Origin of the sequence: Klebsiella quasivariicola, from assembly GCF_002269255.1 — a bacterium.
GTDB lineage: Bacteria > Pseudomonadota > Gammaproteobacteria > Enterobacterales > Enterobacteriaceae > Klebsiella > Klebsiella quasivariicola.
The window spans coordinates 1,489,245-1,597,538 of sequence record NZ_CP022823.1; the positions used below are offsets into that span (position 1 = coordinate 1,489,245).

Below are 108,294 nucleotides of genomic sequence, written 5' to 3' on the forward strand. Positions count from 1 at the left end.
TCCAGTTCTTCTTTTCTGACCCGCTTCACCACGCTGTAAACCCACTGTAGTGAAACACCAAATTTGCGGGCCAGTTCGTGATGGTTGCGCCCGTCAAACTCCAGGAAAATTTCCCGGTCGCGCTGGCTGACCTTCCAGACCATGCCCATCGGAAAATAGACGTTTTGCCCACCCCAGACCTGCATCATGCGGTTCGCGACGGCCTGACCAATCTGGTCGGCAACTGCGGGTTCGATATCAATAATCTCGCGGACAGTCTCAGAGGTATGCTGTGCCAGTTCCACCAACAGTTCCGGCCCTTTACTACGAAACTGATTCAGGTCGCTCATTGCTTCACTCCCGCAGCTCTGCGCTGCCACTTCTTCAGTTTCTCAATCACGCTACTTGCCTGCTCATTGCTGAGCCAGCGTAACGCGCTGATGCCGGTTTCCCGTTTAACCCACAGCGCCAGCGCCTGCTCTGAACTGTCACGGACGATGCCTGCGGCAGCCATTTCAAGCCATAGCGCACGGATTTTCTTTGACTGCGGATGGCTGTCGAGCGGTAAGCCGGACTTGGCTTTCCCGGCAGGCTTAATGCGAAAGCCTTTCTTTTTCATTGATTCCAGCACGCGGTTTAGTTGTGGGGTATCCATCCCTTTGGTTGAGGCTTTGCCGGTCAGCCCCTGTAGCATCTGGCGGTAGGTGTCCTCATCCATCTGGAGGTCGCTGCGGGCAATATGAATGAGTTGAATAAGACGCTGCTTAGTCATCATTGCCACTCCTTTTACCTGCGCCACCGATATAGTCGACATATAAAGGAAGCGCGACAGGCCAGCACAGGAACATAACGGCCCAACTGATCCAGTGTCCGGTACCGCTGTAACGTGAGTAAAACCCTGAACGGCGGTGCAGTTCAGCAGTACACCACCCCACGAGACCATACCAGAACAAGGCACATACAATTGATTCAGCCATCATAAGCCACTCCCCAGCTTCCGCTGTTCCTGCCCGCTGACAGGCTGATGTAGACGGACGTTTTCTCCCTCTCTGTAACCGATGTGGCGGGACATGTCCGCGTCACGGGATTTACCGGCTTTGCGGCCAGAGGTTGTTCCTGAATCAGGGTATTTTTGTTCAAGCCAGAGGTTTGCCAGCTCCCGTTCTTCGCGGGACATAGCAAATAAATGAACCTCGCTACGCACGGCCAGAACCCACCCTTCGGCAAATTTGTCACCACGGCTGGTCTTGGTCGTGTTTTTGATTCTTTTATTCTGCTGTCGAATATAGTTTTTACGGGCCATGATTAACTGTCTGGCCAGTACCTCCCATGTATATGAGGCCAGTTCAACCCGGTCTTTATTACCGTAAAAGCCAACGCCGGGTTTAAAGCCGGAGTGAATAATAGACTTAACGCCAAATGCCACCTGGATAATATCCAGCAGACCCAGCATATAACGCGGCGGATTAACGCTACCTGCAGCCCAGTAGTTACTGACGCTTTCATCAATATCACTGAGTGCGAGGTCAGCCTGGGTGATGTTATAGGCCTGCATCAGTTTCTGGGCGCGTTGCAGTGCCAGTGCCGCTTCATGGGGGTTATCGGATTTAGCCAGCGCAAGTAGCTTTTTTAACTTCTCCAGCAGCTTTTCATTATTCTGCGGCATAAGTCACCCCCAGGCGTTCGGCAAGGCGTTCCAGCTTTTTCTGCTTATGAAAATCAATCATCAGGCCCATCCCGTTTAGGCGGAACTGTTCAATCATGATTTCAACGTCAGCCAGTTCGCCTGCCAGATCAACTTCATTGCCCAGTCCGTTCATGTTGCGGGCAGCAGCAGCGGCCAGTTCGGCAGCTTCTTCCATCAGCTTCAGAGCCTGAGCTTCTGGGCCGAAGGTTTTGAGGGCCAGATTGTAGATCGTCGAACGGTTATATAATTTCATGCCTTTCATCTTATCTTCCCCAAATCAATGGCGTGATACGCCGATAACTTTCACGTGGCCGTCCTCAGTAATTTCCAGCTCGTACAGCGGCGGCATTTTTCTCAGGTGGTCACTGGTGGCGTGAAGAACGTAAATAGCCTGATCTAGGCCATTTGTTGCTACGATGGCGTGTGAAGCCATGCTGATTAATTTGATTAATACCTGCCGATATGGTTGGGATTTTCACAACCACATTCACTGATATATTCCGCGACAATTTCACGGGTCCGTTTTTCGGCTTCTTTTGCAGTAATCATTTCTTTGCCTCACAAGGGATGAATTCCATGGCCGGGACTTCGGTGTAGTAATGCTGGCTACAGTGTGGGCATACCAGCGTGATGAGGACGGCTGGTACGCGGTACTTACCGGAGGAAATGACGCTGGCGTCGCTGAACTTCAGGGTGGTGATACCTTTCTGGCAGTTGATACATTTGATGGACATGATTTATTCCTTAATGCTGTTTTCGGCGTGCAGAAGCCCACGGCACTGACGCCGAAATAAAAAGAAATTGAATTAAAATTAAATGGCAGCGATATCTAACGGAATATTAATTAGCTTCCCGTGTTTATCTTTCTCCCGGAAATTAATATAGGTTTTGGACATTGCCACCTGCAGTGATTCCGATATGGCCTCCATTGCCCGGTTCCAGCGCTCGTCCTGAATCTTGACGCGGCGCAGGGAAAGAATACGTCCGGTATTAAGCTGGCCCTCTTTGTCCACCTGAAAAGCATCGCTGATGATGGCCCGCAGGTTGGCGTTCGCGCCTTCCGACCACTCGGTGACGCACTCGTCTATCAGGTCTTTGGCAATCTGCAGCTCTGGCCCGAAGGTCAGGGTTTCCTGCACGCGGATGGTGATCTGCTGAGCACCGTCGAAGCTGCTGAAGGTCACGTTGCCTTTGGCACCGCCACGCGTTCTGCCGTACTTCTCGGCCACAAGGTCAAGCCAGGCATAGCACTCGTCAAAGGCACGACGCTTGAAGTCACTGAGTTCATCGCGTTTAACCTTCGCGGCGACAACCTGTTCTTTAACGAAAGAGTCCATCGCAAGGTCATAGTCAGACACCTGGTCAACCGGCACCAGACGCCCCTTGCGGTCTTTCATGTAGTTTTCTTTATTTACTTCGCTCATCTCTGTTCACCTTATGGTTAATGTAACGACTCTGACCAGGTAATACGGCAGCCATGCAACTCAAAGACGCCCTGACGGAAGCGCCCTGAGCCGTCATGGCCAACATGGGTATAACTCGCTTTGCCCTGCTCCAGCAGGCGGGCACAGTGCCCGTTGCGGGCGATACGGATAACCGGCTTACTGCCAGCAATCATGACGCTCTGCACGGTAGTGTTCATGGCGTTGAGCGCCATAATGGCGGACTGCACCTTGTTCATCTGCTGGTTGATATCGGCGATGGATTTCATGATTAAACTCCTTTGACGACGTCGGCGTTGACCTGCGGAACCCCGATTTCAGCAGCCAGATTCATGGCGGCTATCACCAGGTTACTGACGGCCAGCGGATACAGCAGGCTGACCATGCTTTTACGGCTACCACCCAGATTGCTCAGACGGGCGCGGATGGCTTCCACTGCGCTGGCGTCCATGATGTCGGCCAGCTGCTTACCGGCACGTTGCAGTTTGAACGTCAGAAACTCTTCGAGGCTGTTGTCCAGCGGCAGCAATTCAACCACCTCGCAGCGCTGGACGACCTCACGGACTTCCATGTTGCGTTCGGACAGTTTGTCCGCCAGTTCAGGCTGGCCAATCAGCACGATGGACAGCAGTTTTTTGAAGCCGGACTCCAGTTCGAAGAAGCGTTTAAGGTGCTTCAGCGTCGGAATGGGAAGGCTGTGGGCCTCCTCAATCACCAGAACGTGGCTGAAACCCGCCTGACTGCTGTCCTTCAGGACGCGGTGCAACTGGCGGAAGCGGGCGTCCTGGCTGCGTTTGATACTCTCCAGCGGCGCGATGGTGCTGATGATGGCCTCGGCGATAGCTGCCGCCTTCAGGGTTTTGCCCTTCACGTCGTTGTCTTCCATGGCGATGATGTATGGCTCAATTACAATCACCGGCGCGTTCTCGCGGTTGACGCGTTCAATCAGGTCGCGGCGCAGCGTGGATTTACCCGCACCGGACTCGCCGATAACCGCCAGAAAGCCACCATGGCGGGCGGTCTGGAACAGCGCCTCACGCACGTAGCGGATATCCGGCGTGGTGAACACATCGTCCGCGCCCTGCATGGCTTCATCGGCGAACGGATCACGGAAAAGGCCAAACGCTTTTTTGGTTGCTGGAAATAACACCTGCTTTTTGAGTAACATGTTCTCTTCCTCACTGAGGTTGGTTTTATCGGTAGTACCCGCTGTACGGGGCGTGACAGCGCCCTGTGCAGCATCAAAACTTTTCGCTGTATCAATCCCCTTACTTTCCAGATACAACGCCAGACGCTGGCGTACCTCTTCGGGGCTGGTGCGTGGCCACTCGTTATGGTTCACAATCTGGGCCAGCGTGGCCTCGGAAACGGCGACGGCTCTTGCCACCACCGCCTGCGGGATGCGGGCCTCTTTCAGTTGTTGCTTCAGTACCAGCATGCCTTCCTCCTCAGTTACCGTTAACGATGCTGATAACGCTGTTGCGGGCCGGAGTGGTCAGGGTAACCATCACCTCATCCAGCGCGGCTTCAGGTACGCCATCCGGGTACTGCGCCGTTAACTGGCGGTAATGTTCCGGCGTCCAGATATGGCCGTTAGCGCCAAACTTCTCGCGCAGGGCTTTCGCCGCCTCCACATGGGTCAGCGGACGCTGCTCAATACGCGGCCCGCGCACGTCTGAAGCCTGACCGCGCTTCGGCATATAGGCAGGAAGCGTGGTGTCGTCGATATGTTTGTACGGGTCAAGTCGCCCGCCGAACGGCAGCGCCTTCGCCTTGCGTGCAGCAGCTGCATCGGTGGCGTTATCGGTGCCCGTAACCAGCTCTTCGATTTCTTTTGCCGCCGTCTGCGCCGGGGTCTCCGGCAGGGCTTTGTAGTTTTCGCCAAATACCGCCGCGCTTTCGGCAAAGCCGAACTCGTTCTTTCTGACCTCCTCGACCAGGAAGAACGTCTCGTGACCGTCCTCACCGGTCAGCACCACCTGCGCCACATCGCTGCGCCACGGGTTACGGGTAATCATCAGTTTTTCGCCGACCAGTACGCCCGGTACCGTCGAAACGTCAAACTCATTGCCCCGGAACGAGACGCGCAGTTTTGGTGTGACCTTACGGAGTTCCGGTGCGGCCACCGCCAGTTCGCGGCAAACCTCAACGGATGGCGCTTTTTTCAGCTGGTCAGCAGTAATCTTCAGCCAGATATCCGTGCGGGTTTTACCGTGGCGGCTGTGGACCGCCGTGGCGTTAAAGTGGCTGCGCCATTTCACCGCCAGCGCGTTCAGTTCGTCCAGGCTATGAACCGGCTGGAATTTGAGACCCGGCTCCAGTTTACGTTCGATAATGTCACGGGCCTTTTCCACCTGCCCGGTGGCGCGGGCGTTATGCGGCTTGTGCGCTATCAGATTGATGCCCAGCGAGCGGCACATGTTTTTCGTCATGCCAGCGGTGTTCGCCGAACCGGGATCAAGGTAGAGTATTTTCGGCACGCCGTGCAGCACGTCCGCGCCGCCGCGCTCCTGCATGGCGTTGATAAGCACAGAACAGAGGTTCTCACCAGATTCCGCACCCATCACGTACTCAACGTAAATCCAGCCGCTGGTATGGTCGGTAATCTCGTAACTCCACACGCGGTCACTGGCGATGCGGGCGATGTTGGCAGGCTTGTTCTTGTAGAACTTCGAGCTGTCCATCACCTGCAACCCTTTATGGCCGTTGCTCAGGTAGTAAAGCGTACAAAGTGAGGCATCAATCTCCCAGACGTGATTGGGATGCAGGCTGGCCATCTCGGACGACGGGGCCGGTGCGTCAAGCTGTTCCGGGTGCAGACCATAGTTCCGCAGGGCGCGGCTGATGGTGTCCTCGGACAGCGGGAAAAACTCGCCTGTGGCCTCGTCCGTTCTGCCAGCAGTGATAAAGCCGTTTGACCGCAGGGTCTCCACCGCATCCGCGATGGAATACAGGCGCTTACCGTTCTTACGGGTGGCCTCGCGCAGCGTGGCAGATATCAGCGCGGCTTCGTCGCGGCTCAGGGCACTGCGCCCGGCATCGGCGCGTTTTTTACGTTTGTCAGTCACTGATACCTCCTTCAGCTTGCGCAGCAGGGTGGCGCGGGAAATGCCCAGTTCGGCGCAGGCGGCATCATATATCGCACCACGCTTACCATGCCCCGCGTCACGTGCCGCGCGGGCAACATAAACCAGTCGTTCAGTCAGGGCGGCACTCATGGGTTATGCCTCCTGCCCGTTAATCTCTGGCGTCGGGTCAGTCAGCCATGAAGGGGCGGCGTTGCCTGTCGGCTCGTCCGGCAGGTCAAATGTGGAGCGCAGGCTACGCGCGGTGCTTTCCAACTGGCAGACCAGACCGGCCATAAAGTCTCTGGGGGTATCAATCATATTTTCAGCACAGTATGCGCACAGGGTCTCAAAGGCGCTGGACAGTCGAACGGCGATGGCAGATTCCGCCTCAACCGCTAACGCTGTAACTTCCGCACGCAGCTTCTTCACCTCTTCGTCAGGCTTGGGCGGTTGGATACGGGATTTCTTCTCCAGTTTTGTGGAGAGCGAGTCGATTTTTTCGTTTTTGTCGGCAAGCACGCGCTGTTGTGCTGCGTTGGTTTCACGCGCTTCGCGTAGGGCCGCTTTCAGTTCGCGGCTTGTCATGCGATCAATATCATCGAGGCTCATACCAGCAATCGTGCCGCCATCGGCTAATTCGACGAGGTCTTCGTCATCTTCCGTCATCAACTCAAACAGCTTTGTTTTACCCAAAAGCGCAAGCGCTTGCGCTTTTGGTTCAAGCTTGGGAGACAAATATTTGAGGGATGCTTGCATCATCACCTGCGCGGTACGTTTGGATAGGGACAACTGAGACTCAACGATGTCGATGAAGTCACCATGTGGTTCATTTTCTTTGAGAATTACCAGTCGTTTACCCGCCTCCAGCATGGCTTCAGCACTCTGAGCCATATAAAAACGTGTTTCATGGACAATACGATCACGTTCATACGGCAGGCCATCACCAAACTGCTGCATGATTTCGAGGCGATGTTCGGACATAGCATTAAGACTGACACTGAGACCATCGGTCAGCGGTGCATCTTCCACTAGTTCAACTGGTTGTGATTTTGTGCGTCCCATTTCAACTCCTTAGCGACTACCAGCCATAACACGCTGGTTAATTTCATTGATACGATCCTGCGCCCGCGCCATTTCGGTACTGTGCGCCATGGCGATTTGTAAGAGCTGGACTCCTGGGGCAAAACGCCCGTTATCCAGTTTCAGGGCCAGTCCTTCTTCGATAAGGGTATTGAGCGCCCGATTGATATTCGCCGGGGACTCGCCCAGAGCTGACGCCAGCTCGCCGTTAGAAACACCGTTCAGAGCGTGACCGCGTAAAGCCTTAAGGACACGCAAAATACGGGTACCTGAGCTTGATGTATTTGGTTTACTCATGACGCCTCCTTGAGGATGCCGGGGGTAACTTCTTTGCCTATTGCGACCGAAAGGTCTCGCAAAATCCGATAAGTCAAACGACCGCGTGGAAGTTCGCTTTTGCCTGCCCAGCGGCTGACAGCCTGGGTGACTGTTCGTGGCTCATAGCCCGCGTTAAGCGCGAACTGGCGCAAGCTACTGCCTCTTTCAACCAGCCGTGCCCGAACTTGTTGTTTGTTCATATGCACCGTGTTCCTGTTGGGTTATGATGTACTCTATTGGGTCTATTGTACGCACCCAAACGGGTATGTCAAATTGAGATATGTTCAAATGAGTATAAAAGAGAGATTGCGCGAAGCGATGGATGCTAAGGGTCTGACAATTAAGGCATTGTCAGACTTGTCAAAAATTCCATATCGCTCACTTCAAAACTATCTGCGTGGAGAGAGAGAACCTAATGCAGAGGCTCTTGTTGCGCTAAGCACCCATTTGAACATATCAATAGATTGGCTACTTACTGGTAAAGGGGAAGCTGTTGGGGTAGAGAAAGCACAGCCAGCTAATCAGGAGCAGCATTTCAACCAGTCTGATCTGAAGTTATTGGAGCTGCTCAACCAACTGGAGCCAGAGGTGCGAAAAGAGTTGCTGCGAGGCGCTGAGGAAAAACAGCGAATGATTGATATGGAAAAACAGCTTAAGGAGCTGTCCGCAGCGTTCGAAAGATTAAAAAATACGGGTTAATCTGTTCCTATTAAGAACATTAGAGGTATAAGGACATGACTATGCGCAAATTATTTTTACCGTTGATATTTGTTTTATCTGGGTGTGGAGATAATACCGATCCTGCTGATACGTCCACCACAGCTAAGGAGCACGCGGTTTTTAGCGTTGAAACAGATAATCCGGTTGTAAATCGCGAATTACCGTTTATTCGCCAACAACTCCCCGGCCTGGATAAGTACGCGGACAGTTTTGAAAAAGTCGAAGTATCCGAGGATAGCGAACGCCCGGTGACAACGGTGCAGTTTCATATTAAAGACGAAAATAATATTCCAAGTGACTACATAGCCTCTGGTCATAATTGTTATTTGTTCATATCAAATAATGCCCACGAAGTGAAAATATCTAAATCAGCATGTCAGGCTGTTTTTTTCGATAAAACGGATGTTCCTGGTGGAGACCTGACCGTGAAACTTGATAAGGAAAAAGTTCCTATGACAGATGATGGTAAGACCCCGCGAGCAGGTTGTTTGAAAGCTTATTCACCAGAGCCAGATAATGATTATTGGACTTGTCCAAGGCAGGATTAAATGTTTAGGTGGTGCTGCAGATGCACCACCACCTTTAACTACCTCTTTCAAAAATTACAAATTACCAGCTCTTTCTTCGGGCTGGGTTTGCCTGTTACCTTAAGGTTGTAGCTGATATCAACCGACTGCATGTTCAGACCGTTGAATACCTGCCGCATTTCCGGGATATCGTTCACTGATATAATCATCTTCCCTTTGATCCTTCGCGCTAAATCTGCCATGTGATCATAGTTTTCCAGCCCGAACTCCACACCATAGCCTTCCGTTCCCCAGTACGGTGGGTCACAGTAGAACAGCGTATGCGGGCGATCATATCGCTCTATGCACTGGTGCCAGTCCAGATGCTCTATCAGCGTTCTCGACAGGCGCAGGTGTGCCATCGACAGTTCTTCCTCAATACGCAGCAAATTGAAGCGCGGCGCACTGGTTGTAGAGGTACCGAATGTGTGATCGGCGACCTTGCCGCCAAATGCCTGTTTCTGCAGGTAGTAGAACCGGGCCGCCCGCTGAATGTCGGTGAGCGTTTCTTCCGGCGTATCCTGCAACCATTTGTAAATCTGACGGCTGACCAGCGCCCATTTGAACTGGCGAATAAATTCTTCCAGATGATGCTTGACCACCCGATAGAGGTTCACCAGTTCCCCGTTGATATCGTTAATGACTTCGGTCTTGCTGGGAGTCTTTAGGAAATAGAGCGCAGCTGCCCCGCAGAACGGCTCCACATAGCAGGTATGGGCCGGAAACAATGGTAAAATATGCTTCGCCAGACGACGTTTACCGCCAATCCATGGGACGATGGGTAAAGATTGTTCTTTCATTATCCGTAAGCCTTTTGCAATCAATGAAAATATGGCAGGCTAGTCTGGTCTCGCGAGACTGACTGAACCCTGGTCGGCTCACAGTGCATACCTGTGGGTTGATGACCAGCCTGGTGTTACCGCACCGGGCTGGTCGTTCTTTCAAAGCCATCATGCGGTTCACGTCTGCATCCTCACTATTAACGCTGTTTAAAATCCCTTTCCCCGACCATTTGTGATGCTGTCTCCACTACACAAGGAGACGCTCATGAAAAACCTGAAAAAATTCATTCCCCCTGTTAAAAAGCCACGTCTCAGCGGCTGGCTGCTGACCGCTGTGCTGCTGCTCGGCACCATCGGTCTGGTATCGCCCCAGCAGCTGCCGGTGGTTGTCTACAAGCTATCACTCATCACGCTGGCGGCAGTATTGGGCTACTGGCTTGACCGTTCGCTTTTCCCCAAAGCCCGTCCCGGTCAGTACCTGAAGCATGATGACAGGCTGATGGCTGATGGTCGCTTCCCTGTCCAGACTGGCCTTCACCTGGTCTTTTCTGCTGCGCTAATCCGCCGTGCGCTGATTGTTGCTGCAGTCTGTCTGGCCGTAGCGATGGGGCTTTAATGATGACCCTCTATATGTACTGGCCTCAGGTTGTCTGGGCCGTGCTGGTACTGCTGGGGCTGGGCATCGAACTGGCCCGCCACGGGCAGGCCCGAACGGGTAAGCACAGTTTCTGGTGGCAGCTCTTTGGTTCAGTAACGGTAGCCTGGCTGCTCTGGTGTGGCGGCTTCTTCAGTCAGGCCCGCGCTGCCCAGCCACCGCAGACCGCGCTGCAGTATCGCGACGATGTGATCCGTAATGCCCGGCTTGAATGGGGAATGTCTGCGCCGGTGGCCGACTTCGCCGCGCAGCTGCATCAGGAAAGCGGCTGGCGACCTGATGCGGTCTCGCCGGTTGGCGCTCAGGGACTGGCGCAGTTTATGCCCACCACCGCTGACTGGATAAGTCAGCTGATGCCGGGGCTTAACAGCCGTGAACCGTTTAATCCGTCTTGGGCCATCCGGGCGCTGGTCAGCTATGACCGCTGGCTGTGGCAACGCGTCAGCGCCGTCAATGACTGCGAGCGTATGGCCATGACGCTGTCAGGCTATAACGGTGGTCTGGGCTGGGTACAGCGGGACAAACGGCTGGCCTCGCAGCAGGGGCTGGACAGCACCCGCTGGTTTGGTCATGTCGCCACGGTGAATGCCGGACGCAGCACTGCCAACTGGCGGGAGAACCGTCATTATCCGCAGCGCATCCTGCACGAACTGGCCCCGCGTTATCTCACCTGGGGAGGCGGCAGCTGTGTGGACTAACCTGCTAAAAAATCTGCCGTGGCGCAGTCTGCTGCTGGCGGTGGTCATAAATGCTTTTCTGATTGGGCTTTATTACCTGGGCTACAAAAGCGGGCATGAAAACGCCACGCGCGACGGCGATAAGGCGGTCAGTGAGTTGCAGTCAGCATTCGACACGTACAAAACGGAGCAGGCAACGCTTGAGAACGCTGCGTTGCGGGCTTGGGCGAAACGGTATCAGGAACAGGTAGCCGCCGGGCAGCAGGCTGAAGCCAGTTACCTTGAGCAGATTGCTCAACTGGAGAGCCAGAACAAACAACTACAGGGGCAAATTAACGATGTCACACAGCGCTGGATTGATGAAAAAGGTAAGAGCCATCCCATTGAGTGCGTGTTTACTCGCGGTTTCGTGCGCCAGTACAACGCCGCGCTCGGATATGACAACGCATCCGTCGACACCGGTCATTCAGACGCAACTGCCGCCGCTGGCACCGGCACTGGCGCAGCGTCCGGGCAACCTGAAGCCGCTGACGCCTGGCTACGCAACTCAGGCGTCTCCCAGCGTGATGTCCTCGCCAACATCATCGACAACGCGAAGCAGTGCCGCATCTGGCGCAGCCAGATAAACGGGCTGCTGGACGAACGGGAAGGATTACAGAAATGACGTTGCAGGTTGAATTCTGGACGGTGGTGGGCTTTCTCATCACCTTCATGAGCTTTGTCGGCGGTATGGCCAAGTGGCTGTTCAGTAAAGCGGAGGAGCGCCAGGCGGCGCGGTTCGCCTCTCTTGAGCAGTCGCTGCAACAGTCCGCTTCCAACTGGGGCGAGCTGGAAAAAGAATTTATGCGGTTTAAGGCGGATTTACCGCTGAACTACGTCCGCCGCGAGGATTACATCCGTGGGCAGACGGTCATCGAGGCCAAGCTGGACGCACTCTACAACAAACTGGAAGTGGTACAGCAGTATCGTCATACAGGAGGTCACCATGGTTGATATCGCCCGCGTGCGCCGGGAATCCCTGCGCTGGAGTCTGCTGGTTGCTCTGAACAAAACCCGCCCGTACACCGCCAGCGAGACGCTGCTGCTGGACGTGTCCCGCGCCATCTACCCGGACACCACTCCGCTGGAGCTGCGCCGTGAGCTGGATTATCTGTCCGACCGCAAGATGGTTGATCTGGAGAAAAAACCCTCCGGCGACTGGTTTGCCGACCTGACCCGCCTCGGCGTTGACCTGGTGGAATATACCGTGGAATGCGGCCCCGGTATCGCCCGCCCGGAAAAGTACTGGAGTGAATGATGGCCAGACGCAGCACGATAGAAAAGCTGCCGGAAGACGTGCGTCGCTGGCTTGAGCGGGCGCTGACTGAATCCGGCTTCAGCGGGTATAACGAGCTGGAGTCCCTGCTGCGTGAGCAGGGTTATGTCATCAGCAAATCGGCTATCCATCGCTATGGCCAGAAGATTGAGCGCCGCTATGGCGCTATCCGTGCAGCCACTGAAGCGGCCCGGATGCTGACCGAAGGTGCGGCTGACGATCAGGATGCACGTTCGGAGGCGGTGATCGCCCTGATTCAGACCGAGCTGTTCGAGAGCATCGTCCAGCTGCAGGAAGCGGAAGAAGGCGAAGTCGACCCCAAAGAGCGCGTGGCGCTGTTGTCGAAGGTGGCAAAGAACGTGGCCACGCTGTCCCGCGCTTCCGTCAACCTCAAGAAGTTCCAGTCTGAAGTCCGGGCCAGAGCGCAGCAGGCGGCCAGCAACGCCGAGAAAATTGCCCGTAAGGGTGGACTGTCAACCGATGCGGTACAGGCGCTGCGTCGTGAAATTCTGGGGATTGCCTCATGAGCCAGCTTGCTCCTGTTTTGCCTGACACCTCGGCGCTGGATATCCCCGCCGTTCTGATGCCCTACCAGCAGCGCTGGGTGGCTGACACGTCTCCGCTCAAGGTGATTGAGAAGAGCCGCCGAACCGGTATCACCTGGGCTGAGGCGTCCGATGACGTGCTGACCGCAGCCTCTTCAGCCCCTGCGGGTGGGATGAACGTGTATTACATCGCCTATAACCAGGACATGACCGTCGAATATATCCAGGCGTGTGCGATGTGGGCGCGGGCATTCAACTATGCCGCCAGTGAAATCGAAGAGGGTTTCTGGGAAGAGGACGAAGACGACAAGCATATCAAGACCTACACCATCAAATTCCCTGACTCCGGCTTCCGCGTTGTCGCGCTCTCCAGCCGTCCGTCTAACCTGCGTGGCCGTCAGGGCATCATCGTTATCGACGAAGCGGCGTTCCATGAGCAACTGGACGAACTGCTGAAGGCGGCGCTGGCGATGCTTATCTGGGGCGGTAAAGTGCGCGTTATCTCCACCCATGACGGTGACGATAACCCGTTCAATACGCTTATCGGTGATATCCGGGCCGGGCGTCAGGGGGGCAGCGTACATCGCATTACTTTTCAGGAGGCTGTGTCCCAAGGGCTGTTCCACCGCGTCTGCCTGCGTACCGGGAAAGAATGGTCGGAAGCATCCGAGCAGGCGTGGATGGCATCGGTGTACAAATTCTACGGTGCCGGTGCATCGGAGGAGCTTGACTGTGTTCCGGCCAACGGTGGCGGAGCCTGGCTGTCCCGCGCCCTGATTGAGTCCCGTATGTCGGCTGGCACGCCGGTGTTGCGTCTGACCTGCCCGGAGGGTTACGAGCTGAAGCCCGATGATGTCCGCTGGAGCGAGACGCAGGAGTGGCTTGATACACATCTGAAACCGTTGCTGGAGGCGCTCCCCGCTGACGCACGTTCTTTCCTGGGTCGCGACTTTGGCCGCAGCGGTGACCTGTCGGTGGACTATCCCCTGCTGCAGGAGAAGAACCTGGTTCGCCGCGTGCCGTTCGTGCTGGAGCTGCGCAACGTGCCGTTCAAACAGCAGGAGCAAATCGCCTGGTACCTGATGGATGGCCTGCCAAACCTGATGGGCGCGGCGCTTGATGCCCGTGGTAACGGCTCTTACCTCGCCGAATACGCCATGCAGCGCTACGGCTCCAGCCGGGTTAAGCAGGTGATGCCAACTGAAAACTGGTATCGCGAGCATATGCCGCCGGTCAAGGCTGCGCTGGAAGATGGCAACCTGGTGGATTTACCGAAGGATGAAGATACGCTGGATGACCTGCGGGCCGTTCAGGTGGTAAACGGCGTTCCCCGCGTGCCGGAACAGCGCTCAAAAGCGAAGTCTGACAGTGGCAAGCGTCACGGGGATTCAGCCATCGCACTGGCGCTGGCGTACTTCGCCAGTCGTGAAATTAACAAAGGGCCGGTGAAGGCAAGCTCACGCCGTCGTCGTCAGGCGGCCCGTATGCTGGAGGATTACTGATGGCCCGTGGACTCTGGGTTTCACCCAGTGAGTTCGTCAAATTTGCCGAACCTAATAAAACACTGACGGAGCAGATCGCCTCGCGCAGCCGTTCCATCGACTTCTTCGGGCTGGGGATGTACCTGCCTAACCCTGACCCCATTCTGAAATCTCAGGGCCGGGATATCCGCATCTATCGCGAGCTGCGTACCGACCCGCTGGTCGGTGGCTGCATCCGCAGGCGTAAGGCGGCGGTCAAATCGCTGGAGCGCGGTCTTGAACGTGGTCATGCCCCGGCGCGGGTATTCAGCTTCATCCGGGATATGCTCGACGATCTGGATCTGTCCCGCATCATCGGCGAGATGACCGACGCCGTTCTCTACGGGTATCAGCCCTGTGAGATCATGTGGGGACGCTCTGTTAAATCCTGGGCCATTGCCGATATCGTAGGTAAACCCCCTGAGTGGTTCCAGTTCGACAACGACAACCTGCTGCGCTTTCGCGCCAAGGACGCCGGGCTGGAAGGCGAGCCGGTACCGCTGAACAAGTTTGTGGTACCGCGTCAGGACGCGACCTACGATAACCCGTATGGCTTCCCTGACCTGTCGATGTGCTTCTGGCCCGTGACCTTCAAAAAAGGCGGCATGAAGTTCTGGGTGCGCTTTGCCGAGAAATATGGCTCACCGTGGGTTATCGGCAAGCATCCGCGCGGTACCGCTCAGGGTGAGATTGACCTGCTGCTGGATTCCATGGAGGCAATGGTGGAAGACGCGGTGGCCGCTATCCCCGACGATTCCTCCATTGAAATTAAGGAGGCCGCAGGCAAGGCCGACAGCAGCGATATTTATCAGAACCTGATAACGCTTGCCCGCAGTGAAATCTCCATCGCCCTGCTGGGGCAGAACCAGACCACCGAGGCCAACAGTAACCGCGCCTCCGCGCAGGCCGGACTGGAGGTTACTGATGATATCCGTGACGCTGACGCTGATATCGTGGAAAGCGCGGTGAATCAGGCCATCAGGATGGCGGTATCAATGAACTTTGGCGACGTGGCCAGCCCCGTCTGGAAGATGTGGGAACAGGGAACGGTCGACGATACCCAGGCAACCCGCGACGAGAAACTCAGCCGCGCCGGTGTGGTCTTCACCCCGCAATACTTCAAGCGTGAGTACCAGCTGCAGGACGGTGATATTGACGAGACACCACCGTCAGAACGCCAGAAGAACATGCTGCCGCTGTCATTTGCCGAAGCTATTGATGCCGATATTCAGGCACAGCAGGCCCTGGACGACGCGCTGGATATTCTGATGAACGGAGGCGCGTTAAATGGCACGCTGGAACCCGTACTGGCTCCTTTGTTTAAGCGGGTTGAAGATGGCGTCAATCCGTCTGAGCTGCTGGGCGAACTGGCCGAGCTGTACCCGCAGATGAACGCTGAAGACCTGCAGGAACGGCTGGCACGGATTATGTTTGTTGCAACTGTCTGGGGGCGTCTGCATGAGCGTGACAACGGCTGAACTGGCGTACTGCATGACGTTGCCCCCCAAACGGGCTATCAGTTACCTGAAGTCCAAAGGGTATAGCTTCACGTGGGACTGGGAGGAGATGTGGCAGGATGCCCATGCCCGCGCCTTTACCGTCGCCAAAGTGACCCGCCTTGATATCCTGGAAGATATTCGCGGGGCACTGCAGCAGGCTGTCGATGAAGGAAAAACAGGCCGCTGGTTCCGGCAGGAGCTGGAGCCGGAGCTGCAGCGCAAGGGATGGTGGGGGTCACGTGACACCACCGACCCGGTAACGGGCGAGCCGGTCACCATCCAGCAGGGCAGCCCATGGCGTCTCGACACCATCTTTCGCACAAATATGTCCGTACTCTACAGCGCCGGTCGCTGGGCTGAGCAGATGGAGAACGTCGACGACAGGCCGTACTGGATGTATACCGGCATCAACGACAGCCATACCCGCAAGAGCCATCTGGCGCTGCATGGTCTGGTGCTGCGCTATGATGACCCGTTCTGGCAGGCGTTCTATCCGCCGAACGGCTGGCGCTGCCGTTGTGGCGTGATTGCCCTGAGCGCGGCGGATGTGCGTGCCCGTGGCCTGAAGGTGTCAGGTTCTGGCGCAGCTCTGGGATGGGAGCTGAAGCTGGTCTCAGAGAAAACCGGCGAGATGCAGAACGTCGCCACCTTCAATACCGGCACCACGAAGGTGGCTACCGACGTCGGCTGGTCTTATGCGCCGGGGGCAGCATACCGTCCCGACCTTGCCCGCTATCAGGGGACGCTTCAACCGCTGGCACAGCAGGAACTGAGAGGATAACGATGGCTTCCGATAACCTGGTCAATGTCACCATTAACGATGAATCCCTGCGCCGGAGCCTCCGTGCGCTGGATCTTGCTGCCACAGACCTGGAACCCGCGATGCGCAAAATCGCCGGAACCCTGCTGGCGGAAACGCAGTTTAACTTTCTCGATGAGGGGCGTCCGGGGTGGACTCCCTCGCTGGCAGCGCAGGAGCGCGACGGGCAAACGCTGCAGGATACCGGGCGTCTGATGGGGTCGGTATCAACCGACCATGACGACCGGCAGGCAGCGGTTGGCACTAATGTCGTTTATGGGCCGATTCACCAGTTTGGGGGTAAAACGGGGCGTAATGAGTCCGTTGAACTTCCTGCCCGTCCGTTCCTGCCGCTGACGGGGGACGGTGAGCTGCAGCCTGAAGTGGTTGTCCCTATCCTCGATACGATTGTCCGCCATCTTGAAGCAGCGGCCCGTCGCTGAGTTTTGTCTCTGCAGGCGGGTGATTTATCATTGCCAGCCGCTGAGGGGCTGTATTACCTTTATAAAGGCTTTACAGCCCCCGCTTTGCACCACTATTCGCCCGCAGCGTGACATTCCCCGTACTGATACCCCCGATTTTTTCTAAAGCAGATTAAAAGCGCTGCTGACGCTTTTTCCACAGACTGTCCCCGACAACGTAACGCGGGACAGCAAAATGCCAGCCATTCACATTTTTAAAGCCGGTACTCATACCGATATGCACGGCACGAAACTGCCGTTCACGCAAAGCGATCTTGCCGCCTGCGTGAAAGCCTATGACCCGTCCGTCCATGAAGCACCACTCGTTATTGGCCACCCCAAAACGGAAGACCCGGCGTGGGGCTGGGTGAAATCCCTGTCGCTTAACGGCGGCGATCTGCTGGCTGAGCCTGACCAGCTCGACCCGCAGTTTGCCGAACTGGTGGGCAACGGGCGCTTCAAGAAGGTCTCAGCCTCGTTCTATCTCCCGGACTCACCGAACAACCCGAAGCCCGGCACGCTTTACCTGCGTCATGTCGGCTTTCTGGGGGCGCAGCCACCGTCCATTAAGGGGCTTAAGCAGGTTTCGTTTGGTGAGAAAGAAGAAGGCGTCGTGGAGTTTGCCGACTGGAGTGATATCACCAATGCCTCTTTATGGGGCCGTCTGCGCGATTTTCTGATCGCCCAGTTCGGGCTGGACGAGACCGACAAGGTGCTTCCTTCATGGCAGGTGGACTCCCTGCGTGAAGAGGCTTACCGCGACACCGGGAAGTCTGAACCGGACTTCAGTGAACACAATCCCACCCCTCAAAAAGAGAACAGCACCATGACTGAAGACGAAATCAAAGCGCTTCAGGCGGAAAACACGCGTCTGAAAGCGGAAGCCACCCAGCGGGCGGAACAGGAAGCGAAGGCTAAGCAGGACAAACTGCACGCGGACAACGTCTCCTTTGCCGAGAAGCTGGTTGGCGATGGCCGACTGGCTCCTAAAGCGAAGTCGGTTGTCGTGGCCATTCTGGACGCGGTCTCTGCAGGCGACAAGCCGGTTGAGTTTGCCGAAGGCGATATCCGCACCCCTCTGGCCACGGCGTTTAAGACGCTGCTGGACAGCACTGAGCCGGTACTGAATTTCAGTGAGCACGCGACCAAAGACCGCGTGAACACGGAGATCAAAACGACGTCAGCAGAGTTCGCTGAAGCCGACCCGGAACGTCTGGCGCTGCATCAGAAAGCGCTGGAACTGTCGAAAAAAGAAGGCATCAGCTACGACGCTGCTGTCTCCCGCTGCCTGTAATTAAGGAGAGAACATGTCTGACTATTTAAAGGGTAAGCGCGTTGTTGACCCGGTGCTGACCAGCATCGCTCGCGGTTATAAAAATGCCGCATTTATCGGCGAACGCATCTTCCCCATTGTCCAGACCGATAAGGAAGGTGTGACCGTCCCGACCTTCGGTAAATCCGCCTTTGTTGAGTACGACACCGAGCGTGCCGTGGGGGCTGACAGTAACGTCCTGGTACGTGAGAAGACCGGCAAACTGGATCTGGTTCTTAACGAGCACGATCTGGCCGCGCCGGTGGACTACCGCGAGCAGGCGGAGTCGATGTTCAACGAAGAGGCCAAGGCCATTCGTCGCGTGACCAGTGGCGTCAACCTGAAGCGCGAACTGTATGCGGCCCGTCTGGCGCAGGACAAAAACGTTTACCCGGCATCGTCCGTTAAAGCACTGGCAGCTGCTGAACGCTGGGTCGGTGGTAAAGGTGATCCAATTGGCATCATTGAAGGTGGCATTGAGGCGGTACGTAACAAAACCGGCCTGCGCCCAAACCTGATGACCATGGGGGCCAGCGTCATGTCGCTGCTGAAGTTCCACCCGGCGATTCAGGCCGCGATTGGAGCCAACGAGCGCAAGCGTATCACCATCGAAATTCTGAAAGACCTTTTCCAGTTGGAAGATGTGGTGATCGGCGAGCCGGTCTCTATGGCCTCCATGAAAGATGCGCAGAACAAGGACAAAGTCCCGGCTGATATCTGGGGCGACAACCTGATGCTGCATTACGTCGGCAAACCCCAGCCGGGCACCGACAGCGCCGACGAAAACGAGCCGTCCTTCGGCTACACCCTGCGCCGTAAAGGGATGCCGGTGGCGGATAAATACGACGGCGTCGGCGGCAAGGTGAAGTACTGCCGTTATACCGATATCTACAAAGTCGCCGTGGTCGGTGGCGATGCCGGGTATCTCGTCACCAACATCGTGAAATAAGGAGACGGTCATGGGTACAACACAGCAGGTCATTCTGACCACTACCGTGACGGCCAGTGCGGCGCTGACGCAACAGCGCTTTGTCGGTGCCGATAACGCCCCCTGTCAGGCCGGAGCCGTCGCGCTCGGCGTGGCAGAGGTGGATGCCGCAGCCGGTGATGTAACCCCGGTCAACGTACTGGGCATTGTTGCCGTCGAGGCCGGTGCCGCGATTGCCAGGGGGCTGAACGTTCAGTCGGATGCAAATGCCTGCGCCGTTCCCCAGACAGCAGCATCAGGCGACACCCCGGCAGGTATTTCAGCCGGGATTGCGCTGGATGAAGCACTGGCCGAAGGCGATGTTATCCGCATCCTGCGCGGGGTGTGACATGTACTGCACCCTGGCGGATTTACAGGAACAAGTGCCTGAGTCAACGCTGATTCAGCTCACTAACGAGGTCGTGGATTTCGACACCCCTGCCACGGTGAATGTGACGGTTGTGGACAGCTGTGTTCGCTACGCCGGGGAGTTGATTGATGCGCACCTTCGTGGCCGCTATACCCTGCCGCTGGCAGAAGTGCCTACCGTTCTGCGGGATATTGCCATCACGCTGGTGCGTTACCGCCTGTATGTCCGTCGTCCTGAAGGTGATCTGCCTGACACCGTCAAAGACGACAACAAAGAGGCCCGGCGTCAGCTTGAGGCTATCCGCGACGGGAAGCTGACGCTGGGGCTGCAGTCCACTCAAAAAGACGTACCTGAGTCCGGTGAAATCCGGGCGCGGGCACGTCGCCCCACCTTTGGCGGGCGCGACGGCTTACTGGAGAAATACTGATGAACGTTCTGCCCGTCCTCGATGCTGTGCTGGCCCGGTTGCGCGAGAAGCTGCCCCAGCTGCAGGTGGAGTACTTCCCGGAAAAGCCGTCCGAATACCGTCTGAATCATCCTGTCGGGGCGTTGCTGCTGAGCTATGCCGGTTCACGCTTCGACAAACCCGATGATATTGGTGCGGTGATCCAGCCTCAGACTATCCAGCTCTGCGTCACGGTGGTCTTCCGCCAGCTCAACGGTAAAAGAGGTGCGATTGACGTTCTGGATGCAGTCCGCCGCATACTCGGCGGCTACACCCCGCCGAACTGCCGCCGCCGTATCTGGCTGACCCGTGAGGTGTTTATCGGTGAGGCCAAGGGGCTGTGGCAGTACGCTCTCGACTTCGCAACCGAAAGCGTCTTTATCGAAGACAGCGATTTACCGTCCGGCCCGCTGTTAACCGAAGTGAACTATGAGGAAAGCGAGTGATGAAAGAATACCGCTATTCCGGCCCGGCCAGCGGCGTCACGCTGTCGGACGGAACCGAAATCCTGCTCTGGCCGGGGAAGAATGTTTCCCTGCCGGAGGAGCATGACTATGTGAAGGTACTGGTGGCGCTGAAGCATCTGACGCCGGTATCTGAAGAGACTAAACCCGCCAGCATACCGGCTGTGCAGTCACCAAAGCGCAGGAACGGCGGCGACAGCGATGTGAAAACGGAGGACTCCCATGTCAGCTAACTATCTGCATGGCGTCGAAACCATTGAGGTGGAAAACGGTGCCCGCCCGGTTAAAACGGTGAAATCCGCCGTCATTGGCCTGATTGGTACCGCCCCAATGGGAGACGTCAATACGCTGGTGCAGTGCCTGTCTGAGAAAGATGCAGCGGCGTTTGGCAGCCAGCTCACTGGCTTTACCATTCCGCAGGCACTGGATGCGATCTACGACCATGGGGCAGGCACCGTTCTGGTCATTAACGTGCTTGATCCGGCTGTGCATAAAACCGCTGTGGCCGATGAAGACGTAACATTCGAAAAGGCGACGGGCAAGGCACAGCTGGCTAATCCGGTGATCGCGCAGCTGGTACTGAAACCGGACAGCGACGGTCAGCCTTATGTGGAAGGTCAGGACTACTCGCTTGATGCGCAGACCGGGGTGATTACTAATCTTGGTAAAAGCATTGCTGCAGATGCAACGGTGAAGGCCAGCTATAACTATGCCGATCCGACCAAAGTCACCCCGGCTGATATCATCGGTACCGTTAACGCGGCAGGCAACCGTACCGGCATGAAGTTGCTTAACGACAGCTTCAACCTGTTTGGCTACTTCGCCAAAATTCTGATTGCCCCGGTATTCTGCACCCAGAACAGCGTCTCGGTTGAGCTTATCGCCATGGCTGAGAAGCTGGGCGCGGTGACCTACATCGACGCGCCGATTGGTACCACTTTTGCGCAGGCTCTGGCGGGGCGTGGCCCGGAAGGCACCATTAACTTCAATACCAGCTCCGACCGCGTCCGTCTGTGCTATCCGCACGTCAAGGTGTACGACGCGGCCACCAACAGCGAACGGCTGGAGCCGCTGAGCCAGCGTGCTGCAGGTCTGCGTGCCAAGGTCGACCTGGACAAGGGCTACTGGTGGTCGTCCTCCAACCAGGAGATTCTGGGTATCACCGGCGTGGAGCGCCAGCTGTCGGCAATGATTGATGACCCGCAGAGCGAGGTGAACCTGCTCAACGAACAGGGCATCACTACGGTCTTCAGCAGCTACGGCAGCGGCCTGCGTCTGTGGGGCAACCGGACGGCAGCATGGCCAACGGTCACCCATATGCGCAACTTTGAGAACGTTCGCCGCACCGGTGATGTTATCAACGAGTCCCTGCGTTATTTCAGCCAGCAGTACATCGACATGCCGATTACCCAGGCACTGATTGATGCGCTGACGGAGTCGGTCAACGCCTACGGTCGCAAGCTGATTGGCGACGGTGCACTGCTGGGCTTCAGTTGCTGGTTTGATCCGGCCCGTAATGAAGAGATGGAGCTGGCCGCCGGTCATCTGTTGCTGAGCTACAAATACACGCCGCCACCGCCGCTGGAGCGACTGACGTTTGAGACCGAGATCACCTCGGAATACCTGTTAACCCTGAAGGGGAATAGCTGATGGCAAAGATTGAGATCAACCGCATCACGAATGCCAACATCTACCTGGATGGCGCTAACCTGCTGGGCCGGGCCGAGGAGGTCAAACTGCCTGACGTCTCCATGACCATGCAGGAGCATAAGGCGCTGGGGATGGTGGGCAAGGTGGAACTCCCTGCTGGCTTCGACAAGCTTGAGGGCGAGATCAAGTGGAACAGCTTTTACCGCGACGCGATGCTGTCTGCCGCGAACCCGTATAAGTCGCTGGCGCTGCAGTGCCGTTCCAGCGTTCAGCGCTACAGCTCGCAGGGGCTGATTGACGAAATTCCGCTGGTCACTTTCCTGACGATCATGTTTAAGAAGAACCCGCTGGGGACGTTCAAACAGCATGAGAACGCCGAGTTCTCCAGTAGCTTCACCTGCACGTACATCAAGCAGGTACTGGATGGTGAAGAGTTGCTGGAGCTGGACTATCTGGCCAACATCTTCCGCGTCGGCGGCATTGACCAGTTGACCGACTACCGCATCAACATCGGGGGCTGACGGTGACCGTCGAGATTGAAGATAAAGGCGGGAACTGTGGTTCGATTGGCATGGGGAATGGTACGTGGTTTACCATCCTTGATATTTCAGGGGTGGAAAACCTTTTTAATACCCAGAAAACCAATGACCCGATTGACTGCACACGCTCCAAAGCACGAAAGCTCGCTGACCTGATTGAGGCATGGGAGCCACCTGACCACTGGTTCACCGGCATCGGCAAATCTGAAGGAAAGGTACTTCTTATCGCCTTCCTGCGTAACTGCAAAGGCTTTCGCACTCACTGATATCACAGGGGCTTCGGCCCCTTTCTTCTTAATCCCCTTTAATATCTGCCAGTCCCACCACCAGACATACTGCTCTGAACTTACACAGGAGCACGATCATGTCACAAACCCAATCCGATACTTTTAAGCTGTCTTACCCCTTCACCACCGCTGCTGGCACCAGAGTTGAGCAGGTTGAACTGAAACGCCTGACGGTCAAAGACCTGAAGCAGGTGCGCAAAATCAGTAAAGACCCGGCTGACTGGGACGAGCCGCTGATTGCCCGTAGCACCGGTATTCTTCCGGAAGACCTCGATAATATGGATCTTGCCGACTACATGGAGCTGCAGAAACGATTTCAGCAAGTCACTGGGCTGGGCAAGAGCGACGAAAACGCTGATGCAGGCGCAGGGGCTGCTGGCGAGGTGGTTTAGATTTCAGCCGGGGGAGATTGATGCCCTCGATACTGACGATCTGGAGATGTGGCTGGAGCAGGCTGAAGTGCAAATCAGAAGCGAGTTCGGCGATAATCATTAACTCCTCATCACTTAACAGCCGCTACTCGCGGCTGTTCTGCATGGCTCTCAGACATTTTCCTTCCGTTTTTCCGCTTTCAGAGGATAACCACCGTGGCCAGTGAATTTTCAGTCGGCGTCATTATTGGCGGCATTGTCGGGAGTAGCTTCCGCTCAGCCGTCAGCGGTACCCGACGCGCCCTTGATTCCCTGGGCGATACATCGCGCCGCCTGCAGGAACGCCAAAACGCCTTAACCCGTGCAACAGAACGCTATGGTCAGTTGGGTTCTTCCCGGATGCAGCGCCTCAACAGCGACCTGCTGCGGGTAAGCCGCACAATGGAGCAAATTGAGCGCCAGCAGCGCCGTCTGTCGGCGGTGTCGGCCACCAGTGATGCGCTGAAGTCCAACCGTATGGCGCTCTATGGTCAGGGAGCAGAGACTTACGGCATCGCCCGAACGCTGGGTGCACCGGTCATGGCCTCAGTCAAACAATATGCCTCGTTTGAATCGCAGTTGCGGGATATCAGTGTCACTGGTGATCTGGATTCAAGGCAGGAACGTGCAATTGGCCTGGCTATCAGACAGGCCTCGCTGAAGGTTAACCAACTGCAGGAGTCTCTGTTAGGGGGAGTCGGACAATTAGTTGCTGATGGTATGGCCCCCGAACGGGCAGCAACGTTTGCAGAGATGCTTGGAAAGACCGCTACAGCAACCAAAGCCGATATGACCGACCTTGCCAAAATGACTTATGCCTTCAGCGATGCACTCAGAATCACTGATGCGAAAGAACTTGAACAGGCATTTGGTATTGCGGCAACAGGAGCCAAACTTGGGTCATTTGAGCTGAAGGATATGGCAAAAGCATTACCCGGTATGGCTAAAGCCTTCGCTGCTCGTGGTATTTATGGAAAAGATGCGATTACCCAGATCGTCGCCAGTCTGGAAGTTGGTAAAGGCAGCGGCTCAGCGGAAGAGGCCGTCACCAATATGTCAAACTGGCTGGCGGCGATGGGGCGCGGAGATACCATCCAGAAATATGCTAAAGCCGGGGTGGATTACCAGGGGTCAATGCAGAATTACGTCGCTCAGGGCTTCTCACAGTATGAAGCCTCACTGATGATTGCCAACCGTTTTATCGACGGTAAAGGTAAGGCGTTTTTACAGCAATGGAAAGCAGCAGGCTCAAGAGGCGATCAGGAAGGCCAGCAGAAGCTAATGGAGTCATTTGGTCTGGCAGAAGTCTTCACTGATATTCAGACCGTTAACCATTTACTGTCAATGCGTCAGGGCTGGGATAAATACCTTTCCAGCAAGCAGGAAATGAATACCCCGTCAGCAATGTCTACGCTGGATAAGGATGCTGCAAAACAAAATAATACGCTCGAAGGTCGTTGGCGCAGAACTCAGATTGGTTTTAACGAGGCAGCCATCAGCATTGGTGAGTCACTACGCCCGGCCTTGATCCAACTGGGTGAGACTTTTATTCCTTTAATGGACAGTGTCGGCAAATGGATAGCGGCAAACCCGCAAATCGTCAGCGGCACCATAAAGGTTGTAGGAGCATTACTCGCTTTCAAGATGGCCACTATCGGTCTCAAGCTGGGGCTGAATCTCCTTATTTCCCCCTTTGTTAACGTCTGGAAAAATGCCGTTTTACTGCGGGCCAACTGGCTTCGACTGTCGCTTGCACTCGGTGAAGGCGGTAAGCTCCGCTGGCTGGTGACCGGCTTCAGCGCCGTCGCCAGAGGAGCCAGAACACTGGGTGGTGTGCTGTCAGGTGGGCTGGTTCGCGGCATTATGATCGCCGGGCGGGCCGTTCTCTGGATTGGCCGGGCGCTGCTGATGAATCCCATTGGTCTCGCCATCACCGCCGTCGCGGCAGCAGCTTACCTTATTTATCGCAACTGGGGCGCAGTCAGTAGCTGGTTTAAACAGCGCTGGGCTGACATTAAAGAGGCGTTTAATGGCGGTGTCGTGGGGATTGGTAAGCTGCTGATTAACTGGTCGCCGGTTGGTCTGCTCTATAAAGCCTTTGCGGCTGCGCTGAAATACCTCGGTGTTGATCTGCCAGCGAAGTTCACCGACTTCGGTGGCCATCTTATCGACGGGTTAATAAACGGCATCAAAAACAAATGGGAGTCGCTCAAAACTACCGTCACAGACATGGGCGACAGTGTTGGCGGCTGGTTTAAGGAAAAGCTGGGCATTCATTCGCCGAGCCGTGTGTTTATAGGCTTTGGTGACAACATTGCGCAGGGGGCCGCTATCGGCCTGCAGCGCACCACACCACTTGCTGCACTGGCCGGGCAGCGTCTGGCCACTGAAATGACACCGGATGTTCCCCGTATCCCGTCGCCGGAAATCATGGCGGCGGGATATTCAGGTCGTGGCGCAGCTGCAACTGGCAGCGGAACATCTGGCGGTATCCAGGTCAGCTTTAATCCTCAGTTTTTCCTCAATGGCAAAGAAACCGCAGCGCCTGACGGGTTGACCGGCGTACTGAATATGAGCCTGCATGAGCTGGAGAAAATGCTGGAGCGTCTGCTGGCTCAGCAACAACGCAGGAGGTACAGCTGATGTTTGCAGTATTGGGTGATATTGAGTTTGAACTGATTACCTACTGGGACGGCTTCGAGGTCACGTTCGGCGTCGATTATGCGGAGCATCCCCGTATCGAGGGTAAGCCCGGCCTGCAGTTCGTTGGCGATAAGCTGGACGAAATCCAGATAAGCCTGGTCTTCCATCAGCACTATTGTGTGCCCGACGTGGAGCTGGCGAGACTGCGAACGGCCATGAAGGCCCATCAAGCGCTGGCGCTGGTCTTCGGCAACGGTGACTATCGCGGCTGGTTCGTGATTACCGATGTTACTGCGACCAGCGAGCAGACCGACAGCACCGGCAACGTGCTGGCCGTCAATGCCACCGCGTCTCTCCGGGAGTACATCGGCGACCCGAAAAACCCGCTACAGCCACCCGCAATACGCACGCAGGTTCCCGGCGTCGGGGCGGTCTCCGGTGCCGTTCCTTCACCTTCCGGGGTAGCGCAGTACGTCCGCGACGGCGTCAACTACGCCAAACAGGCGCAGTCTGTTCTCCAGACCACCATCAGTGCCGTTCGGGTGGCGCAGAAAATGAAGGATAACCCCGCCGTTGCACTGACCCGCGTACCGGGGTTGATGAGCGGGCTGGGCAACGTGTCCGGGGCGTTGGGTCAAAGCGTTCCGGCATTTAATGCGCTTTCTGAATCCATGCCTGATGCCATCAGTCTGGCCAGAGCCACCAGTGATGCGGCCACGTATGTACAACAGGCACAGTCTTCACTGAGCGGCGTGGACGGCAGCAATATCGCAGCGGCGCTGGATGCCGTTTCCGGGCAGCTTAACTCCGCCAGCACCACCTTCACCCGTATGTCGCCGGGGTTAAGCACCATGGCAGCCAAAATTCTGGCGAGGAGTGTGTGATGTTTCTTGAACATGTCACCCGTGACGGAGAGCGCTGGGACTCTCTCGCATGGCAGTACTACGGCGACCCGCTGGGCTATCCCCGGATAATTGCCGCCAATCCACACGTGGCCATCACGCCGGTGCTGCCCTCCGGGCTGTTGTTACTGATTCCGGTTATCGAGGCTGAAGAAGCCAGTACAGAAGAGGATATTGCCCCATGGCTGAGATAAACAGCCCTGCACAAGCCGCATCAGCGTTAACCGGCGTCAGCGATGTTCTGAGTCCGGTGTTCACGCTATGGTATCTGCAGAAGAACATCACCACCGATATCGCCCCCTATGTCACCCGCGTAACCTACAGCGATAACATCAAAAGCGAGTCCGATACCATTGAGGTGGAACTGGACGACACCGATGGCCGCTGGCTGGATAAGTGGTATCCGGGCAAGGGTGACACGCTGACGCTGAAAATGGGTTATCAGGGCGAGAAGCTGCTGTCCTGCGGTACGTTCTCTATAGACGAGATCGAGGTGAGTTCGCCCGCGTCCGTTGTCGCTATCCGGGGCGTGGCCACGTCGGTCAACAACGCCCTGCGGACAAAATCCAGTCGTGGTTTCGAGAGCACCACGCTGGCGGCCATCGCCGGACGGATTGCCAAAAAGCATCAGCTGAAGCTGGTTGGCAGTATTGAGTCCATCAAAATTGACCGGGTGACCCAGTATGCTGAAACGGACGTGGGCTTCCTGCGCCGACTGGCCAGCGAGTATGGTTATGCCGTGAAAGTGGTCAGCGACCAGCTGGTTTTTTCTCATCTTGCCACGTTACGCGGTCAGGAGCCGATCAGGCAGTTAAAGCCGCAGGATGTGGACAGCTTTTCCCTGCGTGACACCATCAACCGCGTCTACAAATCCGCGAAGGTAAAACACCAGAAGAGCAGCGATAAAAAGCTGATCGTTTATGAAGCTGATGGCGGTACCAGCGAAAGCGACAAACAAACCAAAGGCGGTAAGGTCACCAGTGCCGACTCACTGAAGGTCAACAGCCGCGTCAGTGATCCGGACAGCGCCCGGATTAAAGCAGATTCGGCGCTGGCCAGGCATAACGAATACCAGCAGAACGGCTCGCTGACGCTGATGGGGACGCCTCAGTTGACTGCAGGCAACAAAATTGAACTGGTGGGTTTTGGTCAGTTATCCGGGCCATGGCTGATAACTACTGCCCGCCATGCGTTTGACCGTAACAGCGGCTACATCACCGAACTGGAAGTGGCACGAGGGCCGGTTACGCAGGGCAAAGCGAAGAAAGGTAAAAAGACCGGAAAAACCCAGACGCTGACCGTCTATAAACCGGACGGCAGCACGTCCACGGTAATAAAGGAGAAAAAATAATGACAGGCGTCACTCGTCAGGTCGGTACGGTCAGCGCCGTCGATGCCGACAAGGTTCAGGCCCGCGTTCGTCTGCCGGAATGCGATAACCTGCGCACTAACTGGCTTAACGTGCTGCAGCGCAATACCCAGGATAACAAGGATTACTGGCTCCCTGACGTGGGGGAGCAGGTTGAAGTGCTGCTCGATGCCAACGGCGAGGATGGTGTCATTCTGGGCGCGGTGTACTCAGAAGTCGATAAACCGCCGTTCAGCGACAAACATGTCCGGGGCACGAAATACGCGGATGGCGCAGAGTTCAGCTATAACCGTGCGACCCATACGCTGACAGTCAAAGGTGGTATCGAGCATGTGGTGATCGAGGTTGCAGTGGGTATCAGCCTGAAGGGGAAAACCATTGATTTGACCGCTGACACCACCACGGTGAACGGCAACCTTGAAATCAACGGCAATGCCCACTCGACAGGCAGCATGCTCTCTGACGGCCCGAACTCTAATCACCATTCCCACTGACCTTCTTAAACGCCTTTAATATCGGCGTTCCCGCACAGGGGCAATACTGCCCCCATGAAAACAACCTCAGTATTCTGGCAACCGGCTCTGCAGGCCCCTGGCGAAATCGTCCGGGGGCTGGATGATATCTGGCAGGCCATTCAAATCATCCTGCGTACTCCTCGCGGCAGCGACCCGCATCGCCCGGAGTTCGGCAGCAATCTGCACCTTTATATCGACTGGCCTATTGACCGGGCTATTCCGCATGTGGTGCGCGAATCCGTCGATGCCATTCGCCGCTGGGAGCCTCGCTGCCAGCTTATGTCGGTTAAACCCGCCGTCGACGGCGAACATCTTACGCTCCGGGTGAGCTGGAAAGGCTCTGACGGACAACCCCGGACTCAGGAGTTGCTATGGCGCTGACAGAACCCGATTTTATTGAACGTGATGCTGACAAAATCACGGCTGAAATGATTGCACAGTACGAAGCCGCAACTGGCAAGACGCTATACCCCGCTCAGGCTGAGCGCCTGTTGATTGACCTGTGGGCATACCGCGAAATGCTGGTCAGGGTGGCGGCGCAGGAAGCGGCCAAACAGAATCTGGTCGCCTTTGCCCGTGAGCCGATGATTGATTACCTCGGTGAACTGGTTGGTGTATACCGACTGGCCGCGCAGCCTGCCACCACCACGCTCCAGTTCTCCGTGGATGAGGAACTGGCCATTGATGTGCTGATTCCGGCAGGTACCCGCGTCAGCGCTTCCGACAGCATTATTTTTGCAACCGATACGGACGTAGTGCTGAAAGCCGGATTGCTGCTTGTCAATGCCACGGCCACCTGTACCGAGCCGGGAGCCGCAGGCAACGGCTGGCAGCCTGCGCAGGTCCGTCAGTTGCTCGATGAGATTGATAACGTCGACCTGCAGGTGACCAATATGGCGGCCAGTTCTGGCGGTTCTGAGCAGGAAGACAATGACAGGCTCCGCGAGCGTATCAAACTGGCCCCGGAATCATTCACCAACGCCGGAAGCCGTATGGCATACCGCTTTCATGCCATGCAGGCCCATCCCAATATTGTCGATGTTGCCGTGCTTTCCCCGGTTCCCGGCACTGTAGAACTGTATCCGCTGCTCAGCACCGGCTTGCCGGACGACAGCATCCTTACGCTTGTAGAGAGTTTATGCTCGGACGAAAAAGTCAGGCCGCTCACTGATACCGTGCGGGCTAAAACACCTGTGCAGGTGGATTACGCCATTGAAGCCAACATCACTATCTATCGTGACCAGGATGCTAACTCTATAAAGGACAACGCCAACAGCGCCATACAGAACTGGGTAGCGTCCCGTACCGCCACGCTGGGGCGCGATATTGTCCCCAGCCAGATTATCAGCGTGCTGTCCGTTGCCGGGGTCTACCAGGTCGAACTGGTGACACCGGTGCTGAAGGTGGTGGCAGAAAACGAATGGGCAAACTGCACGGCGATCACTCTTAACATGACCGGGGTGTCCGATGGCTGAGCCGCTACAACTCCCGCCGCCGCTTGAGGGTGATATCAGCCTCAGAACGCTGGGAAAACTGGCCGGGCGGCTGGATAACATCGACCTGAGCGTACTGATGGTCTATCTCGTCGATATCGTCGACAGTTCCGCGCTGCCATGGCTGGGCGAGCAGTTCTCGCTGTTTGGCGATGGCTGGGAGCTGGCGGAATCGGACGATGTACGCCGCATGCTTATCAAATCTGCTATCGAGCTGCACCGCTATAAAGGGACGCCGTGGTCAATCCGGGAAATTATCCGCCGTTTCGGCTTCGGCGAAGTGGATCTGATTGAAGGCACTGGCCAGATTGGCTACGACGGCAAACACACGTACAACGGGCTTTTCGTCCATGGCGATGCAGAAGCCTGGGCGGTCTATCGCGTCATCCTTCAGCAGCCCATTACTAACGATCAGGCAGCACTTTTACGCCAGACGCTCGCTGCCTTTGCTCCGGCCCGCTGCCATCTGGCGAGCCTTGAGTATCAGTCTGTCGCCATTCGCTACAACAACACCGTCAACTATGACGGTAGCTATAACCACGGGAGCAGTTAATTATGGCAAACCTACCTGAAACCCCGCAGTGGGAAGAAGGCATCTACCAGATTGAGGTCTCTGACCCCGTTCTGGGTGGGCCTGACGGAATTTCTAACCGTCAGGGTAAACAACTGGCCAGCCGCACGCTGTACCTGAAGCAACAGGTTGAAAAAGGCGGTTCTGATCTTGCGAAACACATCGCGGCAGCAGACCCGCATACCCAGTACGCACCGAAAGCCAGCCCGACATTCACCGGCACGCCAACAGCGCCCACGCCTGCAAATAGCGATAACAGCAAGAAGCTGGCGACGACTGAGTTTGTGGCCAAAGCACTTGCAGCGCTTGCAGGCAGCGCCCCTGAGACGCTGGATACGCTTAAAGAGCTGGCGGATGCCCTCGGTAACGATCCGAATTTTGCGACCACGGTGCTTAACAAACTGGCGGAGAAGCTGGCCAAAGACCAGAACGGCGCAGATATTCCTGACCCGGCGCTCTTTGTCAAAAACCTTGGTTTGGGAGATGCGAGCGGATACGTTGGTAGGCTGCTAAAAATACAGGTATTCACTGCCAGCGGGACAGTGACAAAAACGCCAGGCGCAAAAAAATGGCGAATTAAATGTCTCGGTGGGGGGGGCGGCAGTTCAGCTGCACCGGCAACGGGTAGTAACGAGGTTTCCGTGAGTAACGGGGGCGGCGCAGGGGCATATGCTGAGGGCATTTATGACGTATCGTCAATAACAACGGCGTCAGTCGTCATCGGTTCAGGCGGTGCAGGAGGAACGGCGGATTCAATATACGGCGCTGACGGCGGAGCTAGCTCAGTTGGTTCGTTTATTTCATCGCCCGGCGGGAAAGTTGGATTACCCGCCGGCCCGGCAAACCCACCATTTCAGCCCGTGGCCAATACTAACAGCGATGGCCCGACTGGGTGGAATATTGTCGGCTCATCTGGAGCAGGGGCAGAACCAGCCGTAGCTGTTACATATAGCTATGCCGCTGGCTCGCGTGGTTCAAATAGTATATTTGGGGTAGGCGGATCGATTCCTGCAATTAATGACCCGGCAAATCCCGGTGGGGGCTATGGTTCTGGAGCATCCGGCTGTTCGAATGGCTCATCCCAACCAGCTAAATCAGGCGCAGCGGGACGCCCGGGAATCGTAATCATTGAGGAGCTGGCATAATGAGTAATTATGCGCTAGTTAAAAATGGCGTCGTTGAAAATGTTGTTGTATGGGATGGCACTGGAGACATTTTCGATGATTATATTACTGTGAATATTGACGACATATCGGCTGGTATCGACTGGACATATGACGGAGAGGCATTTGCCCCTCCGCCAGAAATTACTCCGCAGGAGGCGTAGGCCATTCAATATCTGGCGCACCGGAAGTATCGACCAGCTCCAGTGCGTCCAGATAATCCAGCCACAAATTATATTGCACCAGTTCCTCACCTTTCAGGCGACCAATCGCCGCTTTACCAGGCCATTGCTTACTGTTTATGTATTCGTTGACCTGATTAATCAATTGCTGCTTTTTCAGTTCGGCTGCGGCAATTTGTTCCTCATGAGTTGGCGGTGGAATATCAATCCATGCAGGCATTCCGTCGATGACACCTCTGTATTTTCCTTCTGGTGCTTCCTTCATAAATTCGGCAGCAACAGTGTCGTCAATTTCGATTCCATCATCGGGCCATTCGCCGGATTCCTGATAAGCGATTTTAAGCTCCACAGGGAAAAACGCATTTTTATCGGCACTGAAAATATATTTCTGCATTTCTACCGTCCTATCGAAATATAACTGAATCTGTATTGCTGTGAGATATCACTGGTTGCCACACGCCACGCTGAATTACTGATATGTTCAAAATTTACAGACAAAACCTGCGGGGCAGGAATCGACGGGTCTGACTGAACGGCATCAGACATAACACTGACTGAAACCATCGGCTGATTAGGGAATGGTATAGGGAAGTGTCCACTGATAAAGCGGGTCGTGTTTCCTGCAAAAGTGCCAAACTGAACAATATATCCACCTGGTAGCCTGAACCATCCCGAACCAGAAGCGAATGCTCCCATATCCGGTATCTGATTATCTCCTGTGCCCACATCCCTTTTCGCCGCTTCTCCCAAACCAAGGTTTTTGGAAAAGCAGTTACACATAGTGAAATCTGTAAAAATCCTCCCACCGCGACATAGAGGAGGAGAATTGATGGCCGTCATTGGTTATATCCGCGTATCAACAATCGACCAGAACAGCGATTTACAGCGTAATGCACTCATAAGTGCAAACTGTGACCGCATTTTTGAAGACCGTATGAGTGGAAAAGTTGCCAGCCGTCCCGGTCTGAAACGCGCTTTAAAGTGCGTTAATAGCGGAGACACCCTGGTCGTGTGGAAACTGGACAGGCTGGGGCGCAGCGTTAAGAACCTGATCGCACTGATATCAGAGTTACATGAACGCGGTGCCCACTTCCGCTCTTTAACAGACAGTATTGATACCAGCACTTCCATGGGGCGCTTCTTTTTCCACGTGATGTCGGCACTGGCGGAGATGGAACGCGAGCTAATCGTCGAACGAACAGTGGCCGGGCTGGCAGCAGCCAGAGCACAAGGACGCGTAGGTGGAAGGCCCAACGCATTAAAACTGCATGAACGAGAGCAGATTGGGCGGCTATTGGCGAAGGGGCACACCCGCCAGCAGTTGGCCATTATCTATGGTGTAGGGTTATCGACGCTTTACCGATACTTTCCGGTGGATGGTCAGAGGAAGGATAACGCAGTAGGAATGTAATTCTTTTGCGAATATTGAAACGCCGCAGCGATGCCATTTATCTCACGGAAATGGGCGCATTTATCGCGCGGCGCATCATGAAATCACTCGCATTTCCTTCCTGAGGGAACGACTTATGAAACTAAAGACCACATTGTTCGGCAATGTTTATCAGTTTAAGGATGTAAAAGAGGTACTGGCGAAAGCCAACGAACTACGTTCGGGGGATGTGCTGGCGGGCGTGGCAGCGGAGAGTTCGCAGCAGCGCGTGGCGGCCAAGCAGGTGTTGTCGGAGATGACGGTGGCGGATATCCGCAATAACCCGGTGATCCCGTACGAGGAGGACTGCGTGACGCGCCTGATTCAGGACGATGTCAACGAAACCGCCTATAACCGCATCAAAAACTGGACCATCAGCGACCTGCGTGAATACGTGCTGAGCGATGAAACCTCCGTGGACGACATCGCCTTCACGCGCAAGGGGTTAACCTCAGAAGTGGTGGCGGCAGTGGCCAAGATCTGCTCCAACGCCGATCTGATCTACGGCGGCAAAAAAATGCCGGTGATCAAAAAAGCCAATACCACCATCGGTCTGCCGGGAACCTTCAGCTGCCGCCTGCAGCCGAACGACACCCGTGACGATGTGCAGAGTATTGCTGCGCAAATCTATGAAGGGCTTTCTTTTGGCGCGGGCGACGCGGTGATCGGCGTTAACCCGGTCACTGACGACGTGGAGAACCTGAGCCGGGTGCTGGATACGGTGTACGGGGTTATCGACAAGTTTGCCATTCCTACCCAGGGCTGCGTGCTGGCGCACGTCACCACCCAGATTGAAGCCATCCGCCGCGGCGCGCCGGGCGGGCTGATTTTCCAGAGCATCTGCGGCAGCGAAAAAGGGCTCAAAGAGTTCGGCGTCGAGCTGGCAATGCTTGATGAAGCGCGGGCGGTGGGGGCGGAGTTTAACCGTATCGCCGGGGAGAACTGCCTCTATTTTGAAACCGGGCAGGGCTCGGCGCTCTCCGCGGGCGCTAACTTCGGCGCCGATCAGGTGACGATGGAAGCGCGTAACTATGGCCTGGCGCGGCACTACGATCCGTTCCTGGTGAATACCGTGGTGGGCTTTATCGGGCCGGAGTACCTCTATAACGACCGGCAAATTATTCGCGCCGGGCTGGAAGACCACTTTATGGGCAAGCTGAGCGGCATCTCGATGGGCTGCGACTGCTGCTACACCAACCATGCCGATGCCGACCAGAACCTCAACGAAAACCTGATGATCCTGCTGGCGACCGCTGGCTGCAACTACATCATGGGGATGCCGCTCGGCGACGACATCATGCTCAACTACCAGACCACCGCCTTCCACGACACTGCGACCGTGCGCCAGCTGCTGGGCCTGCGGCCGTCGCCGGAGTTTGAACGCTGGCTGGAAACGATGGGCATTATGGCAAATGGTCGCCTGACCAAACGGGCGGGCGATCCGTCACTGTTCTTCTGATGACGCGGGGATGACACACCATGGATCAAAAACAAATCGAAGACATTGTACGCAGCGTAATGGCGTCAATGGGACAACCACAGCCGCAGGCCCCCGCAGCGTCAACGCCGGCCTGTGAAACGAAATCGTGCGCAGCCGATGTCCCGGCGGAGAGCTGCGCGCTGGATCTGGGCTCAGCAGAAGCGAAAGCCTGGATTGGCGTACAAAACCCGCATCGCCCTGAGGTGCTCACCGAGCTGCGGCGCAGCACCGCGGCACGCGTCTGCACCGGTCGCGCCGGGCCGCGTCCGCGCACCCTGGCGCTGCTGCGCTTCCTGGCGGATCACTCGCGTTCGAAAGACACAGTGCTCAAAGAGGTACCAGAGGCGTGGGTGAAAGCGCAGGGGCTGCTGGAAGTGCATTCGGAAATTAGCGACAAAAATCACTACCTGACGCGCCCCGATCTGGGACGCCGTCTCAGTCCGGAGGCCATCGATGCGTTGAAGGCGCAGTGCGTGATGGATCCGGATGTGCAGGTGGTGGTCTCCGATGGCCTGTCGACGGATGCCATCACCGCCAACTATGAAGAGATCCTGCCGCCGCTGCTTGCCGGCCTGAAGCAGGCGGGGCTGAAGGTCGGCACACCGTTCTTCGTCCGCTATGGCCGCGTCAAGATTGAAGATCAGATCGGCGAGATCCTCGGCGCGAAGGTGGTGATCCTGCTGGTTGGCGAGCGCCCGGGGCTCGGCCAGTCGGAGAGCCTCTCCTGCTACGCGGTCTACTCCCCGCGGGTGGCCACCACCGTTGAGGCCGACCGGACCTGTATTTCCAATATCCACCAGGGCGGCACCCCGCCGGTAGAAGCCGCCGCGGTGATCGTGGATTTAGCCAAACGCATGCTGGAGCAGAAAGCCTCCGGCATCAATATGAGCCGTTAAGGAGGCATCATGCCAGCATTAGATTTGATTCGACCCTCAGTCACCGCCATGCGCGTGATTGCCTCGGTGAACGACGGTTTTGCGCGCGAACTGAAATTACCGCCGCATATACGGAGTCTCGGGCTCATCACGGCAGATTCGGATGACGTGACGTATATTGCCGCCGACGAAGCGACCAAACAGGCGATGGTGGAAGTGGTCTATGGCCGCTCTCTGTACGCCGGCGCGGCCCACGGCCCGTCGCCTACTGCCGGCGAAGTGCTGATTATGCTGGGTGGCCCAAACCCGGCGGAAGTTCGCGCCGGGCTGGATGCGATGGTGGCGCATATTGAAAGCGGGGCGGCGTTCCAGTGGGCCAACGACGCGCAAGATACTGCCTTTCTGGCGCATGTGGTGTCGCGTACCGGCTCTTACCTTTCATCGACCGCTGGCATCGCGCTGGGGGATCCGATCGCCTATCTGGTGGCGCCGCCGCTGGAAGCGACGTTCGGCATCGATGCGGCGATGAAGTCGGCCGACGTCCAGCTGGTGACCTACGTGCCGCCGCCGTCGGAAACCAACTATTCGGCCGCCTTTTTGACGGGAAGTCAGGCCGCTTGTAAAGCCGCCTGTAATGCCTTTACCGACGCCGTACTCGATATTGCCCGTCATCCTGTACAGCGTGCGTAATGGAGGGAGCGATGATCAATGCGCTGGGATTGCTCGAAGTGGAGGGTATGGTCGCTGCTGTAGACGCCGCGGATGCCATGCTCAAGGCGGCCAATGTGCGCCTGCTTAGTCACGAAGTGCTTGACCCCGGCAGGTTAACGCTGGTGGTGGAGGGCGACCTGGCGGCCTGTCGCGCCGCGCTGGATGCCGGGGCCGCCGCTGCCCGGCGTACCGGCTGCGTGATCAGCCGGCGGGAAATTGGCCGGCCGGAAGAAGATACTCAGCGGCTGATAGGCGGCTTTCAGCCACCGCCGCCCGCGCCCCAGCCGCCTGCTGACACGGCATCATCGGAAGCGTTACTGACGCTGCTGGCTTCAGTTCGTCAGGGCATGACGGCCGGCGAGGTGGCCGCGCATTTTGCCTGGCCGCTGGATAAGGCCCGCCAGGCGCTGGAGCAGCTCTTTTCCGCAGGGACGCTACGAAAACGCAGTAGCCGCTATCGTCTCAAAAATCCATAACCTGTCGGAGGTGCCGGGAGCGGCTTGCCCCCGGCTTTAACGATTATGAAAAAGCGTCGTTCTGCAAATTTGCACCATCTCTGTTGCGAGGCGTTACCTGATGACACCAGGCTGACGCCCCAGGTTGAAATTGACAATATTCATCAACGACACACGACGGATGTGTATGAGCACGCCCTGACCATTACCGCCTGGCAACAGATCTACGATCAGCTACATCCAGGTCAGTTTCGCGGCGAATTTACCGAAATCCTGCTCGATGAGATCCAGGTCTTTCGCGAATATACCGGGCTGGCGCTGCGTCAGTCCTGCCTGGTCTGGCCGAACTCCTTCTGGTTTGGCATTCCGGCGACCCGGGGAGAGCAGGGGTTTATCGGCTCGCAGTGCCTGGGCCGGGCAGAAATCGCCACCCGTCCCGGTGGGACGGAGTTCGAGCTGAGCACGCCTGATGATTACACCATCCTCGGGGTGGTGATTTCAGAGGAGGTGATTTCGCGTCATGCCAGTTTCCTGCACCATCCGGAGCGGGTGTTGCATATGCTACGCAACCAGTCAGCGCTGGCGGTACGCGAGCCGCATAAGGCCGCACTGTGGGGATTTGTCCAGCAGGCGCTGACCACTTTTAGCGAGCATCCTGATACCCTTCATCAGCCGGCTGTGCGTAAGGTCCTGCGGGATAATCTGTTGCTGGCGATGGGCACGATGCTCGAAGAGGCGCAGCCGATGGTGAGCGTGGAGAGCGTCAGCCACCAGAGCTACCGTCGCCTGCTGGCGCGGGCGCGTGAATATGTGCTGGAAAACAGCGCAGAGCCGTTAACCGTGCTCGACCTGTGTCAGCAGCTGCACGTCAGCCGACGTACTCTGCAAAACGCCTTCCATGCGATTCTGGGGATTGGTCCCAACGCCTGGCTTAAACGGATCCGCCTGAACGCCGTGCGCCGGGAGCTGATAAGCCCCTGGTCAGAGCGGGAGACGGTCAAGGAAGCGGCCATGCAGTGGGGGTTCTGGCATCTGGGGCAGTTCGCCACCGACTATCAGCAGCTGTTTGCCGAAAAACCGTCGATGACACTGCACCATCGCCTGCGCCAGTGGGTGTGAGCGAAGCGACGCCGCTGCCGGGGGCACAGCCGCCATCCGGCAGTTATAGCCAGTCGCGCACCTGAATAAACTCGTTCAGCGCCGCCTCCGGGCTGCCTTCTTCCGGCTGGTAATCATATTCCCAGCGTACCAGCGGCGGCATCGACATCAGAATGGATTCTGTCCGTCCCCCGGTTTGCAGGCCGAACAGGGTGCCGCGGTCCCAGACCAGATTGAACTCGACGTAGCGGCCGCGGCGATAGAGCTGAAAGTGGCGCTCGCGTTCGCCGTACGGCGTGGCTTTTCGGCGTTCGATGATGGGTAAATAGGCGTCAGCATAGCCGTTCCCTACCGCCTGCATAAAGGCGAAGCAGTGGTCAAAATCCGGGGTGTTCAGGTCGTCAAAGAACAGACCGCCGATACCGCGCTGTTCCTGGCGGTGCTTCAGATAGAAGTAATCATCGCACCATTTTTTATAGCGCGGATAGACATCTTCGCCGAACGGCAGACACAGATCGCGGGCGGTACGATGCCAGTGGACGGCATCCTCTTCAAAACCGTAGTAGGGGGTTAAATCAAAACCGCCGCCGAACCACCATACCGGGTCGGCGCCGGGCTTTTCGGCAATAAAGAACCGCACGTTGGCATGGCTGGTGGGCACGTAGGGGTTCAGCGGATGAACCACCAGCGAGACGCCCATGGCTTCAAAGCTGCGTCCGGCCAGCTCCGGGCGGTGCGCGGTCGCTGAAGCGGGCATCGCATCGCCGTGGACGTGGGAGAAGTTGACCCCGGCCTGTTCGAACACAGCGCCATCGCGCAACACCCGGCTGCGCCCGCCGCCGCCGCCTTCCCGCTGCCAGGCGTCTTCAATAAACGGGGCGCCATCGACAGCGCTCAGCTGCTGACAGAGGCTGTCCTGAAGCTGGAGCAAAAAAGTTTTAACCTGCGCGGCATCGGGTTTCATTAACGTCTCTTCGAATGGGCTTTCTGGTTATCGAACCAGTGGAAATAGCTGATAATGCCGTTGGCAATGGCGGTGGCGATTTTCTGCCGGAAGGCGGTGGTACCGAGCAGTTTCTCCTCGTTCGGGTTGGTAATAAACGAGGTTTCCACCAGCACGGATGGAATGGAAGGCGACTTCAGTACCACGAACGCCGCCTGTTCAGTATTGCGGCTGTGCAGCTTATGCACCGGCTTAATCTTTTTCAGGATATGCGAGCCCAGCGTCAGGCTGTTTTTAATGGTGTCAGTCTGCACCAGATCGAACAGCACCTGCTGCAGCAGATGATCTTTATCCGTCGCTTTCTTACCGGCAACTTCATCGGCGCGGTTTTCGCGATCGGAGAGGTATTTTGCCATGGCGCTACTGGCGCCGCGGTTTGACAGGGCGAACACCGAGGCGCCGGCAGCGCTCGGGTTAGTGAAGCCATCGGCGTGGATCGACATAAACAGATCGGCGCCGTGCTGATGGGCGATCTCCACCCGGTCATAAAGCGGAATAAAAGTATCGCCGGTGCGGGTCAGGCGAGCGTCGATGCCGTTGCTGCGCAGAATGCTGCGCACGTTTTTAGCGATCGCCAGCACCACATGCTTCTCTTTCGACCCGTTATGGCCGATAGCCCCGGTGTCGATACCGCCGTGGCCCGGGTCCAGCATCACAATGCGGCGGCCACCGGCCTTTTTGGCGGCGGGCTTGCTGTGTCCATTCGATGTTTTCAGTGGCTGTTCTTTTGCGCTGACCTGCGCGGCGACGCCACTCAGCGTCATCGCAGCCAGCCCGGCTTTCAGCACCTGACGGCGCGAAGCAAGTATTTTTAAGGGTTTAAAAGTGCTCATTCGGCCTGAATTGTAAACAAGTGATGTCCAATGTTATATCGTATCGCGTTTGCCGTTACGACCATTCAAAATAAGAATTGTTTTACTTTTCATTTCAATACATGACAAAGTCATATTATGCCATTTTTTGCCGCTGATTTCGCCTGATATTGGCTATCAGTTATATTCGCGCCATAATCACTGTTTTTAACCGTCAATGGTGGGGAATACCATGGAGATTCGCGTTTTTCGCCAGCAGGATTTTGAAGAGGTTGTGACGCTGTGGGAGCGCTGCGATCTGCTGCGCCCGTGGAACGATCCGGAGATGGATATTGAGCGTAAGCTGAATCATGACGTTAGCCTGTTTCTGGTGGCGGAAGTGAACGGTGAAGTCGTTGGTACGGTGATGGGCGGTTATGATGGTCATCGCGGCTCCGCATATTATCTGGGCGTCCATCCGGAATATCGTGGCCGGGGCATCGCAAACGCGCTGCTCAATCGTCTGGAGAAAAAGCTGATTGCCCGCGGCTGCCCGAAAATCAACATTATGGTCCGTGAAGACAACGACGTGGTGCAGGGAATGTATGAGCGGCTGGGCTATGAATACGCCGATGTCCTGACCCTGGGCAAGCGCCTGATCGAAGATGAAGAATACTGAGTTTATCCCCGCCGATTTTGATGCCCATGGCCGTCTGCGCCTGCCGTTTCTTTTTTGGTGCGTGCTGTTGTTGCAGGCCCGCACGTGGGTGCTGTTTTTAATGGCCGGAGCCTCACGCCAGCAGGGCGACGCGATTCTTAATCTGTTCTATCCCGATCACGACCGCTTCTGGCTCGGTTTACTGCCCGGCGTGCCGGCGGTACTGGCCTTTCTGCTTAGCGGCTATCGTCAGCGCCTGCCGCGCCTGTGGTCGGCGATGCGCTGGCTGCTGGTGCTCTCGCAGTTGCTGCTGTTGCTGTGGCAGCCGATGCTATGGCTTAGCGGTGAATCCCCCTCTTCATTAACCATCGGGCTGCTGGCGGCGGATGGCTATGCCCTGTGGTGGCTGCTAACCAGCCGTCGCCTGGGAGCCTGTTTTCGCCAGACCACCTTTTAATGGCACTTTTTGCCGATCGCGAACTCCAACATGCGTTGAATGACTCAGAAAGGATTGTGATATGAAATCGCTACGTGTAATGCTCTGCGCGCTTCCGCTGGCACTGACCGGCTGCTCCACGATGAGCGCGGTCAACTGGTCGGCGGCCTATCCGTGGAACTGGTTTGGCGCTTCCACCGAGGTGACCGAGCAGGGCGTGGGTAAACTGACGGCTTCCACGCCGCTCAATGAACAGGCCATTAGCGATGCGCTGGGCAGCGACTACCGTTTGCGCAGCGGGATGAAGACCGATAAGGGCAATATCGTCCACTACTTTGAAGCGCTGAAAGACAACAGCGTGGCGCTGACCATCAATGGCGACAACGGTACCATCAGCCGGATTGACGTGCGCGATGTCGAAATCAAAACCGCCAGCGGCGTGAAAATCGGCACACCGTTTAGCGACCTGTACAGCAAAGCCTTTGGCAACTGCCAGAAAGGCAGCAATGACAACGGCGCGGTCGTCGAGTGTCAGGCCGAGGGGAGTCAGCATATCAGCTACGCCTTTACCGGCCACTGGAGCGGCCCGGACGAGCTGATGCCCTCCGACGATACCCTGAAAAACTGGAAGGTCAGCAAGATTATCTGGCGTCGCTAAATTGATCTGAAGAGACACGACAGCTCTGAAAAACAGTTACAATAGCGCGTTAGCAACGCGACAGCGTTGTGGTTGCATCATTTCAGGAGGAGCGATGTCTCAGGTTCAGAGCGGCATTTTGCCGGAACATTGCCGCGCGGCGATTTGGATTGAAGCCAATGTTAAAGGGGACGTTAACGCCCTGCGCGAAGCGAGCAAAAAATTTATCGATACCCTTGCCACCTTCCAGGCTAAATTCCCCGACGCCAAACTCGGCGCGGTGGTGGCGTTCGGCAATAGCGTCTGGCGTCAGCTGAGCGGCGGCGTAGGGGCAGAGGAGTTAAAAGATTTTCCGGTCTATGGCAAAGGGCTGGCGCCGTCCACCCAGTATGACCTGCTGATTCATATTTTATCCGCCCGTCATGAAGTTAACTTCTCGGTGGCGCAGGCCGCGATGGCCGCCTTTGGCGACGCTATCGACGTGAAAGAAGAGATCCACGGTTTCCGTTGGGTGGAAGAGCGTGATCTCAGCGGCTTCGTCGACGGCACCGAAAACCCGGCGGGGGAAGAAACCCGCCGCGAAGTGGCAGTCATTAAAGACGGTGTGGACGCGGGCGGCAGCTACGTGTTCGTCCAGCGCTGGGAGCATAATCTCAAACAGCTGAACCGCATGAGCGTACCGGATCAGGAGATGATGATCGGCCGTACCAAAGAAGCCAACGAAGAGATCGATGGTGATGCACGTCCTGAGACCTCGCATCTGTCGCGCGTTGACCTCAAGGAAGACGGTAAAGGGCTGAAAATTGTCCGCCAGAGCCTGCCGTATGGCACCGCCAGCGGCACCCATGGCCTCTATTTCTGCGCTTACTGCGCGCGCCTGTATAACATCGAGCAGCAGCTGCTGAGCATGTTTGGCGATACCGACGGCAAACGCGACGCGATGCTGCGATTCACTAAACCGGTGACCGGCGGCTATTACTTCGCACCATCGCTGGAGCGTATTCAGGCGCTGTAATTTTTTCCCCTCACCCTAACCCTCTCCCCAAGGGGGAGAGGGAACCGTTCGGTACGGTTGGCAAGCCCCAGTACGGACCGCCTTTCACCCTCTCCCTCAGGGAGAGGAGACGGTACGGTGCGGCTATGGAATCTGCGTGCGGACTCTCTTTCTCCCTCTCCCTCAGGGAGAGGGGCGGGGTGAGGGTATCGGCGACTCAAGCGCTTCAAGTATTCTCTCCATCACCGCATCCTCATACTCTTCAAACTCATTATTCCAGAAGCGTAAAACCCGCCATCCCTGGCTCTGTAGCCAGCGGGTGCGGCGAACATCGTAGGCACGCCTCTCATCGTGTTGGCCGCCGTCCAGTTCAATCGCCAGCCGTATTGCGCAGCAGGCAAAATCGAGAATATAGGGACCCACGGGATGCTGGCGGCGAAATTTATAGCAAGCAAAACGGCGGTTGCGCAGTAAGTACCATAGCCGACGTTCTGCTGGCGTTAAGCTACGTCTGAGCTGATGAGCAAAAATCTATGTGTTTTTCATATAAACACAGTGCACGCCTGGCTGCCGTTTGTCACAATGACACGTCTAATCTGCGAGCCGCTTTCAGCAAAGCTTTGCCAGTTGCTTATTCTCTTTTCGACTTCCAAATCGCCAAACGGTATATAAAACCGTTACTCCTTTCGTACCCGTTATAAATATGATGATCATCAGAAAATGTTCAACGTTGATAAGGGTGCGCAATGGCCGTTAAATCACTGAAAAAAGGATATCTGGCGCTGGCGGCTTCCATGCTGCTGGCCGCGCAGGCGCAGGCGACGGAGCTGCTGAACAGCTCCTATGATGTCTCCCGCGAGCTGTTTGCCGCCCTTAACCCGCCTTTTGAGCAGCAGTGGGCGAAGGACAATGGCGGGGACACGCTGACGATTAAGCAGTCGCATGCCGGTTCATCCAAGCAGGCGCTGGCTATTTTGCAGGGTCTGAAGGCGGACGTGGTCACCTACAACCAGGTGACGGACGTGCAGATCCTGCATGACAAAGGCAACCTGATCCCGGCCGACTGGCAAAGCCGCCTGCCGAACAACAGCTCACCGTTCTATTCGACGATGGGTTTCCTGGTGCGCAAAGGCAACCCGAAAAATATTCATGACTGGAACGATCTGGTTCGCTCTGACGTCAAGCTGATTTTCCCGAACCCGAAAACCTCGGGTAACGCCCGATACACCTACCTGGCGGCATGGGGCGCGGCGGATAAAGCCGACGGCGGCGATAAAGCCAAAACCGAACAGTTTATGACCCAGTTTCTGAAGAACGTCGAAGTCTTTGATACCGGCGGACGCGGGGCGACCACCACTTTTGCTGAACGCGGCCTGGGCGATGTGCTGATTAGCTTCGAATCGGAAGTGAACAATATTCGTAAGCAGTATGAGGCGCAGGGATTTGAAGTGGTGATCCCGAAAACCAACATTCTGGCGGAGTTCCCGGTGGCATGGGTGGATAAAAACGTCAAAGCCAATGGCACCGAAAAGGCGGCGAAAGCCTACCTGAACTGGCTCTACAGCCCGCAGGCGCAAACCATCATTACCGACTACTACTACCGGGTAAACAACCCGAAAGTCATGGACGCGCTGAAGGATAAATTCCCGCAGACCGAACTGTTCCGCGTGGAGGACAAGTTTGGCGCCTGGCCTGAGGTGATGAAAACCCACTTCGCCAGCGGCGGCGAACTGGACAAACTGCTGGCGGCGGGGCGTAAGTAATGTTTGCTGTGTCGTCTAAGCGCGTGCTGCCGGGCTTTACCCTGAGCCTCGGCACCAGCCTGCTGTTTGTCTGTCTGATTTTGTTGTTACCGCTCAGCGCGCTGGTAATGCAGCTGGCGCAGATGAGCTGGGCGCAGTACTGGGATGTGATCAGCAACCCGCAGGTGGTCGCGGCCTATAAGGTGACGCTGCTGTCGGCATTCGTGGCCTCGATATTTAATGGCGTATTCGGTCTGCTGATGGCGTGGATCCTGACCCGCTATCGTTTTCCGGGCCGCACGCTGCTCGATGCTTTAATGGATCTGCCGTTTGCGCTGCCCACCGCGGTGGCGGGCCTGACCCTGGCCTCGTTGTTTTCGGTTAATGGTATTTACGGGGAATGGCTGGCGAAGTTCGATATTAAAGTCACCTATACCTGGCTCGGCATCGCCGTGGCGATGGCCTTTACCAGCATCCCGTTTGTGGTACGTACCGTGCAGCCGGTGCTGGAGGAGTTAGGGCCCGAGTATGAGGAAGCGGCGGAAACGCTGGGCGCGACGCGCTGGCAAAGCTTCCGCAAGGTCGTACTGCCGGAGCTGTCGCCGGCGCTGCTGGCGGGTATTGCCCTGTCGTTTACCCGCAGTCTCGGCGAGTTTGGCGCGGTGATTTTTATCGCCGGCAACATCGCGTGGAAGACCGAGGTGACCTCGCTGATGATCTTTATTCGTCTGCAGGAGTTTGACTATCCGGCCGCGAGCGCGATCGCCTCGGTGATCCTTGCTGCTTCACTGCTGCTGCTGTTTTCCATCAATACCCTGCAGAGTCGCTTTGGTCGACGGGTGGTAGGTCACTAATGGCGGAAGTTACTCAATTGAAACGCTACGACGCGCCCCGCATTAACTGGGGTAAATGGTTTCTGATTGGCGTCGGGATGCTGGTCTCTGCCTTCATCCTCGTGGTGCCGATGGTCTATATCTTTGTCCAGGCTTTCAGCAAAGGATTGATGCCGGTGCTGGAAAACCTGGCCAACCCGGACATGCTGCATGCTATCTGGCTGACGGTAATGATTGCCTTGATTACCGTCCCGGTGAACCTGGTGTTCGGTACGTTGCTGGCCTGGCTGGTGACACGTTTTACCTTTCCGGGGCGCCAGCTGCTGCTGACGTTACTGGATATCCCGTTCGCCGTCTCGCCTGTGGTGGCCGGCCTGGTGTATCTGCTGTTTTACGGCTCTAACGGTCCGCTGGGCGGCTGGCTTGACGCGCATAATCTGCAAATCATGTTCGCCTGGCCAGGCATGGTGCTGGCGACCATCTTTGTTACCTGTCCGTTTGTGGTGCGTGAGCTGGTGCCGGTGATGATGAGTCAGGGCAGTCATGAAGATGAGGCCGCGGTGCTGCTGGGCGCGTCCGGTTGGCAGATGTTCCGCCGGGTGACGTTGCCCAATATTCGCTGGGCGCTGCTGTACGGCGTGGTGCTGACCAACGCCCGCGCCATCGGCGAATTTGGCGCGGTGTCGGTGGTTTCCGGCTCGATCCGCGGCGAAACGCTGTCGCTGCCGCTGCAAATTGAACTACTGGAGCAGGATTACAACACCGTCGGCTCGTTTACCGCCGCCGCCCTGCTGACGTTAATGGCTATTCTGACCCTGTTTTTAAAGAGTATGTTGCAATGGCGTCTGGCCAATCAGAAAGAACGCGCGCAACAGGAGGGAAATCATGAGCATTGAGATTGCCAATATTAAGAAATCGTTTGGTCGCACCCAGGTGCTTAATGATATCTCGCTGGATATCCCTTCCGGACAAATGGTTGCGCTGCTGGGGCCCTCGGGCTCCGGAAAAACCACCCTGCTGCGAATTATCGCCGGTCTGGAGCATCAGACCAGCGGTCATATCCGCTTCCACGGTACCGACGTCAGTCGGATGCACGCTCGCGACCGTAAAGTGGGCTTCGTTTTCCAGCACTATGCGCTGTTCCGCCATATGACGGTGTTCGATAACATCGCCTTTGGCCTGACTGTGCTGCCGCGCCGCGAACGCCCCAATGCGGCGGCGATTAAAGCCAAGGTGACCAAACTGCTGGAGATGGTGCAGCTGGCCCATCTGGCGGATCGCTATCCGGCGCAGCTGTCCGGAGGCCAGAAGCAGCGCGTGGCGCTGGCGCGCGCCCTGGCGGTGGAGCCGCAAATTTTGCTGCTGGATGAACCTTTCGGTGCGCTGGATGCGCAGGTGCGTAAAGAGCTGCGCCGCTGGCTGCGTCAGCTGCATGAAGAGCTGAAATTCACCAGCGTGTTCGTCACCCACGATCAGGAAGAGGCGATGGAAGTTGCCGACCGGGTGGTGGTCATGAGCCAGGGCAACATCGAACAGGCCGATGCCCCGGAGCGCGTATGGCGTGAGCCGTCTACCCGTTTCGTGCTGGAGTTTATGGGGGAAGTGAACCGCCTGCAGGGGGTCATCCGCGGTGGACAGTTCCACGTCGGCGCCCACCGCTGGCCGTTAGGCTATACCCCGGCATACCAGGGGCCAGTGGACCTGTTCCTGCGCCCATGGGAAGTGGACATCAGCCGGCGGACCAGCCTGGATTCGCCGCTGCCGGTGCAGGTCCTGGAGGCCAGCCCGAAAGGGCACTACACCCAATTAGTCGTCCAGCCTCTGGGGTGGTATGACGAACCGCTGAGCGTGGTGTTAACGGGCGATGAGGCGCCGTCCCGCGGCGAACGGCTGTTCGTCGGGCTGCAAAACGCGCGTTTGTACAACGGTACCGAGCGTATCGAGCCGCGCGGCGAGCTTGCTCTGGCGGAGTCGGCCTGATAGCTTAAATCCATGTGCTTTTGCCGGGTGAGGCTCTGCTTACCCGGTCTGGAATTATCACGCGTCTGCCAGGCCGGGTAAGCGAAGCGCCGCCCGGCTTTTTTATTGAGTAAAAATCGTGAATACACTCGAACAAACCATCGGCAATACCCCTCTGGTCAAACTTCAGCGTCTGGGACCGGACAACGGCAGCGAAGTCTGGGTCAAACTCGAAGGCAATAATCCGGCCGGCTCGGTGAAAGATCGCGCCGCGCTGTCGATGATCGTCGAAGCGGAAAAACGGGGTGAAATCCAGCCTGGCGACGTACTGATCGAAGCGACCAGCGGCAACACCGGCATTGCGCTGGCGATGATCGCTGCGTTGAAAGGTTATCGCATGAAGCTGCTGATGCCCGACAACATGAGTCAGGAGCGTCGGGCCGCCATGCGCGCCTACGGCGCCGAGCTTATCCTGGTGACCAAAGAGCAGGGAATGGAGGGGGCTCGCGACCTGGCGCTGGAGATGGCCCAGCGCGGAGAAGGCAAACTGCTCGATCAGTTTAACAACCCGGATAACCCCTACGCCCACTACACCACTACCGGACCGGAAATCTGGCAGCAGACCGCGGGGCGAATTACCCACTTTGTCTCCAGCATGGGGACCACCGGCACCATTACCGGGGTATCGCGCTTTTTGCGCGAACAGAGTAAGCCGGTGGCTATTGTCGGCCTGCAGCCGGAAGAGGGCAGCAGTATTCCCGGGATCCGCCGCTGGCCAGCAGAGTATATGCCGGGCATTTTTAACGCTTCGCTGGTAGATGCGGTGCTGGATATTCATCAGCAGGATGCCGAGAACACCATGCGTCAGCTGGCGGTACGGGAAGGGATTTTCTGTGGCGTCAGCTCAGGCGGCGCGGTGGCGGGCGCGTTACGCATTGCCCGCGAAAATCCCGGCGCGGTGGTGGTGGCGATCGTCTGCGATCGTGGCGATCGCTACCTCTCCACCGGCGTATTCGGCGAGGAACATTTTAGCCAGGGGGCGGGCATTTAATCATCGAGCAGGTCAGTGCCGTAGGAGTTATCGACAGTGCACAGCCAGCGCTCGTCCTGCTTCTGAAAGACGTAGGTGGCGCGCCGCGTAACCTGGGATATCCCGTCCGCCGTCGGGATATCCAGCCGGGTTTCCATAATGACCAGCGCATTGCCGCCGCCTTCAATAACCTCCATTTTTCCCTGAGTCACCACCAGTCGGTGCTGGAAATAGTCGGCAATGGCGATAAAGGCTTTGCGGATATTCTCTTTCCCTCTGACCACCATGCCCGGTTTGACGACCAGCGCGGCGTCTTCTGCGTAATGGGCCATCAGGGTATCGTAATCCTCCTGCGAGATTGCGCGATCGCAGGCTTCAATGACTGCTTTTAACGTGGAGCTGGAGTGAGGCATTGCTGGGACTCCTGTTCGTGAGTTATTTTTCCGCCACCGTCACAGTTTTATCCGTCTGGGCGATCAGGGTATGCAGGTACGGCCGGGCCTGCTGATCGTTTTTACCAGGGAACCTGACGATATAAGGCTTGCCGGTGACAGAGGATGATGATGCCACCTTATCGATAAATTGTTCTGCAGTATCGATACGGTTGCGCGTATTACTTAATTTCAGCCTCAGATGTGCCACGGCTTCATCGCAAGTATGGGCATCGCCATTGCGCACGAAGATGAGATCGCTTTTTTGCGCCAGGGCATCAAGCATCGCATTAATGCGCGCTTCCTGGTAGGCGTTAAGTTTAGCTATAACGGGAAAAGAGAGTAACAGTGTCAGCAGCGCGCAGAAAATGCTTTTCATTTTGCGTCCCTTCCGGATTGGGTTGTCCGGTAAAGTCTACTCTCTTCGCGCCATGGCAATTAAGCTTTCGGAATAGCGCCTGTTTCCGGTTATTTTTCCGTCAGTTTGTCGAGAAATGTCCAGAGTTTCTGATTCATCTCTCGATAGTCCCAGGTGCGCATTTCCTCTTCGCGACGGACAAAACGACGGCCTCTGGCGGCGTTAAGTTCCTGCTGTGAATTGGCGATCAGCAGTTCGATTACCGCAGTATCAAACTCCATATGGCACTGGAAACCGTAGACCCGTTCGCCATATTTGACTATCTGTCGTGGGCAGCCTTCGCTGGAGGCAAGCACTTCCGCCGTTGGGGTCAGGCCGGGCATATCGTTATGCCAGTGGCCAACCACTACGGTATGGCCGAAGTGAGCGATTTTGTCATCCATCAGTCCGGCGGTGGTTAGCGTCAGCGGATAATGGCCAATCTCTTTTTCCGGACTTTCCATCACCGGCGCGCCCAGCGCTTCGCCAATCAGCTGCGAGCCGAGGCAGATACCCACCACGATGCGACCCGCGTGAACGGCCTGAGCGATCAGCCGCTGTTCCGCCTGCGCATTAAAGTAGGGACATTCTGCCAGCGTAGTGCGTGGAGACTGCGGGCCGCCAAGCACCACCAGCATATCAAAATCGTGTGCGTTTGCCGGCAGTGGATCTCCGGCATAAATCCGCGACCAGGTGGTGGAATAGCCATGCTTTTGCACCCAGGTCAGGTAAGCGCCGGGCGCTTCAAAATGCTCATGAACAATAAAATGGACCCGCATGTTATGGCCTCCGTTAGGGGTGGGTTAAGACCAGCGCCAAATCTTCTGCCAGTCGGTTAATCTCAGCGTCATTCAGGCGACCCAACGACAGGCGCAGCCCGTGTGCTGGTGTTCGCACGCCAAATACTTCCCCTTCGCGTACCAGCCAGCCCGCGCGGGCCAGGCGTAACGCGTAAGGCTGGCTCGCCGCCGGCAGCGGCAGCCAGAAATTGAGGCCATCGCCCGGCGGAAAATGACGGGATCCGTGCCGGGCCAGTGCCGCCGCCAGTTTCTGATTTTGCTGTTGGTAGTGATCGCGGCTCTCGGCCATCGAGGCGATAAACAGGTCATCGGTCAGGCAGGCGAGCGTCAGGTCCTGTAGCAGATGGCTGACCCACTGGCTGCCAGCGTTTAGCCGCAGACGCAGCGCGGCTGAGGTTTCGCTATCGCTGGCGATAAAGGCCAGCCGCAGGTCCGGCCCCAGGGTCTTCGACATTGAGCGGACCAGCGCCCAGCGTTGTGTGCTCGCGGGCAGAGGGGAGTACCATGGCGTGGCCGACAGCAGGGCAAAATGGTCATCGACGATAGCCAATACCTGCGGATAGCGGGCCAGCACCTCCCGCAGCGCTTGCGCCCGGGGTTCCGTCAGGCTACAGCCGGTTGGATTATGCGCCCGCGGGGTTAAGATCACTGCCCGCGCGCCGTTACGCAATGCCGTCTCCAGCTCGTCAGGATCCATCCCCTCGGCATCCACCGCCACCGGACAGGGGGTAAAACCAGCGTAACGCACCATATTGATACTGCTGAGAAAGCAGGGATCTTCCACGACCACGCCATCCCCCGGGAGCAGCAGCGCGCACAGCAGGCGTTCCAGAGCGTCAATCGCCCCGCTGGCAAGATTGACTTCAAACGGAGCGGACAGTTCGCGAGCAAACCAGGCCGTGGCCCACTCCCCCAGTCGGGGGTCGACAGCGGCATCCCCATACAGGCGCGGCGTGCGGATAATGTGATCCAGATAACGGGTGAGATCGGGTAGTCTGGCAGGATCCGGATTGCCGCCGGAGATATCGTTCAGCGGCGTGGATGGATCGCCTCCCTCCAGCACTGGCAGTGTGTCCCGCGCTTTGATGGCCGTACCGTTGCGTCCCTGACTGACGGCCAGGCCAGAGGTCACCAGGCGTTTATAGGCGGCGGCGACGGTATTGCGATTCACCGCCAGCTGGCTGGCGAGCTCACGTACCGGCGGCAGAATTTCGCCGGGTTGCAACACGCCGCTTTGCACCAGGTGGCGTATATTGTCGAAGATTTCGCTGGCGGTTTTTCCGGCTAACATTATTGACCTATGACAAAATGAAATTTAGCATAGGACGAATCATAATCAGAGCGTGACCCGCTGTCCAGCGGGGGGAGAAAAGATGGGCCAGCAAGATGACATACAATCAGTGCTCTTTCATGACAAAAGCCGGGCGTCGGAGGTTGATATCGTCGCCGTGCAGTCACAGGTAGTCTACGGCAGCGTCGGTAACAGCATCGCGGTTCCGGCGATTAAACAGCACGGCCTGCGCGTGCTGGCGGTGCCGACGGTGCTGTTCAGCAATACGCCTCATTATGAGACGTTCTATGGCGGCATTATCCCGGAGGAGTGGTTTGTCGGATATCTGCAGGCGCTGGAGGAGCGCGACGCGTTGCGTGAACTGCGGGCGGTGACCACCGGCTATATGGGCAATGCCGTGCAAATCGAGCGCCTGGCGCAGTGGCTGACACGGGTTCGTGTGCGCCATCCTGAGCTGTGCATCCTGGTGGATCCGGTCATCGGCGATGTCGACAGCGGCATCTACGTTAAGGCCGAGATCCCGGACGCCTATCGTCAGCATTTGCTGCCGCTGGCACAGGGGATCACCCCGAATCTGTTTGAACTGGAGACGCTGAGCGGCAGGCGCTGTCGCAATCAACAGGAGGCGGTTGCCGCGGCGCGAAGTCTGCTGTCAGATACCCTTAAGTGGGTGGTGATCACCAGTGCACCGGGGGAGGCGAGTTCGACGATCAATGTGCTGGTGGTAACAGCCGATGCGGTGGAGGTGGTGGTTCATCCACGGGTGGAGACAGATTTGAAGGGGACGGGCGATCTGTTCTGCGCCGAACTGGTGAGTGGCCTGCTCAGCGGCCTGGCACTGGGGGCCGCGACACAGGCTGCCGCGCAGCGCGTGCTGGAGGTGATGAACTGGACCGCCGCGCAGGGTTGCGATGAACTGATCCTGCCACCGCTGGAGAAAAATCGATGAAAAGCTACCGGTTAGTGATCCGCCAGCAGGGGCGTATTGTCGGTCATTTTGATACGACGGGGGAGGCGGCGCTGGAGGATGCCTGCGTGGCGCGGTCGCTGTTCGGCCTGGCCGGAGGGTATCAGTGCGAACTGCTGGTTTCTGACAGTGAAAGACGCATTCTGGAAAGTACGCCGGAAGGTATGCGCGTTCTTTCCCGGGAGAAATGCTACCAGGTAGTGACCAACGCGATATAAAAAAATGGCGCCTTTCGGCGCCATTTTTATGCAGCAAGCATTACTTCTTGATGCGGATAACCGGGGTTTCGCCCACAGTCACGCTACCGGACAGTTTGATCAGCTCTTTGATCTCGTCCATGTTGGAGATAACCACCGGCGTCAGGGTAGACTTGGCTTTCTCTTCCAGCAGCGGCAGATCGAATTCGATTACCGGGTCGCCGACTTTCACGCGCTGGCCTTCTTCAGCAATACGCTTGAAGCCTTCGCCTTTCAGTTCAACGGTATCAATACCGAAGTGAACGAAGAGCTCAATGCCGCTATCAGATTCAATAGAGAACGCATGGTTGGTTTCGAAAATTTTACCAATGGTACCGTCTACCGGCGCGACCATTTTGTTACCGGTCGGTTTGATGGCAATCCCATCGCCCACAATTTTTTCCGCAAAAACCACATCCGGCACGTCTTCGATGTTGACGATTTCACCGGAAAGGGGAGCAATAATCTCAATAGTTCCGGTGTCTTTCTTGTCATCAGAAACCAGAGATTTCAATTTATCAAACAAACCCATGATCTTCTCCTAAGCAGTAATTTGGGCCGCGCATCTCGTGGATTAGCAGATTGTTTTTTCTTCAATGAACTTGTTAACCAGCGTCATTAACTCGTCCGTTGTCGGTTGAGCAAGAGCCTGCTCTGCTAATACTTTTGCATCTTCGAAGTTCGTGTTACGAATAATCTTCTTGATGCGCGGGATGGAAATGGCGCTCATAGAGAATTCGTCCAGCCCCATACCCAGCAACAGAAGTGTAGCACGTTCATCGCCCGCAAGCTCACCGCACATGCCAGTCCATTTACCTTCAGCGTGAGAAGCATCAATAACTTGCTTAATCAGATTCAGTACAGACGGTGACATTGGCTGGTAAAGATGTGAAATCATATCATTACCACGGTCAACTGCCAGAGTATATTGCGTTAAATCATTGGTGCCGATACTAAAGAAATCAACTTCTTTGGCCAGATGACGAGCAATAGTCGCCGCAGCCGGTGTTTCCACCATCACGCCGATCTCAATGGATTCGTCAAATGCTTTACCTTCGTCACGCAGTTCCTGTTTGTAGATTTCGATCTCCTTCTTCAGTGCACGCACTTCTTCAACAGAGATGATCATCGGGAACATGATGCGCAATTTACCGAAAGCAGAGGCACGCAGAATAGCGCGAACCTGATCGCGCAGGATCTCTTTACGATCCATCGCGATACGTACGGCACGCCAGCCGAGGAACGGGTTCTCTTCTTTCGGGAAGTTCATGTACGGCAGCTCTTTGTCGCCGCCGATGTCCATGGTACGGACGATAACGGCCTGAGAGCCACAGGCTTCAGCCACCGCTTTATAAGCTGCAAACTGCTCTTCTTCTGTCGGCAGCGCGTCGCGATCCATGAACAGGAATTCGGTACGATACAGGCCTACGCCTTCGGCGCCGTTGCGCTCAGCACCTTCGACATCGCGAACGGTACCAATGTTGGCGCACACTTCAACCTGATGGCCGTCGAGGGTAATCGCCGGCAGATCTTTCAGTTTCGCCAGTTCGGCTTTTTCTTCCGCAACCTGAGCCTGCAGATTACGCAGCGCTTCAATTTGCTCGTTAGACGGGTTGATCAGAACCTGATTGTTCACCGCGTCAAGAATCAGATAGTCGCCGTTTTTCACCTGCGCCGTAATGTTGCCGGTGCCCACAATCGCTGGCAGTTCCAGGGAACGCGCCATGATGGAGGTGTGAGAAGTACGGCCGCCCGCGTCGGTGATGAAGCCCAGCACTTTTTTCAGGTTCAGCTGTGCGGTTTCAGACGGGGTCAGATCGGCAGCGACGAGGATAACTTCATCCTGAATCGCGCTCAGATCGATGATCGCCAGACCAAGGATGTTGCGCAGCAGGCGCTTACCGATATCACGTACGTCAGCGGCACGTTCTTTCAGGTATTCATCGTCCAGCTCTTCCAGGGCAGTGGCCTGACCGTCGATAACTTCATTGGCTGCCGCGTCGGCAGTCATGTGCTTATCTTTAATCAGGGCTATGATTTCCTGCTCAAGCTCCTCATCTTCCAGCAGCATGATATGCCCTTCGAAGATGGCTTCTTTTTCTTCACCGAAAGTTTCACCAGCTTTGGTTTTGATGACCTCCAGCTGGGCGGAGGCCTTGGCGCGGCCGCTCAGGAAACGTTCGACTTCCTGATCAACCTTATCGGCAGAAATTTTCTTCCGGTCGATGACAATTTCATCTTCCTTCAGCAGCAGTGCTTTGCCGAAGGCGATACCCGGGGATGCTAAAATGCCTGAAATCATAACCCTACCTTACTTGTGACTGATATGAAAAAGAACCCGTGAACTTACTCGAGTTCAGCCATCAGTTTAACCAGATGTTCAACAGCTTTCTGCTCATCTTCGCCTTCAGCGGAGAGGGTCACTACGGTGCCCTGGGTCAGGCCCAGAGTCTGCAGTTTGAACAGGCTTTTGGCGCTGGCGCTTTTGCCGTTGGAGGTTACAGTGATCTCAGAAGTGAAGCCTTTAGCTTCTTTAACAAACTGAGCAGCAGGGCGGGTGTGCAGACCGTTCGGAGCGGTAATGGTAACTTCTTGCTGGAACATTATATTTCCCCAACTTATAGGTTTAGTGTTGTGGACCTAAAGTCTAGTCTAACGACTCGACTTTAGCCTGTATTGTTAGCGCCGGCGTTACGTTTCCGGCCTTGGCGTCGGCAGCGCCTGGCGCTGCGAAGACCTGAGGGCCATTGACGTCTAGCACGTCATTAAACATTATGCCGCGAAAGGAAGACTTGAACCAAATCATAAAATCGATTCAGCTGGCGGAAATCCTCTTCTGAATAATTTCGCGCATCAAAATAAATGTGCTGGTTAAATACCAGACCCTACGAGGTGAATCAATGCCAGGAGGGGTAAAACTTTGACGTATGCCACAAAAAAGCACCTGAAAAGGTGCTTTTTTACACATTATTTACAAGCTGGCACTACTGTTGCAGTTCTTTCTCTGTGAAGAGATCGGCAAACAACGCGGTGCTTAAATAACGCTCACCTGAGGAAGGTAGGATAACCACAATATTCTTATTGGTAAAGGCCTCATCTTCCTGCAGCTTCAGCGCGGCGGCAACGGCGGCCCCGGAAGAGATACCTGCCAGAATGCCTTCTTCTTCCATCAGACGGCGTGCCGTCGAGATAGCTTCATCATTGGTGATACCGATGACTTTATCCACCAGCTTCAGATCCAGGTTGCCAGGGATGAAGCCAGCGCCGATACCCTGAATTTTGTGCGGACCCGGCTTGAGCTCTTCGCCTGCCAGCGCCTGAGAGATGACCGGCGAGTCGGTCGGTTCAACCGCGACGGTGATCAGATCTTTTTTACCCTTGGTGTTTTTAATATAGCGGCTGACACCGGTCAGCGTTCCGCCGGTACCAACGCCAGAGATAAACACATCCACTTGACCGTCGGTGTCTTCCCAGATTTCCGGGCCGGTGGTTTTCTCGTGAATTTCCGGGTTTGCCGGGTTGCTGAACTGCTGCAGCAGCAGGAATTTTTCCGGGTTGCTGGCGACAATCTCTTCCGCTTTCTGGATGGCGCCTTTCATACCTTTGGCGCCTTCGGTCAACACCAGGTTTGCGCCCAGCGCTTTCAGCAGCTTACGACGCTCAATGCTCATGGTTTCTGGCATGGTTAGCGTCAGTTTATAGCCGCGTGCCGCCGCCACGTAGGCGAGGGCGATACCGGTGTTGCCGCTGGTCGGTTCGACCAGTTCCACGCCAGGTTTCAGAACGCCGCGCTTTTCAGCATCCCAGATCATATTGGCGCCGATACGGCATTTTACGCTAAAGCTCGGGTTACGAGATTCTACCTTTGCCAGGATACGGCCGTTACCAATGCGGTTCAGTCGTACCAGCGGCGTATGACCGATAGTCAGGGAGTTGTCTTCAAAAATCTTACTCATGGCCCGTCCTTAACTGTATGAAATTTGGGGGTACGGCATCAGCATACCCGCTTAAAGAATATGCGGAAGTAAGGATTTAGCATATCTATATGCGGAAGGGAAATAATGGTGAGCAAGAAGGAATAAGCGAGATATAAGGAGCGGCCTTTGCCGCTCCTGGATGGACGTATAAGAGCTACTTCCAGAGACCGTGTTTATCGCGATAGCAATCAACCCACATGGCGGTGGCGCCGCAGATAGCCACCGGGAGGATCACCAGGTTTACTACCGGGATCATGGTGAACAGGCTGGTGAGCGCCCCAAACTGCATATTCATCACCTTGCGGCTGCGCAGTGCTTCACGCATGGTTTTGAAGGGGACCTTATGATTATCAAAAGGATAATCACAGTATTGAATCGCCAGCATCCATGCGCTGAACAGGAACCAGAGTACCGGTGCTACTGTCTGGCCAACGCCAGGAATAAAATAGAGCAATAACAGCACGATGGCACGCGGCAGATACCAGGCTAGCTTCTGCCACTCCCGTTTCATAATGCGCGGAATATCCTTCATGATGCCAAACACGCCGACATCCGGCGGGGTGGCGCCGGTCAGGCGTGCTTCCAGCTGTTCTGCCAGCAGTCCACTGAACGGGGCGGCTATCCAGTTGGCGATTGTCGAAAAGAAGTAGCCAAACACCAGCAGGATTGAGATCACTACCAGCGGCCACAGCAGATAATTCAGCCACTGCAACCAGTCCGGTACATGGCTCATCAGCGAGGGGATCCAGCTGCCGAGACGGGTAAACAGCCACCAGAAGGCACCGCCCATCAGCAACACGTTAACCAGCAAAGGCAGGAAGACATAACGACGTATGCCCGGCAGACCGATGAGTTTCCAGCCCTGCGAAAAATAATAAACGCCGCTACGCGGGGTTGGTGCGGATGATGAAACCATAGCCAGGCAATGCTCCTTTTTTAACATCCAGGGTGAATGCGCGCTTATTTTATCGGGTCGTCAGACAATAACCAGTTAGGAAATGTTCGAAAAAACAGCAAAAAGCACGATTTAGTTCATCTTTATGTGGTGAAAGCCACCGACGCACTTGCACTTGAGGTAATCGGCAAATACTCTTAGTGAGTAAATGTTTGCCGTGGTGGCAAGGTGTTAGAACAACAGAGAATATAATGATGCAGGATTTGCGTCTGATATTAATCATTGTTGGCGCGATCGCCATAATCGCTTTACTGGTACATGGGTTCTGGACCAGCCGTAAAGAACGTTCTTCGATGTTTCGCGATCGCCCACTGAAACGTATGAAGTCGCGCGACGATGAGTCAGAAAATGACGACTTTGATGATAATGTTGAAGGCGTAGGTGAAGTCCGCGTTCATCCGGTCACTCACGCCCCGCACGGCGCGCATGGGGAGCATGAAGCCCCTCGTCAGGCGCCACAGCACCAGTACCAGCCGCCTTACGAGCGTCAGATGCAGCAGCCTGTGCGTCCCGAAGAACCGGTTCGCCAGCCGCCGCGCCAGGCTCCGGTTCCGCCGCAGGGGCAGCAGCCTGTGCCGCATGCGGCACCACAGCCCGGCTGGCAACAGCCACAGCCCGCGCAGCCGCCCGTGCAACCTCAACACCAGCCGCAGCCGGTTGTGCAGCAGCCCGTGGCGCCACAACCGGTGACGCCGTCTGTCGCCCAGCCGCAGCCGACCGCACCGCAGCAGCCTGTCGCCGCGCCGCAGCCCACTGTGGCTGAGCCACAGCCAGCGGAACCGCAGCAGCCTGCTGCCCCTCAGCCGAAAGAGCGCAAAGAGACGGTTATCGTGATGAACGTCGCCGCTCATCACGGCTCGCAGCTTAACGGTGAGGTGCTAATCAACAGCATTCAGCAGGCCGGTTTCAAGTTTGGCGAAATGAATATTTTCCACCGTCACCTGAGCCCGGACGGCAGCGGACCCGTGCTGTTTAGCCTGGCCAACATGGTGAAGCCGGGGACCTTTAATCCGGACAGTATGGCGGATATGATGACCCCCGGGGTGACTATCTTTATGCAGGTCCCTTCCTATGGCGATGAACTGCAGAACTTCAAGCTGATGCTGCAGTCTGCGCAGTATATCGCTGATGAAGTGGGCGGCGTGGTGCTTGACGATCAGCGTCGCATGATGACGCCGCAAAAACTGCGTGAATATCAGGATCGTATTCGCGAAGTGAAAGACGCGAACGCCTGACGTCCCGCGTTATCTCAACTCCTTCTCAACCCCCGCCTGTCGGGGGTTTTTTATCATTGATGGTGTGATATGGAACCGATCGAACAACAACTGACTGAACTGCGAACCACGCTTCGCCATCATGAATATCTGTACCACGTTATGGACGCACCGGAAGTACCCGATGCGGAATATGACCGCCTGATGCGCGAGCTGCGCGAGCTGGAGAGTCAGCATCCGGAGCTGATTACCCCGGACTCGCCGACGCAGCGGGTGGGGGCGGCGCCACTGACCGCCTTCAGCCAGATCCGCCATGAAGTACCGATGCTGTCGCTGGACAACGTATTTGATGAAGAGAGTTTTCTTGCCTTCAACAAGCGGGTGCAGGATCGTCTGAAAAGTACTGACGGTCTCACCTACTGCTGCGAGCTTAAGCTCGACGGCCTCGCGGTGAGTATTCTCTATGAAAACGGCGTGTTAATGCAGGCGGCGACCCGCGGCGATGGCACCACCGGCGAAGATATTACCTCTAACGTGCGAACCATTCGCGCCATCCCGCTCAAGCTGCATGGCGAAAATATCCCCGCCCGCCTTGAGGTGCGCGGTGAGGTGTTCCTTCCGCAGGCCGGGTTTGAAAAAATCAATGAAGAAGCGCGCCGCACCGGCGGAAAAGTGTTTGCTAACCCGCGTAATGCGGCGGCGGGTTCGCTGCGCCAGCTCGATCCACGCATCACAGCGAAGCGACCGCTTACTTTCTTCTGCTATGGCGTGGGCGTGCTGGAGGGCGGCGAGCTGCCCGCCAGCCACTCGGCCCGTTTGCTGCAGTTTAAAGCCTGGGGGCTGCCGGTGAGCGATCGCGTCACCCTGTGCCATACCCCCGAGGAAGTGCTCACTTACTATCGTAAAGTTGAGGAAGATCGTCCTCATCTGGGCTTTGACATTGATGGCGTAGTGATCAAAGTCGATTCGCTGGCATTGCAGGAACAGCTGGGTTTCGTGGCCCGCGCGCCGCGCTGGGCTGTGGCCTTTAAGTTCCCGGCACAGGAGCAGATGACTTTCGTCCGGGACGTGGAGTTCCAGGTGGGGCGCACCGGAGCGATTACCCCAGTGGCGCGCCTGGAGCCGGTCCATGTTGCCGGCGTGCTGGTGAGCAATGCCACCCTGCATAACGCCGATGAAATCGAGCGCTTAGGTTTGAAAATCGGCGACAAGGTGGTGATTCGCCGGGCTGGCGACGTGATCCCGCAGGTGGTCAACGTGGTGCTTTCCGAGCGTCCGGCAGATGCCCGGGATGTGGTCTTCCCGACCCACTGCCCGGTATGTCAGTCAGACGTTGAGCGGGTCGAGGGCGAAGCGGTGGCTCGCTGTACGGGCGGCCTTATCTGCGGTGCGCAGCGCAAAGAGTCGCTCAAGCACTTTGTCTCTCGTCGCGCACTGGACGTTGACGGCATGGGCGACAAAATCATCGATCAGCTGGTAGAGAAAGAGTATGTCCATACCCCGGCGGATCTGTTCCGCCTGACGGCAGGAAAACTGACCGGGCTGGATCGGATGGGGCCGAAGTCTGCGCAAAACGTGGTGAACGCCCTGGAGAAAGCCAAAGAGACAACCTTTGCGCGCTTCCTTTACGCGTTGGGTATTCGCGAGGTAGGCGAAGCGACGGCGGCGGGGCTGGCGGCGCATTTTGGCACCCTTGACGCTCTGGAGCAGGCGTCCATTGAGGATCTGCAAAAGGTCCCTGACGTTGGCATCGTAGTCGCCACCCATACCTTCAACTTCTTTGCCGAAGAAAGCAACCGCGATGTCATCGCGCAGCTGCTGGCCGAAGGCATCCACTGGCCGGCGCCCGTGGTGGTGAAGGCGGAAGAAATTGATAGTCCGTTTGCGGGTAAAACCGTGGTTCTGACCGGTAGCCTGAGTCAGCTGTCGCGGGATGATGCCAAAGCACGTCTGGTGGCGCTGGGGGCGAAGGTAGCTGGCAGCGTGTCGAAGAAAACCGATCTGGTGATTGCCGGCGAAGCGGCGGGCTCTAAGCTGGCGAAAGCGCAGGAGCTGGGCATTGAGGTGATTGACGAAGCCGAAATGATGCGTCTGCTGGGAGAATAACGTGGATAAAGCGCAGCTGGTCGAGATAGCCAATACCGAGATGCCGTTCGGGAAATACAAGGGACGTCGTTTAATCGACGTCCCGGAAGAGTATTTGTTGTGGTTTGCGCGCAAGGATCAATTCCCTGCCGGCCATCTCGGCGAACTGATGGCGTTGACCCTGCTGATTAAAACCGAGGGGCTGAGCGATCTGGTCCAGCCCCTGAAGAAAGCGCGTTAAGCTTTGGCGGCGTTGGCCTTTTCCTGCGCGATACGCGCATCGGTCTGCTGCTTGTAGCGCCGCGCCAGCACTGCGCAGACCATCAACTGGATTTGATGGAAGATCATCAACGGCAGCACCATGATGCCGAGGATGGAGGTCGGGAAGAGAATATTGGCCATCGGAATGCCGTTGGCCAGACTCTTTTTCGAACCGCAGAAGACGATAGTTATTTCATCGGCTTTGTTAAAGCCGCAGCGGCGGGCGACAAACATATTGACCGCGATGACGATGGCCAGCAGTACCAGGCTGACAATCACGATAAACAGCAGCGATCCCAGACCGACTTTATGCCAGATGCCGTTCACCACCGCCTCGCTAAAGGCGGAGTAAACCACCAGCAGAATTGAAGTCTGGTCGGTTTTACCAATCCACTTCTTATGTTTCGCCACCCAGTTGCCGATCCACGGCCGTGATAAATGGCCAAGCACGAAAGGCAGCAGCAGTTGCAGCATGATCTTCCCGACCTGCTCGAGGCTGCCGCCTGCGCCATGGAGGTTCATCAGTACCCCCACCAGCAGCGGGGAAATAAAGATGCCCAGCAGGCTGGAGGCCGAGGCTGAACAGACTGCCGCCGCGACGTTGCCTCCGGCCAGGGAGGTAAAAGCGATAGCAGATTGCACGGTGGCCGGCAGAATGCACAGATAGATAAAGCCGCTGTAGAGCATCGGATCGACATTCACCGGGGCCCACCAGGCAAACAAAACCCCCAGTACCGGGAAGAGGATGAACGTGCTGCACATCACCCACAGATGCAAGCGCCAGTGACTGCCGCCGGCGATAATCGCTTCCCGGGAGAGTTTAGCGCCGTGCATAAAGAACAGCAGGGCGATGGCCGCGGTGGTCAGATGTTCAAAGAAGGGGACGAATGCGCCACGGGCCGGAAAGAATGAGGCCAGCAGGACAACGACGATCAGCGTTGCCGTAAAGGGATCGAGAATGCGGAAAAGTTTCATAAACGCTCCTGAAAAGAGATGCGCTATTGTGCTTTTTTTCATTTGAGAAATAAAATTGATTTATTGCATCTATTCATGAATAAAAAAGATGAATTACTCTCTGCGTCAGTTAAAAGTGTTCGTCACCGTCGCCCGGGCTAAAAGCTTCAGCCGGGCAGGGGAGATGATTGGCTTGAGCCAGTCGGCTGTCAGCCACAGCGTTAAAGAGCTGGAGCATCAGACCGGCGTTCGTCTGCTCGATCGTACCACCCGCGAAGTGGTGCTTACCGAAGCGGGCCAACAGCTGGCGGGCAGGCTGGAGCGTTTGCTTGATGAACTGGCGGTGACGCTGCGCGACGCCGGGCGGGTAGGACAGCAGCTGAGCGGGACCGTTAAGGTCGCCGCCAGCCAGACGATTTCGGCCCACCTGATCCCGCAGTGTATTGCCCACAGTAATCGACGATACCCTGATATTGATTTTGTGCTGCATGACCGTCCCCAGCAGTGGGTGCTGGAGAGTATTCGCCATGGGGAAGTGGATTTCGGCATTGTGATCGACCCTGGCCCGGCGACAGACCTGCAGTGTGAGGGCGTGCTGGCGGAGCCCTTTTTACTCCTGTGTCGGGAGGATCATCCTTTTGCCGACCTGACGGAAGTACCATGGCAGGCGTTGCAGGATGAAAGACTGATCCTGCAGGATTATGCCTCCGGTAGTCGCCCTTTGATTGATGCAGCCCTCAGTAGGCTGGCTATCCGGGCGAATATTGTGCAGGAGATTGGCCACCCGGCAACTCTCTTTCCGATGGTGGAATCGGGGATTGGCATCAGCGTACTGCCGGCGCTGGCGTTGCCGTTACCGCAGGGAAGCCATTTGACGGTGAAGCGACTGACCCCGGTGGTCGAGCGGCAGCTGATGCTGGCATGCCGGAAAAATCGTTCGCTGTCGACTGCCGCTCAGGCGTTATGGGAAATTGTGCGTGAGGAAGGAGAGAATTTAACCGCCGCCAGGGTTGAAGATCCGCTTTATCAGCGCTGACAAGGGGACTGCTGGGGGCGAACTCGCGGCAGGTTGTGTTTTACGCATAGCAAAAAGGCGCCTTTAGGGCGCCTTTTTACATTGGTGGGTCGTGCAGGATGACTCGGCTTCGCCTCGCCCTTCGGGCCGTCGCCGTGAGCGGCTCCGTTGTCTCACTTCGTTCGACCCGAACCTGCTGCAGGTCCGAATCGTTGAGTTCAGCGCATAGCAAAAAGGCGCCTTTAGGGCGCCTTTTTACATTGGTGGGTCGTGCAGGATTCGAACCTGCGACCAATTGATTAAAAGTCAACTGCTCTACCAACTGAGCTAACGACCCGAAGTGGTGGGTGATGACGGGATCGAACCGCCGACCCCCTCCTTGTAAGGGAGGTGCTCTCCCAGCTGAGCTAATCACCCACTTCGGTACTTCATATTTTGACAGAAAATCCAGCTGGCGAGAAAGTGGTGGGTGATGACGGGATCGAACCGCCGACCCCCTCCTTGTAAGGGAGGTGCTCTCCCAGCTGAGCTAATCACCCACTTCGGTACTTCATATTTTGACAGAAAATCCAGCTGGCGAGAAAGTGGTGGGTGATGACGGGATCGAACCGCCGACCCCCTCCTTGTAAGGGAGGTGCTCTCCCAGCTGAGCTAATCACCCCCGCTGTGTGGAGTCGCATTATAGGGAGAGTTGAAAATGAGTCAACGCCTTTTCTAAAGAATTCGTTCGTTCGTCGTAAAATTAAACAAAGCGATCGCAAAACCGGCGGCATAGTATGATTTATAAACAAAAATGGCAAACCGTGACGTTCCGACGGGAACAACATTGAGGAATCAGCCCACGGTGTTAGAATATTGACCCATAATTTCCACCGGACATTGCCGGCTATCGGCATCTTTATTAAACGTAAGGCCAATTCATGAAAATCAAAACTCGCTTCGCGCCAAGCCCAACAGGCTATCTGCACGTTGGCGGTGCGCGTACTGCTCTCTATTCCTGGCTTTTTGCCCGTAACCACGGCGGTGAGTTTGTGCTGCGTATTGAAGACACCGATCTCGAACGCTCCACCCCGGAAGCAATTGAAGCCATCATGGACGGCATGAACTGGCTGAATCTGCAATGGGATGAAGGTCCCTATTACCAGACCAAACGTTTCGACCGTTATAACAACGTGATCGATGAGATGCTGGAAGCCGGCACCGCTTATAAATGCTATTGCTCGAAGGAGCGTCTGGAAGCGCTGCGTGAAGAGCAGATGGCGAACGGTGAGAAGCCGCGTTACGACGGCCGCTGCCGCCATAGTCACGAGCATCATGCGGATGATGAGCCTTGCGTCGTGCGTTTCGCTAACCCGCAGGAAGGTTCGGTTATCTTTGACGACCAGATCCGCGGACCGATTGAGTTCAGCAACCAGGAGCTGGACGATCTGATCATTCGCCGCACCGATGGTTCCCCGACCTATAACTTCTGCGTCGTCGTGGATGACTGGGATATGGCGATCACTCACGTGATCCGTGGTGAAGATCATATCAACAACACGCCGCGCCAGATCAACATCCTCAAAGCGCTGAATGCGCCGGTGCCGGTTTACGCCCACGTATCGATGATCAATGGCGATGATGGTAAAAAACTGTCCAAACGCCACGGTGCGGTCAGCGTGATGCAGTATCGTGACGACGGCTACCTGCCGGAAGCGTTGCTCAACTATCTGGTTCGTCTGGGCTGGTCCCATGGCGATCAGGAGATCTTCACCCGTGAAGAGATGATCGAGTTCTTCTCGCTGGGGGCGGTGAGCAAGTCCGCCAGCGCGTTCAACACCGATAAACTGCTGTGGCTGAACCATCATTACATCAATACGCTGCCGGCGGATTATGTGGCGACGCATCTGCAGTGGCATATCGAGCAGGAAAATATCGATACCCGTAACGGCCCGCAGCTGGCCGAGCTGGTGAAACTGCTGGGCGAACGTTGCAAAACGTTGAAAGAGATTGCCCAGAGCTGCCGCTACTTTTATGAAGAGTTCGCAGAGTTCGACGCTGATGCAGCGAAGAAACATCTGCGTCCGGTGGCGCGTCAGCCGCTGGAAGTGGTTCGCGATAAGCTGGCGGCGATCGGCGACTGGACGGCGGAAAACGTTCACCACGCCATTCAGGCAACCGCTGATGAGCTGGAAGTGGGCATGGGTAAAGTCGGTATGCCGCTGCGCGTGGCTGTGACCGGGGCAGGGCAGTCTCCTGCGCTTGACGTTACCGTTCACGCTATTGGTAAATCGCGCAGCGTAGAGCGTATTAATAAAGCACTGGCTTTTATCGCGGAACGTGAGGCTCAGGCCTCCTGATAGCGATGTAGAGGAAACAACGGCAGGTCATCCCTGCCGTTTTTTATGCCCGCTACCTGGGGCTGGCGATGCCCAGGCGGCTAAGAAAACCGCTAATCCCTTCCCGGGCCAGCAGATCGCGTAGCCGTAATTGTTCTTCCTGAGTCATCAGATGAAGGGTCTCTGTGATCTGCCGCCAGACCACGTCGGCTTCATTGACCAGGTAAGCGCCCGGCGATTCCGCGAGATCATTATCGCTAAACAAATGGCGCCTGGCAGGGATGTTAGTGAGAAATTCCAGCACCGGCTGGTCGATGACCACCAGTCGTGCTCGTCCACCTTTGACGCCGGGAATTGCCTCCGTACGCCATTTTTTCTCCCGAACCCAGCGATTGATGGTTTGTCTTGCCAGCCCCAGACAGTCAGCAAGCTCTGCGGGTGTCATTTTATCTTTCAGTTTCATCATCGTTTACCGATCGCGGATCCCTAACCGAAGCAGTAACCCGGTGATCCCTTCGCGCAGCAGCAGCGACATAAGCTGTTTCTGCTCGCTGGGGGTCAATTCTTTACAGAGGGTCAACAGCAGCGATTCCAGATCGCTGTCGTGGGTGGAATAGGCGCCGGGCGTCTCTGCCACGCGCTGAGCACTGCGGATGAACTCTCTGACCTGCTCATTGACATGGACCAGTCGCGCTTTGCCCCCCTGGACGCCAGGCCGTGGAGAGGTCTGCCAGCCTTCTTTCCGCACCCACTTATTGATAGTTTGCCGGCTGTAGCCAGTCAGATGGGCGATTTCTTCAGGTGTCATTCGTTCCTTGAGCATACTATTTCCTGAGTAAATGTATGGGAATTAGCTGTCCATGTTATAGCATCCTTTTACTTGAAAAGGTGACCAGTTTAACTTCTGGCTGCGATAAGGCTCGCATTGTCAGCAAGTTGCCTGCTTTTTCAGCGATTGAATCGGCTGGGATAATTTTGCCGTTGACACCTGAGCGAGGAATTCATATTATGCCGCCCGTCAACACGACACGCTTTACGTTACGGGGCTATAGCTCAGCTGGGAGAGCGCTTGCATGGCATGCAAGAGGTCAGCGGTTCGATCCCGCTTAGCTCCACCAAATTCTGCACCCAGCGGATTTGGTTCGTAAAGAGGTCCTGTGGGGCTATAGCTCAGCTGGGAGAGCGCTTGCATGGCATGCAAGAGGTCAGCGGTTCGATCCCGCTTAGCTCCACCAAAATTCAGAACCCTCGCCTTGGCGGGGGTTTTTGTTTTTATATGCTTTCATGTAAAGCACTTTCTGGTTAAGTCAGTTAATCTCCAGCAATTAAAATCGAAAGTAATTTCAGACTTTTTCCTGATAAATCACCTTGCCTACCCTAAATAAGCAACATAACATTCCCCCATTAAACGTAATGAGGTTGTTGGAGTTTTAATTAACAATAATGGTTGATAAAATTAACATTAATATCAAAAAAACTCTGTTGGCCTTTATCGTCTGTTTAGTCGCCATTCCGCTGGCCCGTTTTATTTCACCGCAAACGGTTATTGATGGCAATCTTATTTATATTGCCTGGCTGCCAATCGGCGTAATGTTTTCTGTTATTTTTATCTTCGGCCGCTATGCGATCGCGCCATTAATTCTCGCGTTTGCCATCACCAATAGTTTTATCATCAAATTAACGCTACCACAGGCGTTTATCTTACTTTTTTGTCAGCTATTCGCGGTATTCGTTTCCTGCGCTATTTTACGTCTGATAGTGGGTAAGCGCTGGCGCTGTGGTCCTACGGCGAAGCATATGGGGGCGCGAATCTTCTGGGGCGGCTTCTTTGCACCGGTACTGTTGAAGATCACCATGTATCTCGCCGGGCAATATTTTGCGTTTCCATTATCGATTACCAGCTATTTTGGTAGTATGCCGTTGATTTATACCGTGATAGATATCCAAAGTTTAATCAGCGCGGCATTAATTTTTACCACGTTCCTTTATTATCCAATGCGGATGATTATCAGTCTACGCTATGCCCGGCGTTTTTGGCGGCAGGAATGTTTACCGTGGCTGGCACCGCAATATCGCTCCTTTACCCTATATTGGTTTATCGCGCTGGCGCTGATATTAACGCTATTATGTGCGCCGTATCAGTCTGAATTTATTGCCGGTTATTTAGTTCCGGTTATTTTTATTGTCTACTTTATCGGTATCAGTCGAATAGGTCATGCGCTGCTGCGTATTTCATGGTCTGTCTCGGCCTTTTTGCTGGTGGTATATAACAAAAACTTTCTCCAGGGAGTGCAAAGTGAGTATTCACTGTCCTTTGTGCTGTCGGTACTGATCTCCTTTACTATCTGTTTGTTTTATATGGCCGACATTTATGCCCGCAGCGACCGTAATAAGCGCCGCTGGCGCAGCCAGGCGGAAGAGGATCCGCTGACCGGCTTGCCTAACCTGCGCGCGCTGGAGAGTCATTTACAGAGTGGTTCTCAGCAAGCCGTCTGCAGCCTGCGTATTGATAATCTCGATTTCCTCAGTCGGCATTATGGCCTGATGATGGGGGTAGACTGTAAACGGCAAATCATTCGGGCGCTGCAGCCTCTGCTGGGGGCAGCGGATAAAGTCTTCCAGGTACCGGGTAGTGAATTAATCCTTGTGCTAGGCGGACCCGATCCCGCGGCGCGACTGAACCATATGGTCGCCATTCTCAACCACAAAAAATTCAGCTGGCACAATCAGCCTCTGGACCTGGAGTTTGGCGCGGCATGGAGCCGCTACGATGGCCAGGGTGAGGCGCTACATCCGATGCTCGGCCAGCTAAGCTGGCTGTCCGAACAGGCGGGGAGCGAACGTCGGGTGCTGGCGCTGGATGAGGAGCAGGAGCTGGTGGTGGATCAAACGACCGAGCAGGTACGCCTTCTGATGCGTGTTAAACAGGTCCTTAAAGCACGGGCGCTGGTGCTCTATGCACAGCCGATTCAGAATGCGGCAGGAGAGGGGTATTACGAGATCCTTACCCGTATGCGCAGTGGCGACAACGTCATCATGCCCGATCAGTTTATTCCGCTGATTGTGCAGTTTAACCTAAGCCAGCGCTTTGACATGCTGGTACTGGAGACTTTGTTTAGTTCGCTTCATCGGCATCCTGGGCAACAATTCTCGGTCAATCTGTTGCCTTCAACCCTGATGCAAAAAGACAGCGCCGCGCAGATTATCGCGCTGTTTAAACGCTATGGTGTTTCACCGGGTCTTATCACGATTGAAGTGACTGAAGAGCAGGCGTTCTCCAATGCCGATACCAGCCAGAAAAACCTTGAAGCGCTGCGCGCGTTTGGTTGCGCTATCGCCATTGATGATTTTGGCACCGGATATGCGAACTATGAACGGCTGAAGAACTTGCAGGCCGATATCATTAAAATTGACGGCTGCTTCGTGCGCGACATTCTGACCGATCCCCTGGACGCCATCATGGTGAAATCGATTGTTGAGATGGCGCGAGTGAAACAGATGAGCGTGGTGGCGGAATATGTCGAAAGCGAACCGCAAAAAAGGCGCCTGCTGGAGCTGGGCGTGAATTATCTGCAGGGTTACCTGGTCGGTAAGCCGCAGCCGTTGAATGAGTGAAAGATAAAAAAAAGCCGGGCATTGCCCGGCTCAGATGATTGACGTGTATTACAGAACCAGTGCCGCAATGGAAGCGGACAGCACGCTGACCAGCGTGGAGCCGTAAACCAGCTTCAGGCCGAAGCGAGATACCACGTTGCCCTGTTCTTCGTTCAAGCCTTTGATCGCCCCGGCGATGATACCGATAGACGAGAAGTTGGCGAAGGAAACCAGGAAGATGGAGATAATGCCTTCCGCGCGTGGAGAGAGCGTTGAGGCGATTTTCTGCAGATCCATCATGGCGACGAATTCATTGGAGACCAGCTTAGTGGCCATAATACTGCCCACCTGCAGTGCTTCGCTTGCCGGCACGCCCATCACCCAGGCGACCGGGTAGAAGATATAGCCGAGGATCCCCTGGAAGGAGATGCTGTAACCAAACCAGCCGGTCACGGTGGCGAACAGCGCGTTCAGCGCGGAGATCAGTGCGATAAAACCGATCAGCATCGCTGCCACGATGATCGCAACTTTAAAGCCCGCCAGAATATACTCGCCCAGCATTTCGAAGAAGCTTTGACCTTCGTGCAGATTCGACATCTGCAGATTTTCTTCACTTTGTTCCACGCGGTACGGGTTAATCAATGACAGCACGATAAAGGTGCTGAACATGTTTAGCACCAGCGCCGCGACGACATATTTCGGCTGCAGCATGGTCATGTACGCGCCTACGATGGACATCGACACGGTAGACATCGCCGTCGCCGCCATGGTGTACATGCGGTTGCGCGACATTTTGCCGAGAATATCTTTATACGCGATAAAGTTTTCCGACTGACCGAGGATCAGCGAGCTCACGGCGTTGAAGGACTCCAGCTTGCCCATACCGTTGACTTTTGACAGAACGGTACCGATAGCGCGGATGACAATCGGCAGGATACGAATATGCTGCAAAATACCAATCAACGCGGAAATGAAGACGATAGGGCACAGAACCTTAAGGAAGAAGAAGGCCAGACCTTTGTCGTTCATGCTGCCGAACACGAAGTTTGTCCCTTCGTTGGCAAAGCCGAGGAGTTTTTCAAACATCTCGGAGAAGCCTTTCACAAAACCCAGACCAATATCGGAGTTCAGGAAGAACCAGGCCAGCAGGACTTCAATGACAAGCAGTTGAACAACATAACGAATACGGATCTTTTTACGGTCATGACTGACCAACAGGGCCAGTATAGCCACCACAACGATCGCGAGGACAAAATGCAAGACGCGGTCCATAGTTGCTCCAAATATGAGGCAGGTTAAATTTCCGTGCACATTCTATGCAACGGCTTTAAAGAAAACGAGATCAATTGCACACTATTGCAAGGAACTGTGACCAATGGCAAAAATAGTGATCAAACATCCACTTTTGTTATGTTACGTAAAGGTTTTAAAAGTTGCATTCTTGTACTATTCTTAATAGCGGGCTCGATCTCGTTTTCTGACGCCCGTATTTCATTTCCGGCCAGCAATTGTTCCCTTCTATCACAGCAATCATTATCTCCATCCCAAATGAACTTGATAATCATTCGCATTTTGATAGCATGAAACATAGCAAAGGCTATATTTCCAGAGGCAGAAGATGACTAGCAGTCGCGTTGAGAATAGCAGTAGTCGCGCCGCACGCAAGGTGAAGCTCGCCTTAATGGGGCCAGCCTTCGTCGCTGCCATTGGCTATATCGATCCCGGTAATTTCGCCACAAACATTCAGGCCGGCGCCAGCTTTGGCTATCAGTTGCTATGGGTGGTGGTGTGGGCCAACCTGATGGCGATGCTGATCCAGGTGCTCTCTGCCAAACTGGGCATAGCCACCGGCAAAAACCTGGCCGAGCAGATCCGCGATCATTACCCGCGACCAGTGGTGTGGTTTTACTGGGTACAGGCAGAAATTATTGCCATGGCCACCGATCTGGCTGAATTTATCGGCGCCGCGATCGGCTTTAAACTGGTGCTGGGCGTGTCGCTCCTGCAGGGAGCGGTGCTGACCGGAGTGGCAACGTTCCTGATCCTGATGTTGCAGCGGCGTGGACAAAAACCGCTTGAAAAGGTGATCGGCGGGCTGCTGCTGTTTGTCGCTGTGGCCTATGTCGTGGAGTTAATCTTTTCTCAGCCTGCGCTGGCTCCCCTGACTAAAGGGCTGGTGATCCCGACGCTGCCCAACGGCGAAGCGGTATTCCTGGCCGCCGGGGTGCTGGGCGCGACCATCATGCCGCACGTTATCTACTTACACTCCTCGCTTACTCAGCATCTGCACGGCGGGACGCGGAAAGAGCGCTATAACGCGACCCGCTGGGATGTGGCGATCGCCATGACTATTGCCGGGTTCGTCAATCTGGCGATGATGGCAACGGCCGCCGCGGCGTTCCATTTTAATGGCCATACCGGCGTGGCCGATCTCGATCAGGCCTACAGGACGCTGGAGCCGCTGTTGAGCCACGCGGCGGCGACTATCTTTGGTCTCAGTCTGGTCGCCGCAGGCTTGTCGTCGACGGTGGTGGGCACGCTGGCAGGCCAGGTCGTGATGCAGGGATTCATCCGTTTTCATATTCCGCTGTGGTTTCGCCGGGCGGTCACCATGCTGCCGTCGTTTGTGGTGATCCTGCTGGGGCTGGATCCTACGCGCATTCTGGTAATGAGTCAGGTCCTGCTGAGCTTTGGTATTGCACTTGCCCTGGTGCCGCTGCTGATATTTACCAGCAATGCGAAACTGATGGGAGATTTAGTGAATTCCCGTTGGGTGAGAGGTATTGGCTGGGCCATTGTGGTTATCGTGGTGAGTCTCAACGGCTGGTTAATTGTGGGGTCGCTGCTCGGGGTGGCGTAATTCATTACCCGTGCTGGTTAAAGTAAAGGGGAGCCAATAGGCTCCCCTTTAAGTCTGTTGTTAGTGATGGCCATGTCCATGCCCGTGACCGCGCCCACCCGGGCCGCGTCCCCAGCCGCCGCGGTGGTCGTCGCGGTCGCTCCAGCCCGCACGATAGCCGCGCTCCCAGGCTTTATTTTTGCCCTTATCCCAGCCGCGGTGCCAGCCGTTGTCATGACGATGCCAACGGTTATCACGCCATTCATAGTGACGACGCCAGTAATCACGGTCGCGCCAGCCGCCACCGTCCCAGTAGTTACCGTAATTGTCACGATCGCCTATTTGTAATTTTACCGATGGCAGCAGGGTGATTTCACCAGCGTTAGCGACTAGTGGCGCTGCGGCCAGCAGTACTGCTGCCAGAATCAGTGACCTGAACATACTCTTCTCCTTCACGATCGGGGCCGTAAGCGGCCTGTTAACCTGATATTACGGGCCGGTAAAGACCCGTCGCATCGGACGAACTCCGAAAGCACAGAAAAGAGCACTTTTTGCTAAAGTAACATTTGCTTTACAGTTCAAGGATGGCATCGATGGCCGCGCATTCCTCGGCGCTGAAATGACGATTCTGTAGCATGCCGACCGCATCATCCAGCTGTGCGGTTTTACTGGCGCCGATCAACACAGAGGTGACTTTCTCCTCGCGCAGCACCCAGGCCAGAGCCATCTGCGACAGCTTCTGCCCGCGCGCTTCCGCCAGGGCATTCAGCTGACGGATTTTATCTACTTTGGCGGCGGTGAGTTGCTCCGGCTGCAGAAAGCGGCTGCTGCTGGCGGCGCGCGAGTCGGCCGGGATACCGTTCAGATAGCGATCGGTAAGCTGTCCGCCGGCCAGCGGTGAAAACGCTATGCTTCCCACCCCTTCCGTCTGCAGAAAATCTAATAGACCCTCTTCCACTCCACGTTCAAACATCGAGTAGCGAGGCTGGTGAATGATGCAGGGCGTACCGAGGTCGTTAAGGATCTTCACCGCCTCCCGCGCCTGGGGCAGAGGATAGTTGGAAATGCCGACGTACAGCGCTTTACCCTGACGGACCAGATGATCGAGCGCACGCATCGTTTCCATTAGCGGCGTCTGTGGATCAGGCCGGTGATGGTAAAAAATATCGACGTATTCCAGCCCCATGCGTTTAAGGCTCTGGTTAAGACTGGCCACCAGATATTTACGTGATCCCCAGTCGCCGTAAGGGCCGTCCCACATGGTGTAACCTGCTTTGGTGGAGATGATCAACTCATCGCGATAGGGCAGGAGCGACTCTTTCAGGATGCGGCCAAAATTGCTCTCCGCCGAACCCGGCGGCGGCCCATAGTTATTGGCCAAATCGAAATGGGTAATACCGAGATCAAAGGCGTGCAGGAGCATCTGACGGCTGATCTCCACGCGTGTTTCATCACCAAAGTTGTGCCACAGACCAAGGGAAATTGCCGGCAGCTGCAGGCCGCTGCGTCCGCAACGGCGATACTCCATCGTTTGATATCGCGTGGTACTTGCCTGGTAAACCATTCTTCCTCCGCAGATAAAACAGGGTGTGTATACGTTTACACTAATCAATGTTTTGCGTGGAGTACACTGCTTTTTCGGCGTAATTATTGCTTTACACTGCCATTATCGTCCCCCTTCTGGACAGGCGGATCGCTTATTCAATACTCAAATTACACCTGCGCCACAATGAGGATAATGGATATGCAACCGACCTACACTATTGGGGATTATCTGCTGGATCGCCTCGTCGACTGCGGTATTGACCGCTTGTTCGGCGTGCCGGGAGATTACAACTTACAGTTTCTCGACCGCGTCATTGCGCATAATGCGTTGGGGTGGGTCGGCTGCGCCAACGAGCTGAATGCGGCGTATGCTGCTGACGGTTATGCGCGCATCAAAGGCGCCGGTGCGCTGCTGACCACCTACGGCGTCGGCGAACTGAGCGCGCTGAACGGCATTGCGGGGAGCTATGCCGAGCATATTCCGGTGCTGCATATCGTCGGGGCGCCCTCTACCGGTGCCCAGCAGCGTGGCGAACTGCTGCACCATACTCTTGGCGACGGCGATTTTCGCCATTTCGCCCGCATGAGCGAGCAGATCACCTGTAGCCAGGCGCTGCTGACCGCCGGTAACGCCTGCCATGAAATCGACCGCGTTCTGCGCGACATGCTGACGCATCATCGGCCCGGCTATCTGATGCTGCCGGCCGATGTCGCCAGAGCAGCAGCGATTGCGCCGGCCCAGCGCTTGCAGGTGGACGCGACCCCGGCGGATGAAAACCAACTGGCCGGATTCAGCGAACATGCCAGTCGCCTGCTGCGGGGCAGTCGACGCATTTCCCTGCTGGCAGACTTCCTGGCGCAACGCTATGGTCTGCAGAACACGCTCCAGGCGTGGGTGGCGAAAACCCCCATTGCCCACGCGACGATGTTAATGGGCAAGGGGTTGTTCGATGAGCAGCAGCGCGGTTTTGTCGGGACCTACAGCGGGATTGCCAGCGCGCCGCAGACCCGGGAGGCGATCGAAAATGCCGACACCATCATCTGTATCGGTACGCGCTTCACCGACACCATCACCGCGGGATTTACCCAGCATCTGGCGCGGGAGAAGACCATAGAGATCCAGCCCTTCGCCGTCAGGGTGGGTGATCACTGGTTCAGCGGCGTGCCGATGGATCAGGCTCTGGCTGCGCTGATGACACTCTCCGCTCCGCTGGCGGCGGAGTGGGCGGCGCCTCAGGTCGTGCCACCGGAAGTGGAAGAGGAGGCCGAAGGCGAGTTAACCCAGAAGAATTTCTGGTCGACAGTGCAGGATGCGCTGCGCCCCGGCGATATTATCCTCGCCGATCAGGGGACGGCGGCATTTGGCATCGCGGCGCTAAAGCTGCCGTCAGAGGCATCCCTGATCGTCCAGCCGCTATGGGGTTCGATTGGTTTTACCCTTCCGGCCGCGTATGGCGCGCAAACCGCGGCAGCAGAGCGGCGGGTGGTGCTGATCGTCGGCGATGGTGCCGCCCAGCTGACGATCCAGGAGATGGGCTCTATGCTTCGCGATAAACAAAAGCCGCTTATTTTGCTGCTCAATAATGAAGGGTATACCGTAGAGCGAGCTATTCATGGCCCTGAGCAGCGCTACAATGACATTGCCCTGTGGGACTGGCAGCGGCTGCCGGAAGCTTTTGCCCCGGACGTTGCCTCGCGCTGTTGGCGGGTCACGCACACGGCTGAGTTACGGGAAGCGATGGCGGAAAGCATCACCTCCGATACCCTTACCCTGGTCGAGGTGATGCTGCCGAAAATGGATATCCCCGATTTCCTGCGCGCGGTGACCCAGGCGCTGGAGGAGCGAAACAGCCGCGTTTAGTCGGTATGTCGTTTAGCAATCATCAATGGCCTCCCGGCCAGTAACAGCCAGGCCGGGAGCATCACAATGCACAGCAGCGGCAGCAGAGTCGTATCCGGGACCACCACGGCGGCCATAAACAGGCTCAGCCAGCCGTCGCGGGTGACGACCAGCACCATGCCGAGGATCGCACAGGAGACGGTGATCGCCGCCGGTACGGCGTCAACGTGGGCATGCAGCATCAGCCCCAGCGCTACCCCGACGAAGACCGCCGGGAAAATCCGTCCGCCGCGAAAGCCACAGGCCGAGGCGAGAACCAGTGCCGCAAGCTTCACCAGCGCGATAAGCAGAAAATCGGCAGCGGTCAGCGTCTGGCTGAAGGCCAGCTGCTGCATCTCATCCAGTCCCTTAAACAGAGTGACATGCCCGCCAATGGTTCCGAGGATCCCCAGCAGCAATCCGCCAATGCCCAGAGTCAGGATTGGGTTTTTCAGCCGATGCATCAGGGTATGCAAACGCGGCAGGCACCACACGGCAACCATACCGACGGCGATCGCAATCAGGGCAACGATGATGCCGCTGATGATATCGACGAAGCGCATCTGGACATAGTGCGGAATGGGTAGCGAGAACTGAGGATGGAAAAACAATCGGGTGGTCAGCGCGCCAGCGGCGGCAGCGAGCAGCGGGGCAAACAGACGATCCCACAGCGGGGTATCATTATTGCTGTTGAGGGTTTGCGAAAAAATCAGCGCGGCAGCCACCGGGGTGCCGAAGAGGGCGCCGATAGTGCCTGAGGCCGCGAGAATGGTCCAGTCCAGTGAACTGACGCGTGGGAACAGCCGCGAGCCGATAGCGACGGCCAGCGCAATATTCACCACCATAATCGGATGCTCCGGGCCGAGGCTGACGCCGCCGGCGAGGCCAAGGATCAGCGCTGCCAGTAGTCCGGGCAGCGCGCCGGAGGCTATAGGAGCGCCAATGAGCGATTCCGTTGCCGGATCCGGCCCGGCGTGACCGGGGCTGTAGCGAACCACCAGGCCCACGGCCAGACCTGTCGCGGTGAGCATAGCGATGATCCACAATGGGCTGTCGGCGCTCACCCCAAACTGTCCTGGCAGATTACTCCACAGCACCTGCTGCAGTAGCGCGGCAACTTTCATCGCGACAATCAGGACCAGACTGGAGGCGATACCAATCAGGATGGCTGGCACCGACAGGATCAGCATTGTTCTGGCGCGAGGATGGAGCATGAAAAGGTCCTTGTCAAAGTTCTGGAGCACTACTTTGCCTTCGTCGGCCGGGACCGTCGATGCAAATGGTGCTGAAACGATAAAGTTAAGGTGGCGTCTGATATCCGGTGCGTCCTTTACAGGCTACTTTGCATAGATTACAAACTAAATGTGACCTGTGTCGCTAAACAAGGGGCGTCTGCGCGTTGGACGTTGTTGTTAAGCCGCCATGAATTTACAGTGTGCCAAAAGATTTATTTTGACTTTAGCGGAGCCGTAACGGAATGACAAAATTTGCTTTAGTAGGAGATGTCGGGGGGACAAATGCCCGCCTGGCGCTATGTGATCTGGCGAGCGGAGAGATCTCTCGTGCAAAGACCTATTCCGGGCTCGATTTTCCTAGTCTGGAGGCGGTGGTGCGCGTCTATCTGGAGGAGCACCAGGTGACGGTCAAGGAAGGTTGTATCGCCATCGCCTGCCCGATCACCGGCGACTGGGTGGCCATGACCAACCATACCTGGGCTTTCTCTATCGCCGAGATGAAGCGCAACCTTGGCTTTGCGCACCTGGAGATTATTAACGATTTTACCGCCGTTTCAATGGCCATTCCGATGCTCAAAGCTGAACACCTCATTCAGTTTGGCGGCAGCGCGCCGGTAGCCGGCAAACCGATCGCCGTGTATGGTGCCGGAACCGGGCTGGGCGTGGCACATCTGGTCCACGTTGATAAGCGTTGGGTCAGCCTGCCGGGCGAAGGCGGCCATGTCGATTTTGCGCCGAATAGCGAAGAAGAGGGGATTATTCTGGAAGAGCTGCGCGCTGAGCTGGGACATGTCTCCGCAGAACGCGTGCTTTCCGGTCCGGGACTGGTCAATTTGTACCGTGCGATTGTCAAATCGGATGGCCGACTGCCAGAGAACCTGCAGCCGCGCGAGGTGACTGAGCGGGCGCTGGCTGACAGCTGCACCGACTGCCGCCGGGCGTTGTCGCTGTTCTGCGTCATTATGGGGCGCTTTGGCGGTAACCTGGCGCTGACTCTGGGGACGTTTGGCGGGGTGTATATCGCCGGAGGCATCGTGCCACGCTTCCTGGAGTTTTTTAAAGCCTCCGGCTTCCGCGGCGGCTTTGAAGATAAAGGCCGTTTCAAAGCCTATGTCCAGGATATTCCGGTTTACCTGATCGTACATGATAATCCAGGTCTGCTGGGCTCTGGCGCCCATCTGCGCCAGACGCTGGGCCAGGTGCTTTAAGCGTATTTCCTCCCGGGCTACCGCCGTAGCCCGGACGGCGGAGCTCTCCGCCGTCTTACAGATTCATCAGCTGGCGAAACTCTTTCACCTTACTGCGGCTTACCGGGACCTGAAACTCAAGGTCGCGCAGGCGTAGCACATAGGTATTGTTGAACCACGGTTCAATTTCACGAATTTTGCTGAGGTTCACGCAGTACGAGCGGTGGCAGCGGAAGAAGTGCGCGGCGGGTAGCTTATTACAGAATTCGGTGATGTTCATCGGCATGACGAATGATTCCCGCCGGGTGTAGACGAAGGTCATCTTCTCATGCGCCTCGGCGTAGTAGATATCATGGATGCTGGTGACGATGATCCGCTCATCTTTAATCAGGTTGATAGTATCGTTTTCACGCGGCGCCGCGCTGCCTCCCCCGGAAGCGGCGTTATTCTGCTGTTGCCAGGCGGCGGTCAGTTTTTGCAGCATATTGATGATGCGCGACTCCTGGTAGGGTTTGAGAATATAGTCAAACGCCTCCAGCTCAAAGGCTTCCACGGCATGTTCTTTCCATGCGGTGATAAAGACAATAAAAGGCTTATGAGCAAACTGACTGATGTTCTGCGCCAGCAGGACGCCGTCCAGCGACGGAATATTGATATCGAGAAAAATGGCGTCGACCTTGTTGTGCTGGAGGAATTTCAGCACGTCCAGGCCGTCGTCGAAACTGCCGACGATCTCCATCTGGCTGTGGGTGTTAATAAGCCAGGAGAGTTCCTGCTGGGCCAGAAACTCATCCTCCACAATGATAACTTTCATCTTTTCTCCGCTCATGACAACAGAGACTCCGTCAGCGCCTGCGGCGTTTGGTGATTGGGGACATAAAAGGCAATTTCTGTTCCCGGCGTGAGCGTGCGAATATGTAGCCCCTCGCCGTAGAGAAGCTTCACCCGATGATGAACGTTGAGCAGACCAATTTTATTCCCCGGCATTTCATCGGCTTCCACGCGGGCAACCACGGCGGGATCGATGCCATTACCGGTATCGCGAACGCTGATACGTACCCGATTGCCGCACTCATTGACGCCGATCGTCACCACGCCTTTGCCTTTACAGGGCTGTATGCCGTGAACGATGGCGTTTTCCACCAGCGGCTGGATAAGCAGGCTCGGGATCACGCAGCTAACGTCGTCGTCAATATCATAGATGACCGTCAGCTTGTCACCGAATCGCGCCTGTTCAATGGCGATGTAATCTTTGATCTGATACAGCTCTCTTTTGATATCAATCTGCTCATCGTCTTTTAATTCAATGTTATAGCGCAGGTAGCGCGACAAATTAAAAATAAGCTGGCGCGCGGTGTCTGGATTAAGGCGAATCGAGGAGGAGATCGCGTTGAGAGCATTAAATAAAAAATGCGGGTTAATCTTGCTTTGCAGCGCGCGCAATTCCGCTTTGTTGGCCATCTCCCGCAGCTGTTCGGCGCGGGAGACTTCCAGCTGGGTGGAGATAATTTGCGACAGGCCTATCGCCATCTCCTGCAGCGTCGAAGTGATGCGATGGGCGTGGCAGTAGTAGATTTTTAGCGTGCCGGTCACCACCCCTTTTTCCCACAGCGGGATCACCATCAAGGAGTGGATCTCCGGCGTGCGGTGAGCTTCGTCATTGTTTTTTATGATGATTTTTCCATAACGAATCGCCTGGCGGGTGGTAGGACTGATCATATCGTCGTGGCGTTGATAGTTGGCTTCACCGACGCCCACGTAGGCCAGCACGTGTTCGGTATTAGTGATCGCCACCGCGTCGGCGGTAATATCGCGGCGGATAATCTCGCAAACCTGGCGCAGCGAGTCACTGTTGACATGCCGAAACAGTGGCAAGGTTTTGTTGGCAATGTCGAGCGCCAGTTTCGCCTGCCGCGCTGCGCTGGCCTCCTTTTCCCCTTCCACGCTCTGCACCAGCAACACGATAAAACCGATACAGACGCTGCCGAGGATCATCGGGATACCGATTTTCGAAACAATATCCACGCCGAGGCTCAGGGAAGGTGCCCACACCACCACCAGGATCATGGTCAGGGACTCACATACCATCCCGGCCAGAATGCCGATTTTCCAGCGTTGATCGCGGGCCACTTTGCGGTTAATCAACCCCGACAGCAGACCGGCGACAATACTGGTGATAAAGCAGGGTACGGCGGTCACGCCGTCGATATCGATCAGATAGCGGTGTACGCCGGCAATCACCCCGACAATCGCTCCCACCCAGGGGCCAAACAGGATGCCGCCGGACATCACGGCAATAATGCGCACGTTGACCAGTGAACCCTCCACCGGGACGCCGGACCAGGTGCTGAACAGTGCGAACAGCGAGAAAATGGCGGTCACCGCCAGCAGCTCTTTCGGTGTATGGGCTGATTTGTGCAACAGTTCGCGGAACAGGCGCAGGCGAATGAGGAAAAACAGGCAAATAAGCATCAGGGCCGCACGATCATAGACCGCCAGCATCATAGTAAAGATTTCGTGCATGGGTGCGCCGCGTCAGTGGCCAGAAAAGGACATGATAAAAAACCTGACGGCAGAAGGCCAGCCGCAGAAAGATAATGCGGAAAAGGCGTACTTTTTAAAGGGGATTAATGGATGGGCACCGTGATAGCGGCAGTCACGTCTTTTAACGAAAAATATCTGTGAAAATAAAGATATCAACGTGTTATCACACTTATGCAACTCTGCATTATTCCGGCGATGCATTGCCGCATTTACTGCGGCCGAGACCCGTTTTTTCCGCCAGAGATTATTTTTTGTCAGGGCCCTCGACAACATGAATTTTTTCAGGTTATTTTCTAAACGAGCCGCAACAGCGGCAGCGTCGCTCGGACGGTCCGGGCGCTAACGTTAACCAGAGGAACCTATGGCTGAATCCAGTCCTGAACGTCGTTTTACGCGTATCGATCGTCTCCCTCCGTACGTTTTTAACATCACTGCTGAACTCAAAATGGCTGCGCGTCGGCGCGGCGAAGATATTATCGATTTCAGCATGGGCAATCCCGATGGCGCGACGCCGCCGCATATAGTGGAAAAACTCTGCACCGTCGCCCAGCGGCCAGACACCCATGGTTACTCTACCTCGCGGGGGATCCCACGCCTGCGTCGCGCCATTTCGCGCTGGTATGAAGAACGCTATAACGTCGATATCGATCCGGAATCGGAAGCGATTGTCACCATTGGTTCGAAAGAGGGGCTGGCGCACCTGATGCTGGCGACCCTGGATCATGGCGATACCGTCCTGGTGCCAAACCCCAGCTATCCTATCCATATCTATGGTGCGGTGATCGCCGGGGCGCAGGTGCGCTCGGTGCCGCTGGTGGAAGGGGTGGATTTCTTTAACGAGCTGGAACGCGCCATCCGCGAAAGTTATCCGAAGCCGAAGATGATGATCCTTGGCTTTCCCTCGAATCCGACCGCGCAGTGCGTGGAGCTGGATTTCTTTGAAAAGGTCGTTGCCCTGGCTAAGCAGTATGACATCCTGGTCGTCCACGATCTGGCCTATGCCGATATTGTGTATGACGGCTGGAAAGCGCCCTCCATCATGCAGGTGCCCGGCGCGCGGGATGTCGCCGTCGAGTTCTTTACCCTGTCGAAAAGCTATAACATGGCCGGCTGGCGGATTGGCTTTATGGTGGGTAATAAGACCCTGGTGAATGCCCTTGCTCGTATCAAAAGCTATCATGACTACGGCACGTTCACCCCGCTGCAGGTGGCGGCGATCGCGGCACTGGAGGGCGATCAGCAGTGCGTGCGTGATATTGCCGAACAGTATAAGCGCCGTCGTGATGTGCTGGTCAAAGGGCTCCATGAGGCCGGCTGGATGGTGGAGTGTCCGAAAGCGTCCATGTACGTCTGGGCGAAAATACCGGAACCTTATGCCGCGATGGGCTCGCTGGAGTTTGCGAAGAAGCTGCTGAATGAAGCGAAGGTCTGCGTCTCGCCGGGAATTGGCTTCGGCGATTATGGCGACACGCATGTCCGTTTCGCGTTAATCGAGAATCGGGATCGTACGCGTCAGGCGATCCGCGGCATCAAGGCGATGTTCCGCGCAGATGGTCTGCTGCCAGCCGCGAGCTAGCGGTTTGACGAACACGACATAACAAAAACGGGAGCCATCAGGCTCCCGTTTTTTTTGACACGGCTGCAGTCTAGATCATCAGGGCGAAAGTACCGGCCCAAACGATGACCATAAAAGAGAGACCCATAAAGAAGTATTTCACGACTCATCACTCCACGCGCTTATGCGACGTTCAAATGAATTAATTGTTCTGTTTTTCCGGAGCTGTCGCGGATGAAAAATCATGCTGCGGCAGCTCGCAATTCTGTGTGCTTTGTGCTCCAGATGGCGCTAATGTACGCCTAAAAAATGAGGGAGACAAGAGGCATTTTTTTATTAATTTTTAGTTACTTACGAGTGTCGTGATTCGGCGACACATTAATTTCACTCGGTAATAAATTTAGCGCCAGCGACGCGCGGAAAACGGCTTTAACGGGGATAAAGTGGGCGACGCGCGGCATCGGCTTCGCCACGCGCCGGTGCCGGTTCAGTGCAGGTCAGAGGTGCGCTGTTGCCACTCAGAGGGGTAGTGCGCTGGAATAAAACGCAGTGTAAGCGCCATGAGTAGCAGAACGCAGATCGCATGCCAGGACCAGTCAAGCGTGTAGTTCCCGCTCAGGCTACGCAACAGGCCGGAAAGCCAGGGGGAGAGGCCAGCGATGATAAATCCAATACCTTGCATAAAGGCTACCAGCCTGCCGGCTACCGCCGGTTGTCCGGCGTGATCCAGCGCCAGCACCAGACAAAGGGGAAAGGCGCCGCCCAGTCCCACGCCGCAGGCGATAGCCCAGAGTGCAGAGAAGTGCTCTGGCAGCCAGATGAAGCCGCAAAAGCCAGTTAACTGTAGCGCCAGAGCCAACAGAAGAAGCTGACGCCGGTCATCCTGGCGTGCCAGCGCCGGGAGCAGCAGGGCGCCGACAGTTTGCCCAACGGTGAGCAGCGCCAGCAGCGAGCCGCTGTCCTGGGCGCTGTCGCCAAGCTGAATATAGTACGGCGGTAGCCAGGCGATCAGGCTGGCGTAGCCCGCATTGATCAATCCGAAATAAAGTCCCAGCGTCCAGGCGCGGCGTTGTCGAAAAACGGCGACCCGGGGAAGCTCGTCATGCTGATGAGGAGCGCAGGGCAATTGCCGACAAATCGTCAGCCAGCTGACCAGCGCCAGCAGCGCAGGGAGCGCCCACCAGGCCAGCGCCTGGTGCCAGGCTGCGCTGTGTGATGCCATCCAGGGTGTGAGCGCAGCACCTAACCTCCCGCCGCCCATCAGTGCCGCCGACCATAACCCCATCACCAGAGGCGTCCGCCGGGTGAACAGTCGCTTAATCACCGCCGGGATGGCGGCCTGGATAATACCGATGCCAATTCCTCCGGCCAGGGCGCTGCTGAGCAGTAAGGCGCTGTGCGGGGCAATTTCCCGCAGCAGGGCGCCTACCGCGATAATCAGCAGACTCAGTGCAATACTGCGGTTTTGACCGATAAAACGATCGACCCAGCCGCCGGCCAGGGCCAGCACGCCCATCGCGATCACCGGCAGCGCGGTCAGGAGAGCGGCCAGGGTATAGCTCATCCCGCTGGCGGCGCGGATGTCCGGCAGCAAAGGGCCAATGGAGGTAAGCAGCGGCCGCATATTGATTCCAATCAGCACCAGGACTGCCAGCGTCAGGTTTTGTCGCAGCGCTGATTTCATGACTGCTGTTCCGCCCAGCGCTGATAAAGTGCCAGCCCCTCCGGCTGTGGGCGATGATGGATCGGTAATGTCTGTTGCGCCAGCGGTTGCTGCAACTGCTGATAAATCGCGGCGGTTGAGAGCTGAAAGGGTTCTCCATCCTGATTACTGTTGGCGAAAAACACTTCCCGTACGCCGGTTAAATAGAGTGCGCTGAGACACATCGGGCAGGGTTGCCCGCTGGCATAGATGACGCATTCGCGCAGCACCGCGCTTCCCAGCCTGGCGGCAATATCGCGAACAGCATTCAGTTCGGCGTGCGCCGTTGGGTCGCCGTTCAGATGAAAGGTATTGACGGCCTCGGCGACCATCTGGTCATGGCGCACCAGCACGGCACCGAAGGGGCGGCCGCCGTGGGTAACGTTTTGATCTGCCAGCGCTAAGGCGCGCTGGAGATAGCGATCGTGAGCGGACATTGTCACTCCTGCACAAGCTGTGATTGAAAGTGAAAATAAGGGGAATGATGTGGAGAGAGTACGCAACTTGTTTCATAAGTTAAAAGACTTATTTATGATGCACCCTATTGGAATTACTTATAGGTAGGCAAATGCTCTTGCGCCATCTTTCCTACTTCATCGCTGTGGCTGAACATCGCGGCTTTACCCGCGCCGCCGCAGCGCTGCATGTCTCACAGCCCGCGCTGTCACAGCAGATCCGCCAGCTGGAAGCAATGCTTGAGGTTCAGCTCTTCGATCGTTCAGGCCGCCATACCCGCTTAACTGATGCCGGAGAGATCTGGCTGGAGTATGCCCGACGCGCCTTACGCGATCTTGAGGAGGGACGTCGCGCCCTGCATGATGTGCAAGATCTCCAGCGGGGAAGACTACGCATCGCTATGACGCCGACTTTTACCACTTACCTGCTCGGGCCGCTGATGGGAGCATATTATCGACGCTACCCCGGAGTGAAAGTGCTTATTCAGGAAATGAACCAGGAACGGATGGAGGCGATGTTGCTGGAGGATGAAATTGATATAGGGATTGCCTTTGACGAAAGCCTCTCGCGGGATATTGTGGCTCAGCCGTTGCTGACTGAAACCCTCGCGCTGGTGGTGAGTCGTGCGCATCCGCTGGCACGAGAGAGCTACCTGCAGTTGCCGGCTCTCGACGCGCAGCCATTGATTTTACTCAGCAGCGAGTTTGCTACCCGCGAACAGATCGATCGTTATTGCCACCGTCATCGGCTCGAACCAGACGTGCGGATGGAGGCTAATTCGATTGGCGCCGTTCTGTCGATCATTCGATGCACGCCGCTTGCGACGCTGCTGCCGGCGACGATCGCCGGGCAGTATGATGATGTGGTGGCGCTTGAGCTAAGACCTGCGCTGCTACAACGAACGGCCTGTTTATTGCAGCGCCAGGGCGCCTGGCAGAGCGCCGCGTCGCGCGAATTCATCGCCATGGCGCAGCAGATTGCTGCCACGCTGGTTTGATGGTTGGCATCGCTAATAATGCTCACTGGACAGAGTATCTTCCCTGAGCATTCCTTCTTCTTTGAGTCTTTCCAGCACATGACGAAAGAGCTGGGCTTTGTCTGGCTCAGCCATATTCTGCAGCTTTTCATTAAATATGGTAGGAGACTGAATAATATAGTGAATAAACTCCAGTAATACCTCATTTTGCGGCAGCAAGGTTAATTCCTGTTGAATATAAGAGGAATGCTCGAGTAGTGGATTTTTTGTCACATCCATCGGTCGGGCACTAATACTGTGAGCGTATATTTTCTCAATAGCCTGGCTGGTGATATAGATACGGTTTAATGATATGGCGGGACGTTCATCTTCATCCGGAATGAAATGACAATAAACAAACGGTTTATCAGGCAACATCATGCTAAGTTTGCTTTCGCGAATAATATCAACAGGCGCTTCCAGCAAGGCCATTAAATTCCGGCAATGTGGATGCCAGAGTCCTGAGGCAGATACCTTAACGTTGAACTGCGTCACCGTATTTCCGCGCAGGGTTTCCATCATCGGAATATCCCCTTCAAGCCGCAAAATGCTGCGGATATGGGAGTGGGGCGACCAGATAGTCTCCGCGGCCTCGGCTGAGGCAAGCGGACTGAACGCGGTCGTGACGTCTTTTTCCTGATGAGAAAGGACGGCGATTTTTAATGTGCCCCGCGTTGGGTTGAGCTTCAGACATAGATTGATCGCGCCAATATCATGCCAGTGAAGAATGTCTTCAAGTTCACAGTTTAATAATTTTTGCGCCCGCGCCAGGGAGCAGTACTCCATGGGCGGTAAATTATTTAGCTTCCAGATGTTCCGTTCTGTTATATTCATAAAATCATATGTCGATGAAAACATAAATGGCCATGGTCAGCAAACCTGAGCTGATTACAATCATTTATTCTTTTCGCTGACTTCCTTTACCTGTTGAATAAATCCATTCACATTGAGAATAATATAATGATTAATTGGCTATTGTTATTGTTTTACTGCTAAATACTTACTTTATCGCGTTATCTTATCATCTCTTAATCGTAGAGAAAAATAGTTTGCTGAATCTAACTATTTCTCCACACAGCTGAAAAGTTGAGAACGACCGGTAGCGCGGTATGCAAGGGTTCTGTGTCTGTGGCAGATTTTGCGAACGATTGGGCAAATCAAACAGACGCCTGCGGCGTCCGTTTGATCGTGGCTTTTTATCGCGCTGCAGTTGGGAAACGGTCACCCGGTTGCGCGATGGCATACCATGCCATCATTTCTGCAGTGCCCGGCTGGCCTTCAGCTGGCGCCCAGGCCATGGTGTCCATTTCAGCAAGCGGCTGATAAGCGCCTTGTTTGACTTCAAACACCATTCCGCCAGCGTCCAGTGACAGCACCGTATGCCAGGTGCCAGCCTCCATTTCCAGCGCCGTACAGGTTTCACCCAGCACCACCCGGTTGGTGACCACGCCGTTGTCATCAAAATTCAGTACCACGAATCGGCCTTTCAGCGGCAGTAAAAGTTCGAAGGTATGTCTGTGCCGGTGCGGGCGGATATAGGTGCCAGGTTCCATGGCGATGGCCAGACGCTGTATCGGGTCGCTCAGTTCAGGATGAAAATTGCGATGCGCGCGCAAACGTGGCGCATGGGCTGCCGCTTCGCTCTGCTGCTGCATATCGCTAAGGGTGATCTGTTTCATATCAACGTCTGGCTCCTGTATCGTCCAGAGAAGGTTGTAAAAGGTCGCGGCTACTGACTGAAAAAGTCAGAAGGTATTGTACGCAGAAATGCGCGTTGCTGTCGGTTTATTGTCTGCGTGATTGACAAAGACACGTTCCTTCCTGGCAGGACTAACCATACTGAAATCGTCGGCTAATTATGATTGCGAGAAGAATACGTTCTGGCTGGTGTTTAGGTCATCGTGGTGAATGGCGGGCAACGTTTATATGGTGTCCCCTGCAGGAATCGAACCTGCAACTAGCCCTTAGGAGGGGCTCGTTATATCCATTTAACTAAGGGGACAAGGCGGCACGAGTATAGCGTTTTTTGTCCGCCTGAGTAAGAGCCATACCGTCTGACTGCTTAAACCCTCGCCACTCAGGGCGCTTTTTTTATGCCCTGTCGGCGTTTTTGGCTTTCTCCGCCGCCTGGGTGCGGGCTTCCGCTTTTCGCTTACTGCTCATGTCGTTACGGATCTGCGCATGGCTCAGCAGTGCGAAGATGAAGGTCCCGCCGCAGATATTTCCCGCCAGCGTCGGCAGGGCGAACGGCCAGATAAAGTCCGTCCAGGGCAGGTTTCCGTTAAATACCAGATAAAGTATCTCGACCGATCCCACCACGATATGAGTTGTATCCGCCAGGGCGATAAGCCAGGTCATGAGAATAATCACCACGATTTTGGCGGCGCCGGCGACAGGAAACATCCAGACCATGGTGGCAACCAGCCAGCCGGAAATAATCGCGTTGGCGAACATCTCTGTCGGGCTATTTTTCATGACGTCTTCGGCGATGCTAACAAAGGCCTGACGGGTTGGCTCATCAAATATAGGCATATAATTGAAGGCCCAGGCGGCCACTGCGGTGCCGATGAGATTGCCCGCCAGTACTACCGACCATAACCGCATCAGTAAACCGACGTTGCCGGGAGTAGGATTGTGCATCACCGGCAGAACGGCGGTGACCGTATTTTCAGTGAACAGCTGCTGGCGAGCCATAATCACAATAATAAAGCCAAAGGTGTATCCGAGGTTTTCCAGTAAAAAACCGCCCGGGATCCCCTCCAGTTTGACGTGAAAAATCCCCTTCGCCAGCAGGGAGGCTCCCATCGACAGACCGGCTGCAATCGCTGACCACAGCAGGGCCAGCGCATCGCGCTCCATCTCTTTTTCTCCTTCCTGGCGAATATGTTCATGGATCGCCATCGCCCGCGAGGGAAGGCGATCTTCATTCACTTCTATCTCTTCACCACGCTGATTTTCCTCACTTTCAACTTCTCGTTCGTCATCCTCTGGCTTTAATTTGTTATTGTCTAGTTCATCCATTTCGTGGTCCTCGCTATCAATCTGTATAGTAATAGCGTAGCGGCTTTCCCTGCCGTCTGGCTGGGCATACTCTGAAATCGCAAAAATGGTAACGTCAGATTTTTGTCGCTCCGGTAGAATAGGAGCCCCGCGATCTCGTTATTCCCAGGCTATGATCAAATCAACAACTTGGGTGATATAGACATCGTTCAACGTGCTGTTACAATCGCTCACATCTTTACGGGCGGAAGCGTTGTCTTTCCGTCATGGATGGCAACTCGCGATAGCCATAAAAACCAGGGAGACATCTATGAATTATCGCCTGTCGGCGCTTGCGCTTGGCGCCACATTGCTGGTGGGATGTGCCAGTTCCAGCTCTGGCGATCGGCCGCAGGGGCGTTCAGACCCGTTAGAAGGGTTTAACCGCACGATGTTCAATTTCAACTTTAATGTGGTTGATCCTTACGTGCTTCGCCCGGTAGCGGTGGCATGGCGTGACTATGTCCCGCAGCCGGCGCGCAATGGGTTAAGCAACTTTACCAGTAACCTGGAAGAGCCAGCGGTGATGGTGAACTACTTCCTGCAGGGCGATCCCTATAAAGGTATGGTGCATTTTACCCGCTTCTTCCTGAACACCATTCTCGGTATGGGTGGGCTTATCGATGTGGCCGGGATGGCGAATCCGCAGCTACAGCGCGTTGAGCCGCATCGTTTCGGCAGTACGCTTGGCCATTATGGCGTTGGCTATGGCCCGTATGTTCAGTTGCCGTTCTATGGAAGCTTTACCCTGCGCGATGAAGGCGGCGATATGGCCGATGGCCTGTATCCGGTGCTCTCCTGGCTGACCTGGCCGATGTCGATCGGTAAATGGGCGGTGGAAGGGATTGAGACGCGTGCTCAGTTGCTGGATTCCGACGGCCTGCTGCGCCAGTCTTCCGATCCTTACATTCTGATGCGTGAAGCCTACTTCCAGCGTCATGATTTTATCGCTAACGGCGGTAAGCTGACCCCGGCGGACAACCCGAATGCCCAGGCTATTCAGGATGAACTGAAAGATATCGATTCACAGTGATCGGCGAATGATAAAAAAAGGGTGAACATCATGTTCACCCTTTTTTGTTGTGCGCGGCTTATCAGAAGCGGTAGTTGAAGTTGGCGCCGTACAGCCAGGCGGTCCCTTCGGAACGGAAGGTATACGGGCCTTCCTTAATTTCAACATGCTGCCCATGCATATAGGATATCCCAACGTCAACTGACGCATCCTGGTTGAAGGCGTAAGTGGTACCCGCGCTCAGCCACAGACGATCCTGATCCGGAATAGAGATGGAGCGATTGCTGGCCGGTACCGGGCTGTCATCGAAGGCAATACCGGTACGGAAGGTCCAGTTATCGTCGTAATAATAGGTGGTCCCCAGCGCAAGACGATAGGCGTCTTTAAAGCCTTCCTCTTTATAGAACAGCGTCTGGCCGTTGCTGCCGGTCGCTTTCAGCTCCTGGAACTGACTCCAGCTGGTGTAGGTCAGGCTGTAGTGGACCGCCCACTGCGGTGCCACACGGTTATAACCCGACAGCTCCCACATTTCCGGCAGGTTAAGCGTCAATGAACCATTGGTGGTCTGACCGTTGGTTCCCGCGGGCAGGCCGAAGTTACCAAGGATCTGGTTATAAGCCGCCGGCAGACTGCTGCGGTAGTTACCGTCGAAGTCGATCTTCACCTCAGAACGGTAGGTTAAACCGTAGCGGTTGTTCTTATCCAGCTCATAGAGGATCCCGGCGTTCCAGCCAAAGCCCCACGCGTTGCCGTTAAGATGGGCGATCTGCGTGTCGGCCGGGATCTTCGCCACCTGGCCTGCCAGCGCTGGCGGCAGCGCGCCAGAGCCAGCGACAATCTGACCCAAATCGCCAGCATAGCGCTCAATCTTCGCCTTGGCGTAGACCGCATCAAAACCTAAGCCAAAGCTCCAGTTGCTGTCGAGGCGGTAGGCGCCGCTCAGGTTGAAGTTAGCGGTGGTCAGGTCGGTTTTACCGCCCATGCTGCCGGCCGCATAGTCGTCGTTGTATTCCGTTGCCAGGCCATAGTTAGAGGTGATGGACGCCCCCCAACCAAATTGATCGTTAATCGGCGCGACAAAGTGGAAGTTAGGCACCCACGCCGTCGGGGCAATATTGTCCGCATTCAGGCTTTTACCGGTGGGGGAGGTGCCCGAAACATTAACGCCCGGGTCGACAAAAACGGCGCCCGCCGACATGGTCGGGCGGTCAAACATCATAATTAATGCCGGGTTACGACTGGCATTACCAGCATCGTCAGCGATAGCACCTTCACCGGAATAGGCGCGACCCAGCCCCGATGCAGAGAATTCGTTGAGCTGGAAGCCTGCTGACCAGGCTTGGGTGGAAACAAGTGCGACAGCCACTGCAAGGGCAGATTGGGTAAAGCGGGTTTTCTGGCTCATGCCCATAACCTCATTGAGTTATTTTTTTTTAAACTATGTTACATGCCGTAACAGAAGCGCGGGAGTGTAGGGTCTGCGGTACAACCAAGAAATCAGACCAGTGCGCTGAGTATAGGTCTGACCAGATGAGTTGTTGCAAGTTTGTTTATGAAGTTTTTCAATTGTGATAACAGAAACGCGATCCAGCTGGCAAAAATCCCGGAGAGAGCAAGGGGAACAGAAGGGGATTTTTGTTTTAGATCATTTTTAAGTGTGATTTCTGTCACTTAACGCCGCCAGGGCGATTCTCGGCTGGAGGCTCACCGGGGGCAGGGCTTAAAATAAACACAATTTGTCTGGCACCGCAGGTGCATCTCCAGAGGAAATCCACGATGAGTAAATGTAGCGCTGATGAAACCCCGGTTTGCTGCTGTATGGATGTTGGCACGATTGTTGACAACACCGACTGCACCGCCTCATACAGTCGCGTATTCGCCAACCGCGCGGAAGCCGAGCAAACGCTCGCCGCGTTAAGCGAAAAAGCCCGCAATGTCGAATCTGAGCCGTGCAAAATTAACCCAACCTTTACTGACGTTGACGGCGGTGTGCAGCTGGATATCGATTTTGTTTTCAGCTGCGAAGCAGAATCGCTGATCTTCCAGCTGGGCTTACGTTAATCCCTCCTCCTGACGCCCCGAATACGGGGCGTTACCTTTTCTCTTCACTGTGTTTTGGCTCGCAATTTTGCGCTTCTCCGATTGGCTTAATGTAAAAAATTAGTTAAGAATGCTATCAGGTCAGACCACTTGGTTGTCTTGGTTAACAGGGGAGTGTTATGAGTCAGGCATTACCGCTTATCACCCGTCAGGGCGATCGCATTGCCATTGTCACGGGGTTACGCACGCCGTTCGCGCGTCAGGCAACGGCTTTTCATGGCGTTCCGGCCGTTGATTTAGGAAAAATGGTGGTTGGCGAGATGCTGGCGCGCAACGACATTCCTGCCGAAGTCATCGAGCAACTGGTCTTTGGCCAGGTGGTGCAGATGCCGGAAGCGCCGAACATCGCCAGAGAAATTGTGCTGGGTACCGGCATGAGCGTTCATACTGACGCCTATAGCGTCAGCCGCGCCTGCGCCACCAGTTTCCAGGCCGTGGCGAACGTCGCTGAAAGCCTGATGGCCGGCACCATCCGCGCCGGTATTGCCGGCGGCGCCGACTCCTCCTCGGTATTGCCCATTGGGGTCAGTAAAACACTGGCCCGTACGCTGGTGGATGCCAATAAGGCCCGCTCGCTGAGTCAGAAACTGAAGCTGTTTTCGCGTCTGCGGCCGCGCGACCTGTTACCGGTTCCTCCGGCGGTGGCGGAATATTCAACCGGTTTGCGGATGGGCGATACCGCCGAGCAGATGGCAAAAAGCTGGGGGATCGCCCGGGAACAACAGGATGCACTGGCGCATCGTTCGCACCAGTTGGCGGCCAAAGCCTGGGAAGAGGGAAAGTTGTCGGCAGAGGTAATGACCGCCTATGCTCCCCCTTTTCGCGAGCCGCTGGAGCAGGATAATAACATTCGTAAAAATTCAACACTCGCTGATTATCAGAAGTTACGCCCGGCCTTCGACCGCAAACATGGCACCGTCACCGCCGCCAACAGTACGCCGCTGACGGACGGCGCGGCAGCGGTGATCCTGATGACCGAGTCCAGGGCCAAAGAGCTGGGGCTGAGGCCGCTGGGTTATCTGCGCAGCTACGCCTTTACCGCTATTGATGTCTGGCAGGATATGCTGCTGGGACCAGCGTGGTCCACGCCGCTGGCGCTGGAGAGAGCTGGCCTGACGCTGGCGGATCTGACGCTTATCGATATGCACGAAGCCTTCGCCGCGCAGACCCTGGCCAATCTCCAGTGTCTGGCAAGCGAACGCTTTGCCCGCGAGGTGCTGGGACGCACGCAGGCCACCGGCGAGGTAGAGGAGAGCAAGTTTAACGTCCTCGGCGGCTCTATCGCCTATGGGCACCCCTTTGCCGCCACCGGCGCGCGAATGATCACCCAGACGCTGCATGAGCTGCGGCGGCGGGGCGGGGGATTTGGCCTGGTGACGGCCTGCGCGGCAGGTGGTCTGGGTGCGGCGATGATTCTGGAGGCTGAATAATGGATGCTGTTTCCGCTTTTAAGCTTGAGGTCCGTGAGGACAAGGTCGCGGTGATCACCATCGATGCCCCGGGTGAGAAAATGAATACCCTGAAAGCTGAGTTCGGCAATCAGGTGCGCGGCTTGATACGCCAGGTTCGTGATGATAAGTCATTGCGCGGCGTGGTGTTTATCTCCGCCAAAGCGGATAACTTTATCGCTGGCGCAGACATTAACATGATTGCCCGCTGCCAAAGCGCGCAGGAGGCGGAGTCGCTGGCGCGCCAGGGACAGCAGATTATGTCTGAGATCCATGGCTTATCGATCCCGGTGATTGCCGCCATCCACGGCGCCTGCCTTGGTGGTGGTCTGGAACTGGCGCTGGCCTGTCACGCCCGCATCTGTAGCGATGACGAAAAAACCCGACTCGGTTTGCCGGAAGTGCAGCTTGGCCTGCTGCCGGGTTCCGGCGGGACACAGCGTTTACCGCGGTTGATTGGCGTCAGCACCGCGCTGGATATGATGCTCACCGGCAGGCAGCTGCGTGCGCGACAGGCGCTGAAAGCCGGTCTGGTAGACGAGGTGGTGCCGCAGGCGATTTTACTGCAGGCGGCGGTGGAGCTGGCGCTGAAGGGGCGACCGGCCAGCCGGGATATGCCGGTACGCGAACGCGTGCTGGCGGGGCCTTTGGGCCGCCATCTGTTATTCCAGTTTGTCGGCAAACAAACGCAGCGTAAAACCCAGGGGAATTATCCGGCGGTGAAGCGAATTCTGCAGGTTGTCGAGAATGGTCTGGCCCACGGCTGCAGCAGCGGTTACGCCGAAGAAGCTCGCGCGTTTGGTGAACTGGCGATGACCCCGCAATCGCAGGCGCTTCGCTCAATCTTCTTTGCCAGTACCGATCTGAAAAAAGATCGTGGCGCCGAAGCAGAGCCCAGGCCGCTGACGAACATTGCGGTGCTGGGCGGCGGCCTGATGGGCGGGGGAATCGCCTATGTGACCGCCTGTAAGGGCGGGCTGCCGGTGCGCATTAAAGATATCCAGCCGCGTGGCATCAACCACGCCTTAAAGTACAGCTGGGATCTGTTGAATAAACAGGTTCGCCTGCGTCGTCTGCGCCCGGGCGAGCGCGATCGCCAGATGGCGTTGATCTCCGGCGCCACAGACTATCAGGGCTTTGCTCATCGCGACGTGGTGATTGAGGCGGTATTTGAGGACCTGGCTCTCAAACAGCGGATGGTCAGCGAAGTGGAACAATACGGTGGGAAGCAGACCATCTTTGCGTCGAACACCTCATCGTTACCGATCGGCGATATTGCCGCCCACGCCAGCCGTCCGGAGCAGGTAATCGGCCTGCATTTTTTTAGTCCGGTGGAGAAAATGCCGCTGGTGGAAGTGATCCCGCATAAGGGAACTGACCCGCAGACTATCGCCACCGTGGTGCAGCTGGCTAAACGGCAGGGAAAAACGCCGATTGTTGTCGCAGATAAAGCGGGCTTTTATGTGAATCGCATACTGGCGCCGTATATCAATGAAGCGATGCGCCTGCTGGTGGAAGGCGAACCGGTTGAGGTGATTGATAACGCGTTGGTTAAATTCGGTTTTCCGGTGGGGCCGATTCAACTGCTCGATGAGGTGGGTATCGATACCGGCACCAAAATTATCCCCGTGCTGGAGAGCGCGTTTGGAGAACGTTTTAGCCCGCCTGCAAACATCATTGACGCGATTTTGAAGGACGATCGCAAAGGTAGAAAAAATAATCGTGGTTTCTATCTTTATGAGACAAAAGGGCGTAAAAGCAAAAAACGGCCCGACCCGGCAGTCTATCCGCTGCTGGGCATCGACCGCTCCCCGTCGCGGCTCTCCGCGCAGCAGGTGGCGGAGCGCTGTGTGATGATGATGCTTAACGAGGCGGCGCGCTGCTTTGATGAGCGAATTATCCGCAGCGCGCGCGATGGCGATATCGGCGCCGTCTTTGGTATAGGGTTTCCGCCATTTCTTGGCGGCCCGTTCCGGTATATGGATACTATCGGCGCGGGTGAAGTTGCCGCGATCCTGCAGCGCCTGGCCGCCCAGTACGGCCCACGTTTTACACCCTGTGACACTTTGTTACGCATGGCCGAACAGGGGACAACCTTTTGGCCAGCGGATGAACGGCTGACCTAAGTTGTGGTCAAAGAAGGTAAATCCGGCTACGGATGACGCTGTTGATTGGCTGTTTTGTAAACAATGATTGACTATACTTACGCCATTGAGGTAAAAAACAGCGTTTCATTCGTGGAATGGATCAGGCACAATGCCCGGCCACCGGGTCGCCTGCGTATTGTCTTCGCAGGCCAAACTACGGTGCTTCTGGTTAACAAAAGCGGTGCAATATGCAAGTTTTTATTATGCGTCACGGCGACGCTGCCCTCGATGCAGCCAGTGACTCGGTTCGTCCATTAACCGTATGCGGTTGTGATGAGTCTCGTCAGATGGCAACCTGGCTGAAAGGTCAAAAAGTGGATATTGAGCGCGTTCTTGTCAGTCCCTATCTGCGTGCAGAACAGACGCTGGATATTGTTGGGGAGTGTATGAACCTGCCAAAACATGTCGACGTGATGCCGGAACTCACGCCGTGCGGCGATGTGGGAATGGTGAGCGCCTATCTTCAGGCGCTGGCGAATGAAGGCGTGGCGACGGCGCTGGTCGTCTCTCACCTGCCGCTGGTGGGGTATCTGGTCTCAGAGCTGTGTCCGGGGGAAACGCCCCCGATGTTCACCACCTCGGCTATCGCCTGCGTGACGCTGGACGCCGACGGCAAAGGTGAGTTCCTCTGGCAGAAAAGCCCCTGCAACCTCAAGATGGCCAACGCCATCTGACGGCCCCCCGGAGCCCGCCGTTACGGCAGCTCCGGCGGTTGCCACTCCTCGACCTCAATCAATATCAGCAGTGCGGCGTCACCGCCGTACTCTTTGGGTGCCTGGTGAAACGCCATAATATGCGGGTGCTGCGCCAGCCACAGCGGGGTTTGCTGTTTGAGAATGTGTTTGCCGTGCCCGTGCATCACGCAGGCGCAAAACACATGTTCGCGACGGCAGGCGGCAATCAGTGCCCCCAGCTCCTGTTTGGCCTGCTGCTGGGTGAGCCCATGCAGATCGAGAAACAGCTCTGGCGAATAATCCCCACGGCGCAGCTTTTTTAACTCAAAATGGCTGACGTCGGCGCGGACATATTTCGTCGAGCCTTCGGTATTCAGCAACGGCTGAAACTCATCAGAGAAATAGTGGCTGTTATCGGCCTGTTCCTGCAGCAAACGCTTAGGAGCAACCTCGGTGATTTTCTTGCGCTGCGGGCGGTGAACGATGGTGTCCTGCTTGATCTTTCGTGTACCGGTCATCAGCTGACGGAACAGCGCCTGATCCTCCTCGCTAAGCGATGTCTTCTTTTTCATTGTCCGCTCTCATGAATACTTTGCGCTAGTTTACCCGACTCAATATCCCTTCGGGCAAGGAAAACCTGTTTTTTCCCCGGCCACCCCACGCAAGAATGCTGATTTATCGCCGTCTTCATGGCACACTAGCCGCCGAATTTATAGCAGAGTGTGCCCTGGAGGATGTCGTGGATAAAATTTTTGTTGATGAGGCAGTCAATGAGCTGCATACCATTCAGGACATGCTGCGCTGGGCGGTCAGCCGTTTCAGCGCTGCTAACATCTGGTACGGTCACGGCACCGATAACCCGTGGGATGAGGCGGTTCAGCTGGTGCTGCCGTCCCTCTACCTGCCGCTTGATATCCCGGAAGATATGCGCACTGCGCGCCTGACCTCCAGCGAGAAACACCGCATCGTAGAGCGGGTGATCCGCCGTGTGAACGAGCGTGTTCCCGTCGCCTATCTGACCAACAAAGCGTGGTTCTGCGGTCATGAGTTTTACGTTGATGAGCGGGTGCTGGTGCCGCGCTCCCCGATTGGCGAACTGATCAATAACCAGTTTGCCGGGCTGATTAACCACAAACCGCAGCACATCCTTGATATGTGCACCGGCAGTGGCTGTATCGCCATCGCCTGCGCCTATGCCTTCCCCGAGGCGGAAGTCGATGCGGTGGATATCTCCCCGGATGCGCTGGCTGTCGCCGAGCACAACGTCGAGTCCCATGGCCTGATCCATCACGTGACGCCGATCCGTTCCGACCTGTTCCGCGATTTGCCGAAGCTGCAGTACGATCTGATTGTCACCAATCCGCCGTATGTGGATGAAGAGGACATGGCCGATCTGCCGGAAGAGTATGAGCATGAGCCGGTGCTGGGTCTGGCCTCCGGGAGCGATGGCCTGAAGCTGACGCGCCGCATCCTCGGCAATGCGCCGGATTATCTCAGCGACGACGGGGTTCTGATTTGTGAAGTCGGTAACAGCATGGTACATCTGATGGAGCAGTATCCGGACGTGCCGTTTACCTGGCTTGAGTTTGATAACGGCGGTGACGGCGTCTTTATGCTGACCAAACAGCAGCTGATTGACGCTCGTGCGCACTTCGGTATTTATAAAGACTAAAAAAACAACACGCCAACATAACGACAAAGAATGGAGCCGTGATGGCAGGAAATACAATTGGACAACTCTTTCGCGTCACTACCTTCGGCGAGTCGCACGGCCTGGCGCTGGGCTGCATCGTTGACGGTGTGCCGCCGGGCATTCCGCTGACCGAAGCCGACCTGCAGCACGATCTCGATCGTCGCCGCCCGGGCACCTCGCGTTACACCACGCAGCGTCGCGAGCCGGATCAGGTTAAAATCCTCTCCGGCGTCTTCGAAGGCGTTACCACCGGGACCAGTATCGGTCTGCTGATTGAGAATACCGATCAGCGTTCGCAGGATTACGGCGCTATCAAAGATCTGTTCCGTCCGGGCCACGCCGATTACACCTACGAGCAAAAGTATGGTCTGCGCGACTATCGCGGCGGCGGTCGTTCTTCTGCGCGCGAAACCGCGATGCGCGTGGCGGCCGGGGCGATTGCCAAAAAATTCCTCGCCGCGAAGTTCGGCATTGTCATTCGCGGCTGCCTGACACAGATGGGTGATATTCCGCTGGCTATCAAAGACTGGGATCAGGTTGAGCAGAATCCCTTCTTCTGCCCGGATCCAGATAAAATTGACGCCCTGGACGAGCTGATGCGCGGCCTGAAAAAAGAGGGTGACTCTATAGGCGCCAAAGTTACCGTCGTTGCCGACGGCGTACCGCCGGGTCTCGGCGAGCCGGTCTTCGATCGCCTTGACGCCGACATCGCCCACGCGCTGATGAGTATTAACGCGGTGAAAGGCGTGGAGATTGGCGACGGTTTCGAGGTGGTGAAGCTGCGCGGCAGCGAAAACCGCGATGAAATCACCAAAGCCGGATTCCAGAGCAACCACGCCGGCGGCATTCTTGGCGGCATCAGCAGCGGACAGCAGATCGTTGCCAACATCGCGCTGAAGCCTACCTCCAGTATTACCGTTCCCGGTCATACGATTAACCGCTTTGGCGAAGAGGTGGAGATGATCACCAAAGGGCGTCACGATCCGTGCGTCGGCATTCGCGCCGTACCGATCGCTGAGGCGATGCTGGCGATCGTTTTGATGGATCACTTTATGCGTCAGCGCGCGCAGAATGGCGACGTGACGACGACAATTCCACGCTGGTAACCATGAAAAACACCGTTATCGCCCTGCTGGCGCTGCTGGTCAGCGCCGGTAGCCTGGCCGCCACGCCGTGGCAGAAAATAACCCAGCCGATCGGCGGCAGCGCCCAGTCAATTGGTGCGTTTTCCAATGGCTGTATCGTTGGCGCCGAGGCGCTTCCTCTGAGTGCTACCGGCTATCAGGTGATGCGTACCGATCAGCGTCGTTACTTCGGTCATCCGGATCTGGTGCAGTTCATTCAGCGCCTGAGTAATCAGGTGCACAATAAAGGCATGGGAACCGTGCTGATTGGCGATATGGGGATGCCGGCGGGCGGGCGCTTTAACGGCGGCCACGCCAGTCACCAGACGGGGCTGGATGTCGATATCTTTCTCCAACTGCCGCAAACGCGCTGGACATCGTCTCAGCTGTTGAAGCCGCAGGCGCTGGACCTGGTCGCCAGCGACGGCAAACGCGTGGTACCGTCGCTGTGGAGTCCGCAAATCAGCCAGCTGATCAAGCTGGCGGCGGAAGATAGCGAGGTTACCCGTATTTTCGTCAACCCGGCGATTAAACAGCAGCTGTGCCTGGACGCGGGCAGCGACCGCCAGTGGCTGCGTAAAGTCCGTCCCTGGTTCCAGCATCGCGCCCATATGCATGTCCGTCTACGTTGTCCGGCGGGGAGCCTCGAGTGTGAAGATCAGGCACCGCCACCGCCTGGCGATGGCTGTGGGGCTGAGTTGCAGAGCTGGTTCGAACCTCCTAAACCTGGGTCTACCCCTCCTGTGAAGAAGACGCCGCCGCCGCTGCCGCCTTCCTGCCAGGCGCTACTGGATGAGCATGTGCTGTAATGGATAGTTTTATCGAATTATTTGCCGTATCGCCGCTGGTGCTGGTGGTACTCTTTTTTGTCGCCATCCTGGCCGGTTTTATTGACTCACTGGCGGGGGGCGGGGGCTTACTGACCGTGCCGGCGCTGATGGCGGCCGGAATGCCACCAGCCCAGGCGCTGGCCACTAACAAGCTGCAGGCCTGTGGCGGATCGCTCTCGGCGACCCTCTATTTTGTGCGGCGCAAGGTGGTCAGTCTCGCCGATCAGAAGCTGAATATTCTGATGACCTTTATTGGCTCGACCGCCGGGGCCCTGCTGGTCCAGCACGTCCAGTCCGATATTCTTAAGCAGATCCTGCCGTTGCTGGTGATCGGTATTGGCCTCTATTTCCTGCTGATGCCGAAACTGGGCGAAGCCGACCGGCAGCGTCGCCTGTACGGTTTGCCATTTGCCCTGGTCGCCGGCGGCAGCGTTGGATTTTACGACGGCTTTTTTGGCCCCGGCGCCGGTTCGTTTTATGCACTGGCTTTTGTCACCCTGGCCGGGTTTAATCTGGCGAAGTCGACGGCCCATGCCAAACTGCTGAACGCCACCTCAAACGTCGGCGGCCTGCTGCTGTTTATCATCGGTGGGAAAGTTATCTGGGCCACCGGCTTTGTGATGATGGCCGGACAGTTTATTGGCGCCCGTGCCGGCTCCCGGCTGGTGCTGAGTAAAGGGCAGTCGCTGATCCGGCCGATGATCGTCATCGTCTCGGCGGTGATGAGCGCGAAACTTCTCTTCGACAGCCACGGGGCGGAGATTTTGCAGTGGTTGGGAATTCATTAATGCAACAGCAACACCATTATCAGCAGCTGATTGACCTCTTCGACAGCTGCTTTGCCGAAGATTTTAATACTCGCCTGATTAAAGGCGACGATGAGCCGATCTACCTTCCGGCAGACGATGAAACGCCGTATCACCGTATCGTGTTTGCGCACGGATTTTTTGCCAGCGCCCTGCACGAGATTTCTCACTGGTGTATCGCTGGCAAAGCCCGCCGTGAGCTGGTGGATTTTGGTTACTGGTACTGCCCGGATGGCCGCGATGCGATGACCCAAAGCCAGTTTGAGAACGTTGAGGTCAAACCGCAGGCCTTCGACTGGCTGTTCTGCGTGGCGGCGGGATTTCCGTTTAACGTCAGCTGTGACAATCTGGAAGGGGACGTTGAGCCCGATCGCATCGCCTTCCAGCGCCGGGTGCATGCTCAGGTGATGACTTTGCTTGAACAAGGGATCCCCGAGCGTCCGGCGCGCTTTATTCGCGCATTACAACACTATTATCAAACGCCGCCATTGACGGCGGAACATTTTCCGTGGCCGGAAGACCTGCACTAAGGCCACACATGACATGACAAGAGGTAAGATGATGATCGCGGAGTTTGAATCACGCATTCTGGCGCTGATTGACAACATGGTAGACCACGCCAGTGATGATGAACTGTTTGCCGGCGGTTATCTGCGTGGCCACCTGACGCTGGCGGTGGCTGAGCTGGAAGGAGAGGGCGAGCATTCCGCTGAAGCCGTCAACAGCAAGGTCAGCCAGAGCCTGGAGAAAGCCATCAACGCTGGCGAACTGTCGCCGCCGGACCAAATTCTGGTGCAGGGGATGTGGCATAACCTGTATCAGCAGGCGAAAAATCAGGCCTGAGCCATGTTGTAGCCCGGGTCAGGCGTCAGCCGTACCCGGGAAATTGCCTGTCCTGATGGTTTTATTTCACCGCTTTTCCCTTCAGCAGTTTTCTCACCCACAGCCGATTCGGATTCAGTGCCGCCAGAGTATCGCTATCCAGCGGCAGCGGTTCACTGCTCATTTGCGCCGCCAGCAGCTCAGCGCTTAACGGCGCGGTGCACAGTCCCCGCGATCCGAGCGCGCCAAGCATAAACAGGTTGTGACAGACCGGCGCATTACCGGCGTGATCCTGTTGTTCGTGGAGGCTGGCATATTGCGTCAATGTTGCCTCATAGTCCGGTACATTGCCGACCATTGGCAGGTGATCGCGGGTGGCGCAGCGCACGCCGCAGCGGGCGTCATTGGCGCTGATGTCCACATCCTGTGGCCATTCTGCGCCAGGGAAGCAGTCGATCAACCGTTGCCGGTTGTGCTGCTGATCTTCTTCACTGAAGGTGATGTCGCTCCGCCCGCGATGGTAGCTGGCGCCAATGCAGTGCTGCTGATTGCGCGGATTTTGCGGCGTCAGGTAGCCGTCGTAGCACAGCACCTGGCGCAGGGCGGAAAGCAGCGGGGTGGTGGGAATATGGCTGACCTGGCCGCCAACAGGGTAGACCGGTAGCTGGGCGGTTTGTGCAAAATCCGCAATGCGGTGACCGTTGGCCAGCACCACCGCCTGATGATAGCGCTGCTGATTGAGCAGCCAGCCCTCGCCCTCCGCGCTCAGAGTATTAACCTGATAACCATAGTGCACGTGCAGACCGCGAGTGGCCGCCAGCGCCAGCAGTTCGGCGGTAAGCTGCTGCGGGCAGAGCCAGCCGCCGGCCGGATAGGCGACGCCGCCGCAGCCGGTATCAACGCCGGTCAGCTCGGCGACCTGCTCTGCTGTCACCGAGCAGGCGATCTCAGGGGGTAAATTGAGCGCCAGCATCTGGGCGATTTTGTGCGCGCTTTTCTCATCCCAGCCGAGCTGGGTGACACCGCACCATTCGTGATCGAACATCACCGGCAGCGCGTCATACATTCGGCGGGCGAAGGTAAAGGCAGCCGGGAAAAAGCGTGCCAGCGCCGGATCGTGCTGGCTTAACAGTGGGTACAGTGCGCCCTGGCGATTGCCGGAGGCGCCCTGCGCTGGAGCCTCATCGGCGCAGTAAAGGGTCACCTGCCAGCCGCGGCGCAGCAAGGCGAGTGAGAGCAGGGCGCTGGCGATCCCGCCGCCGATGATGGCTGCCTCGCGGGCATCGCTGCTACTGCGAGCGAACCAGGGGGCCTGCGCAGGAAAGCTCAGCGTTTGCGCCATCTCGCCGGTCAGCATCTCCCGCTTGCGGCCGAAGCCTTTGGTTTTACGCATGGTAAAGCCGGCCTCCTGCAGGCCGCGGCGGACAAAGCCGGCGGAGGTAAAGGTGGCCAGCGTCCCGCCGGGACGCGCCAGGCGCGCCATGGCGTTAAACAGATCCTGGGTCCACATGTCGGGATTTTTCGCCGGGGCAAAACCGTCGAGAAACCAGGCGTCCACCTGCTGGTTTAGCGAATCATCCAGCTCACTGGTCAGCTCATTAATATCGCCAAACCACAGATCGAGCGTCACCCGCCCGCCGTCGAGTAGCAAACGATGGCACCCGGCGAAGGCTGATGGCCATTGCGCCTGCAGCTGTTCCGCCCACGGGGCCAGCTCTGGCCAGCGCTGATGCGCCAGGTGCAGATCCTCAGCCTTCAGCGGAAATTTCTCAAAACTGATGAAATGTAACCTTTGCAGGGTAACGTCCGGGTTATCGCGAACAAAAACGTCAAAGGCCTGCCAGAGGGTGAGGAAATTGAGCCCGGTACCGAAGCCGCTCTCCGCGACGATCATCAACGGGCGAGGGTGGCTGACGAAGCGCTCCGGCAGGCGATTTCCACCGAGAAAAACGTAGCGCGTCTCTTCCAGACCGTTGTCATTGGAAAAGTAAACATCGTCGAAATCTCGGGAAACAGGTGTACCCTCAGCGTTGAATTCCAGGTTGGCTGGTTGTATGGCGTTTTGTTTCACGTAAGTTACTCGAATCACAAGGCGTAGCACGATCTTAACGATGTGTGCCTGAGGGCGCAAATTTATACATAAAATGTCTGATCGGACTTGTTCGGCGTACAAGTGTACGCTATTGTGCGACACGAAACTTAAAATAGTGCGACTTACAGAGGTATTTAATGAAACGTGCAGTGATTACTGGCTTGGGCATCGTTTCCAGCATCGGTAATAACCAGCAGGAAGTCCTGGCATCTCTGCGTGAAGGACGTTCAGGGATCACTTTCTCTCAGGAGCTTAAAGATTCAGGGATGCGCAGCCACGTATGGGGCAACGTCAAACTGGATACCACTGGCCTCATTGACCGCAAAGTAGTGCGCTTCATGAGCGACGCCTCCATCTATGCTTACCTGTCCATGGAACAGGCCGTTGCCGACGCAGGTCTGGCGCCGGAAGCATACCAGAATAACCCGCGTGTCGGTCTGATTGCAGGCTCCGGCGGCGGTTCCCCGAAATTCCAGGTCTTCGGCGCCGATGCCATGCGCAGCCCGCGTGGTCTGAAAGCCGTGGGCCCGTATGTGGTCACCAAAGCGATGGCTTCCGGCGTTTCCGCCTGCCTCGCCACGCCGTTCAAAATTCACGGCGTGAATTACTCCATCAGCTCGGCCTGCGCCACTTCCGCACACTGTATCGGTAACGCGGTAGAGCAGATCCAGCTGGGCAAACAGGACATCGTCTTTGCCGGCGGCGGCGAAGAGCTGTGCTGGGAAATGGCCTGCGAGTTCGACGCCATGGGCGCGCTGTCCACCAAATACAATGACACTCCGGAAAAAGCGTCCCGTACCTATGATGCTAACCGTGACGGCTTCGTTATCGCCGGCGGCGGCGGTATGGTCGTGGTGGAAGAGCTGGAACACGCCCTGGCGCGTGGCGCACATATCTATGCGGAAATCGTCGGCTACGGCGCAACCTCCGATGGCGCTGACATGGTCGCCCCGTCTGGCGAAGGCGCGGTGCGCTGCATGCAGATGGCGATGCACGGCGTTGATACGCCGATCGATTACCTGAACTCCCACGGTACGTCTACTCCGGTCGGCGACGTGAAAGAGCTGGGCGCCATTCGCGAAGTGTTCGGCGACAACAGCCCGGCTATCTCGGCAACCAAAGCGATGACCGGCCACTCGCTGGGCGCGGCGGGCGTACAGGAAGCTATCTACTCCCTGCTGATGCTGGAGCACGGTTTTATCGCGCCGAGCATCAACGTCGAAGAGCTGGACGAGCAGGCTGCCGGCCTGAACATCGTCACCAAACCGACTGACGCTAAGCTGACCACCGTGATGTCCAACAGCTTCGGCTTCGGTGGCACCAACGCCACGCTGGTAATGCGTAAATACCACGCCTAATCAGCACGCGATGCACAGAGGGGAGCCACCGGCTCCCCTTTTTTGTCATCTTGACAGGGTAAAGGCCCGCAGGCACACTGCTGGCGGATCCATTAGTCTCTCCACTAATGCGTAAGCGTTTAACGTCAACCAACGCGCCTTAACCCTGATAGTCAGGTGGAGGGGGCGTGTCGCTTTGCTCGCCTTACTCTGCAAATCTGGAGTAATGCATGTCCGCAGTTACTGAAACAACATCCAATTCATCGGCGAATTTTTCGCTGTTTCGTATTACGTTTGCCGTCTTTTTGACCTATATGACCGTCGGTTTGCCGCTGCCGGTGATCCCGCTGTTTGTCCACCAGGAGCTGGGTTTTGGTAACACCGTGGTTGGCGTAGCGGTGGGGATCCAGTTCCTCGCCACCGTTCTGACCCGCGGCTACGCCGGGCGCCTGGCCGACCAGTACGGCGCCAAACGCTCCGTCCTGCAAGGGATGCTGGCCTGCGCCCTGGCCGGGGCGGCATGGCTGGCCGCCGCGCTGCTGCCGCTGCCGGTGCTCGCCAGACTTGGCCTGCTGCTGTTGGGTCGCTTGATCCTCGGGTTTGGCGAAAGTCAGCTGCTGACCGGTAATCTGAGCTGGGGAATGGGGCTTGTGGGACCCGCCCGCTCGGGCAAAGTGATGTCATGGAACGGCATGGCGATGTACGGTTCGCTGGCGGTCGGTGCCCCGCTGGGATTATTAATTTACAGCCAGTTTGGCGTGGCGGTCCTGGCCTGCGTCACCATGGGACTACCGCTCGTTGCCTGGCTTATCAACGGTAGCGTGCGTAAAGTGGCGGCCCACGGTGGCGAGCGACCTTCGCTGTGGGGCGTCATCGGTATGATCTGGCGGCCAGGTCTTGGCCTGGGCCTGCAGGGCGTCGGCTTTGCGGTGATCGGCACCTTCGTTTCGCTCTATTTTGCCAGTCATAGCTGGCCGATGGCCGGCTTTACCCTGACGGCGTTTGGCGGAGCCTTCGTGCTGATGCGGGTGCTGTTCGGCTGGATGCCAGATCGGTTCGGCGGCGTTAAGGTGGCGATGGTCTCGCTGCTGATAGAGGCGGTCGGTCTGACGCTGCTGGGGCTGGCGCCGGGCGTCTGGGTGGCGCTGGCCGGTGCGGCCCTGACCGGATGCGGCTGCTCCCTGATTTTCCCGTCGCTCGGCGTGGAGGTGGTCAAGCGCGTCCCGGCCCAGGTGCGCGGTACCGCGCTCGGCGGCTATGCGGCCTTTCAGGATATCTCCTATGGTCTGACCGGGCCGCTGACCGGTCTGCTGGCCACCTCGCTGGGCTACTCGTCGGTGTTCCTTGCCGGCGCCCTCTGCGCGGCGCTGGGGATCCTCGTCACCCTCATCTCTTTTCGCCGTCAGGGTTAGGTTATGGTCCGGTCTTGCCCGCGGGCAGGCCGGACGCCGTCTGCCGCGGCAGATAATACTTCACCTGGAACTCGAACATATTGGTATACAAAATGGAGTAATCGATAGGCTGGTGGTGTTCATCAATCGCCTGGGTCTGCATGCGAATAATCGGATCTTTAGCGCTGATATGCAGGAGGGTTGCCAGCTCAGGCGTCGGCAGTATCGGCACTATTGATTCGTAACATCCATTTATTCTTACTCCGCATTCGTTTTCTATATATGAAAACTTCGATTTCTTCATATGCGCGATGGTCAGATCGGGAAAGCGGGTCGCTGACAGCCAGGTTTCCTCTAATTGCATCGCAATATTATCGATAAAACGCAATCTTTTAGCATAATATACCGCTTCACCGTGCTGCAATTGCAGCCCACGGGCAATTTCCTCCGAGGCGGGCTGTAACTCAAATTTTAGGATCTGGCTGGAGGGCGTTTTCCCCTGATTACGGGCAATTTCGGTAAAACTGTCTAAATGCGTCACCGACGCCTGGAAATGCTTATTTCTAATCCATGTGCCTGAGCCATGTCGGCGTTCGATTAAACCATCCTCTTCCAGGGTTTTCAGCGCCTTACGTAACGTATTGCGTGAAACATCATAAAGTTCTGCTAACTCTTTTTCGGCTGGCAGAAGATCGCCAATGTTGTAGAACGGGCTATTAATTTTGTTTTTAAGCAAATTGACGATATTTTTGTAAACCACTTTTGAATCTCCATAATCCCTTTGGAAACATGGGCTTGCTATCGTACGACGTTAAGTACAGGCCAAGACGTTCATTTTTTGCTTTACTTCTGCACCACTTCAGGATGGCTAACTGTGATCAAAACCGCGGTTAAGAAAATTAACAATTATTAAAGTGCTCGTCAATTGAGGTCATAAATTAAAAGGATGAGTTAATGCAAAATATATTGTTAGTGTGTGCAGCAGGAATGTCGACCAGTATGTTAGTGAAGCGAATGCAGGAGCAGGCGGCGAATATTAAGGTTTCGGTGAATATCAATGCTATGGCTATTTCTGAAGCCAAAGAAAAGATTAAGAACAACGAAGTGGATGTTTTGCTTTTAGGCCCGCAGGTGCGTTTTCAAAAAAATGAAATAGAAGAGGTGGCTCAGGGTAAAATGCCGGTAGCGGTGATTGATATGAAATATTATGGGCAGATGGACGGTAAAGCCGTTCTGGATAATGCACTGGCATTACTGGCAAAGCGTTAGTTTCTTCATTATTCCCCGTTATTGTGTGGCTATGTCATTCAGGCCATGGACAGCTGTGGCTAAAACATGGTGACGCTAATTAATTATTATGAATAAGGGTTCGTCATGAGTTTCATGGATACCTTTGAGCGTGGCATGGAAAAAATTCTCGTGCCTGTCGCGATTAAATTAAATTCTCAGATCCACGTTTCAGCGATTCGCGATGCGTTTATTCTTTCGTTTCCCATCGTAATGGCCAGTTCGCTGATTATTCTTATCAACTTTGCTATTTTATCGCCTGACGGATTTATCGCCAGTATTCTGCATTTAGGCTCGATATTCCCCAATCTGGCGGAAGCGCAGCAGATTTTCACCCCGGTAATGAACGGGTCGGTCAATATCATGGCGATATTGATCACCTTTCTGGTGGCGCGCAATATGGCGATCAGCTATCAACAGGACGATCTCCTGTGCGGCCTGACGGCGATCGGCGCCTTTTTTGTCGTCTACACCCCTTACACCATCATTGATGGCCAGGCCTATCTGGCGACTAAATATCTTGGCCCGCAGGGGTTGTTTGTGGCGATTATCGTTGCGCTGATTTCCAGCGAGGTCTTTTGTCGCCTGGCGCGTAACCCAAAAGTGACCATCACTATGCCTGCCGCGGTGCCGCCGGCGGTGGCGCGTTCATTTAAGGTGTTGTTGCCGATTTTCTTCGTGATGATCTTCTTTTCGATCCTCAATTATCTGTTGACGCGTATTTCTCCAAATGGCCTTAACGACCTGATTTATACCCTTATTCAGGCCCCGCTGAAGGATATGGGGACCAACATTGTTACCGTTCTGGTGCTGGGGCTGGTGGCGAATTTCCTCTGGGTACTGGGGATCCATGGGCCGAATACCGTGGCCGCTATCCGGGAGACTATTTTCTCGGAAGCCAATCTCGAAAACCTCTCCTATGCCGCCTCACATGGCAGCACCTGGGGAGCGCCGTATCCCATCACCTGGACCGGTATCAACGATGCGTTTGCTAACTGCGGTGGGTCGGGTATGACGCTGGGGTTGCTGCTGGCCATTTTTATCGCCTCCCGGCGTAAAGATTACCGTGATCTGGCAAAAATGGCCTTCGTGCCGGGCCTGTTTAACATCAATGAGCCGGTGATGTTTGGTCTGCCGATTGTGCTTAACCCCATCCTGGTGATCCCGTTCATTCTGGTGCCGTTTGTGAATTCATTGATTGGCTATTTCTTTATCAGCATGGAGTTTATTCCGCCGATTGCTTATGCCGTCCCGTGGACCACACCCGGGCCGCTTATCGCCTTCTTTGGCACGGGAGGCAACTGGCTGGCGCTGTTTGTCGGCATCCTGTGCCTCGCGGTTTCAACACTGATTTACTTACCGTTTGTGATTGCCGCTAACAAGGTCAATACCGCAGCGGCGGCGGAATAGAGAGGATAGCAATGTTTGCAGATGAAAGTACGGTCATGGAACTGCTGATCTATGCCGGTCAGGCGCGCTCAGACGCCATGGAGACGATAGCCGCGTCCCGACAG

125 protein-coding genes, 7 tRNA genes and 1 other RNA gene (2 of these 133 running past the window's edge) are annotated in these 108,294 nt (G+C 56.1%); 80 read left to right on the top strand and 53 right to left on the bottom strand.

Annotation, left to right across the window (positions count from 1 at the left end):
• The 13 genes from B8P98_RS07525 to B8P98_RS07590 form a co-directional block, all read right to left on the bottom strand.
• Positions 1-329, bottom strand: the 5' portion of a protein-coding gene (locus B8P98_RS07525) for a Mor transcription activator family protein (RefSeq protein WP_001281697.1). 61 nt of this gene lie to the left of the window's left edge; 329 of the gene's 390 nt are visible here — the first part of the coding sequence; it begins with the start codon at positions 327-329; the stop codon falls past the left edge of the window.
• Positions 326-754 carry a gp16 family protein gene (locus tag B8P98_RS07530; protein WP_000988476.1) on the bottom strand — a complete coding sequence of 143 codons (429 nt, stop codon included), beginning with the start codon at positions 752-754 and terminating at the stop codon, positions 326-328. The genes B8P98_RS07525 and B8P98_RS07530 overlap by 4 nt, the downstream gene beginning before the upstream one ends.
• Positions 744-959 carry a hypothetical protein gene (locus B8P98_RS31570; RefSeq protein WP_000967768.1) on the bottom strand — a complete coding sequence of 72 codons (216 nt, stop codon included), beginning with the start codon at positions 957-959 and terminating at the stop codon, positions 744-746. Before B8P98_RS31570 ends, B8P98_RS07530 begins: the two co-directional genes overlap by 11 nt.
• Positions 956-1,645 (bottom strand): DUF2786 domain-containing protein, encoded by a 690-nt coding sequence (locus tag B8P98_RS07540; protein ID WP_001135926.1) that lies wholly within the window; start codon positions 1,643-1,645, stop codon positions 956-958. Before B8P98_RS07540 ends, B8P98_RS31570 begins: the two co-directional genes overlap by 4 nt.
• Positions 1,632-1,928, bottom strand: a complete 297-nt coding sequence (locus tag B8P98_RS07545) for a nucleoside triphosphate pyrophosphohydrolase family protein (protein ID WP_001569383.1) — start codon at positions 1,926-1,928, stop codon at positions 1,632-1,634. The genes B8P98_RS07540 and B8P98_RS07545 overlap by 14 nt, the downstream gene beginning before the upstream one ends.
• Positions 1,929-2,211: 283 nt before the next feature.
• The gene (locus B8P98_RS07555; RefSeq protein WP_001569384.1) at positions 2,212-2,400 is read right to left on the bottom strand and encodes a hypothetical protein; all 189 of its coding nucleotides are present in this window, start codon (positions 2,398-2,400) and stop codon (positions 2,212-2,214) included.
• 78 nt (positions 2,401-2,478) lie between these two features.
• Positions 2,479-3,090: a DUF3164 family protein gene (locus B8P98_RS07560; protein WP_000005725.1), complete on the bottom strand. Its 612-nt coding sequence runs from the start codon at positions 3,088-3,090 to the stop codon at positions 2,479-2,481.
• Between the two features lie 17 nt (positions 3,091-3,107).
• Complete coding sequence (locus tag B8P98_RS07565; protein ID WP_000835317.1) at positions 3,108-3,377, bottom strand: hypothetical protein; 270 nt, start codon at positions 3,375-3,377, stop codon at positions 3,108-3,110.
• Between the two features lie 2 nt (positions 3,378-3,379).
• Entirely contained in the window at positions 3,380-4,546 is a 1,167-nt protein-coding gene (locus B8P98_RS07570; RefSeq protein ID WP_032195642.1) for an ExeA family protein, read from the bottom strand.
• Positions 4,547-4,556: 10 nt separating this feature from the next.
• The gene (locus B8P98_RS07575) at positions 4,557-6,326 is read right to left on the bottom strand and encodes a DDE-type integrase/transposase/recombinase (RefSeq protein WP_011410680.1); all 1,770 of its coding nucleotides are present in this window, start codon (positions 6,324-6,326) and stop codon (positions 4,557-4,559) included.
• A gap of 3 nt (positions 6,327-6,329) precedes the next feature.
• A complete protein-coding gene (locus B8P98_RS07580) occupies positions 6,330-7,238 on the bottom strand; it encodes a DUF3102 domain-containing protein (RefSeq protein ID WP_006687266.1) in 909 nt (302 codons plus the stop codon).
• A gap of 9 nt (positions 7,239-7,247) precedes the next feature.
• Positions 7,248-7,553, bottom strand: a complete 306-nt coding sequence (locus B8P98_RS07585; RefSeq protein WP_000042842.1) for a helix-turn-helix domain-containing protein — start codon at positions 7,551-7,553, stop codon at positions 7,248-7,250.
• On the bottom strand, positions 7,550-7,774 hold the full coding sequence (locus tag B8P98_RS07590) for a hypothetical protein (RefSeq protein ID WP_001041677.1): 225 nt from the start codon (positions 7,772-7,774) through the stop codon (positions 7,550-7,552). Before B8P98_RS07590 ends, B8P98_RS07585 begins: the two co-directional genes overlap by 4 nt.
• 88 nt (positions 7,775-7,862) lie before the next feature.
• On the opposite strand from B8P98_RS07590, the gene B8P98_RS07595 reads away from it, so the two are divergent.
• Both B8P98_RS07595 and B8P98_RS07600 read left to right on the top strand, forming a co-directional pair.
• Complete coding sequence (locus B8P98_RS07595) at positions 7,863-8,273, top strand: helix-turn-helix domain-containing protein (protein ID WP_021544473.1); 411 nt, start codon at positions 7,863-7,865, stop codon at positions 8,271-8,273.
• Positions 8,274-8,314: 41 nt separating this feature from the next.
• Positions 8,315-8,842, top strand: coding sequence for a hypothetical protein (locus B8P98_RS07600; RefSeq protein WP_001228474.1), 528 nt, complete (start codon positions 8,315-8,317; stop codon positions 8,840-8,842).
• 47 nt (positions 8,843-8,889) lie between these two features.
• On the opposite strand, the gene B8P98_RS07605 is transcribed toward B8P98_RS07600, so the two are convergent.
• On the bottom strand, positions 8,890-9,660 hold the full coding sequence (locus B8P98_RS07605) for a DNA adenine methylase (protein ID WP_000664222.1): 771 nt from the start codon (positions 9,658-9,660) through the stop codon (positions 8,890-8,892).
• 247 nt (positions 9,661-9,907) lie between these two features.
• On the opposite strand from B8P98_RS07605, the gene B8P98_RS07610 reads away from it, so the two are divergent.
• From B8P98_RS07610 to B8P98_RS07760, 31 genes are all read left to right on the top strand, one after another.
• Positions 9,908-10,258, top strand: a complete 351-nt coding sequence (locus tag B8P98_RS07610) for a putative holin (protein ID WP_000793140.1) — start codon at positions 9,908-9,910, stop codon at positions 10,256-10,258.
• Positions 10,258-10,995 carry a transglycosylase SLT domain-containing protein gene (locus B8P98_RS07615; RefSeq protein WP_006687274.1) on the top strand — a complete coding sequence of 246 codons (738 nt, stop codon included), beginning with the start codon at positions 10,258-10,260 and terminating at the stop codon, positions 10,993-10,995. Before B8P98_RS07610 ends, B8P98_RS07615 begins: the two co-directional genes overlap by 1 nt.
• Positions 10,985-11,638 carry a lipoprotein gene (locus B8P98_RS07620; protein ID WP_006687276.1) on the top strand — a complete coding sequence of 218 codons (654 nt, stop codon included), beginning with the start codon at positions 10,985-10,987 and terminating at the stop codon, positions 11,636-11,638. Before B8P98_RS07615 ends, B8P98_RS07620 begins: the two co-directional genes overlap by 11 nt.
• Positions 11,635-11,967, top strand: coding sequence for a hypothetical protein (locus B8P98_RS07625; protein ID WP_000175096.1), 333 nt, complete (start codon positions 11,635-11,637; stop codon positions 11,965-11,967). The genes B8P98_RS07620 and B8P98_RS07625 overlap by 4 nt, the downstream gene beginning before the upstream one ends.
• A complete protein-coding gene (locus B8P98_RS07630; protein WP_000227551.1) occupies positions 11,960-12,271 on the top strand; it encodes a hypothetical protein in 312 nt (103 codons plus the stop codon). The genes B8P98_RS07625 and B8P98_RS07630 overlap by 8 nt, the downstream gene beginning before the upstream one ends.
• Positions 12,271-12,816 carry a DUF3486 family protein gene (locus B8P98_RS07635; RefSeq protein ID WP_000124057.1) on the top strand — a complete coding sequence of 182 codons (546 nt, stop codon included), beginning with the start codon at positions 12,271-12,273 and terminating at the stop codon, positions 12,814-12,816. Before B8P98_RS07630 ends, B8P98_RS07635 begins: the two co-directional genes overlap by 1 nt.
• Entirely contained in the window at positions 12,813-14,336 is a 1,524-nt protein-coding gene (locus tag B8P98_RS07640) for a hypothetical protein (protein WP_000080258.1), read from the top strand. Before B8P98_RS07635 ends, B8P98_RS07640 begins: the two co-directional genes overlap by 4 nt.
• The gene (locus tag B8P98_RS07645; RefSeq protein WP_006687283.1) at positions 14,336-15,832 is read left to right on the top strand and encodes a DUF935 domain-containing protein; all 1,497 of its coding nucleotides are present in this window, start codon (positions 14,336-14,338) and stop codon (positions 15,830-15,832) included. The genes B8P98_RS07640 and B8P98_RS07645 overlap by 1 nt, the downstream gene beginning before the upstream one ends.
• A complete protein-coding gene (locus B8P98_RS07650; protein WP_006687285.1) occupies positions 15,813-16,634 on the top strand; it encodes a phage head morphogenesis protein in 822 nt (273 codons plus the stop codon). The genes B8P98_RS07645 and B8P98_RS07650 overlap by 20 nt, the downstream gene beginning before the upstream one ends.
• Positions 16,635-16,636: 2 nt before the next feature.
• Positions 16,637-17,095 (top strand): phage virion morphogenesis protein, encoded by a 459-nt coding sequence (locus tag B8P98_RS07655; RefSeq protein ID WP_000135510.1) that lies wholly within the window; start codon positions 16,637-16,639, stop codon positions 17,093-17,095.
• A 214-nt stretch (positions 17,096-17,309) separates the two neighbouring features.
• Positions 17,310-18,407 carry a hypothetical protein gene (locus tag B8P98_RS07660; RefSeq protein ID WP_032195641.1) on the top strand — a complete coding sequence of 366 codons (1,098 nt, stop codon included), beginning with the start codon at positions 17,310-17,312 and terminating at the stop codon, positions 18,405-18,407.
• Between the two features lie 13 nt (positions 18,408-18,420).
• Entirely contained in the window at positions 18,421-19,374 is a 954-nt protein-coding gene (locus B8P98_RS07665; protein ID WP_006687289.1) for a hypothetical protein, read from the top strand.
• A 10-nt stretch (positions 19,375-19,384) separates the two neighbouring features.
• A complete protein-coding gene (locus tag B8P98_RS07670; protein ID WP_006687291.1) occupies positions 19,385-19,741 on the top strand; it encodes a DUF2190 family protein in 357 nt (118 codons plus the stop codon).
• A 1-nt stretch (position 19,742) separates the two neighbouring features.
• Positions 19,743-20,189 carry a gp436 family protein gene (locus B8P98_RS07675; protein ID WP_006687293.1) on the top strand — a complete coding sequence of 149 codons (447 nt, stop codon included), beginning with the start codon at positions 19,743-19,745 and terminating at the stop codon, positions 20,187-20,189.
• Positions 20,189-20,653: a Gp37 family protein gene (locus B8P98_RS07680; RefSeq protein ID WP_006687295.1), complete on the top strand. Its 465-nt coding sequence runs from the start codon at positions 20,189-20,191 to the stop codon at positions 20,651-20,653. Before B8P98_RS07675 ends, B8P98_RS07680 begins: the two co-directional genes overlap by 1 nt.
• On the top strand, positions 20,653-20,904 hold the full coding sequence (locus tag B8P98_RS07685; RefSeq protein ID WP_021544466.1) for a hypothetical protein: 252 nt from the start codon (positions 20,653-20,655) through the stop codon (positions 20,902-20,904). Before B8P98_RS07680 ends, B8P98_RS07685 begins: the two co-directional genes overlap by 1 nt.
• Complete coding sequence (locus tag B8P98_RS07690) at positions 20,894-22,321, top strand: phage tail sheath subtilisin-like domain-containing protein (protein ID WP_032195640.1); 1,428 nt, start codon at positions 20,894-20,896, stop codon at positions 22,319-22,321. Before B8P98_RS07685 ends, B8P98_RS07690 begins: the two co-directional genes overlap by 11 nt.
• Complete coding sequence (locus B8P98_RS07695; RefSeq protein WP_164965982.1) at positions 22,318-22,842, top strand: phage major tail tube protein; 525 nt, start codon at positions 22,318-22,320, stop codon at positions 22,840-22,842. Before B8P98_RS07690 ends, B8P98_RS07695 begins: the two co-directional genes overlap by 4 nt.
• 2 nt (positions 22,843-22,844) lie before the next feature.
• A complete protein-coding gene (locus B8P98_RS07700) occupies positions 22,845-23,126 on the top strand; it encodes a hypothetical protein (protein WP_021553505.1) in 282 nt (93 codons plus the stop codon).
• A gap of 98 nt (positions 23,127-23,224) precedes the next feature.
• On the top strand, positions 23,225-23,539 hold the full coding sequence (locus B8P98_RS07705; protein ID WP_000084225.1) for a phage tail assembly protein: 315 nt from the start codon (positions 23,225-23,227) through the stop codon (positions 23,537-23,539).
• On the top strand, positions 23,505-23,642 hold the full coding sequence (locus B8P98_RS07710) for a GpE family phage tail protein (protein ID WP_095032859.1): 138 nt from the start codon (positions 23,505-23,507) through the stop codon (positions 23,640-23,642). Before B8P98_RS07705 ends, B8P98_RS07710 begins: the two co-directional genes overlap by 35 nt.
• A 92-nt stretch (positions 23,643-23,734) precedes the next feature.
• A complete protein-coding gene (locus B8P98_RS07715; protein WP_006687302.1) occupies positions 23,735-26,200 on the top strand; it encodes a phage tail tape measure protein in 2,466 nt (821 codons plus the stop codon).
• A complete protein-coding gene (locus tag B8P98_RS07720) occupies positions 26,200-27,084 on the top strand; it encodes a phage tail protein (RefSeq protein WP_006687304.1) in 885 nt (294 codons plus the stop codon). Before B8P98_RS07715 ends, B8P98_RS07720 begins: the two co-directional genes overlap by 1 nt.
• Positions 27,084-27,296, top strand: a complete 213-nt coding sequence (locus tag B8P98_RS07725; protein WP_021544461.1) for a tail protein X — start codon at positions 27,084-27,086, stop codon at positions 27,294-27,296. Before B8P98_RS07720 ends, B8P98_RS07725 begins: the two co-directional genes overlap by 1 nt.
• Entirely contained in the window at positions 27,284-28,453 is a 1,170-nt protein-coding gene (locus B8P98_RS07730; protein WP_032195639.1) for a phage late control D family protein, read from the top strand. The genes B8P98_RS07725 and B8P98_RS07730 overlap by 13 nt, the downstream gene beginning before the upstream one ends.
• Positions 28,453-28,965, top strand: coding sequence for a phage baseplate assembly protein V (locus tag B8P98_RS07735; RefSeq protein WP_006687308.1), 513 nt, complete (start codon positions 28,453-28,455; stop codon positions 28,963-28,965). Before B8P98_RS07730 ends, B8P98_RS07735 begins: the two co-directional genes overlap by 1 nt.
• Positions 28,966-29,019: 54 nt before the next feature.
• Positions 29,020-29,367, top strand: a complete 348-nt coding sequence (locus tag B8P98_RS07740) for a GPW/gp25 family protein (RefSeq protein ID WP_000859115.1) — start codon at positions 29,020-29,022, stop codon at positions 29,365-29,367.
• Positions 29,358-30,461 carry a baseplate assembly protein gene (locus B8P98_RS07745; protein ID WP_032195637.1) on the top strand — a complete coding sequence of 368 codons (1,104 nt, stop codon included), beginning with the start codon at positions 29,358-29,360 and terminating at the stop codon, positions 30,459-30,461. Before B8P98_RS07740 ends, B8P98_RS07745 begins: the two co-directional genes overlap by 10 nt.
• Positions 30,454-31,032: a phage tail protein I gene (locus B8P98_RS07750; RefSeq protein ID WP_006687313.1), complete on the top strand. Its 579-nt coding sequence runs from the start codon at positions 30,454-30,456 to the stop codon at positions 31,030-31,032. Before B8P98_RS07745 ends, B8P98_RS07750 begins: the two co-directional genes overlap by 8 nt.
• Before the next feature lie 2 nt (positions 31,033-31,034).
• Positions 31,035-32,195 carry a glycine-rich domain-containing protein gene (locus B8P98_RS31875; protein ID WP_323807387.1) on the top strand — a complete coding sequence of 387 codons (1,161 nt, stop codon included), beginning with the start codon at positions 31,035-31,037 and terminating at the stop codon, positions 32,193-32,195.
• Complete coding sequence (locus B8P98_RS07760) at positions 32,195-32,377, top strand: hypothetical protein (RefSeq protein WP_050485498.1); 183 nt, start codon at positions 32,195-32,197, stop codon at positions 32,375-32,377. Before B8P98_RS31875 ends, B8P98_RS07760 begins: the two co-directional genes overlap by 1 nt.
• On the opposite strand, the gene B8P98_RS07765 is transcribed toward B8P98_RS07760, so the two are convergent.
• Together B8P98_RS07765 and B8P98_RS07770 are read right to left on the bottom strand one after the other, a co-directional pair.
• The gene (locus tag B8P98_RS07765) at positions 32,358-32,789 is read right to left on the bottom strand and encodes a tail fiber assembly protein (protein ID WP_032195635.1); all 432 of its coding nucleotides are present in this window, start codon (positions 32,787-32,789) and stop codon (positions 32,358-32,360) included. The genes B8P98_RS07760 and B8P98_RS07765 overlap by 20 nt on opposite strands.
• 2 nt (positions 32,790-32,791) lie before the next feature.
• Complete coding sequence (locus B8P98_RS07770; protein ID WP_032195634.1) at positions 32,792-33,235, bottom strand: gp53-like domain-containing protein; 444 nt, start codon at positions 33,233-33,235, stop codon at positions 32,792-32,794.
• On the opposite strand from B8P98_RS07770, the gene B8P98_RS07775 reads away from it, so the two are divergent.
• The 6 genes from B8P98_RS07775 to eutR all read left to right on the top strand — a co-directional run bounded on the left by B8P98_RS07775 (position 33,225) and on the right by eutR (position 38,464).
• Positions 33,225-33,806 carry a recombinase family protein gene (locus tag B8P98_RS07775; RefSeq protein WP_006686032.1) on the top strand — a complete coding sequence of 194 codons (582 nt, stop codon included), beginning with the start codon at positions 33,225-33,227 and terminating at the stop codon, positions 33,804-33,806. The genes B8P98_RS07770 and B8P98_RS07775 overlap by 11 nt on opposite strands.
• Before the next feature lie 115 nt (positions 33,807-33,921).
• Positions 33,922-35,283 (top strand): ethanolamine ammonia-lyase subunit alpha, encoded by a 1,362-nt coding sequence (gene eutB, locus B8P98_RS07780; protein ID WP_025711457.1) that lies wholly within the window; start codon positions 33,922-33,924, stop codon positions 35,281-35,283.
• A 20-nt stretch (positions 35,284-35,303) separates the two neighbouring features.
• Positions 35,304-36,200 (top strand): ethanolamine ammonia-lyase subunit EutC, encoded by an 897-nt coding sequence (gene eutC / locus B8P98_RS07785; protein WP_080896872.1) that lies wholly within the window; start codon positions 35,304-35,306, stop codon positions 36,198-36,200.
• 9 nt (positions 36,201-36,209) lie between these two features.
• Positions 36,210-36,869, top strand: a complete 660-nt coding sequence (gene eutL / locus B8P98_RS07790; RefSeq protein ID WP_025711455.1) for an ethanolamine utilization microcompartment protein EutL — start codon at positions 36,210-36,212, stop codon at positions 36,867-36,869.
• 11 nt (positions 36,870-36,880) lie between these two features.
• On the top strand, positions 36,881-37,366 hold the full coding sequence (eutK, locus tag B8P98_RS07795) for an ethanolamine utilization microcompartment protein EutK (protein ID WP_025711454.1): 486 nt from the start codon (positions 36,881-36,883) through the stop codon (positions 37,364-37,366).
• A gap of 45 nt (positions 37,367-37,411) precedes the next feature.
• Positions 37,412-38,464, top strand: coding sequence for an HTH-type transcriptional regulator EutR (gene eutR / locus B8P98_RS07800; RefSeq protein WP_025711453.1), 1,053 nt, complete (start codon positions 37,412-37,414; stop codon positions 38,462-38,464).
• Positions 38,465-38,507: 43 nt separating this feature from the next.
• Here eutR and hemF read toward each other — a convergent pair whose 3' ends face one another.
• Both hemF and amiA read right to left on the bottom strand, forming a co-directional pair.
• Entirely contained in the window at positions 38,508-39,407 is a 900-nt protein-coding gene (gene hemF, locus B8P98_RS07805; RefSeq protein ID WP_095032860.1) for an oxygen-dependent coproporphyrinogen oxidase, read from the bottom strand.
• On the bottom strand, positions 39,407-40,279 hold the full coding sequence (gene amiA, locus B8P98_RS07810) for an N-acetylmuramoyl-L-alanine amidase AmiA (RefSeq protein ID WP_025711451.1): 873 nt from the start codon (positions 40,277-40,279) through the stop codon (positions 39,407-39,409). Before amiA ends, hemF begins: the two co-directional genes overlap by 1 nt.
• Before the next feature lie 211 nt (positions 40,280-40,490).
• On the opposite strand from amiA, the gene B8P98_RS07815 reads away from it, so the two are divergent.
• The 4 genes from B8P98_RS07815 (at position 40,491) to B8P98_RS07830 (ending at position 42,983) form a co-directional block, all read left to right on the top strand.
• On the top strand, positions 40,491-40,916 hold the full coding sequence (locus tag B8P98_RS07815; protein ID WP_002913637.1) for a GNAT family acetyltransferase: 426 nt from the start codon (positions 40,491-40,493) through the stop codon (positions 40,914-40,916).
• Positions 40,903-41,352 (top strand): DUF2919 domain-containing protein, encoded by a 450-nt coding sequence (locus B8P98_RS07820; protein ID WP_025711450.1) that lies wholly within the window; start codon positions 40,903-40,905, stop codon positions 41,350-41,352. The genes B8P98_RS07815 and B8P98_RS07820 overlap by 14 nt, the downstream gene beginning before the upstream one ends.
• Before the next feature lie 61 nt (positions 41,353-41,413).
• Positions 41,414-41,989 carry an RpoE-regulated lipoprotein gene (locus B8P98_RS07825; protein ID WP_025711449.1) on the top strand — a complete coding sequence of 192 codons (576 nt, stop codon included), beginning with the start codon at positions 41,414-41,416 and terminating at the stop codon, positions 41,987-41,989.
• A gap of 94 nt (positions 41,990-42,083) precedes the next feature.
• A complete protein-coding gene (locus B8P98_RS07830; RefSeq protein ID WP_025711448.1) occupies positions 42,084-42,983 on the top strand; it encodes a Dyp-type peroxidase in 900 nt (299 codons plus the stop codon).
• 162 nt (positions 42,984-43,145) lie between these two features.
• On the opposite strand, the gene B8P98_RS07835 is transcribed toward B8P98_RS07830, so the two are convergent.
• Entirely contained in the window at positions 43,146-43,493 is a 348-nt protein-coding gene (locus tag B8P98_RS07835; RefSeq protein ID WP_071993242.1) for an endonuclease domain-containing protein, read from the bottom strand.
• Between the two features lie 215 nt (positions 43,494-43,708).
• Between B8P98_RS07835 and cysP the strand changes: the two genes are divergently transcribed.
• The 5 genes from cysP (at position 43,709) to cysM (ending at position 48,547) form a co-directional block, all read left to right on the top strand.
• Positions 43,709-44,725, top strand: a complete 1,017-nt coding sequence (gene cysP / locus B8P98_RS07840) for a thiosulfate/sulfate ABC transporter substrate-binding protein CysP (RefSeq protein ID WP_025711447.1) — start codon at positions 43,709-43,711, stop codon at positions 44,723-44,725.
• Entirely contained in the window at positions 44,725-45,558 is an 834-nt protein-coding gene (cysT, locus tag B8P98_RS07845; RefSeq protein ID WP_025711446.1) for a sulfate/thiosulfate ABC transporter permease CysT, read from the top strand. Before cysP ends, cysT begins: the two co-directional genes overlap by 1 nt.
• A complete protein-coding gene (gene cysW, locus B8P98_RS07850; RefSeq protein ID WP_095032861.1) occupies positions 45,558-46,433 on the top strand; it encodes a sulfate/thiosulfate ABC transporter permease CysW in 876 nt (291 codons plus the stop codon). Before cysT ends, cysW begins: the two co-directional genes overlap by 1 nt.
• Positions 46,423-47,517: a sulfate/thiosulfate ABC transporter ATP-binding protein CysA gene (gene cysA, locus B8P98_RS07855; RefSeq protein WP_002913623.1), complete on the top strand. Its 1,095-nt coding sequence runs from the start codon at positions 46,423-46,425 to the stop codon at positions 47,515-47,517. The genes cysW and cysA overlap by 11 nt, the downstream gene beginning before the upstream one ends.
• A gap of 118 nt (positions 47,518-47,635) precedes the next feature.
• Complete coding sequence (cysM, locus tag B8P98_RS07860) at positions 47,636-48,547, top strand: cysteine synthase CysM (protein WP_025711443.1); 912 nt, start codon at positions 47,636-47,638, stop codon at positions 48,545-48,547.
• On the opposite strand, the gene B8P98_RS07865 is transcribed toward cysM, so the two are convergent.
• From B8P98_RS07865 to ptsJ, 4 genes are all read right to left on the bottom strand, one after another.
• Positions 48,544-48,939, bottom strand: coding sequence for a YybH family protein (locus B8P98_RS07865; protein ID WP_025711442.1), 396 nt, complete (start codon positions 48,937-48,939; stop codon positions 48,544-48,546). The two genes, cysM and B8P98_RS07865, sit on opposite strands and share 4 nt — an antisense overlap.
• Before the next feature lie 22 nt (positions 48,940-48,961).
• The gene (locus tag B8P98_RS07870) at positions 48,962-49,336 is read right to left on the bottom strand and encodes a YfeK family protein (RefSeq protein ID WP_080896875.1); all 375 of its coding nucleotides are present in this window, start codon (positions 49,334-49,336) and stop codon (positions 48,962-48,964) included.
• An 89-nt stretch (positions 49,337-49,425) separates the two neighbouring features.
• Positions 49,426-50,133, bottom strand: a complete 708-nt coding sequence (locus tag B8P98_RS07875; RefSeq protein ID WP_025711440.1) for a type 1 glutamine amidotransferase — start codon at positions 50,131-50,133, stop codon at positions 49,426-49,428.
• A 13-nt stretch (positions 50,134-50,146) separates the two neighbouring features.
• Positions 50,147-51,445 (bottom strand): MocR-like B6 salvage transcription factor PtsJ, encoded by a 1,299-nt coding sequence (gene ptsJ / locus B8P98_RS07880; RefSeq protein WP_095032862.1) that lies wholly within the window; start codon positions 51,443-51,445, stop codon positions 50,147-50,149.
• Positions 51,446-51,527: 82 nt separating this feature from the next.
• On the opposite strand from ptsJ, the gene pdxK reads away from it, so the two are divergent.
• Together pdxK and B8P98_RS07890 are read left to right on the top strand one after the other, a co-directional pair.
• Complete coding sequence (gene pdxK, locus B8P98_RS07885; protein WP_080896877.1) at positions 51,528-52,394, top strand: pyridoxine/pyridoxal/pyridoxamine kinase; 867 nt, start codon at positions 51,528-51,530, stop codon at positions 52,392-52,394.
• Positions 52,391-52,630: a cytoplasmic protein gene (locus B8P98_RS07890; protein ID WP_080896878.1), complete on the top strand. Its 240-nt coding sequence runs from the start codon at positions 52,391-52,393 to the stop codon at positions 52,628-52,630. Before pdxK ends, B8P98_RS07890 begins: the two co-directional genes overlap by 4 nt.
• 40 nt (positions 52,631-52,670) lie before the next feature.
• Here the strand turns inward: B8P98_RS07890 and crr are convergent, their stop codons facing one another.
• From crr to cysZ, 5 genes are all read right to left on the bottom strand, one after another.
• The gene (gene crr, locus B8P98_RS07895; protein WP_008803873.1) at positions 52,671-53,180 is read right to left on the bottom strand and encodes a PTS glucose transporter subunit IIA; all 510 of its coding nucleotides are present in this window, start codon (positions 53,178-53,180) and stop codon (positions 52,671-52,673) included.
• A 42-nt stretch (positions 53,181-53,222) separates the two neighbouring features.
• On the bottom strand, positions 53,223-54,950 hold the full coding sequence (gene ptsI / locus B8P98_RS07900; RefSeq protein WP_025711436.1) for a phosphoenolpyruvate-protein phosphotransferase PtsI: 1,728 nt from the start codon (positions 54,948-54,950) through the stop codon (positions 53,223-53,225).
• A gap of 44 nt (positions 54,951-54,994) precedes the next feature.
• Entirely contained in the window at positions 54,995-55,252 is a 258-nt protein-coding gene (gene ptsH / locus B8P98_RS07905) for a phosphocarrier protein Hpr (protein WP_002913505.1), read from the bottom strand.
• A 380-nt stretch (positions 55,253-55,632) separates the two neighbouring features.
• On the bottom strand, positions 55,633-56,604 hold the full coding sequence (gene cysK / locus B8P98_RS07910) for a cysteine synthase A (RefSeq protein ID WP_004202001.1): 972 nt from the start codon (positions 56,602-56,604) through the stop codon (positions 55,633-55,635).
• 175 nt (positions 56,605-56,779) lie between these two features.
• Positions 56,780-57,541, bottom strand: a complete 762-nt coding sequence (cysZ, locus tag B8P98_RS07915; RefSeq protein WP_025711435.1) for a sulfate transporter CysZ — start codon at positions 57,539-57,541, stop codon at positions 56,780-56,782.
• A gap of 230 nt (positions 57,542-57,771) precedes the next feature.
• On the opposite strand from cysZ, the gene zipA reads away from it, so the two are divergent.
• The 3 genes from zipA (at position 57,772) to B8P98_RS07930 (ending at position 61,120) form a co-directional block, all read left to right on the top strand.
• Complete coding sequence (gene zipA, locus B8P98_RS07920) at positions 57,772-58,815, top strand: cell division protein ZipA (protein ID WP_025711434.1); 1,044 nt, start codon at positions 57,772-57,774, stop codon at positions 58,813-58,815.
• A 69-nt stretch (positions 58,816-58,884) separates the two neighbouring features.
• Positions 58,885-60,900, top strand: a complete 2,016-nt coding sequence (gene ligA / locus B8P98_RS07925) for an NAD-dependent DNA ligase LigA (RefSeq protein WP_025711433.1) — start codon at positions 58,885-58,887, stop codon at positions 60,898-60,900.
• A 1-nt stretch (position 60,901) separates the two neighbouring features.
• A complete protein-coding gene (locus B8P98_RS07930) occupies positions 60,902-61,120 on the top strand; it encodes a DUF3820 family protein (RefSeq protein ID WP_002913440.1) in 219 nt (72 codons plus the stop codon).
• Here the strand turns inward: B8P98_RS07930 and B8P98_RS07935 are convergent.
• Entirely contained in the window at positions 61,117-62,115 is a 999-nt protein-coding gene (locus B8P98_RS07935; RefSeq protein WP_025711432.1) for a bile acid:sodium symporter family protein, read from the bottom strand. The genes B8P98_RS07930 and B8P98_RS07935 overlap by 4 nt on opposite strands.
• Before the next feature lie 88 nt (positions 62,116-62,203).
• Here B8P98_RS07935 and B8P98_RS07940 point away from each other — a divergent pair, with 88 nt between their 5' ends.
• Positions 62,204-63,130, top strand: a complete 927-nt coding sequence (locus B8P98_RS07940; protein WP_095032863.1) for a LysR family transcriptional regulator — start codon at positions 62,204-62,206, stop codon at positions 63,128-63,130.
• An 82-nt stretch (positions 63,131-63,212) separates the two neighbouring features.
• Here B8P98_RS07940 and B8P98_RS07945 read toward each other — a convergent pair.
• The 5 genes from B8P98_RS07945 to B8P98_RS07965 all read right to left on the bottom strand — a co-directional run bounded on the left by B8P98_RS07945 (position 63,213) and on the right by B8P98_RS07965 (position 63,770).
• A non-coding RNA gene (locus B8P98_RS07945) (RtT sRNA) lies at positions 63,213-63,348 on the bottom strand.
• 22 nt (positions 63,349-63,370) lie between these two features.
• Positions 63,371-63,446 (bottom strand) — tRNA-Lys (locus B8P98_RS07950).
• A 4-nt stretch (positions 63,447-63,450) separates the two neighbouring features.
• A tRNA-Val gene (locus B8P98_RS07955) sits at positions 63,451-63,526 on the bottom strand.
• 46 nt (positions 63,527-63,572) lie between these two features.
• A tRNA-Val gene (locus B8P98_RS07960) sits at positions 63,573-63,648 on the bottom strand.
• 46 nt (positions 63,649-63,694) lie between these two features.
• Positions 63,695-63,770, bottom strand: a tRNA-Val gene (locus B8P98_RS07965).
• A gap of 259 nt (positions 63,771-64,029) precedes the next feature.
• Between B8P98_RS07965 and gltX the strand changes: the two genes are divergently transcribed.
• Complete coding sequence (gene gltX, locus B8P98_RS07970) at positions 64,030-65,448, top strand: glutamate--tRNA ligase (RefSeq protein WP_025711430.1); 1,419 nt, start codon at positions 64,030-64,032, stop codon at positions 65,446-65,448.
• A gap of 52 nt (positions 65,449-65,500) precedes the next feature.
• Here the strand turns inward: gltX and B8P98_RS07975 are convergent, their stop codons facing one another.
• Positions 65,501-65,893, bottom strand: a complete 393-nt coding sequence (locus B8P98_RS07975; RefSeq protein WP_080896880.1) for a MerR family transcriptional regulator — start codon at positions 65,891-65,893, stop codon at positions 65,501-65,503.
• 3 nt (positions 65,894-65,896) lie between these two features.
• Entirely contained in the window at positions 65,897-66,250 is a 354-nt protein-coding gene (locus tag B8P98_RS07980) for a YfeC-like transcriptional regulator (protein WP_025711428.1), read from the bottom strand.
• A gap of 219 nt (positions 66,251-66,469) precedes the next feature.
• Between B8P98_RS07980 and B8P98_RS07985 the strand changes: the two genes are divergently transcribed.
• The 3 genes from B8P98_RS07985 to B8P98_RS07995 all read left to right on the top strand — a co-directional run bounded on the left by B8P98_RS07985 (position 66,470) and on the right by B8P98_RS07995 (position 69,042).
• A tRNA-Ala gene (locus B8P98_RS07985) sits at positions 66,470-66,545 on the top strand.
• 41 nt (positions 66,546-66,586) lie between these two features.
• A tRNA-Ala gene (locus B8P98_RS07990) sits at positions 66,587-66,662 on the top strand.
• Between the two features lie 208 nt (positions 66,663-66,870).
• Positions 66,871-69,042 (top strand): EAL domain-containing protein, encoded by a 2,172-nt coding sequence (locus B8P98_RS07995; protein WP_080896881.1) that lies wholly within the window; start codon positions 66,871-66,873, stop codon positions 69,040-69,042.
• A 48-nt stretch (positions 69,043-69,090) separates the two neighbouring features.
• On the opposite strand, the gene nupC is transcribed toward B8P98_RS07995, so the two are convergent.
• Positions 69,091-70,293: a nucleoside permease NupC gene (gene nupC, locus B8P98_RS08000; RefSeq protein ID WP_025711426.1), complete on the bottom strand. Its 1,203-nt coding sequence runs from the start codon at positions 70,291-70,293 to the stop codon at positions 69,091-69,093.
• Between the two features lie 346 nt (positions 70,294-70,639).
• On the opposite strand from nupC, the gene B8P98_RS08010 reads away from it, so the two are divergent.
• Positions 70,640-71,881 carry an Nramp family divalent metal transporter gene (locus B8P98_RS08010; protein WP_042929110.1) on the top strand — a complete coding sequence of 414 codons (1,242 nt, stop codon included), beginning with the start codon at positions 70,640-70,642 and terminating at the stop codon, positions 71,879-71,881.
• 60 nt (positions 71,882-71,941) lie between these two features.
• Here the strand turns inward: B8P98_RS08010 and B8P98_RS08015 are convergent, their stop codons facing one another.
• On the bottom strand, positions 71,942-72,301 hold the full coding sequence (locus B8P98_RS08015; RefSeq protein ID WP_023340588.1) for a DUF2502 domain-containing protein: 360 nt from the start codon (positions 72,299-72,301) through the stop codon (positions 71,942-71,944).
• A gap of 130 nt (positions 72,302-72,431) precedes the next feature.
• Entirely contained in the window at positions 72,432-73,424 is a 993-nt protein-coding gene (gene mgrA / locus B8P98_RS08020; RefSeq protein WP_025711423.1) for an L-glyceraldehyde 3-phosphate reductase, read from the bottom strand.
• A 180-nt stretch (positions 73,425-73,604) separates the two neighbouring features.
• Between mgrA and B8P98_RS08025 the strand changes: the two genes are divergently transcribed.
• Entirely contained in the window at positions 73,605-75,266 is a 1,662-nt protein-coding gene (locus B8P98_RS08025; RefSeq protein ID WP_025711422.1) for an alpha-keto acid decarboxylase family protein, read from the top strand.
• On the opposite strand, the gene B8P98_RS08030 is transcribed toward B8P98_RS08025, so the two are convergent.
• Positions 75,263-76,498 (bottom strand): ion channel protein, encoded by a 1,236-nt coding sequence (locus B8P98_RS08030; RefSeq protein ID WP_025711421.1) that lies wholly within the window; start codon positions 76,496-76,498, stop codon positions 75,263-75,265. The genes B8P98_RS08025 and B8P98_RS08030 overlap by 4 nt on opposite strands.
• Positions 76,499-76,761: 263 nt before the next feature.
• Here B8P98_RS08030 and glk point away from each other — a divergent pair, with 263 nt between their 5' ends.
• A complete protein-coding gene (gene glk / locus B8P98_RS08035) occupies positions 76,762-77,727 on the top strand; it encodes a glucokinase (RefSeq protein ID WP_025711420.1) in 966 nt (321 codons plus the stop codon).
• Between the two features lie 55 nt (positions 77,728-77,782).
• On the opposite strand, the gene B8P98_RS08040 is transcribed toward glk, so the two are convergent.
• Together B8P98_RS08040 and B8P98_RS08045 are read right to left on the bottom strand one after the other, a co-directional pair.
• A complete protein-coding gene (locus B8P98_RS08040; RefSeq protein WP_025711419.1) occupies positions 77,783-78,520 on the bottom strand; it encodes a LytR/AlgR family response regulator transcription factor in 738 nt (245 codons plus the stop codon).
• 11 nt (positions 78,521-78,531) lie between these two features.
• Positions 78,532-80,229 carry a sensor histidine kinase gene (locus tag B8P98_RS08045; protein WP_025711418.1) on the bottom strand — a complete coding sequence of 566 codons (1,698 nt, stop codon included), beginning with the start codon at positions 80,227-80,229 and terminating at the stop codon, positions 78,532-78,534.
• Here B8P98_RS08045 and B8P98_RS30755 point away from each other — a divergent pair.
• Positions 80,228-80,353, top strand: a complete 126-nt coding sequence (locus tag B8P98_RS30755) for a hypothetical protein (RefSeq protein WP_042929107.1) — start codon at positions 80,228-80,230, stop codon at positions 80,351-80,353. The genes B8P98_RS08045 and B8P98_RS30755 overlap by 2 nt on opposite strands.
• 258 nt (positions 80,354-80,611) lie before the next feature.
• A complete protein-coding gene (gene alaC, locus B8P98_RS08050) occupies positions 80,612-81,826 on the top strand; it encodes an alanine transaminase (RefSeq protein WP_025711417.1) in 1,215 nt (404 codons plus the stop codon).
• A gap of 70 nt (positions 81,827-81,896) precedes the next feature.
• Here alaC and ypdK read toward each other — a convergent pair whose 3' ends face one another.
• From ypdK to B8P98_RS08060, 3 genes are all read right to left on the bottom strand, one after another.
• A complete protein-coding gene (gene ypdK, locus B8P98_RS30400; protein ID WP_099119320.1) occupies positions 81,897-81,968 on the bottom strand; it encodes a membrane protein YpdK in 72 nt (23 codons plus the stop codon).
• Between the two features lie 324 nt (positions 81,969-82,292).
• Entirely contained in the window at positions 82,293-83,489 is a 1,197-nt protein-coding gene (locus tag B8P98_RS08055; protein WP_095032864.1) for a CynX/NimT family MFS transporter, read from the bottom strand.
• Positions 83,486-83,944 (bottom strand): nucleoside deaminase, encoded by a 459-nt coding sequence (locus B8P98_RS08060; protein ID WP_025711415.1) that lies wholly within the window; start codon positions 83,942-83,944, stop codon positions 83,486-83,488. The genes B8P98_RS08055 and B8P98_RS08060 overlap by 4 nt, the downstream gene beginning before the upstream one ends.
• 131 nt (positions 83,945-84,075) lie before the next feature.
• Between B8P98_RS08060 and cynR the strand changes: the two genes are divergently transcribed.
• Entirely contained in the window at positions 84,076-84,960 is an 885-nt protein-coding gene (cynR, locus tag B8P98_RS08065; RefSeq protein WP_080896884.1) for a transcriptional regulator CynR, read from the top strand.
• A 12-nt stretch (positions 84,961-84,972) separates the two neighbouring features.
• Here cynR and B8P98_RS08070 read toward each other — a convergent pair whose 3' ends face one another.
• From B8P98_RS08070 to B8P98_RS08085, 4 genes are all read right to left on the bottom strand, one after another.
• Entirely contained in the window at positions 84,973-85,812 is an 840-nt protein-coding gene (locus B8P98_RS08070) for a hypothetical protein (protein WP_095033616.1), read from the bottom strand.
• Between the two features lie 362 nt (positions 85,813-86,174).
• Positions 86,175-86,657 (bottom strand): WbuC family cupin fold metalloprotein, encoded by a 483-nt coding sequence (locus B8P98_RS08075; RefSeq protein WP_095032865.1) that lies wholly within the window; start codon positions 86,655-86,657, stop codon positions 86,175-86,177.
• Between the two features lie 248 nt (positions 86,658-86,905).
• Positions 86,906-86,980 (bottom strand) — tRNA-Arg (locus B8P98_RS08080).
• 89 nt (positions 86,981-87,069) lie between these two features.
• Positions 87,070-87,999: a formate/nitrite transporter family protein gene (locus B8P98_RS08085; protein WP_080896885.1), complete on the bottom strand. Its 930-nt coding sequence runs from the start codon at positions 87,997-87,999 to the stop codon at positions 87,070-87,072.
• A gap of 289 nt (positions 88,000-88,288) precedes the next feature.
• Between B8P98_RS08085 and mlaA the strand changes: the two genes are divergently transcribed.
• Entirely contained in the window at positions 88,289-89,050 is a 762-nt protein-coding gene (gene mlaA / locus B8P98_RS08090; RefSeq protein ID WP_002913362.1) for a phospholipid-binding lipoprotein MlaA, read from the top strand.
• Between the two features lie 61 nt (positions 89,051-89,111).
• Here the strand turns inward: mlaA and fadL are convergent, their stop codons facing one another.
• Positions 89,112-90,434: a long-chain fatty acid transporter FadL gene (gene fadL, locus B8P98_RS08095; protein WP_042929920.1), complete on the bottom strand. Its 1,323-nt coding sequence runs from the start codon at positions 90,432-90,434 to the stop codon at positions 89,112-89,114.
• Positions 90,435-90,805: 371 nt separating this feature from the next.
• Between fadL and B8P98_RS08100 the strand changes: the two genes are divergently transcribed.
• The 4 genes from B8P98_RS08100 to sixA all read left to right on the top strand — a co-directional run bounded on the left by B8P98_RS08100 (position 90,806) and on the right by sixA (position 95,398).
• A complete protein-coding gene (locus B8P98_RS08100) occupies positions 90,806-91,090 on the top strand; it encodes a YfcZ/YiiS family protein (RefSeq protein WP_025714531.1) in 285 nt (94 codons plus the stop codon).
• 158 nt (positions 91,091-91,248) lie between these two features.
• A complete protein-coding gene (fadI, locus tag B8P98_RS08105; RefSeq protein WP_095032866.1) occupies positions 91,249-92,559 on the top strand; it encodes an acetyl-CoA C-acyltransferase FadI in 1,311 nt (436 codons plus the stop codon).
• On the top strand, positions 92,559-94,703 hold the full coding sequence (gene fadJ / locus B8P98_RS08110; protein WP_095032867.1) for a fatty acid oxidation complex subunit alpha FadJ: 2,145 nt from the start codon (positions 92,559-92,561) through the stop codon (positions 94,701-94,703). Before fadI ends, fadJ begins: the two co-directional genes overlap by 1 nt.
• Positions 94,704-94,912: 209 nt before the next feature.
• Positions 94,913-95,398, top strand: coding sequence for a phosphohistidine phosphatase SixA (gene sixA / locus B8P98_RS08115; RefSeq protein ID WP_002913355.1), 486 nt, complete (start codon positions 94,913-94,915; stop codon positions 95,396-95,398).
• Between the two features lie 20 nt (positions 95,399-95,418).
• Here the strand turns inward: sixA and smrB are convergent, their stop codons facing one another.
• Positions 95,419-95,970: an endonuclease SmrB gene (gene smrB, locus B8P98_RS08120; RefSeq protein WP_004201792.1), complete on the bottom strand. Its 552-nt coding sequence runs from the start codon at positions 95,968-95,970 to the stop codon at positions 95,419-95,421.
• A 167-nt stretch (positions 95,971-96,137) separates the two neighbouring features.
• Here smrB and prmB point away from each other — a divergent pair, with 167 nt between their 5' ends.
• Genes prmB through B8P98_RS08150 form a run of 6 tightly spaced genes read left to right on the top strand, consistent with a single transcriptional unit; the run spans position 96,138 to position 100,694 of the window.
• Positions 96,138-97,070 carry a 50S ribosomal protein L3 N(5)-glutamine methyltransferase gene (gene prmB / locus B8P98_RS08125; protein ID WP_080896888.1) on the top strand — a complete coding sequence of 311 codons (933 nt, stop codon included), beginning with the start codon at positions 96,138-96,140 and terminating at the stop codon, positions 97,068-97,070.
• A 41-nt stretch (positions 97,071-97,111) separates the two neighbouring features.
• A complete protein-coding gene (gene aroC / locus B8P98_RS08130) occupies positions 97,112-98,197 on the top strand; it encodes a chorismate synthase (protein WP_025713435.1) in 1,086 nt (361 codons plus the stop codon).
• A gap of 2 nt (positions 98,198-98,199) precedes the next feature.
• Positions 98,200-99,024: a penicillin-insensitive murein endopeptidase gene (gene mepA / locus B8P98_RS08135; protein WP_080896889.1), complete on the top strand. Its 825-nt coding sequence runs from the start codon at positions 98,200-98,202 to the stop codon at positions 99,022-99,024.
• A complete protein-coding gene (locus tag B8P98_RS08140) occupies positions 99,024-99,833 on the top strand; it encodes a sulfite exporter TauE/SafE family protein (protein ID WP_025713433.1) in 810 nt (269 codons plus the stop codon). The genes mepA and B8P98_RS08140 overlap by 1 nt, the downstream gene beginning before the upstream one ends.
• Positions 99,833-100,381, top strand: a complete 549-nt coding sequence (locus B8P98_RS08145) for an elongation factor P hydroxylase (protein WP_025713432.1) — start codon at positions 99,833-99,835, stop codon at positions 100,379-100,381. Before B8P98_RS08140 ends, B8P98_RS08145 begins: the two co-directional genes overlap by 1 nt.
• Positions 100,382-100,412: 31 nt before the next feature.
• On the top strand, positions 100,413-100,694 hold the full coding sequence (locus B8P98_RS08150) for a YfcL family protein (protein WP_025713431.1): 282 nt from the start codon (positions 100,413-100,415) through the stop codon (positions 100,692-100,694).
• A gap of 61 nt (positions 100,695-100,755) precedes the next feature.
• On the opposite strand, the gene mnmC is transcribed toward B8P98_RS08150, so the two are convergent.
• A complete protein-coding gene (mnmC, locus tag B8P98_RS08155; RefSeq protein ID WP_095032868.1) occupies positions 100,756-102,744 on the bottom strand; it encodes a bifunctional tRNA (5-methylaminomethyl-2-thiouridine)(34)-methyltransferase MnmD/FAD-dependent 5-carboxymethylaminomethyl-2-thiouridine(34) oxidoreductase MnmC in 1,989 nt (662 codons plus the stop codon).
• Positions 102,745-102,902: 158 nt separating this feature from the next.
• Here mnmC and fabB point away from each other — a divergent pair, with 158 nt between their 5' ends.
• Complete coding sequence (gene fabB / locus B8P98_RS08160; protein WP_025713429.1) at positions 102,903-104,123, top strand: beta-ketoacyl-ACP synthase I; 1,221 nt, start codon at positions 102,903-102,905, stop codon at positions 104,121-104,123.
• 209 nt (positions 104,124-104,332) lie between these two features.
• Positions 104,333-105,514 (top strand): MFS transporter, encoded by a 1,182-nt coding sequence (locus B8P98_RS08165; protein ID WP_025713428.1) that lies wholly within the window; start codon positions 104,333-104,335, stop codon positions 105,512-105,514.
• Position 105,515: 1 nt separating this feature from the next.
• Here B8P98_RS08165 and B8P98_RS08170 read toward each other — a convergent pair whose 3' ends face one another.
• Positions 105,516-106,253, bottom strand: a complete 738-nt coding sequence (locus B8P98_RS08170; protein ID WP_025713427.1) for a GntR family transcriptional regulator — start codon at positions 106,251-106,253, stop codon at positions 105,516-105,518.
• Positions 106,254-106,447: 194 nt separating this feature from the next.
• On the opposite strand from B8P98_RS08170, the gene B8P98_RS08175 reads away from it, so the two are divergent.
• The 3 genes from B8P98_RS08175 to B8P98_RS08185 all read left to right on the top strand — a co-directional run.
• Positions 106,448-106,762 (top strand): PTS sugar transporter subunit IIB, encoded by a 315-nt coding sequence (locus B8P98_RS08175; RefSeq protein WP_087806161.1) that lies wholly within the window; start codon positions 106,448-106,450, stop codon positions 106,760-106,762.
• 105 nt (positions 106,763-106,867) lie between these two features.
• The gene (locus B8P98_RS08180; RefSeq protein ID WP_025713425.1) at positions 106,868-108,190 is read left to right on the top strand and encodes a PTS sugar transporter subunit IIC; all 1,323 of its coding nucleotides are present in this window, start codon (positions 106,868-106,870) and stop codon (positions 108,188-108,190) included.
• An 11-nt stretch (positions 108,191-108,201) separates the two neighbouring features.
• Positions 108,202-108,294, top strand: partial view of a PTS lactose/cellobiose transporter subunit IIA gene (locus tag B8P98_RS08185; RefSeq protein WP_025713424.1) — the beginning only. The gene runs 219 nt beyond the window's last position; 93 of the gene's 312 nt are visible here — the first part of the coding sequence; its start codon is at positions 108,202-108,204; its stop codon lies beyond the right edge, outside the window.

Bases quoted from the DNA above. Each gene is read 5' to 3' on its own strand.
- B8P98_RS07530 (WP_000988476.1), bottom strand. From the start codon at position 754: ATGATGACTAAGCAGCGTCTTATTCAACTCATTCATATTGCCCGCAGC.
- B8P98_RS31570 (WP_000967768.1), bottom strand. From the start codon at position 959: ATGATGGCTGAATCAATTGTATGTGCCTTGTTCTGGTATGGTCTCGTG.
- B8P98_RS07540 (WP_001135926.1), bottom strand. From the start codon at position 1,645: ATGCCGCAGAATAATGAAAAGCTGCTGGAGAAGTTAAAAAAGCTACTT.
- B8P98_RS07545 (WP_001569383.1), bottom strand. From the start codon at position 1,928: ATGAAAGGCATGAAATTATATAACCGTTCGACGATCTACAATCTGGCC.
- B8P98_RS07555 (WP_001569384.1), bottom strand. From the start codon at position 2,400: ATGTCCATCAAATGTATCAACTGCCAGAAAGGTATCACCACCCTGAAG.
- B8P98_RS07560 (WP_000005725.1), bottom strand. From the start codon at position 3,090: ATGAGCGAAGTAAATAAAGAAAACTACATGAAAGACCGCAAGGGGCGT.
- B8P98_RS07565 (WP_000835317.1), bottom strand. From the start codon at position 3,377: ATGAAATCCATCGCCGATATCAACCAGCAGATGAACAAGGTGCAGTCC.
- B8P98_RS07570 (WP_032195642.1), bottom strand. From the start codon at position 4,546: ATGCTGGTACTGAAGCAACAACTGAAAGAGGCCCGCATCCCGCAGGCG.
- B8P98_RS07575 (WP_011410680.1), bottom strand. From the start codon at position 6,326: ATGAGTGCCGCCCTGACTGAACGACTGGTTTATGTTGCCCGCGCGGCA.
- B8P98_RS07580 (WP_006687266.1), bottom strand. From the start codon at position 7,238: ATGGGACGCACAAAATCACAACCAGTTGAACTAGTGGAAGATGCACCG.
- B8P98_RS07585 (WP_000042842.1), bottom strand. From the start codon at position 7,553: ATGAGTAAACCAAATACATCAAGCTCAGGTACCCGTATTTTGCGTGTC.
- B8P98_RS07590 (WP_001041677.1), bottom strand. From the start codon at position 7,774: ATGAACAAACAACAAGTTCGGGCACGGCTGGTTGAAAGAGGCAGTAGC.
- B8P98_RS07595 (WP_021544473.1), top strand. From the start codon at position 7,863: ATGAGTATAAAAGAGAGATTGCGCGAAGCGATGGATGCTAAGGGTCTG.
- B8P98_RS07600 (WP_001228474.1), top strand. From the start codon at position 8,315: ATGCGCAAATTATTTTTACCGTTGATATTTGTTTTATCTGGGTGTGGA.
- B8P98_RS07605 (WP_000664222.1), bottom strand. From the start codon at position 9,660: ATGAAAGAACAATCTTTACCCATCGTCCCATGGATTGGCGGTAAACGT.
- B8P98_RS07610 (WP_000793140.1), top strand. From the start codon at position 9,908: ATGAAAAACCTGAAAAAATTCATTCCCCCTGTTAAAAAGCCACGTCTC.
- B8P98_RS07615 (WP_006687274.1), top strand. From the start codon at position 10,258: ATGATGACCCTCTATATGTACTGGCCTCAGGTTGTCTGGGCCGTGCTG.
- B8P98_RS07625 (WP_000175096.1), top strand. From the start codon at position 11,635: ATGACGTTGCAGGTTGAATTCTGGACGGTGGTGGGCTTTCTCATCACC.
- B8P98_RS07630 (WP_000227551.1), top strand. From the start codon at position 11,960: ATGGTTGATATCGCCCGCGTGCGCCGGGAATCCCTGCGCTGGAGTCTG.
- B8P98_RS07635 (WP_000124057.1), top strand. From the start codon at position 12,271: ATGGCCAGACGCAGCACGATAGAAAAGCTGCCGGAAGACGTGCGTCGC.
- B8P98_RS07640 (WP_000080258.1), top strand. From the start codon at position 12,813: ATGAGCCAGCTTGCTCCTGTTTTGCCTGACACCTCGGCGCTGGATATC.
- B8P98_RS07645 (WP_006687283.1), top strand. From the start codon at position 14,336: ATGGCCCGTGGACTCTGGGTTTCACCCAGTGAGTTCGTCAAATTTGCC.
- B8P98_RS07650 (WP_006687285.1), top strand. From the start codon at position 15,813: ATGAGCGTGACAACGGCTGAACTGGCGTACTGCATGACGTTGCCCCCC.
- B8P98_RS07655 (WP_000135510.1), top strand. From the start codon at position 16,637: ATGGCTTCCGATAACCTGGTCAATGTCACCATTAACGATGAATCCCTG.
- B8P98_RS07660 (WP_032195641.1), top strand. From the start codon at position 17,310: ATGCCAGCCATTCACATTTTTAAAGCCGGTACTCATACCGATATGCAC.
- B8P98_RS07665 (WP_006687289.1), top strand. From the start codon at position 18,421: ATGTCTGACTATTTAAAGGGTAAGCGCGTTGTTGACCCGGTGCTGACC.
- B8P98_RS07670 (WP_006687291.1), top strand. From the start codon at position 19,385: ATGGGTACAACACAGCAGGTCATTCTGACCACTACCGTGACGGCCAGT.
- B8P98_RS07675 (WP_006687293.1), top strand. From the start codon at position 19,743: ATGTACTGCACCCTGGCGGATTTACAGGAACAAGTGCCTGAGTCAACG.
- B8P98_RS07680 (WP_006687295.1), top strand. From the start codon at position 20,189: ATGAACGTTCTGCCCGTCCTCGATGCTGTGCTGGCCCGGTTGCGCGAG.
- B8P98_RS07685 (WP_021544466.1), top strand. From the start codon at position 20,653: ATGAAAGAATACCGCTATTCCGGCCCGGCCAGCGGCGTCACGCTGTCG.
- B8P98_RS07690 (WP_032195640.1), top strand. From the start codon at position 20,894: ATGTCAGCTAACTATCTGCATGGCGTCGAAACCATTGAGGTGGAAAAC.
- B8P98_RS07705 (WP_000084225.1), top strand. From the start codon at position 23,225: ATGTCACAAACCCAATCCGATACTTTTAAGCTGTCTTACCCCTTCACC.
- B8P98_RS07710 (WP_095032859.1), top strand. From the start codon at position 23,505: ATGCAGGCGCAGGGGCTGCTGGCGAGGTGGTTTAGATTTCAGCCGGGG.
- B8P98_RS07720 (WP_006687304.1), top strand. From the start codon at position 26,200: ATGTTTGCAGTATTGGGTGATATTGAGTTTGAACTGATTACCTACTGG.
- B8P98_RS07725 (WP_021544461.1), top strand. From the start codon at position 27,084: ATGTTTCTTGAACATGTCACCCGTGACGGAGAGCGCTGGGACTCTCTC.
- B8P98_RS07730 (WP_032195639.1), top strand. From the start codon at position 27,284: ATGGCTGAGATAAACAGCCCTGCACAAGCCGCATCAGCGTTAACCGGC.
- B8P98_RS07735 (WP_006687308.1), top strand. From the start codon at position 28,453: ATGACAGGCGTCACTCGTCAGGTCGGTACGGTCAGCGCCGTCGATGCC.
- B8P98_RS07740 (WP_000859115.1), top strand. From the start codon at position 29,020: ATGAAAACAACCTCAGTATTCTGGCAACCGGCTCTGCAGGCCCCTGGC.
- B8P98_RS07745 (WP_032195637.1), top strand. From the start codon at position 29,358: ATGGCGCTGACAGAACCCGATTTTATTGAACGTGATGCTGACAAAATC.
- B8P98_RS07750 (WP_006687313.1), top strand. From the start codon at position 30,454: ATGGCTGAGCCGCTACAACTCCCGCCGCCGCTTGAGGGTGATATCAGC.
- B8P98_RS31875 (WP_323807387.1), top strand. From the start codon at position 31,035: ATGGCAAACCTACCTGAAACCCCGCAGTGGGAAGAAGGCATCTACCAG.
- B8P98_RS07760 (WP_050485498.1), top strand. From the start codon at position 32,195: ATGAGTAATTATGCGCTAGTTAAAAATGGCGTCGTTGAAAATGTTGTT.
- B8P98_RS07765 (WP_032195635.1), bottom strand. From the start codon at position 32,789: ATGCAGAAATATATTTTCAGTGCCGATAAAAATGCGTTTTTCCCTGTG.
- B8P98_RS07775 (WP_006686032.1), top strand. From the start codon at position 33,225: ATGGCCGTCATTGGTTATATCCGCGTATCAACAATCGACCAGAACAGC.
- B8P98_RS07770 (WP_032195634.1), bottom strand. From the start codon at position 33,235: ATGACGGCCATCAATTCTCCTCCTCTATGTCGCGGTGGGAGGATTTTT.
- eutB (WP_025711457.1), top strand. From the start codon at position 33,922: ATGAAACTAAAGACCACATTGTTCGGCAATGTTTATCAGTTTAAGGAT.
- eutC (WP_080896872.1), top strand. From the start codon at position 35,304: ATGGATCAAAAACAAATCGAAGACATTGTACGCAGCGTAATGGCGTCA.
- eutL (WP_025711455.1), top strand. From the start codon at position 36,210: ATGCCAGCATTAGATTTGATTCGACCCTCAGTCACCGCCATGCGCGTG.
- eutK (WP_025711454.1), top strand. From the start codon at position 36,881: ATGATCAATGCGCTGGGATTGCTCGAAGTGGAGGGTATGGTCGCTGCT.
- eutR (WP_025711453.1), top strand. From the start codon at position 37,412: ATGAAAAAGCGTCGTTCTGCAAATTTGCACCATCTCTGTTGCGAGGCG.
- hemF (WP_095032860.1), bottom strand. From the start codon at position 39,407: ATGAAACCCGATGCCGCGCAGGTTAAAACTTTTTTGCTCCAGCTTCAG.
- amiA (WP_025711451.1), bottom strand. From the start codon at position 40,279: ATGAGCACTTTTAAACCCTTAAAAATACTTGCTTCGCGCCGTCAGGTG.
- B8P98_RS07815 (WP_002913637.1), top strand. From the start codon at position 40,491: ATGGAGATTCGCGTTTTTCGCCAGCAGGATTTTGAAGAGGTTGTGACG.
- B8P98_RS07820 (WP_025711450.1), top strand. From the start codon at position 40,903: ATGAAGAATACTGAGTTTATCCCCGCCGATTTTGATGCCCATGGCCGT.
- B8P98_RS07825 (WP_025711449.1), top strand. From the start codon at position 41,414: ATGAAATCGCTACGTGTAATGCTCTGCGCGCTTCCGCTGGCACTGACC.
- B8P98_RS07830 (WP_025711448.1), top strand. From the start codon at position 42,084: ATGTCTCAGGTTCAGAGCGGCATTTTGCCGGAACATTGCCGCGCGGCG.
- cysP (WP_025711447.1), top strand. From the start codon at position 43,709: ATGGCCGTTAAATCACTGAAAAAAGGATATCTGGCGCTGGCGGCTTCC.
- cysT (WP_025711446.1), top strand. From the start codon at position 44,725: ATGTTTGCTGTGTCGTCTAAGCGCGTGCTGCCGGGCTTTACCCTGAGC.
- cysW (WP_095032861.1), top strand. From the start codon at position 45,558: ATGGCGGAAGTTACTCAATTGAAACGCTACGACGCGCCCCGCATTAAC.
- cysA (WP_002913623.1), top strand. From the start codon at position 46,423: ATGAGCATTGAGATTGCCAATATTAAGAAATCGTTTGGTCGCACCCAG.
- B8P98_RS07865 (WP_025711442.1), bottom strand. From the start codon at position 48,939: ATGCCTCACTCCAGCTCCACGTTAAAAGCAGTCATTGAAGCCTGCGAT.
- B8P98_RS07870 (WP_080896875.1), bottom strand. From the start codon at position 49,336: ATGAAAAGCATTTTCTGCGCGCTGCTGACACTGTTACTCTCTTTTCCC.
- B8P98_RS07875 (WP_025711440.1), bottom strand. From the start codon at position 50,133: ATGCGGGTCCATTTTATTGTTCATGAGCATTTTGAAGCGCCCGGCGCT.
- ptsJ (WP_095032862.1), bottom strand. From the start codon at position 51,445: ATGTTAGCCGGAAAAACCGCCAGCGAAATCTTCGACAATATACGCCAC.
- pdxK (WP_080896877.1), top strand. From the start codon at position 51,528: ATGGGCCAGCAAGATGACATACAATCAGTGCTCTTTCATGACAAAAGC.
- B8P98_RS07890 (WP_080896878.1), top strand. From the start codon at position 52,391: ATGAAAAGCTACCGGTTAGTGATCCGCCAGCAGGGGCGTATTGTCGGT.
- crr (WP_008803873.1), bottom strand. From the start codon at position 53,180: ATGGGTTTGTTTGATAAATTGAAATCTCTGGTTTCTGATGACAAGAAA.
- ptsI (WP_025711436.1), bottom strand. From the start codon at position 54,950: ATGATTTCAGGCATTTTAGCATCCCCGGGTATCGCCTTCGGCAAAGCA.
- ptsH (WP_002913505.1), bottom strand. From the start codon at position 55,252: ATGTTCCAGCAAGAAGTTACCATTACCGCTCCGAACGGTCTGCACACC.
- cysK (WP_004202001.1), bottom strand. From the start codon at position 56,604: ATGAGTAAGATTTTTGAAGACAACTCCCTGACTATCGGTCATACGCCG.
- cysZ (WP_025711435.1), bottom strand. From the start codon at position 57,541: ATGGTTTCATCATCCGCACCAACCCCGCGTAGCGGCGTTTATTATTTT.
- zipA (WP_025711434.1), top strand. From the start codon at position 57,772: ATGATGCAGGATTTGCGTCTGATATTAATCATTGTTGGCGCGATCGCC.
- ligA (WP_025711433.1), top strand. From the start codon at position 58,885: ATGGAACCGATCGAACAACAACTGACTGAACTGCGAACCACGCTTCGC.
- B8P98_RS07935 (WP_025711432.1), bottom strand. From the start codon at position 62,115: ATGAAACTTTTCCGCATTCTCGATCCCTTTACGGCAACGCTGATCGTC.
- B8P98_RS07940 (WP_095032863.1), top strand. From the start codon at position 62,204: ATGAATTACTCTCTGCGTCAGTTAAAAGTGTTCGTCACCGTCGCCCGG.
- gltX (WP_025711430.1), top strand. From the start codon at position 64,030: ATGAAAATCAAAACTCGCTTCGCGCCAAGCCCAACAGGCTATCTGCAC.
- B8P98_RS07975 (WP_080896880.1), bottom strand. From the start codon at position 65,893: ATGATGAAACTGAAAGATAAAATGACACCCGCAGAGCTTGCTGACTGT.
- B8P98_RS07980 (WP_025711428.1), bottom strand. From the start codon at position 66,250: ATGCTCAAGGAACGAATGACACCTGAAGAAATCGCCCATCTGACTGGC.
- B8P98_RS07995 (WP_080896881.1), top strand. From the start codon at position 66,871: ATGGTTGATAAAATTAACATTAATATCAAAAAAACTCTGTTGGCCTTT.
- nupC (WP_025711426.1), bottom strand. From the start codon at position 70,293: ATGGACCGCGTCTTGCATTTTGTCCTCGCGATCGTTGTGGTGGCTATA.
- B8P98_RS08010 (WP_042929110.1), top strand. From the start codon at position 70,640: ATGACTAGCAGTCGCGTTGAGAATAGCAGTAGTCGCGCCGCACGCAAG.
- B8P98_RS08015 (WP_023340588.1), bottom strand. From the start codon at position 72,301: ATGTTCAGGTCACTGATTCTGGCAGCAGTACTGCTGGCCGCAGCGCCA.
- mgrA (WP_025711423.1), bottom strand. From the start codon at position 73,424: ATGGTTTACCAGGCAAGTACCACGCGATATCAAACGATGGAGTATCGC.
- B8P98_RS08025 (WP_025711422.1), top strand. From the start codon at position 73,605: ATGCAACCGACCTACACTATTGGGGATTATCTGCTGGATCGCCTCGTC.
- B8P98_RS08030 (WP_025711421.1), bottom strand. From the start codon at position 76,498: ATGCTCCATCCTCGCGCCAGAACAATGCTGATCCTGTCGGTGCCAGCC.
- glk (WP_025711420.1), top strand. From the start codon at position 76,762: ATGACAAAATTTGCTTTAGTAGGAGATGTCGGGGGGACAAATGCCCGC.
- B8P98_RS08040 (WP_025711419.1), bottom strand. From the start codon at position 78,520: ATGAAAGTTATCATTGTGGAGGATGAGTTTCTGGCCCAGCAGGAACTC.
- B8P98_RS30755 (WP_042929107.1), top strand. From the start codon at position 80,228: ATGGGTGCGCCGCGTCAGTGGCCAGAAAAGGACATGATAAAAAACCTG.
- B8P98_RS08045 (WP_025711418.1), bottom strand. From the start codon at position 80,229: ATGCACGAAATCTTTACTATGATGCTGGCGGTCTATGATCGTGCGGCC.
- alaC (WP_025711417.1), top strand. From the start codon at position 80,612: ATGGCTGAATCCAGTCCTGAACGTCGTTTTACGCGTATCGATCGTCTC.
- B8P98_RS08055 (WP_095032864.1), bottom strand. From the start codon at position 83,489: ATGAAATCAGCGCTGCGACAAAACCTGACGCTGGCAGTCCTGGTGCTG.
- B8P98_RS08060 (WP_025711415.1), bottom strand. From the start codon at position 83,944: ATGTCCGCTCACGATCGCTATCTCCAGCGCGCCTTAGCGCTGGCAGAT.
- cynR (WP_080896884.1), top strand. From the start codon at position 84,076: ATGCTCTTGCGCCATCTTTCCTACTTCATCGCTGTGGCTGAACATCGC.
- B8P98_RS08070 (WP_095033616.1), bottom strand. From the start codon at position 85,812: ATGAATATAACAGAACGGAACATCTGGAAGCTAAATAATTTACCGCCC.
- B8P98_RS08075 (WP_095032865.1), bottom strand. From the start codon at position 86,657: ATGAAACAGATCACCCTTAGCGATATGCAGCAGCAGAGCGAAGCGGCA.
- B8P98_RS08085 (WP_080896885.1), bottom strand. From the start codon at position 87,999: ATGGATGAACTAGACAATAACAAATTAAAGCCAGAGGATGACGAACGA.
- mlaA (WP_002913362.1), top strand. From the start codon at position 88,289: ATGAATTATCGCCTGTCGGCGCTTGCGCTTGGCGCCACATTGCTGGTG.
- fadL (WP_042929920.1), bottom strand. From the start codon at position 90,434: ATGAGCCAGAAAACCCGCTTTACCCAATCTGCCCTTGCAGTGGCTGTC.
- B8P98_RS08100 (WP_025714531.1), top strand. From the start codon at position 90,806: ATGAGTAAATGTAGCGCTGATGAAACCCCGGTTTGCTGCTGTATGGAT.
- fadI (WP_095032866.1), top strand. From the start codon at position 91,249: ATGAGTCAGGCATTACCGCTTATCACCCGTCAGGGCGATCGCATTGCC.
- fadJ (WP_095032867.1), top strand. From the start codon at position 92,559: ATGGATGCTGTTTCCGCTTTTAAGCTTGAGGTCCGTGAGGACAAGGTC.
- sixA (WP_002913355.1), top strand. From the start codon at position 94,913: ATGCAAGTTTTTATTATGCGTCACGGCGACGCTGCCCTCGATGCAGCC.
- smrB (WP_004201792.1), bottom strand. From the start codon at position 95,970: ATGAAAAAGAAGACATCGCTTAGCGAGGAGGATCAGGCGCTGTTCCGT.
- aroC (WP_025713435.1), top strand. From the start codon at position 97,112: ATGGCAGGAAATACAATTGGACAACTCTTTCGCGTCACTACCTTCGGC.
- mepA (WP_080896889.1), top strand. From the start codon at position 98,200: ATGAAAAACACCGTTATCGCCCTGCTGGCGCTGCTGGTCAGCGCCGGT.
- B8P98_RS08140 (WP_025713433.1), top strand. From the start codon at position 99,024: ATGGATAGTTTTATCGAATTATTTGCCGTATCGCCGCTGGTGCTGGTG.
- B8P98_RS08145 (WP_025713432.1), top strand. From the start codon at position 99,833: ATGCAACAGCAACACCATTATCAGCAGCTGATTGACCTCTTCGACAGC.
- B8P98_RS08150 (WP_025713431.1), top strand. From the start codon at position 100,413: ATGATCGCGGAGTTTGAATCACGCATTCTGGCGCTGATTGACAACATG.
- fabB (WP_025713429.1), top strand. From the start codon at position 102,903: ATGAAACGTGCAGTGATTACTGGCTTGGGCATCGTTTCCAGCATCGGT.
- B8P98_RS08165 (WP_025713428.1), top strand. From the start codon at position 104,333: ATGTCCGCAGTTACTGAAACAACATCCAATTCATCGGCGAATTTTTCG.
- B8P98_RS08175 (WP_087806161.1), top strand. From the start codon at position 106,448: ATGCAAAATATATTGTTAGTGTGTGCAGCAGGAATGTCGACCAGTATG.
- B8P98_RS08180 (WP_025713425.1), top strand. From the start codon at position 106,868: ATGAGTTTCATGGATACCTTTGAGCGTGGCATGGAAAAAATTCTCGTG.